The organism is Rheinheimera fenheensis (assembly GCF_039871805.1).
In the GTDB taxonomy this organism is placed as follows: domain Bacteria; phylum Pseudomonadota; class Gammaproteobacteria; order Enterobacterales; family Alteromonadaceae; genus Alishewanella; species Alishewanella fenheensis.
This window is the reverse complement of record NZ_JBDPJM010000009.1, coordinates 1-115,343: the sequence shown is the minus strand read 5'-3', so window position 1 is coordinate 115,343 and position 115,343 is coordinate 1. Positions and strand designations below refer to the sequence as shown.

Genomic DNA, 115,343 nt, shown 5'->3' with positions numbered 1-115,343 from the left:
CGTCAGGGCCGTATCAGCTTTTATATGCAGTGTTTAGGTGAAGAAGCCGCAACAGTAGGCAGTGCCGCCGCGCTGGACGACAAAGACATGATTATGGCGCAGTACCGCGAACAAGGGGCGCTGAGGTATCGTGGCTTTACGCTGGAACAGTTTATGAACCAGCTGTTCTCTAACGAGAAAGATTTGGGTAAAGGCCGCCAGATGCCAGTGCATTATGGCAGCAAAGACATTTACTACATGACCATCTCATCGCCGCTGGGCACACAAATTCCGCAGGCCAGTGGTTATGCCTATGCGCAAAAGCTGCGTGGTCTGAACAACACCACCATCTGTTACTTCGGCGAGGGTGCGGCCTCTGAGGGGGATTTCCACGCTGGCCTGAATATGGCGGCGGTGCACAAAGCGCCGGTGATTTTTTTCTGCCGTAACAACGGTTACGCCATTTCTACCCCGGCGAATGAACAGTTTGTTGGTGACGGTATCGCTTGTCGCGCTGTGGGGTATGGTATGAAAGCGCTGCGGGTTGATGGTGCCGATATTTTAGCGGTATACCACGCAACCAAGATGGCACGCGAGCATGCACTGGCTACCAACGAGCCGGTATTAATTGAATCTATCGCCTATCGTTTAGGTGCCCATTCATCGTCTGATGACCCCAGCGGCTACCGCTCGAAAGAGGAAGAAGAAAAGTGGCGGCAAAACGACCCTATTTCGCGCTACCGCTTATGGCTGATTGAGAAAGGCTGGCTCAATGATGCTGACGACAAAGCCACTATCGAAAAGCTGCGCACCGAGATTTTGGATGCCTTAAAAGTGGCGGAAAAAGTGGCCAAGCCAGGCATTGAGCACTTAATTTCAGATGTGTACGCCGAGCCTATTCCGGCCTTACAACAACAATTAGATGAGTTAAAAGCGCATATCCGTAAATATCCGGATGCGTATCCGGTAACGGCGGGGAGATTAGACTAATGGCAAAAATGAATATGTTGCAGGCCATTAATAATGCGCTGGATTTAGCCATGGCCAAAGATGATGGTGTGGTATGTTTTGGTGAAGACGTTGGCCATTTTGGTGGCGTATTTCGTGCCACCAGCAAGCTGCAGGAAAAATACGGCAAAGCGCGCTGCTTTAATACGCCGTTAACCGAGCAAGGTATTGCCGGTTTTGCTAACGGTATGGCGGCACAGGGCATGAAACCGGTGGCAGAAATACAGTTTGCCGATTACATCTTTCCGGCCTTTGACCAGATCGTTAACGAAACGGCGAAGTTCCGCTATCGCTCGGGTAATGAGTTCAATGTCGGCGGTATTGTATTTCGCAGCCCCTACGGCGGCGGTATTGCCGGTGGCCATTACCACAGCCAGTCTCCTGAAGCGTACTTTGCCCACACGCCGGGGTTAAAAGTGGTGATCCCGCGTGACCCTTATCAGGCCAAAGGTTTACTGTTAGCGGCTATTGCCGATCCGGATCCGGTGATTTTCTTCGAGCCGAAAAAGCTGTATCGCGCCTCTACTGGCGAAGTGCCGGAAGACTACTACGAGATTGAGCTGGGCAAAGCCGAAGTGACACAGCAAGGTAAAGATGTCACTGTGCTGGCCTGGGGCGCGCAGATGGAAATCGTGCAAAAAGCGGTAGAAATGGCAGAGAAAGAAGGGGTGTCCTGTGAAGTGATCGATCTTCGCAGCATACTGCCGTGGGATGCCGATACGGTAGCCGAGTCAGTGAAGAAAACCGGCCGGTTAGTGATTAACCACGAAGCGCCGTTAACCGGCGGCTTTGCCGGCGAAATTGCCGCGACTATCCAGAAAATGTGCTTTTTACACCTGGAAAGCCCGATTGAGCGGGTCTGTGGTTTAGACACACCGTACCCGCTGGCACTGGAAAAAGAATACGTGGCCGATCATTTAAAAACTTACGAAGCCATTATGCGCTCGGTTAACTTCTAACGGAGGCAGAGATGAAAAAAGATTTTATTCTGCCGGATATCGGTGAAGGCATCGTTGAGTGTGAGATTGTCGAGTGGCTGGTCGCCGAGGGCGATACCATTAAAGAAGACCAACCGGTATGCGATGTGATGACCGACAAAGCGCTGGTGCAAATACCGGCGGTGCATGATGGTATCGTCAGTAAGCTGTATTACGCCAAAGGCGATATTGCCAAAGTGCATGCGCCACTGTTTGAAATGCAGCTGGCCGGCAGCGCTGCGACAACGCCGGAAGCGAAACAACAAGCTGTTGCGGCTAACGCAGCTGCAGCTGCGCCTGTAGCATCGGGTGCTGCCAGCGAAGACTTTATTTTACCTGACATTGGTGAGGGTATCGTCGAGTGTGAAATTGTCGACTGGCTGGTCAAAGAAGGCGATGACATCGTTGAAGACCAACCGGTGTGCGATGTGATGACCGATAAAGCGCTGGTGCAAATACCGGCCAAGTACTCTGGTAAAGTCACTAAGCTGTATTATGCCAAGGGTGATATTGCCAAGGTGCACTCTCCGCTATTTGCTATGAGCCATGCCGGTACTGCGGCGGCGCAGCCTGCGCAGCAAACGGTTACGGCTTCAGTTGCCACGCAAACTACTTCTGCGCCAGCCGCTGTTACACCGGCAGCTCAGGGCAAGGCACTGGCCAGTCCGGCGGTACGCCGTTTAGCCCGTGAGCTGAATATCGATTTAAGCAAGGTGCGTGGCAGTGGCGATAAAGGCCGGGTGTACAAAGAAGATGTACGCGCTTTTGCTGAAGGTAAAACCGCTGTTGCTGCACCTGTGGCGAAACCGGCTGCGCAGCAGGCGAAAGCTGCCGCGCCGATGATGGCAACCGGCGGTAGCCGGGTTGAGCCAATTAAAGGCATTAAAGCGGCAATGGCACGACAGATGGTAGAATCGGTATCAACCATACCGCACTTTACCTACTGCGAAGAGATTGATTTAACGGAGCTGATTGCACTGCGCTTAAGCTTAAAAGAACAATACGCCAAGCAGGGTGTAAAACTGACCATGATGCCGTTTTTTATTAAGGCATTGTCGCTGGCCATTAAGCAATTCCCCATCATGAACAGCCAGGTTAACAGCGATTGCACTGAACTGACCTATTTTGATGATCATAATATCGGCATTGCGGTCGATTCAAAAGTCGGGCTGTTAGTGCCTAACATTAAAGGCTGTCAGAGTAAGTCGATTGTCGATATTGCTAACGAGTTAACCCGTTTAACCGAGCAGGCACGCGAAGGCCGCGTGAGCCCGGCCGATTTAAAAGGCGGTACTATCAGTATTTCCAATATCGGCGCTTTAGGCGGTACGGTGGCTACGCCGATTATCAATAAACCTGAAGTGGCAATCGTGGCACTGGGTAAGGTGCAGGCGCTACCGCGCTTTAATGCCAAAGGCGAAGTAGAGGCGCGGCAGCTGATGCAAATAAGCTGGTCGGGCGATCATCGCGTGATTGATGGTGGCACCATAGCGCGCTTTACCAATCTGTGGAAGCAATACCTGGAGCAGCCAGCCAGTATGTTGCTGACAATGCAATAAGCTGTTGTATTAAGCTGTCGTATAACTTGGCAGCCTGATGGCTTTCTGATAAAACCCACTCATTGCAGTGGGTTTTTTGTTTAAGGGCACGGATGTACGAATTTGATGATTTGCGGGTGTTAGTGCAGGCACACAGCCCGCTGATAGTTATTGAAAGCTATGAAGAGCCGCGTGCGTTGATGCTGATAAAACGCCTGGCGGTGAATTTGATGCGGCCGGTATTTAAATGGACCATTACCGACGGCCTGCAGCGGCTTGACAGCGAGCAGGGCGCGCAGGCGTTTAATGCTGACCCGACCAACCTGCTTGCACAAATTAAAGGCACCCGTAACAGCGGCATTTATGTGTTATGTGATTTTCATCCGTTTTTAGCCGAGCCTAAGCATGTGCGCTACATCAAAGAAATTGCCCAGGCGCATGAGCAATCAGGCCATACCCTGATTTTACTCAGCCATGCTATAAGTATTCCGCCTGAGCTAAGCAGGTTATGTTATCGCTTTGAGTTAAGTTTGCCATCTGATCAGCAAATTCGCCAATTAGTGCACGAGATGGCCGATAGCTACGCCGCCAAAACCGGTATGCTGGCAGAGCTGACGGCTGAAAATGTGGCGCTGTTGGTACAAAATTTACGCGGTTTAACCTTTGATGAGGTAAAACGGCTGGCGTATAAAGCAATAGCGGACGATGGTGCTGTGACCAAAGCTGACATTCCGCGCATTAACCGGGCGAAATTTAGTTTGTTGCAAACCGATGGTGTATTAAGCCAGGTGTTTGATAGCGCCAGTTTTGCCAATGTCATTGGCCTGACCAATTTAAAACAGTGGATAGCCCAGCGCCAGCAGGCTTTTCTGGAGCAAGCCCCGATTGATAAGGCTAAGGATACGCCCAAAGGCCTGTTGTTAACCGGCGTGCAGGGGACGGGGAAAAGTTTGGCTGCCAAAGCCATAGCAGGCAGCTGGCATTTACCGTTATTAAGGCTAGATATGGCGGCACTGTACAACAAGTACATCGGTGAAACCGAAAAGAACCTGACGCAAGCGCTGGCACTGGCTGATGCTATGTCGCCCTGCGTGTTGTGGATAGATGAAATAGAAAAAGGCCTCTCCTCTGGCGATAATGACAATGGCGTGTCGCGCCGTTTGCTTGGCAGCTTTTTAACCTGGTTGTCAGAACGCAAATCACAGGTGTTTCTGGTGGCTACAGCGAATAATATTCATGATTTAGCGCCGGAGCTGCTGCGAAAAGGCCGCTTTGACGAAATCTTTTTTGTCGATTTACCCACCGAGCAGGAGTGTATGCAGTTACTGCAGTTGCACCTGGCAAAGCGACAAATGTCTCTGAGCGATACAGAGTTAAGTTCAGCGTTACCGCTGTGCCGTGGTTTTTCTGGTGCTGAGCTGGAGCAGGCAGTGGTCGGCGCCGGTTATCGGGCCCGCGCCAGTGGCAGTGCGTTTAGTCTGGCGCACCTGATGGACGAACTAGCCGCAACGCAGCCACTATCGGTAGTAATGGCAGAGCAGGTCAGCGCCTTGCGACAATGGGCGCAGTCACGCTGTGTAAAGGCCTGATTATGCAATACAAGAATCAGCTGCGTAATTTTTATATTCCTGAAGAGCAGTCGATTTACCTGCTCAATACCAACGATGCCAAAAAACTGAAAGACTGGGTAGCGCTATGTATTTCAGAGCTTGAAAAGCTTGGCTATAAAGATATCGCGCTGATAGGCAAGGGCGCTTATGGGTTTGCCTTCGCCGGGCTGGATGCCAGTGACCAAAGCTGTGTGTTTAAATTCTCCCGTATTAATCTGCCGCAGCATATCCAGGAGCGGCTGGCAGATGAAGCCTATATGTTATCGCAGGTGCAACACCCCAATGTGCCGCGTTACATCACCTATCAGGTGGTAAAAAAGCAGGGTATTTTGATGATGCAGCGTGCCAGCGGCATCGATTTAGAGCAATACAGCCTGCAGCATGGGCGGCTGTCTGCCAGGCTAATTATTGATATTGCCTGTCAGCTGGCAGATGTATTGCTGTTTTTGCGCCGTTATCACAAAGACGGCGAATTACAGCCAATAGTGCATGGCGATATAAAACCGTCCAATCTGGTGTTTGATAGCCAAACAGGCCGTATCAGTCTGATCGATTGGGGCTCGTCGGTCTTTGCTCAGCTGGATGCTCATGGGCAGTATTTATCCAATAATGTCATGCAGTTGATGTCGGCTGATCTGCAAAGCTCGAATGCCCGCATGGGCGACGTGTATTTTATCGGCGCTGAGCAGCGCAGCGGCGCCTTGTCCAGCACACGTTTTGACGAGCAGGGCGTAGCAGGGACCTTGTATGCACTTGCCTCAGGCCAGTCTTGCCGCTTTGGCCGTAAAGCCATACCAGCGCGTAGTTTAGGCTTGCCAGTAGAGTTTGCCACTATGCTTGACAGCATGTTGGCCGATGATCCGCAGCTACGTGCGCAGGCCGGCGACTACTTTTTGCAGCAGATGCCCAGGCTAAAACAACTGGTATTGCCCGATATTGCGTTATTTGACGACACGCCCTTGCTGCCGGTGTGGGTAAGCCCGCAACTGCGTGAGCTGGATACCGTAGTGTATTCGTCACGCAAATCCTTTTTACGTGAGCACAGTGAGGAAGATGGTATTGCTTATGTCGACGATGTGCAGTTGGAGCGCTATTACAAAAACTACTTAGAGGGTATGGGCGAAACCGAAAAAGCCTTTGTGGCCGCAGTAAGTCGCCTGGCGCGTTATCCTGTGGTAGGCGGCCTGGCGATCCACTGGCAAGCCAATGGTGTTTATATTGACAGCAGCCTGAATTTATATGACCACAAACTGTCGCGCTCTTTTGCTTTGTCGGTTAACAATGTGGTGACGCTGGCGCGGGCTATTGCCAAGGTGGGTATTTTTAAAGCCTGTTTGTTTAATGCCCGTAATACCATTCATATTAGCCGTGACTCAACTGACTCGCCCTTTATACCGCCGGCTGATGCGGTGATCCCATATCAGCTGGCACCGGTGTTAAGCACCGAAGATGCCAGCAAACAGCATTCTTATTTTGAAGATGGTAAAGATCCCGATGAGCAGTTAATTCTGCCCGATGCGATTATGGATGATATCGCTAAGTTAAACCTTATTCGCCATACCGGCTGTATTATTTTTGAAGTCACCAGTTTGTATATGAAGATCCACAGTTATTACCGCCTGTTAGACCCGCAGGCTGAACCCGAGTTTGCCCGTTTGCTGCAGTCAATCTTAAGCAAGGTGTCACTGATCAGTGGTGAGGGCGTTGGTGGCTTTATGAAGTTACCGTTTAAAGATACCCGCTTTTTCAGCCACCAGGCTCAGCAAGCACAATGCTTTTATCCTGCGAATCCGCTGAAACTGGTCGGTGCTGTGGCTAAGACTGATTAATCTTTGCGCAATGTTGGCGTTGTCTGGGCTGACAAGGCAATAAATACGCCGCATGGGCTAAAACTTTGCCGTCAGGGAGTTTAATTTCGCAGCTAAAACGAGTAATGTACGGCTTTAGGTTTTAACCAGAAATCCATAATTCATGTCGAGTGAAAAAACTGCGTTGTACCGTTTGCTGCAGCAGCAAGCACAAGCTCTGATTGAGCAGGAAACCGATCTTATTGCCAATATGGCGAATCTTAGTGCACTACTTTTTAATAACCTGCCTGATTTAAATTGGGCTGGTTTTTACATTATGCGCGACGGTGAATTAGTACTAGGGCCATTTCAGGGCCAGGTTGCCTGTGTACGTATTCCGGTAGGCAAGGGCGTATGTGGCACGGCCGTGGCGACAGGCCAGGTACAATTGGTGAAAGATGTGCATGAATTTCCAGGCCACATTGCCTGTGATGCTGCCAGTAATTCGGAAATTGTATTGCCGCTTCGTCATCAGGGCGACATTATTGCCGTACTGGATATTGACAGCCCAAGCCTGGCAAGGTTTGACAGCGAAGATCAGGCTGGATTAGAACAGCTGATTAGCGTTTTTGAGCAGCATCTGGCAAAAACATTATGAAAGACAGTATCTCCATTCACGATTATTTATTCGATGTAGCGGATATCGGTGACTGGGAAGGCGATGAAGAGCTGGTTACCGACAAGGTTAACAGTGTCTATCATGCTGTCTGGCAGTCACTGCCGGATGATATCAGTGTTGACCAGGTAGATTATCTGCTACCGGCGATTTGGGATCAGTTGCGCGGCGGCACTGTGCTGCTGGAAGCTGATGAAGACGAATTAATTGATTGGGCTTTGGCATTTGTACGCCAACAGCTGGACGACGGTATACCGGACGCGGATACCATAGATGAAGAAGAGTGAAGCGTTAATGACCACCCCAACTGAACAAGCTGTTAAAGCAAGCAACGTGAAAGAAGTTCTAGCCTATCTGGTACAGCGCTTTCCGGCCTGCTTTAGCGAAAATGGTACAGCCAAGCCGTTAAAAATAGGCATATTTCAGGACTTAGCCGAGCGGCTGCAAGACGACAGTGTCGTGAGCAAAACCCAATTACGCCAGGCGCTTAGGGTGTACACCTCAAGCTGGCGTTATCTGGAAGCAACGACCGAAGGCGCAGCTCGCATTGATTTAGACGGCAATGCCGGCGATTTGATTGACGCTTCTCAAGCAGAACATGCTGCCAAAACACTGGAAGAAAGTAAGGCTAAAGCAGCTGAAAAGCGTAAGGCTAAAATAGCCGAAGCCAAGGCGACTGCTGCAGCAAAAGCTGGCGTTGCAAAACCTGCTTACAAAAAAAATCCGAACAAAAAAGCCAATAGCCCCTCTAAAGGCACTAAGGTTAACCAGAAAGCTGAACCAGCTGTCGCTGTGCCTGCCCAAGCTACCAAAGCAGTTACGCCGGTAGCACCGGGATCTGTGGTAGTAGGTGCCAAGGTGTTACTTAAGCTGGGCCAAAACCCGATGCCTGCTACCGTGCTGGAGATCAGTAAAGACGATGTGACCGTACAACTGGGTTCTGGTATGGTGATTAAAACCCGTCAGGATAGTTTGTATCAGGCCTGACTAACGCAGAGTAGCTTATGAAAAGATTATCAGTACTTGCCACCGCCGTTATTGCTGTATTTAGCCTGAATTCGGTTGCTACCGAGCAAGCCGCACCTTCGGTGTTGCCGGTAATCAGCCAGGATGTACAGCATGCTACTGCCAGTAAGAGGATTACGGCGTTATTCACCCGTGGCCACTACAACAGCGTGCAGCTTGACGACGAGTTATCATCCAGGATGTTTGATACCTATCTGAAAAACCTGGATTTTTATCGCAATGTATTGATGAAATCTGATGTTGCTACTTTCGAGCAGTATCGTGACCAGTTTGATGATGCGATTAATAAAGGCAATTTAAACTTTGCCTTTGACATGTTTAACTTTACCTTAAAACGTCGCGCAGAACGTTTTGATTATGCGCTGGCGTTATTGGAAAAAGGCTTCGACTTCACAGCAGACGATACTTATGTTTACGACCGTGAAGGTGCCGAATGGCCAGCTAACCAGGCTGAGCTTGACGAGCTGTGGCGCCAGCGGGTGAAGTTTGATGCGTTAAATCTGAAATTGGCAGGGAAAACCCCTGAAGAAACCAAAGAGATCCTGACTAAGCGCTACCGTAATACGCAAAAACGTTTAACTCAGACTGAAAGCGAAGATGTGTTTCAGTTAATCATGAACTCTTTTGCCCGCAGTATTGAAGCGCACACGTCTTATCTTTCACCGCGTAACGCTGACCGTTTCCAACAGGAAATGAACCTGTCGCTGGAAGGCATCGGGGCTGTGCTGCGCGCAGATGAAGACTACACCGTGATTCAAAGCCTGGTACCGGGCGGCCCGGCGGACCTGACGCAAAAATTGAAGCCAAAAGATAAGATTATTGGCGTGGCCCAGGATAAAGCCGAGTTTGTTGATGTTATCGGCTGGCGTCTCGATGATGTTGTTGATCTGATTAAAGGCCCCAAAGGGAGCACAGTCAGGTTGCAAGTGGTTGGCGCCAACGACATTGGTTCCAGTCAGGCACAAGTTATTAGCATAGTGCGCGATAAAATCCGTCTGGAAGACCGTGCCGCTAAGGCCGAAGTATTTAAGCCTCAACTGTCTGAGCTGGATCAGAAAATTGGCGTCATTAGCATTCCTGGCTTTTATAACAATCTGGCCGAAGATGTGAAAAAGCTGTTGGTTGAGCTAAAAGACAGCAAAGTTGACGGTATTATTGTTGATTTACGCGGCAACGGTGGCGGCTCACTGCAGGAGGCCACACTGTTAACCGGTCTGTTTATCGACAGCGGACCTGTGGTGCAAATACGTGAAGGTGATGGCAAAGTATCGGTATCACAGGATAACGATGGCCTGAGCTATTATGACGGCCCGCTGACGGTGATGGTAGACCGCTACAGTGCCTCTGCATCAGAGATTTTTGCCGCGGCCATGCAGGATTATGGCCGCGCCCTGGTCGTGGGTGAGCAAACCTTTGGTAAAGGTACTGTGCAGCAACACCGTGGCTTAGGTCGCATCTATGATATGTTTGACAACCCGCTGGGTAGCGTGCAATACACTATTGCCAAATTTTACCGTATTAACGGTGGCAGCACGCAGCACAAAGGCGTGATACCGGACATTCAGTTTCCGACAGCTATCGATCCTGCCGAGTGGGGCGAGAGTAAAGAAGAGTTTGCGTTACCCTGGGATTCTATCGATGCCGCTCGCTACAGCAGTCTGAATGATATCAGCACTGTGGTGCCGGTTTTGCGCGAAAAGCATCATGCCCGTATCGCGGTCGAGCCGGAGTTTCAGTATTTGCTGAGCGATATTGCAGAGTACAAGCAGCAGATAGATGACAAAACGGTGTCATTAAAAGAAGCTGAGCGTATTGCTGAGCGCGATAAAAACAAAGCGCAGCAGCTGGCGCGAGCCAATGAGCGGCTGAAACGCTTTGGTATGCCGGCAGTGACGTCGTTGGACGATGTACCTGAGAAGCTGGAAAAAATAGATCCGTTTTTAGAAGAAGCCGCCAATATCACGGCTGATTTTAAAATGGTTAGCCGGTTGGCAAAAAAATAGTAAGCAGGGTTTCTCTGACACCAAAAGGCGGTATTATTACCGCCTTTTGTTAATTTGTATTAATACATAATAATTATAAAGGTTAACTATGGCGACACGTGGTGAGTTTTCTTCGCGGCTGGGCTTTATTCTGGCTGCCTCGGGTTCTGCAGTAGGCTTGGGCAATATTTGGGGCTTTCCGGCGCAGGTAGCCAGTAATGGTGGCGCCGCCTTTGTGCTGATGTATCTTATTCTGGCATTTTTATTAGCCTATCCGGTATTGATGGCTGAGTTACTTATTGGCCGGGCAACTAAATCGAATGTCGTGGATGCGCTGGGCCAGGTATCCCGTGGCTTTAGTGGCCGGCTGGTTGGTTTTTGGGGCATTATCACCGTTTCATTGATCCTGGCATTTTATGGCATTGTTGGCGGCTGGATGTTGTCGCACACTCTCGAAGCCTTGGTGAAACTGGCTGGCATGGAGCAACTTGCGCAGTGGTTGGTGGCCTTTTCTACCGAGCGTAATTTGCTGTTTTGCGCCGTGTTTATGCTGTTAACCGTTGGTATTGTCAGTGGTGGTGTAGTCAATGGTATCGAGCGCTGGTCTGTGCGTCTTATGCCTACCTTGTTTGTTATTATGTTACTGCTATTTGGCTATGTTATGACGCAACAAGGCGCTTTAGAGGGATTAAAGGTATACCTGCTACCGGATTTTAGCCAGGCGTTAAATCCTGACTTACTGATAAGCGCTATGGGACAGGCGTTTTTCTCGATGTCGCTGGGTGTAGGCACCATGCTGATCTATGGCTCTTATGTTAGTCATAGCGAGAATTTACCCCGGCTTGGTGCTGCCGTATCTCTGGTGGATATTGGTGTAGCTGTGCTGGCGGGCTTGCTAATTATCCCGGCGATGTACGTGGCTCTGCACAATGGCGTACAAATTTTTGCTGAAGATGGCAAGTTACTGGCCGAAGATACACTGATTTTTACCGTGTTACCGTCGCTATTTTCTGCCATGGGATTTGTCGGTACGCTGGTTGCGTTAGCGTTCTTTCTGTTAATGTCGATAGCGGCGTTAACATCATCAATTTCAATGTTAGAAGTGCCGGTATCTTATGTGGTTGAAAAGCATCAGATGCAACGCATAAAAGCGGTGTGGTTAATTGCTGCTGCTATTTTGGCACTAAGCTGTATTATTATTTTGAATTTCGAGGCACTGTTTGGCTTTGTAATTGCCCTGACGACCCGTTACAGCCAGCCACTGCTGGGCTTAATGCTGTGCCTGTTTGCTGGCTGGGTTTGGCGGCGTAATGAAATTTTACAAGAGTTAAAACTGGGCGATGCGGGTGCCGAGCATAGTCTGTTCTGGCGCATTTGGCCCTGGTACGTTAAATTTGTCTGTCCATTAATCATCGTATTAATGTTCTATCGTTCGTTGTAAGCCGCTCTGAGCTGACAATTATTATTACAATGACATAAAAGGCGCGATGGCGCCTTTTGCTAATCGGAGCTTGTTGATGTCTGAAAAACAACCCAGCTTTTTTGATGCAGCCTTACCACTTTTTGTTTTGATTGCGCTGTTATCGGCTTCTGTTTATTTGTTTGGTGATAACTCATCTTATGGCCCTAATCAGATTGCACTGTTTTTAGCCACTGCGGTGGCGGTGGTTATTGGCCTGAAGAATGGTTACCGTTGGTCGGTAATGGAAAAAGCCATGGTAAAAGGCATTTCATTGTCGCTGGGCGCAGTGTTAATTCTGCTGTCGGTAGGTGCGCTAATCGGCACCTGGATGCTGTCAGGTACAGTGCCAACGTTAATTTATTATGGTTTGCAGGTGTTAAGCCCCAGTTGGTTTTATGCCGCCAGCTGTATACTGTGCGGTATAGTCGCGATGAGTATCGGCAGCTCCTGGACTACAGCCGCTACCATAGGGGTTGCTCTGATTGGCGTGGCGAGTGGCCTGGGGTTATCACCCGCCATTACTGCTGGTGCAATAGTCTCTGGCGCGTATTTTGGCGATAAATTATCACCGCTGAGTGAAACTACCAACCTGGCACCTGCCGTTGCCGGTGCTGAGCTGTTCGACCATATCCGTCATATGCTGTGGACCACAGTACCAAGCTATGCGCTTGCCCTGGTCTTGTTCACTATTATTGGCTTCAATTCTGATGTAACGGCCGATTTAGCCCGTATTGATGAAATTACCCGGGTGCTGGAAGCTAACTTTTCGATTAGTGTGATCTCGTTAGTGCCACTGTTTGTGTTACTTGCGATGGCGGTAAAAAAGGTACCTGCGTTTCCTACTGTGTTTATCGGGGCTTTGCTTGGTGGTATTTGGGCGGTGATATTCCAACAAGATTTGTTAAGCCGTTTAATTGAAAAAGACGTAGCCGCTGCACTGGGCATTACCAAACTTATTTGGCACACACTGCATGCCGGCTTTAGTGTTGATACCGGTAATGCCAGCCTGAATGAGCTGCTTAGCGGTGGCGGTATGGCAAGCATGTTAAATACTATTTGGTTAGTATTTAGTGCCATGATGTTTGGCGCTACCATCGAAAAAATTGGTCTGTTACGTAAGTTTGTCGGTTCTATTTTATACTTCGCCCGCAGTACAGGTTCACTGATCACCAGCACTATCGCCACCTGTTTTGCTACTAATGTACTGACTGCTGACCAATATATGTCGATTGTAATGCCAGGTCGAATGTTCAAAGAAGAGTACGAGCGGCGTAACCTGGCGCCAGTAAACTTATCCCGTACGCTGGAAGATGGTGGCACCATAACCAGCCCGCTGATCCCATGGAACACTTGTGGTGCTTACATGCACAGCGTGTTGCAGGTGAGCCCGTTGGACTATGCTCCCTATGCGTTCTTCAACCTGATAAACCCGGTGTTGGCGATTATTTACGCCTACTGTGGTATTAAAATTTTAAAACTGAGCCCGCCGGAGTCAGTGTTAAAAGAGATGGCCGGCAAGGCTTGAACTGACATATTACGGTAAAACCAAAAGCCTGCATTCGTCAGGCTTTTTTATCACTATAATAATTTAACGTTCGATAATTAAGATCGACAATAACCGCAGGAAATCCCATGTCGCAGTCCAATCAGCGCCGAGTATCAAAGTCCCGTCACGATTATCAAAGCCCGGCTTTTTCTATCGATAGCGTTGACCTGACGTTTGAGTTAGACCCAAAGGCTACCCGGGTGACTGCTATTATGCAGGTTAAACGCTTGCGTGATAATGAGCCGCTGCGGCTTGATGGACAGCAGCTCAAGCTGGTCAGTGTCGCTGTGGATGAGATACCACTTGGCAATACTCAGTATCAATTGGATGATGAGAGTCTGACATTAGCCGTTTTACCTGACGAATGCCGTCTGACTATCGTGACGTTGATAGCACCAGAGCAGAATACTGCACTGGAGGGGTTGTATCTTGCGGGGACGACCTATTGCACCCAGTGCGAAGCAGAGGGGTTTCGTCGGATCAGTTATTTTCTTGATCGACCCGATGTGCTGACACAGTACAGCGTGACGATTATTGCCGATGCTGAGCAGTATCCTCATTTATTATCAAATGGTAACAAAATAGCCGAGCATATTGATCCACAGGGACGGCGGGTGGTGCGCTGGCACGATCCTTTTCCTAAACCCTGTTACTTATTTGCGCTGGTTGCGGGCGACTTTGATATGTTGCAAGACCAGTTCTGCACGCAATCAGGCCGTAATGTCAGTTTGCAGCTGTATGTCGACAAAGGCCAAGGCGACAGAGGGCATTTCGCCTTGGCGGCTTTGAAGCGGGCCATGGCATGGGATGAACAGCGGTTTAATCTTGAATATGATTTAGATGTATATATGGTCGTGGCGGTCGACTTTTTTAATATGGGCGCCATGGAAAACAAAGGCCTGAACGTCTTTAACAGCAAATATGTACTGGCGGATGCGGCGACGGCAACGGATCGTGATTACTTTAATATCGAATCCATTATTGGCCACGAGTACTTTCACAACTGGACCGGCAACAGAGTGACGTGTCGTGACTGGTTTCAGCTGAGCTTAAAAGAAGGACTGACGGTATTTCGCGATCAGGAGTTTAGCGCTGATATGAGCTCGCCGACGCTGTGCCGTATCGATGCGATTAAACTGATTAAAACTGCTCAGTTTGCTGAAGATGCCAGCCCGATGGCGCACCCGATCCGCCCGGAACAGGTGCTGGAGATGAATAATTTTTATACTGTGACAGTGTACGATAAAGGTGCCGAGGTTATTCGCATGCTGCAAACCTTGTTGGGCAAACAGGCTTTTGCCGACGGCCTTGCACTGTATTTGCACCGTCATGACGGCCAGGCTGTTACCTGCGATGACTTTTTACAGGCGATGCAAGATGCCAGTGGCGTTAATTTAACCGCTTTTGCCCGTTGGTACAGTCAATCTGGCACACCAGAGCTTAGCGTCAGCCAGCAGTATGACGCTGACACCAAACGATTACGGCTGGCTTTAAAGCAATATACCCCTGCCACGGCTGACCAGACAGAGAAGCAGCCATTAGTATTGCCGGTAAAAGTTGAACTGTTAATTCCCGGTGAAGCCAGCCAGCAGCATTTATTGACACTCACAGAGTCAGCAGCAGAGTTTATTTTTTCAGACATCCATGCTGAGCCGGTCGTTGTATGGCTGGCGCAATTCTCTGCTCCGGTCAAATTACACGTTAACAGCAGTGATGAAGCCTTATTGTATATCGCAACAAAGGCCAGCGATGGTGTCGCGCGATGGGAGGCGATGCAGCAATACTGGAGCCGCCAGATTGCACAGCTGATTACGGGAGAATCCTTAGCGCCTTTATTGCCAGACACCCTGTTTACTCTGTTATCGCAGTTGTTAGTAGCGCCGGGTAATGATAATGCCCTGAGTGCTGAACTATTAACGCTGCCGGACTTTGATACGCTGGCCGAGCAATATGCCGAAATTCCGGTAGACGTCATTATCACCGCACGAAAACAACTATCAATGCAATTAGCCAAACGCTTAGCACCCGCTTTACAGCACTGCTACCAGAGTTTGGGCTGTGAGCCTTACCAGTATCAGCAAGATGCAGTTGGCCGGCGGCGTTTGCGCGCAGTCTGTTTACATTATCTGTCGCTGCTTGGCAGTGAAGAGCTGATCCGTAGCCATTATCACCAAGCAGATAACATGACTGATACGATCTCGGCGCTGCAAGCGGCGCAGCAAGGCTCTCCAGAGTTGTTTGCAAAGCTACTGCAAAGCTTTACTGAGAAATGGTGTCATGATGCGCTGGCAACTGATAAAGCCTTCTCACTGGCGGCAACCGATCCGACTGAACAGGTATTTAGCAATGTCGAGCACATGCTGCAGCATCCGCTATTTAGCTGGCAAAACCCCAACCGGGTAAGAGGGCTGTTTAGTGCCTTTAGTTTACGTAATGCTGAACAATTTCATCGTGCTGATGGCAGGGGATACAAGCTGCTACAGCAAACAGTAGCAAAACTAGACGCTATTAACCCACAAGTCGCCGCACGCCTGGTAACGCCACTATTAAGTTGGCGTCGCTTTGATGCCCAGCGGCAGTTACTCATGCGTCAAACTTTGCAGCAGTTGGCGCAGTTACCTGCTATTAGTAATGATTTGTACGAAAAGGTCAGCAGAAGCCTTAACTGATGCGCCAGTATTTATTCAGTGCCAGCCTCAGCAGTGAGCAATGCGAGGCTTACTACAAAGGGTTTATAAAGTATGTGGTTGTAACGGCAGATAATGGCGAGCGGATCCAACTGCAGTTTCGTCATTTTCGTCGCTATATCGATGCATTGGGCTTTCGCGGTCGCTTTCGGCTGACGGTAACAGAGCAGGGGGCTTTTGTTGCGTTAGAAAAAATTAATTAGAGTAGATACTTTAAACGATATGTTTAATTTTAAGTTTGCACTTATAGTTAATTTGTCCTTTAATTTCATTAATTTATAAATTAAATGCCAGGCATGGCACAAGTGCGTCAAACCGGTAAATAGCTAAAATGACCGAAACTTAAGCGTTAATTGTAAAAACTGAATACAAATCAACAGATTTACGGCAAGGCAGGCCTTGCCTGCAACATGAAATGATGTAATTATTTTAATTAAGTAAGCTGAGCTCGGATCAGTTGGCTAAGCGTTATAACTAGAAAAAACTGAAAAACCTGCAGGGACAGGGGGGGAGATAACACAATGAATAAAAGGTCAATAACCTTTGCTAAGAAACCCTTAGCGGTAGGTGTTGCGTCTGCACTGTTTGCCTTGTCAATGGCGCCGGTGCAAGCAGCATCGTGGACGGTAGGCGACGTAGATATTACGTTCGACTCAACGTTCTCTTACGGCGGCAGCTGGCGTATGGAAGACCGGGACTGGGATACGATCAGTAAGGTAAACCACCCACGTTTTGACTGGACCGGCTATAACGCTGCTACGAATCCAATCTATGCACCTTCGCAAATCTGGCAACAGCCTGGCGCTTATTCAAGTAACGGTGATGCCGGGAATCTGAATTACGACCGCGGCGATATGTTCAGCAGCCTGTTTAAGGGCCTGCATGAATTGTCTATTACTAAAGACAATATTGGCTTATTTACCCGCTTTATGTATTTCTACGACTTTGCCCTGATGGACAAAGAGGGGGCTTATACCAACCCATTGTCTGGCCAGCGCGTTGACCCTTGTGCCGATGATGATGCCCGTGATTTAACCTGCCGTGACGTCCGACTGCTGGATGCTTATGTGTATGGTAACTTCAGTTTTAATGACGGCATGAATCCTGTCACCATTAAAGTGGGACAGCAGGTATTAAGCTGGGGTGAAAGTACGTTTATTCCACATGGTATTAACTCTACGCCAATTGATGTAGGTGTGCTGCGCTCTCCTGGTGCTGACTTAAAAGAAGCCTATATTCCGGTTGGTATGGCGACATTGAACATTGGTTTGACAGAAAACTTGTCAACCGAGATGTTTTATCAGTACGAGTGGGTAAATAGCTATTTGCCAGTGCCAGGCACTTATTTCTCAACCAACGATTTTGCCGGTGAAGGCGGCTATGCGCAGAATGTTCAATTAGGTTTTGCCGGTAACCCCGATATTGATCTGGCTTATTTACTTGGCAGCTTGAATGCTTTGGCGAATGGAGTGGCATCAGGTGCTTTAGATCCTGCTGTGGCGGCACAGGCCTATTTGGCTTATCCAACCAAGGTGACGTTACGTCCGTTTGGCAGTGCTGGTGAGATTGAGCCTGAAGATGGCGGCCAGTATGGTATCAAGTTTGAGTATTTCTCGCCTGATCTAAATGATACTGAGTTTGCGCTGTACTACATGAATTATCATAGCCGCACTCCGGTAATCTCTGGTATTGCCTCTGATTTCTCACAAGTAGGCGCTGACATTGGTCGCTTGGCGGCTATGGCCGCCAGTGGTGGTGTAACCAAAGAAAACATCACACAATTAGCTGCTTTCTCCAAAGCGTTAATTGAATACCCAGAAGACATCAAACTGTACGGGTTTAGCTTTAATACAACCGTTGGTGATACGTCCGTTGCAGGTGAAATTTCATATCGCCAGGATGAACCACTGCAAATTGATGACGTTGAAATTCTGTATGCGGGTATGCCGGAGCAGCTTGCTAATGCCGGTTTACGTCCAGATTTGGCTGGTATTTCACAAATTGGCCGTGACCCACGTTACGGTGAAAAAGTGCAGCCTGGTGATAAAGCAAATGGTTTTATCCTGGCTGACACCTTACAGGCGCAAATGACGTTTACTCATTTAGTTGGCCCTGCGCTGGGTGCAGATAATGTCAGTTTACTTGCTGAAGTTGGTGGTATCCGTATTCAGGACATGCCTGATCAGTCAGTATTGCGGTTAAATGGTCCTAACACTGACCGAAGCGGTGCTCCGCTGTTGAACAGTTCAGGCGTTGCAATCCCTGGTTTGCACACAGGCTTATCAAATGGTGCTGAGACCAATCCGTTTCCAACCGCATCAGCCTGGGGTTACCGTTTACTGGCAAAAATGGATTACAACAACGTATTTGCCGGCGTAAACTTGTCACAGCGTGCGGTATTCTCCCACGACGTTAATGGTATTACGCCAGATCCATTGTTTATGTTCGTTGAAGATCGAAAATCGCTGGCCTATGCCATCAGCTTTGATTACCTGAGCAAGTGGTCGGGTGAAGTTTCATACAACGTATTCTGGGGTGGTCAAGGCACGACCAATAACGTGGCCGACCGCGATTTTATCTCTTTTAACATCAAGTACTCTATTTAAGGGACGAGCACTAATTATGAAAAAACTCACCCTACTTTCATCAGCCATCGCTCTGGTGCTTAGCTGCTCAGCTATGGCTAAAATTAGCCCTGAGCAAGCAGCCAGGCTGGGTAATGACTTAACCCCTATGGGCGCAGAAAAGGCTGCCAATGCGGATGGTTCAATTCCGGCATGGACTGGTGGTATTACCGAAGCGCCAGCCGGATATACTCCAGGAATGCACCATCCGGACCCGTTTAAAGACGACAAGGTATTAGTCACTATTGATAAGTCAAATCTTGATCAATACAAAGCCTTGTTAAGCCCGGGGCAAGTTAAGCTATTTGAAATTTATCCCGATACTTACAAGATGAATATTTATCAAACACGCCGCACAGCGTCTTACCCGCAATATGTGTATGACGCTACCAAAGCTATTGCGACTAAAGCCGAGCTGATTGAAGGCGGTAACGGTATTGTCAACGCGGCCATTGGTATCCCGTTTCCAATTCCGCAAAATGGTTTAGAAGCAATTTGGAACCATTTACTGCGCTTCCGTGGCGTCGCCGCTAGCCGAAACGGTGGCCAGGCAGCGCCGACAGCGGCAGGGGCTTACACCATTATCGGCTTTGATGAGCAAATCATGTTCAAGTATTCAGAGCCTAATGCGACTGCAGAAGCGCTGACAGCTGAGAACATTCTGTTTCGCTTTAAGCAGGGTGTGACCTCACCAGCGCGTTTAGCCGGTACAGCACTGTTAGTGCATGAAACCATGGATCAGGTGAAAACGCCACGTCAGGCCTGGACATATAACACCGGTCAACGTCGGGTTCGTCGTGCACCTAACGTCGCTTATGATGCACCAGGTACCGCATCAGACGGCTTACGTACCACAGATGATTTCGATATGTTTAACGGCTCTCCAGATCGTTACAATTGGGAGTTAAAAGGCAAGCAAGAACTGTATATTCCATATAACAGTTACAAGCTACACAGTAATGACGTTAAGTATGCTGATTTACTGATGGCCGGTCATATTAATCCTGAGTATGTGCGCTGGGAAAAACACCGTGTTTGGGTAGTCGAGGCAACGCTGAAAGAAAATACCCGCCATGTGTATGGTAAGCGCGTGTTTTATATCGACGAAGACAGTTGGCAAATCCATGTTGCTGACCTTTATGACAACCGAAATGAGCTGTATCGGGTCGCGGTTGCACACGGTCTGAACTATTATGAAGTGCCGACACACTGGAGTACGTTAGAGGTTTATCATGACCTTAACTCGCGCCGCTACATTGCTATCGGTCTGGATAACGAAGATAAGATGTATAACTTCTCTGTTAACCTGACAGATGCAGATTTCACGCCTGCAGCACTGCGTCGTGAAGGCACCCGTTAATTTAATAACGGCATAATGACGGTTGGCCTGGTGCCAACCGTTTTTATTTTAATGATTTTTTAGAGTAATAACTCAGACCATGTATAAAACATTCCTCAGTCTGGTGCTGCTACCCACGCTTGTTTGGTCTAATTCAGTGATCAGCGATGACAATAATATGCAGCCTGAAGCAGCTTATCCTGCAGTTTTGGCCGATAAGGCGCTATTAACAGACATTATCAGTGTGGCTGAGCAGCGTCTGGTTGCCGTCGGTGAACGAGGGCATATTTTGCTGTCGGATGACGCAAAAAATTGGCAACAAGCTCAGGTGCCGGTGCGGGCAAATCTGAATAGTGTGTACTTTATTAACAAGCAGCAAGGCTGGGCAGTGGGGCACGATGCCAGTATTTTAATGACGTCAGATGGTGGCTTAAACTGGTCGCTGCAGCATTATGCGCCGCAAAATGACAAGCCGCTGTTCGATATTTACTTTTTTAATGAACAACAGGGTATCGCCGTTGGTGCTTATGGCCTGTTTTACCGCACCACTGATGGTGGTAACAGCTGGCAGATGGAGTTTCAATCAGAGCTTTTAGCCGAAGAAGATCAGGAATATCTGGCCGAGCTTGAAGAGACAGATCCCGAACTTTATCAGATTGAGCTCAGTGCCATACTGCCGCATTTTAACCGTTTGTATGCCGATGGTAATGTATTGTATCTGGTTGGCGAGGCGGGTTTTGTCGCCAAAAGCCTGGATCAGGGCGAAAATTGGCAGCGTTTAGACGAGTTTTACAATGGCTCACTGTTTGACATTACCCGAAGCAGTGGTATGAGCTTAGTAGCGGTGGGCCTGCGTGGGCATGCCTTTCAAAGTTTAGATCAGGGTGTAAGTTGGTCGCAGTTTGAGTTAGATGAGACTGCCACCTTTAATAGCGTGTTCTCTGATGCTGAAAATAGGTTGTTTATTGTAGGTAATGCCGGTGCGTTATGGCTCAGCCGTGATGATGGCAAAACCTTCAGCAATTTATCGCGTGAAGATGGCAAAGCAGTAGTAAATGGCTTGGTATGGAAGGGCCAATTAGTACTGGTAACTGAGACGGGTTTACAAACGATCCAATTAAGCGAACTAGAATAAAATGACGGTAAATCGAATAGTTAATAAGTTTGAGTACGCTCTGTTTCGCCACCGGGCACTAGTGATCCTGGCATTTTTGGCGGCGACCGTATTTTTATTAGTTAAGGCAACCAGTATCAAGCTTGACGCTGCCTTTACTAAAAATATCCCGTTAAAGCATGAATATATGCAGACCTATCTGCGTCACGCGCAGGATTTCGGTGGTGCTAACAATATTCTTATTTCACTGTGTGATGAAAGTGGCGATATTTTTAACGCTAATTTTTTCGACACCTTGCGCCAGGCGCACGATGAATTACTCTACACCCCTGGAGTAGACCGGGTATTGGTAAAATCATTATTCAGTCCAAGTACCCGTTTTGTCGAAGTAGTAGAAGATGGTTTTGCCGGTGGTCCGGTGATCCCGGCTGATTTTGTTGCCGATGATGCTGGCCTGGCTAAAGTAAAAGAGAATACCGAGAAGGCGGGCATCGTTGGCCGCATGGTTGCCGATGATTACAGCTGTGCGATGATTTCAGCACAACTGTTAGAGGTTGACCCTGACACAGGCGAAAAGTTGGACACAATAGCGTTTGCTGCTGCCCTAGAGCAAAACATCCGCGGCAAATATCAGTCTGACTCAATTAGCGTACACATTATTGGTTTTGCCAAAATGGTTGGTGATGTCGCTGACGGTGCGAAAGGCGTATTGTTATTTTTTGCTATCGCCATTGCCGTAACTACTATCATGGTGTTCTTTTTCTGCCGTTCGGTAATGTTAACGATACTGCCGATCGCTTGCTCACTTATTGCTGTCGTTTGGCAAATGGGTTTGCTGTCCGTTATGGGATTTGGTATTGACCCGATGTCCATTCTGGTACCGTTTTTAGTCTTTGCCATTGGCGTAAGCCATGGTGTGCAAATGATTAACTCAACAGGTAAGCGCGTAGCGGCAGGTATGGATGCGAAAACGGCGGCGCAGGCCAGTTTCCGCAAACTGCTAGTGCCTGGAGGTGTGGCACTGCTGTCAGATACTGTTGGCTTTTTAACACTACTGATTATTGAAATCGGCGTGATTCGTGAACTGGCCATTACCGCCAGTTTGGGCGTGGCAGTCATCATTCTGACTAATCTGATTTTATTACCGGTACTAATGTCGTTTGTTCGTTTTAGTCAGCGTTACAAAGATAAGGTCGCGGCACCTTCACCCACCACAGATAAAATATGGTTTGCCTTGTCGGCGTTTGCTACGCGCAAATATGCTGCCGTTATTTTGCTTATTACCGCAGCGCTTTTTGCACTCGGATATATGCAAAGCCAGCAATTAAAAATTGGTGATTTACATGCTGGTGCGCCAGCGCTGCATGAAGACTCCCGATACAACCAGGACACCTTTTTAATTACTGAACGTTATGCCATATCGGTGGATTACCTCAACGTGATGGTTGAAACCATCCCCAGCGCCTGTACTGAGCACGATATTATGGCTCGGATTGATAACTTCCAGTGGTTGATGGAAAACGTTGAGGGCGTGCAGTCGGCTGTATCATTGGCGTCGGTATCAAAATCTATCAATGCCGCTTTTAACGAGGGTAACGTGAAATGGCGGGTACTGCCGCGCAATACCCAGTCTCTGGTTCAGGCGTCTTCACGCGTTGAAACCAGTACTGGCCTGTTAAATGCCGATTGTTCTGTTATGCCGGTAATCTTGTTCTTACAAGACCATAAGGCTGAAACCATAGAACGGGTTGTCGCAGCAGTGAAAAAGTATGGTGCCGAGCTGGGTGATGAGCAAACCCGCTTTATGCTGGCTTCAGGCCCTGCTGGTGTTATGGCAGCGACTAATGAAGCCGTTTCAGCCGCGCAGCAACCGATGATGTGGTATGTCTATGGTGCAGTCATTATTTTGTGTCTGCTCAGCTTCCGCTCATTACGGGCGACCATTTCAGTTATCGTGCCGCTGTATGTGGTGTCTGTGCTGGCAACAGCATTGATGACCAAGCTGCAAATTGGCCTAACCGTATCAACCTTGCCTGTTATCGCGCTCGGCGTTGGTATCGGTGTCGATTACGGCATTTATATTTTGTCGAATATGACGCAAATGCTGCGCGAAGGTGCGCCCCTGCGCCAGGCCTATTTTGAAGCGTTAAAAGAGCGGGGCAGTGCAGTGTTGTTTACCGGTATTACCCTGGCCATAGGTGTCAGTACCTGGGTGTTCTCTGCACTGAAGTTCCAGGTAGACATGGGTATCTTGTTAACCTTTATGTTCATCGTCAATATGCTGGGGGCTATATTGGTTTTACCGGCACTGGCCGCTTTTTTATGGCGGAAAAATTAAAAATATTTTCTGCATGAATAAACACGAAAATGGCCGAAAGGCCATTTTCTATTTAAGGCAGATGAATAAGTTGTCAGAGCCCTTAAAAATCACTGGTTTAACCAGCATAAAAGCGGCAAATAGTGCTCGAAAAGCGCTACAATAGTCACTACACTGCGCACCTGACACGCTCTGGTTTGTTCGGTAGCGCCTGCTGTTAAAAGCAGTGACTGCAAAAAGGATACAAAAATGGCACTGATAGACGGTCAACCCTCTGTACTACTACAAAACGTAAATAAACTCATAAAACAAAAAGTAAAAGATCAGGTCAGTCTGGTCGAAAAGTTTGCCTATACGCTGTACGGTAACATGTCTAATGAAGATTTGGTGGGCCGTAATGACAGCGACCTATACGGCGCAGCATTAAGTTTATGGCAAACCTTTAACGACCACGCTGAGCCGGCGGCGAAAATTCGGGTATTTAACCCGGAAATTGCCAAATTCGGTTGGGAGTCTAAACACACCATAGTCGAAATTGTGGTGCAGGACATGCCATTTCTGGTTGACTCAGTGCGCATGGCGTTAAGCCGTCAGAGTATTACCGCGCATTTATTACTGCATTATCCGCTGCAGACTGAGCGTGACAGTAAAGGCCGTATTACAGACTTTTTCAAACTGGGTAGTAAAGCTAAAGCCAGCACCCAGCAGACGGTGTTTCATATTGAAATAGACCGTATGACGGATAAAGCAGCCATGACAGCGTTGACCGACGAGCTGCATTCTGTAATGGAAGACGTGTCTCTGGCGGTGCAAGACTGGCAGCCGGCACGGGAAAAACTGCAGCAGGTGATTAAAGCGCTGCCTAAAACAGCGGGTAAAGCCAGTGCTGAAGAAGTACAGCAAACCACCGACTTCTTAAATTGGCTGGCCAAAGATAACTTTACGTTACTGGGGTATCGCGAATACAACATTAGCCCGGTGAAAGGTGATTATAAAATCAGCGGTATCGACGATACCTCACTGGGATTAATGCGCCGCTCAGCGTCACGTGATCTGATGTTGTCAGAGCTGCCAGAAAGTGGTCGCAAGCAAGCAGTAAACAGCAGTTTATTGATTTTGACCAAAACCAATAACAAATCCCGTGTACACCGGCCGGCTTACATCGATTACATCGGTGTGAAGAAGTTCGATAAAGACGGCAAGGTGATAGGTGAAGATCGTTTTATCGGTTTATATTCATCATCACTGTACAATAACAGTGCCGCCGACATTCCGCTGCTGAAGAACAAACTGGCAGCGGTGATGAATAAGTCTGAGTTTGCTGTTGGCACGCATGCCTATAAAGCCTTACTGAATATTTTAGAAACCTATCCGCGCGATGAACTCATTCAGGCCACGGCAGATGAGTTGCTGCATGTGGCGATGGGTGTGTTACAAATGCAAGAGCGTGATATGACGCGGCTGTTTATGCGTAAAGACAGCTTTGGCCGTTTTGTCACCGCCATGGTGTATGTGCCGCGCGAGCGTTATAACACTCAGCTGCGTAAAGAGACCCAAGCTATTTTACAACGGGCTTTGGGTAGCGATGAGCCGGTAGAGTTTACCACCTACTTTTCTGAATCTGTGTTGGCCCGTACCCACTATTTAGTGCGGATCAACGATAGCCATGTCGAGTATAAAGTGAAAGATATTGAGCGTAATCTGGTAGAAGCGGCCAGAACCTGGGAAGATAAATTAGAAAGTGCCCTGATTGGTGTGTATGGCGAAGCCCGCGGCCGTGAGTTAATTACCAAGTATGTCAACGCGTTTCCGCGCAGTTACAAAGAAGACATGCTGCCTAACGATGCGCTGGTCGATATCGGCAAGCTGGAAGCGCTCAATGATGATCACAAACTGGAAATGCTGTTTTACCGGCCGCAGGAAGAGCGCGCTGACAGCAAGGCGGTACGGTTAAACCTGTTCCATAAAGATCACCCCATCCATTTGTCAGATGTGTTGCCGATGTTGGAAAACTTTGGCCTGCGTGTCATTGGTGAAACGCCCTATGCTGTGAAATGTGCCGATGGCTCTGTCAGCTGGGTATTGAACTTTGCCATGGAGCTTAACTGCGCCGTGCCGGCAGATTTTGAAGCTGCACAACAATCCTTCCAGGAGTCTTTTGCCAAGGTATGGAATGGGCAGTTAGAAGATGACGGCTTTAACCGCTTAATATTAGGTGCAGGCTTAAACGGCCGCGAAGCCTCATTACTGCGCGCTTATGCTAAATACAAACGGCAAATTGGTGGTACCTTCAGCCAAGCGTATGTGGAAAGCACCTTTGCCCGTTATGCTGAGCTTGCAAACTTGCTGGTGCAGTTATTTAACAGCAAGTTTGCGCCTAACAGTAAAGCAAATGCCAAGAGCATTGAAAAGCTGGAAGAGCAAATCGCCGGTCAGTTGGAGCATGTCGCCAACCTGGATGATGACCGTATTATCCGTCGCTTTGTCGATATGATAAACGCCACTTTGCGCACCAACTATTTCCAGAAATTGAACGACGGTGCCGACAAGCCGTATATCTCTTTTAAAATTAAGTCTGACTTAATTCCGGATATGCCACTGCCAACACCGATGTTCGAGATTTTTGTCTACTCGCCAAGGGTAGAAGGTGTGCATTTACGCTTTGGTAAAGTCGCGCGGGGCGGTTTACGTTGGTCTGACCGTCGCGAAGACTTCCGCACCGAAGTGCTGGGCCTGGTAAAAGCACAGCAGGTTAAGAATACCGTTATTGTGCCGACCGGTTCAAAAGGTGGTTTTGTTTGTAAAAAGTTACCGGAAACCGGTGGCCGCGAAGCCTTCCTTAATGAAGGTAAAGACTGCTACCGCACCTTTATCCGTGGCTTGCTGGATGTCACCGATAACATCGTGCAGGGCGCGATAGTACCACCAAAAGATGTGGTACGGCTGGATGAAGATGACCCGTATCTGGTGGTGGCAGCGGACAAGGGCACAGCAACCTTCTCGGACATTTCTAACAGTATTTCCGAAGAATACGGCTTCTGGTTGGGTGATGCCTTTGCCTCAGGCGGCTCTAACGGGTATGACCACAAGAAAATGGGTATTACCGCCCGTGGCGGTTGGGAGTCTGTGAAGCGGCACTTCCGTGAAATTGGTATTGATTGTCAGAACACCGATTTTACCTGTGTCGGTATAGGTGATATGGCCGGTGACGTGTTTGGTAACGGTATGTTGTTATCAAAGCATATTCGCTTGCAGGTAGCGTTTAACCATATGCACATTTTTGTCGATCCGAACCCGGATGCAGCAAAAAGCTGGGAAGAGCGTAACCGTATGTTTAACCTGCCTACCTCAACCTGGGATGACTACGATAAGTCACTGATCTCTGAAGGTGGTGGTATTTTCCTGCGCAGTGCTAAAGCCATTAAGTTATCACCGCAAATGAAAGAAATGCTCGGTACCAGCAAAGCCAGCATGACACCAAATGAGCTGATCCGCGAAGCGCTGATGATGCCGGTAGATCTGATTTGGAACGGCGGCATTGGTACCTATGTTAAGGCAACCAATGAGACTCATGCTGAAGTAGGCGATCGGGGCTCTGAGCCGCTGCGGGTGAATGGTAAAGAGTTAAAAGCCAAGATTTTCGGTGAAGGCGGTAACCTGGGTTGTACCCAGCGCGGCCGGATTGAATTTGCCATGAACGGTGGCCTAATCAACACTGACTTTGTTGACAACGTAGGCGGCGTAACCTGTTCAGATAATGAAGTTAACATCAAGATCCTGCTAAATACTCTGGTCGCAGGGGGCGATTTAACCCTGAAGCAGCGTAATAAACTGCTGCTGGATATGACAGATGATGTTGCCGCTATCGTTATTAAAGACTGTTACCGGCAAACGCAAAGTATCAGCATTTCGTCACTGTTAGGCGCTGAGCAGTTAAAAGAATACACCCGCTTTATCCACACGCTGGAAAAAGACGGCAAGTTAAACCGTGAGCTGGAGTTTTTACCATCTGACGATGAGCTAGCCGACCGTATGGCCAAAGGTCAGGGCTTAACCCGGCCTGAGCTGTCAATACTAACGGCCTACGGCAAAATGGTGTTAAAAGAGCGTTTGGTACTGCCGGAAATTTATGAAAACCCGTACTTTAAACGCCAGTTGTTTGGTAATTTCCCGCAAATGCTGCAGGATAAATTTGCCGCCCAGATGGAAAACCATCCGTTAAAAGCCGAAATTATTGCTACTAAGCTGGCCAATATGTTGGTTAACGAAATGGGCCCCAACTTTGCTCAGCGTATGCAGGAAGAAACCGGTGCCGGTGTCGGCGAAGTGACCTTATGTTACGCCATCGCTCGTGACCTGTTTGACATGGCCAGCGTTTGGAAGAAACTGGAGCTGTTAGACAACGTTATCCCGGCTGCATTGCAAAGCAAGTTGCTGCACCAGTTGCGCCGTACCATGCGCCGCGCGACCCGTTGGTTCCTGCGCCACCGTAACAAGGCACTGGATATTCAGCAAACAGTCGATTTCTTCAAGCCAGCCTATCAGCAATTGGGTAAAGAGCTGAACAGCTATTTAGCTCAGGCTGAAGTTGAACAGCTGCAGCAAAAGCAAACGCTATTAACGGAGCAGGGTGTACCGGAAGATATCGCGCAGTATCTGGCGCAGTTAAGCACCGTGTTCTCTGTAATGGATATTGCCCAGGTGGCCGATGCAGAAAAAGTGCCGCTGGCCATGGTGGCTGAGATTTACTTCAAACTGGGTGATAAGTTAGATCTGCATTGGTTCTTAGAGCAGATCACCAATCAGCCGGTAGCTAACCACTGGCAGGCACTGGCACGCGCGTCATATCGCGAAGAGCTGGACTGGCAACAAAGGGCTCTGGCGGCTGTTGTGGTGCGCAGCTGTGGCAAAGTCTGTGCAGCGGATGAGGTAATCAGCAGCTGGATCACTGAGCATGATGCGCTGTTAGAGCGCTGGCGTTTAATGCTGGCAGAGTTTAAAACCACCAAGAGCCATGAGTTTGCTAAATTCTCGGTGGCACTGCGTGAATTAATGTTGTTAAGTCACCACTGTGACCCTGTAAAATAACGCTCACAGTGGCTAGAATACCCCGGCTGGTCCGGGGTATTTTTTTATTGCAAGAAGGCAGCTTATGTTTTATCCGATAGCACAGAAAATCATGTTCGCCTGTGACGCTGAGCGCTCACATAATTTTGCCCTGGGCGGTCTTAAACGCCTGGCACATACGCCGTTAAACGCCCTGTGGCGGCAACAACTACCCTCAAAGCCGGTAACCGTAGCCGGCATTACCTTTGATAATCCGCTGGGGCTTGCCGCCGGGCTGGATAAAAACGCCGAATGTATTGATGCTTTTGGTCAAATGGGCTTTGGGTTTATCGAGGTGGGCACGGTGACACCCAGGCCACAGCTGGGTAATGATAAGCCACGTATTTTTCGCCTGCCACAGTCTGAAGCCATTATTAACCGGATGGGTTTTAATAATAAAGGCGTTGACTATCTGGTCGAGAATGTGAAAAACGCCAGTTACAAAGGCGTGCTGGGCATTAATATCGGCAAAAATAAAGACACGCCGAACGAGCAGGGCAAAGATGATTACGTACACTGTATGCGTAAAGTGTACGCTCACGCCAGTTATATCACAGTGAACATTTCGTCCCCTAACACACCTGGGCTGCGTGATCTGCAATTTGGTGACGCCTTGTTTGATTTGTTGCAAAGCGTGAAAAATGAGCAGTTGGATTTGCAGGCACAGTACGATAAATATGTGCCGGTCTTTGTTAAAATTGCGCCGGATATGGACAGTGTTGCAGTGCAGCAAGTGGCTGAAACCTTGCTGAAAAGTAAGATGGACGGCGTTATTGCTACTAACACCACGTTGGACAGAAGCCTGGTGCAAGGCCAGCGCTATGCCGATGAGGCCGGTGGCTTAAGCGGTTTACCGGTGCGTGATAAAAGTACCGAAGTCTTGCGCCAGTTACGTTTAGCGGTTGGCGCCAAACTGCCGATTATTGGTGTTGGCGGCATTAACGATGCACAATCAGCACAGGAAAAACTGGCCGCAGGTGCCAACTTGCTGCAGGTGTATACCGGCTTTATTTACCATGGCCCGGCGCTGATTAAACAGATCGTCAACAGCTTATAAGGATCAGTAGCTGATCATCTGCTGTTAGAACAAAATAGTCTTTAACATCATGATCAGCTTAGTGTATTTCTGTAACTGCATAATTAATCAACAACTTATTTTAGCAGGATGCCTATGTTAAGGCCGTCAGAGCGTTGGTACTGGACCTATTGTCCGACAAAAGACCGTTTGTTACTGGATATCAGTGACGATGCCCAGTTCTGCTCGCCTTTTCCTGCAGCACAGCTTATCAGCCAGCCTGCACAACAAGCGTTGTCGATGGCCGAAGCCGAAATGTTTTGGGCTATTGACAACAGCTTGCAGACATTGGCGTTGCCGCCAGAGGTTCGGCTGGAAATTTGTCTTACGGCATTATCCTGTGCTTTTGTGCTGCCACAAGGCCATAAAAGTTGGTATTTTCAGGCGTATAGCGAGTACTGCCCAAAAGCGTTTGAGCTGGTGCAGTTAAGCGGCAACACTAGCCAATATGCACTGGTTTTAGCATCAGAAGGACAAAGCTCAAGCTGTTTACTGTTGGGTGAGGTTGATACTCTGTCCGGAAAGACTCTGCCACGCCTGCAGCTTTTGCGGCTATTAAACAACCGCCTGTTGCCACTGCAACAAAGCGCACAATATCGTCAAAGCGCCTGATAACCCAACGATACTATTTCCCTGCAACAGCGTCTGGCTTACACTAGGCGCTTTGTTGTGTCAGAGCCCCATAGATTATGTCTCAAACTGCGGTTTCATCTGAGTTAACTGATTTTATTAAACGGTTAGCGCATGCACTGGACACCCGGCAACTGGAAAAGCTGGTACTTAGTAAGTACAAAGGCAGTGAGCCCCTTAAACAGCTGCAGATCCGGCCGGTAATATTAAAAGAGCAGTGGCAGCTTAGTTTTACCTTTAAATATCAAACCAATGATGTGACGCAAAATTTCTCAGCTGAACAGGCGCTGATACAGCTTAGCCAGATGCTGGGGCAGCAGTTTTTTGCCGCCAATCTATTTACCGCAGTGCAGGAAGGACAACTTACTATCAGTAAAAAAGGTAAAGCCTTATACCGTGAAGTAAAACGCAGCCAGGCAACATCATCAGAGACAAAAGCGGGCAGCAGCATAGCTGGGCATGATAGGCAGAAAAAACGTTATCTGGAACTTTCCCGGCCCTTTTTACGTGAGCTTGGCGTTACCGACAGCCAGCAACAGCTGATTCCGGCAATGTCGCGTAAGTGGAAGCAGATTAATAAATTTATCGAGATATTCTCCGGCGCCGTCGAGGACTGCGGCCTGGCCGACCGGCAACAGTTACATGTGGCTGATTTTGGTTCGGGTAAAGCCTACCTTACCTTTGCCGTACACGACTACTTAACCAATACACTGGGGCTGGAAGCTCAGGTAACTGGCGTTGAGCTGCGGCAAAATCTGGTCGACCTGTGCAACAAAACCGCCAATACATTAAGCCTGAATGGCATCCGCTTTGAGCAGGGCGATGTAAAGCATTTTAAAGCGCGTGGTATTAACGTGATGATTGCTCTACATGCCTGCGATACCGCCACCGATTATGCCATTCACATGGGTATTGCCACTGGCGCTGAGATCATTATGTGCTCGCCGTGCTGTCATAAGCAGATCCGGCCGCAAATGAGCTTACCGCCGGTGTTGGCGCCTATGCTGATGCACGGTATTCATTTGGGGCAGGAAGCGGAAATGGTTACTGATAGCTTACGCGCTTTATTACTGGAAGCGCATGGTTACGATACCAAGGTGTTTGAATTTATCTCGCTGGAACATACCAGTAAAAACAAAATGATCCTGGCCACCCGGCGCAAAAAGCCGCGGGATAACACCGCCACGCTTGAACAAATTGCTGCCATTAAACAGTTTTATGGTATTAAACAGCACTGTTTGGAGAGCCTGTTACAGGCACAACCGGTTAAGGATTAAGCCAAATAGCTTGCAAAACAAGTTATTAACACTCTAGCATAAGACTATGTTTTGGTATCTGATCATCCAATAATGGCCGTGCAACGCTTTGTCTCGCTGTGGCAACTGTTCGGGATATTTTTCCGTCTTGGCTGCACCAGTTTTGGTGGGCCAGTGGCGCATCTGGCCTATTTTCGTCACGAATTTGTGCAGCGGCGTCAATGGTATACTGAGCAGGACTATGCCCAGACAGTTGCACTGTGTCAGTTTCTGCCGGGCCCCGCCAGTTCACAAGTAGGTATGGCAATTGGTCAGCGCTGTGGCGGTTATTGGGGGGCTCTTATTGCCTGGTTGGGGTTTACGTTGCCCTCTGCCATCTTGCTGCTGGGTTTTGCGTATTTTTATCTTAATGCTGCTGACAGTCTGGGCTACTACTGGATAAAAGCACTGAAACTTGTGGCCGTTGCGGTAGTGGCACAAGCCGTTTGGGAGATGGCTAAAAGCCTGTGTCCGGATAATCTGCGTGTTACTGTGGCCATACTCACTGCCTGTTTGCTGTTGCTGGTATCAGGGGTGTTGGTACAAATTGCACTGATGCTGGTGTCTGCGCTAATTGGCTGGCGTTTTATCGGCGAAGACGCGACACATCATGACAAAGCGCCCGATAGCACTGCAGTGTTCAACAGCAGACCCGTTTTCTTAAAACCAATACTTTTATTACTGTTGTTTTGTGCCTTACTACTGATATTGCCCTGGTTTGCAGCCAGCAGTACGCATGATGGCACTAAACTATTCGACCACTTTTTTCGCGCTGGAGCACTGGTGTTTGGTGGTGGGCATGTGGTGTTCCCTCTGCTGCAGGTAGAGTTGGTGCCGGGCTGGCTTAGCCAGGATGCGATTTTAGCCGGGTATGGTGCAGCACAGGCGGTTCCCGGCCCATTGTTTACCCTGGCAACCTACTTGGGAGCAGTAGCTACACCACTTACTGCTTGGAAGGGGGCTCTTATTGCCACATTGGCAATATTTTTACCGGCGTTTTTGTTGCTATTTGCAGTGTTACCCTTATGGCAGTACTTTAGCCGTTATCAGGCTATGCGCCGTGCTATTGCTGGCATTAACGCTGCCGTAGTGGGTATATTATTAGCTGCGCTTTATAACCCGGTGTTTACCAGTGCCGTGAGCCATAATTACGATCTGGCTGCGGTACTGCTTGCCTTTGTTGCTCTGGTACATTGGCGCTGGCCGCCGCAGATACTGGTTGTGCTCGCTGCAAGCGCTGCAGTGATATGGCAACTAGTTGTTGGCTAAGGTTAGATAACACGGCGTTAAGTCGTGTTTTTTAGATACAGTTACTACTGTAACAGTGAAAGCCTGTTAGTGTTTAAAATAAACCTATACCAAACAAGGAGTGTGCTATGCGTGAGTTGTATATTGCTAACAAAAATTACTCGTCCTGGTCGCTGCGTCCCTGGTTGTTAATGCGTCAGCTACAAATTCCATTCATCGAGCAATTAGTTCCCTTTAGCCAACAAGGCAATTTTGAAAAATTCCGTACCTTTTCGCCAAGTGGCAAAGTACCTTGCCTGGTACAGCAGCAACTGGTGGTTTGGGATTCGTTGGCGATTACGGAATACCTGTACGAGCATCATTCTAATGTCTGGCCCAAGGAGAGCAGAGCCCGAGCTTTTGCCCGCAGTGCCGCTGCCGAAATGCACTCAGGTTTTAGCGCACTGCGTAATATTTGTGGTATGAGTTGTCGCCATCGGGTGAAGTTACATCAGATAAGCGCACCATTACAGCAGGATCTTGACCGGTTAAGTGAGTTATTTGAGCAGGGGCTAAACGAATTTGGTGGGCCTTTTCTTGCCGGCAGCCAATTTAGCGCTGCGGATGCTTTTTTTGCGCCAGTGGCGTTTCGTATGCAAAGCTATGGTTTGACGTTTAGCGACACAGCACAGCAGTATTTGCAGCGTTTATTAGCCTTGCCCGCGATGCAAGATTGGTATCAACAAGCGCTGGCAGAGCCGTGGCTGGATGAAGCACATGATGAAGAAGTGGCGCAGTATGGTCAAATTACCGCAGATCTGAGGCAGCACAGCGGTTAGCGTAGCTATTGTGTTGTCGATATGGCAAATTAAGCGCCGTATAACTATAAGATGTAACAATAACTATAAGGAAGGGAAATGGAAGGCTTTATTAGTGCGCTAAACAGCATTATCTGGAGCCCGGCACTGATTTATCTGTGTCTTGGCGCCGGTTTGTTTTACTCAATTCTGACCCGTTTTGCTCAGGTGCGGCATTTTAAAGAAATGTGCAAGCTACTGCTTAACAACAGCGAGTCAGATAAAGGCATCTCATCATTTCAGGCACTGGCTGTGTCATTATCTGGCCGGGTCGGCGTAGGTAACATTGCAGGTGTCGCTGCAGCTATCGGTTTTGGTGGCCCAGGTGCCATTTTCTGGATGTGGGTGGTAGCCTTTTTAGGTGCCAGCACAGCCTATGCAGAGTCCACCCTGGGTCAGCTGTACAAAGTGGAAGAAAATGGCCAGTACCGTGGTGGCCCGGCGTACTATTTTGAGCGTTGCCTGGGTTGGCGCTGGCTGGGCGTCCTGTTCGCAATTTCAGCCATTATTGGCTGTGGTATTTTCCTGCCGGGTGTACAGGCTAATGCGGTTGGTAATGCCGTAACGCAGATTTTTGGTGACGGTAATATGGTGGTGACAACCTTTGGTGAGGTGGGCACCTATAAGCTGATTGCTCTGGCCGTGATCCTGATTGTGCTGGCGTTTATCATCTTTGGCGGCATCAAGCGTATTGCCCATTTTACTCAGATAGTGGTGCCTTTTATGGCCTTGGGCTATATCGTGATGGCGCTTATTGTGGTGTTTTTAAATTTGGACAAAGTACCGGGCATTTTCAGCCTGATTTTAAGCGATGCCTTTACAGCACAGGCTGGTTTTGGTGCAGCCATTGGTTGGGGGGTAAAACGCGGCATATATTCTAACGAAGCCGGGCAGGGTACCGGCCCACACGCGGCGGCTGCCGCTGAAGTAGACCATCCGGCGCAGCAAGGTTTAGTGCAGGCTTTTTCAGTTTATGTAGATACCTTATTTGTCTGTACTGCAACTGCACTGATGATTTTAATCACGCAGCAATACAATGTGGTCGGTGAACTTACAGACGGCACTTTCATTGTGCAAAATGTTGATGCTGCAACAGAAATTGGTTCTGCGGCGTTTACACAAATGGCACTGTTAAGTGTATTCGGTAACTTCGGTCAGGTGTTTGTCGGTCTGGCGCTGTTTTTCTTCGCGTTTACCACCATACTGGCGTACTACTACATTACCGAAACTAACGTTGCTTATTTAAACCGGGTATTTAATAACAAACTGCCGAGTATCGTATTTAAACTGCTGCTGATGTTTATGGTGGCGTATGGCACGGTAAATAGCGCTGGTTATATCTGGAATATCGGTGATATCGGCGTAGGCTTAATGGCCTGGGTTAATGTGCTGGGTATTCTGGTTATCTTCTTTATGTACAAGCCTACCATGCGTTGTCTGCGTGACTTTGAAGAGCAGAAGAAGGCCGGCGGACCTATTACCTTTGACCCGGTAAAATTGGGCATTACCAACGCCACGTTCTGGGAGAACAAGTTAGCAAAAGCCAAGGCCGAGCAAGATAAACATCTGCCCTAAACGCCCTAGCTATTAATGGCAAAAAGCCCGTAACGAGTTACGGGCTTTTTTATGCTGCAAGCTTTCAGGTTATAAAACAGGCTTAGCTTTATTCCACGCCAATAAAACCACCGGTTTGGTGCGCCCATAACTGGGCGTAAATACCACCGCTTGCAATCAGTTCACTGTGCGTGCCTTGCTCGACTATACGGCCCTGATCCAGCACGATTAACCGGTCCATCTGCGCGATAGTAGACAAGCGGTGGGCAATAGCGATTACCGTCTTGCCTGCCATCAAGGTATTCAGGCTGGCCTGAATAGCCGCTTCAACTTCAGAGTCCAGCGCCGAGGTGGCTTCGTCCAAAATTAAAATCGGTGCGTTTTTAAGTAGCACCCTGGCAATGGCAATTCGCTGTCGCTGACCGCCGGATAACTTAACACCACGCTCGCCTACCTGAGCATCAAAGCCGGTATTGCCCTTAGGATCGGTCAAATCACTAATAAAGTCACTGGCTTCTGCCTGCTCAGCGGCCAGTAGCAGCTCGGCCTCTGTCGCATCGGGTTTGCCGTATACAATGTTGTCTCGCACCGAGCGGTGCAGTAAGGAGGTATCCTGAGTCACCATGGCAATATGGCGGCGCAAACTTTCCTGGCTGACCTGGCTGATATCCTGGCCATCGATAAGGATTTTACCGGACTCGACATCGTAAAAACGCAGTAGCAAATTAACCAGCGTTGATTTACCGGCGCCTGAGCGGCCGACCAGACCGACTTTCTCGCCGGGTTTAATGGTGAGTTGTAAATCTTGCAACACTGGTGCTTTGCTGTTTTCTGCGGCCGCTTTGCCATAATTAAAGCCAACATGGTCAAAACAGATGGCGCCCTGGGTTACGTTAAGTGCTTTGGCACCAGTGACATCCTGTACCTGAGCCGGTTGTGACAGCGTGGTAATACCATCGGCCACAGTGCCGATATTTTCAAACAGGCTGCTGATTTCCCACATGATCCACTGCGCCATACCGTTTAAGCGCAGTGCCAGGCTGACGGCTATGGCAATAGCGCCAACACTGATCGCGCTGTCGGCCCACAAATAAATAGACAAGGCGGCAATAGCGAAGACTAAAAAGTAGTTGAGTGTTTGTACCGACACGCTTAAACCGGTGGCCAGGCGCATTTGCCGGTACACTGGTTTTAAGAACACTTCCATGCTGTCGCGGGCGTAAGCTTCTTCGCGGTTGGTGTGTGAAAACAGCTTAATGGTGGTGATATTGGTGTAGCTGTCGACAATGCGGCCGGTCATCTCTGAGCGTGCATCAGCCTGACGGGTAGAGGCTGCTTTTAACCGGGGCACAAAGTAGAACTGCATACCAATATAAACCGCCAGCCATATCAGCATTGGAATGATTAAGCGTATGTCGGCATCGGCAATAAAAAACAGCATAGAGCCAAAATACACCAGAATGTATACCATCACGTCCAACAGCTTCATTACTGTTTCACGCACTGCCAGCGAGGTTTGCATCACTTTGGTGGCAATACGACCGGCAAAGTCATTTTGGTAAAAGCTGATGCTCTGGCGCAGTAAATACCGGTGTGCCAGCCAGCGGATCGACATAGGATAATTACCCAGCAGGGTTTGATGCACAATAGCGGCGTGAATAAAACTCAACACTGGCAGCAGTATTACGGTAACCACTGCCATTTTAATTAAAGTGGCGCGCTCATTAGTTAACAACGATTGCGGATCGTTTTGCACCAACCAATCGACTAACTGGCCCATAAAACTGAATAACGACACCTCCAGCATTGCCAGCAAGGCGGTGCTTATCGACATCAGAATTAATGAGGTTTCCATACCGCGGGTATAATGGCGGCAAAAGGCAAACAAGCCCTTGGGCGGCTGAGTGGGCTCAGTGGCAGGGAAGGGCTTTATGATCCGTTCGAAAAAACTCAACATCGCGGCTACTCGTTACTAAAAGAGTGGCTATTGTAGCGGTTTTAACAGTAAAAGTGTTGTCAGCATCAGTGGTAAATGTTGTGACATTATCACAAAAGTGCATTAAACCACCGGCGAACACTGCTATAATGCCAACACTGTCGTCCCGGGCTTGAATTGGCAGTCAGTGGTCCCCATATCGCCTGTGCTGCCAAGCAAGCAGCGGTTTGCTGAGATGTATTATGAAACTGAAACTTGTCACCTCTACCTTGTTACCCACCCCGTTTGCTGAGTTTCGGCTGCACGGCTTTGAAGCACCTAACGGCAAAGAGCATGTGGCCTTAACGTTGGGCGACGTTACTGGCGACGAGCCGGTGTTGGCTCGGGTTCACTCGGAATGTTTAACCGGTGATGCGCTGTTTAGCTTGCGCTGTGATTGTGGTCCGCAATTAGAGGCCGCTATGCGTAAAATTGCTGATCTCGGCCGTGGCTGCATTTTGTATTTACGCCAGGAAGGCCGTGGCATTGGGCTTATTAATAAAATCCGCGCTTATGCCGAGCAAGACAAAGGGCTGGATACTGTAGAAGCCAACGAAATTTTGGGTTTTTTGCCGGATATGCGTGAATACGATATTGCTGCTGAGATGTTCACCCAATTGGGTATTAAGCAAGTACGGCTGCTAACCAATAATCCGCGTAAGTTAAAAGCCCTTACTGACGCCGGTGTGAACGTACTGGAGCGGGTGCAACACCGGGTAAAAACCACCGCGCACAGCCACCGTTATTTGGCAACCAAGGCCAGTAAGCTTGGGCACTTGCCTTAAACTGAATATCTTTGTCTAAACAAACGCTGTGTTATCATGGCGCCAATTTTCACTAATACTAACAGGATATTGCTTTGACACCGAATGACGTACTGCGCAGTCTGCGCTACAGCTTAAATGTGCATGACTATGGCATGATGGATATTTTTTCCCTGGCAGGCGTCAGCGTAAGTAAAGAGCAGGTCGTCAGTTGGCTGAAAAAAGATGAAGATGAAGGCTTTGCGGCTATTAGCGATGAATTAATGGCCAGCTTTTTAAATGGCCTGATAATTCAGCGGCGCGGCGCCAAAGATGGCGTGATCCCCGAGCCTGAGAAGCGGCTTAACCATAATATTATGCTGCGTAAACTCAAAATCGCCTTTGATTTAAAAGACGATGACATTATCACCTTATTGGAAAAAGCGGATTTTCGCCTGAGCAAGTCTGAACTCAGCGCGTTTTTCCGCCGACCAGATCATAAACACTACCGTGAATGTCAGGATCAGGTATTGCGTTATTTCCTGCGCGGTATTCAGTTGAAATTCCGTCCGGCTGCCAGCTGATCGCGACATAAAGTTAATGTTATACTGCAGCCACTTATTGCCGAGTGACTGCAGTTATGATCCCAAAGCTTGCCCCTGAACTAGCGCTGGATGCCAGCATTGTTGCTTACAGCAAAGCCTTAGTGGCTGCCGGTTTTACCGGCGACATTGAAACCAGCTACGCCAGCCGTTTGGCTGTTGCCACCGACAACAGCGTGTACCAGGCATTACCACAAGCAGTATTGCTGCCCAAAACAACTGACGATGTGGTAATCCTAACGTCATTAGCGCAAACCTCCAGCTTTTCTCATATCAAGTTCAGTCCGCGCGGCGGAGGCACCGGCACAAATGGCCAAGCATTAACCGAGCACGTAGTGGTCGACTTATCGCGCCATATGCGCGGCATTCTGGAAATCAACCTTGAACAGCGCTGGGTACGGGTGCAGGCAGGTGTGATTAAAGATCAGCTTAATGCCTTTTTAAAACCCCACGGTTTTTTCTTTGCGCCGGATCTATCCACCTCTAACCGCGCGACTATTGGCGGTATGGTGAACACCGACGCCTCCGGGCAGGGGTCGCTGGTTTACGGTAAAACCAGCGATCATGTACTAGCATTAAAAACGGTGCTGATTGACGGTAACATTTTAAATACGCACAAAATGGCGACCTTCGAAGCCGAGCACAGAGCTGAGCAGCCCAACAGTATAGGTCGCATTTACCGGCAGGTGCTACAAAGTTGCCGTGAATTCAGACCGCAAATAGTGGCAAAATTCCCACGTTTAAACCGCTTTTTAACCGGATACGATTTAGAGCATGTGTTTAACGATGACTTAACCGAGTTTGACTTATCGCGCATTATTACCGGCTCTGAAGGCTCTTTAGGTTTTGTGGTTGAAGCCAAACTGAATATTACGCCCATTGCCAAATACAAGTGTCTGGTCAACGTAAAGTACGACAGTTTTGAAAGCGCACTGAGAAATGCACCTTTTCTGGTCGCAGCACAGGCTACCTCGGTTGAAACGGTTGACAGCAAAGTGCTGAACCTGGCGCGCAATGACATTATTTGGCATCAGGTGAAAGACTTCATTACCGATGTGCCCGGCAAAGATATGCAGGGCCTGAACATGGTCGAGTATAACAGCGAACGGCAAGCTGATATTGAACAGAAAATTGCCGCCTTAACCGCACGGCTGGATCAGGCAATGGCTGATAAAGCCGACGGTATTATTGGCTACCAGTTAACCTACGATAACGCCGCGATCAGCAATATTTACGCGATGCGTAAAAAAGCAGTGGGTTTGCTGGGCAACACCAAAGGCAGCCAAAAGCCATTAGCCTTCGCTGAAGACACCGCGGTGCCACCAGAGAACCTGGCTGACTTTATTATGGAGTTTCGTGCGCTGCTGGACAGCCACGGCCTGCAATATGGCATGTTTGGCCATGTCGATGCAGGCGTGCTGCACGTAAGGCCGGCTTTAGACTTATGCGATCCGGCACAGGAGCAGCTGCTGCGTACCATCTCTGATCAGGTGGTCGCCCTTACGGCTAAGTACGGTGGCTTGATGTGGGGTGAGCATGGTAAAGGCTATCGCAGTGAATACGGCCCGGCCTTTTTTGGTGACGAACTGTTTAACGAATTACGTAAAATTAAAGCCGCGTTTGACCCGCGTAATCGGGTAAACCCAGGCAAAATTTGTACACCGTTTACGAGTAACGATGCGCTGGTTTCTGTTGATGGCCAAAAACGTGCCTGGTTTGATCGGCAAATCCCAACGCGGGTTAAGGAAAGTTTCGACAGCGCCCTAAACTGCAACGGCAATGGCCTGTGTTTTAACTATGAAGAAAACTCGCCGATGTGTCCGTCGAGCAAAGTAACGAAAGACCGGCGGCACAGCCCGAAAGGGCGCGCGGGCCTGATGCGCGAGTGGCTTAGGCTAAATCAGCTGCAAGGCATAGATATATTGGCGCAGGAGCAGCAGTTGTTGCAGCGCTCCAGCGGCGTAGGTGCGCTGTGGCAAAAGCTGAAAAACACCCTGGCTAAACGTCAGGGTGAAGCGGACTTTTCGCATGAAGTTATGCAGGCGATGGAAGGGTGTCTGGCGTGTAAGGCCTGCGCTGGCCAGTGCCCGATTAAAGTCGATGTGCCATCGTTTCGCGCCCGCTTTTTGCAACTGTACCACAGTCGCTACCTGCGCCCGGCGAAAGACTATATTGTCGCCAATATTGAGCGCACCGCCCCTTGGCTGGCCAAGGCGCCCAAGCTGGTTAACTTTGTGCTAAAACGTCGCGTCACGGCCAAGCTGCTGGAAAAAACCGTTGGCTATGTTGATACGCCCCTGTTGTCAGTGCCGACATTAGCCCAGCAAACGGCCGGGCGTTATCAGTTTAATCTTGAGCAGTTAAGGGCGTTAAGTGCTGAACAGCGTGAGCGCACTGTGCTGCTGGTACAAGACCCTTTTACCAGCTTTTATGAAGCAGAATTGGTGTTTGATGCGCTGCGTTTAATCGAAAAGCTCGGCTTTAACCCAATATTATTGCCGTTTTTACCTAACGGTAAGCCACAACATGTGAAGGGTTTTTTACGTGAATTTGCGCATACAGCGGGCAATGCTGCTGCTTTTTTTAATCAGCTAAGCCAGCTTAATCTGCCATTGCTGGGCTTGGATGCATCCTTAGTGTTGGTATACCGCGACGAGTACAACAAGGCACTGGGCGATAAACGTGGTGATTTTAGCGTATCGCTGCTGCACGAATGGTTGGTTAAGCAGCCTATCCCCAAAACCGCCCAATCAGGCCAATACGCGTTGTTGGCACACTGTACGGAAAAAACCGCCTTGCCGGCCACAGAAAAGGCCTGGCAGCAAATTTTTGCCCAAGCCGGGCTTAGTTTATCGCCCGTCAGTGTAGGCTGCTGTGGTATGGCTGGCACCTATGGCCATGAGGCACAAAACCTGGAAAATAGTAGAAGCTTATTTGCGATGAGCTGGCAGCAGCCACTTGCGCAGTATGGTGTTGATAACGTGGTGGTGACCGGATTTTCTTGCCGTAGCCAGGTAAAGCGTTTATTAGGGGATAAACCCAAACATCCGCTACAGGTTCTTTTACAGCGACTTTAAGCTTTACCGCGCTATTCTAATGCAAAAAAATCCGCCCGAGGGCGGATTTTTTAACTTGTTGGCAGATTAGAACTTATAGGTACCTTTTAAGTACCAATAACCGCCGTTAATCCCCATGGGTGAGGTTTCAAAGAACTTACCGCCTAAGATACCTTTCCACTCGTCGGGTAATTCTGCCGGATCATTATCCAGCAAATTTTGCGCGCCGACAGACACGATAAAGTTATCGTTGATAAAGTAGCTCACTTCGGCATCCAGTGTCACTTCCCAAGTCGCATTTACCGCCAGACCCGGGTCGTCAGCATGCACGCCCTGATAGCTACCATAGTAGTTAGTGCGGACGAATGCTGACCAATCATCCCAACTTTGAGTCCAGGTAAAGGTTGCCCGATGATTTGGCAGGTCATTTTCTAACCGAGATACACGGAACTCACCGGTAATATCAGTGAAACGGGTAACTTCAGTATCATTCCAATTATAAGCCAGAGCAAAGCTGCTTAGACCATCAAATAAGTCCATCGAATAGTTTGCAACAATATCAATACCCTGAGTACGGGTGTCAAAGTCGTTGGTCAAATAGGTAATACTGGTTAACGAGTCAATACCCCGAACGCCAGCTGCTTTTAATAAGGCGATATCTTCAGGCGTTACATCAAAGGCTGTTGATTGGCTGATACGGTCGTCAACGTCGATACGATAGTAGTCGGCGGTAACAAAGAAATCATAACCGGTATACACCACACCAAAGGCATAGCTGGTTGACTCTTCAGGTTGCAGCTCGGTAGCACCTTTTAATATGGCAACCGGGTTGGTCGCCGGTAACACACCTATATCCACCAGCACACCCTGATCCGCTTCAGTACGAACGTTACTGACGTTGGCCTGACCAACGGTAGGTGCTCTAAAGCCGGTACTGGTTGAAGCGCGCAGCGCCCAATCGTCGTTCAAACGGTATTGACCGGTCAGTTTATAGTTGGTGGTAGTGCCAAAGCTGTCGTAGTCTTCAAACCGTACAGCTAATGCGCCCAACAGATTTTCACTAAATTCGGCTTCTACATCAACGTATGCGGCATAGTTGCGACGCACAGATGTACCGGCTGTTTGTGGTTGGAAGCCAGGGAAGCCGTTTGAGCCATTACTTAAGCCTTGTGACACGTAAGGGCCAATTTCCCATGACGCTTCTTCACCTGCAACGATTTCAAAGCTTTCTTCAGTCCATTGTGTACCAAAAGCCACTGTTAAGTCTTCGTACAAACCTGCAGGCACATACTTAACAAAATCGGCGCTGAAGGTTTTTTCCAGTTGAATATATTTACCGGCATCAAACTCTGTCGGTGTTTCCGGGCCTAAAGAGGCGTTTACCGAATTAAATAGCTGGAAGTTAGATTCACTGCGACCTACTACACCGCTAAAGTCGTACAGCACACCTTCCATAAAACCGGTTTTAAACTCGCCTTTCGTCCCAACGGCCAATGATGTATCGGTAATATTGCCGCCAAAGTTAGGCGTGAAGCCGCCAGGGAACATAGAGAAGAAGGTAAAGCAGTTATCTGGCAGTGCCTGTACAGCGGCATCTATCTGCTGATAGTTTAAACCGCTAAGCGGTATGTTCTGACAGCCGCCCTGACCACCACTCCCCAGATCAGTTAAGTCAACCACCAGCAAGCTCTCACCGCCATCGTTAGAGAATACCTGCGGCCGGTTAGTTGGGTTACGGTAATAGAAGCCACCGCGCACATCACGCTCTGAATAGTTACCAAAGATATAGGCTTCGCCACCATTGCCCAAATCTAAACCTGCATTGGCAAATAAGGTAATATCGTCTTTTACTTCAGGTGAACCCCAAACCTGGGCAGGGTCCTGAATAAAGGGGTTGCCAGCATCTGCCAGCCCTTGTGCATCGCCACGTTGTACACTGCGGCTGGTCGCATCAACATTTTTATACTGCATACTGACGTTAACAAAACCATCTTTGGTCAGCGGCATACCGACGTTGGCGGCAACTTCAGTTGATGTGCCATCACCAGCGTAATATTCACCGTGTTTAACTTCAACAGTACCGCCATCGGCTGCATCTTTTAGTACGAAGTTGACCACGCCTGCGATAGCATCAGAGCCGTACTGGGCCGCTGCACCATCACGCAACACTTCAACCTGCTTTAAGGCAATGCCGGGAATGACCGACAAATCTGGGCCTTGGGCACCATCGTTAATACCGCCACCTAAAAACGAGATAACCGAGGCACGGTGACGACGCTTGCCGTTTAATAACACCAGCGTACTGTCAGAGGATAGGCCGCGCAGGTTTATTGGCCGGATCAAGGTAGCCGCATCGCTGATAGGTTGTGCATGTACGTTTAGTGATGGCACTGTGGTGCTAATCAGGTTCAGCATGTCGCTGTTACCATTTTTGTTTAACTCCTCGCCACCGATAATATCGACCGGCACCGGGGAATCACCGATAGAGCGTGGGGCAGAGCGAGTACCGACAACGGCTATTTTTTCAACAGCTTGTTCTTTTTTAACGTTATCAGGGCTTTCTTCCTGTGCCAGAGCAGTAGTGCTTATACCTAGGCTTAGTGACGCCGCCAGACCAAATTTCACGGCACGGGCGACCGGATGGTACTTGTTATGGTTTTTCATAGCTCGTTTCCTGGATTATTTTTGGAATCATCTGACGCTTATGTTTTTGTTTTTGCGTCCTATTAACCATATTTGATAAAACCGCCGTTGTCTATCGTATATTTCTGCTATTTCGTCTTGAAATTGGGGAATTGCAGTCGATTGCAATAGCAAATAGCACTTGCTATTAAAAGGCCGGCTGATTTATAACAGCGCTATTGAAGAACGAGCGGATGCGGCTGTGCAAATCATTGAACTTACGCCAATTTATTTTGCTGATGTTGTCGCCTTGGCAAACCAGATCCATGGTGATAATTATCTGACCGCAGAGAGCCTGTTACAAATGCAGCAACAGGGCATCAAATACGGCATTAATGCCAGTTTTGTTGCGTTAAACGGGCAGGGGCACGTAATTGGATACCGCTTAAGTTTTTCTGCCGGCCAGTGGCAGCCAGATAAATGGTGTAGTGTGTCGCTATGGCCGGTGGCGGTGTCTGATATGGCTTACTTTAAGTCGGTTGGGGTAAGCCCGGCTGCCCGGGGGCAGGGCGTTGCCTCTGCATTGTTACGCCAGTCCTCGACAGCGCTCAGCCAGCAAGGTGCTACAGCCGGTCTGGCGCATATTTGGCGGGAAAGCCCAGGCAACGCTGCTGAGCGTTATTTTAGCCATGCCGGTGCCAGGTTACTTAAGGTACATGCTGATAGATGGCGGCATTTATCTGAGTTTGAGGGCTATATTTGCCCACGTTGCGGCGCGCTTTGCCGTTGCAGCGCTGCCGAGATGGTACTGTTATTTAATGTGGAAAAAAGCTGATGTACGATCCGCTGGTCGATAGCAATATTGGTGTTGCCGCGCCTTACCCGGCGTCTTATTGGGCGACGACTGAGGTGGTAAACCGGCATGCAACGCCATACCACAAACTCAGCACCGATATTGATACAGATGTGGTTGTCATCGGCGGCGGTTATACCGGCTTAAGCTGTGCTTATCAATTGGCCAATCAGTTTTCGCGTGAAGTTACCCTGCTGGAAGCCAATCAAATTGGTTGGGGGTGCAGTGGCCGTAATGCTGGTTTCGTGCTGCGCGGCACGGGCCGGCTGGGTTTAGCGCAACTAAGTGAAAAATTTGGATTGGATATTGCCAAAGGCTTTCATCAGGAATACAGCGCTGCGCTGGCACTGGTTGAGCAGATGATTGACGCCGGCAGTATAGATTGTCAGCGCCAGCAGGCGGGCTATTTAAAAGTAGCGCATAAGCCATCACTGGTTGATAGCCTGCAGCAGCAGGCCGACTATTTGCAGCGGCAATTTGGTTACCAGACTGAGTTTTTATCGGCACAAGCGCTTAATGAGCGCTATATGCAAAATAGCCAGGCTTATGGTGCGCTTAGGTTTGAAGATTGCTATGGCATAAATCCGCTGGCGTTGGCGCTGGGTTATGCCCGTATGGCAACAGGGGCTGGTGCAAAACTTTACAGTGCTACGCCGGTGCTATCGTGGCAGCGCAGCAGCTCGGGCGGCTTTGTGTTGCGGACACCGGAAGCGACAGTACGCTGCAAACAGTTGGTGCTGGCCACCAACGGCTACACGCCAAACCTGTTTTATCCGGCATTAAACGGGGCTTGTCTGCCGGTGCTAAGTAGCATTATTGTCACCTCGCCGTTAACTGCGCAGCAATTTGCGCAAAGTGGGCTGTGGCATAACCAGTTAGTGATGGATACCCGGGCGCTAAAATACTATTACCGTAAATTGCCGGATAACCGTATCTTATTTGGCGGGCGCAGTGCGGTCTATGGTAAAGATGCGGAAAAACCGGTATACCCCAGGCGCTTAGTACAGGCGCTGACAAACTGTTTTCCGATGCTGGAAGGTATTCGAGCTGAGTATCACTGGAGTGGCTGGGTGGCGGTGTCGATAGACGATCTGCCCAGAGTCTGTCAGGCCGAGTCAGATCTGTTTTATGCGGCCGGTTATTGTGGCAGCGGCTTGTCTTTTAGCACCCAGGCGGGTAAGCGTTTAGCACAGTTATGTATGGGACAGACCTTACCCGCTTTACCACTGTATCAGGGGCCGTTACAACCGTTTCCGCTACCGTCACTGCGTCGGCTGGGGCAGCAGGCTTATTACCAGTGGGGCCGATTTAGCGATCGTTTCTTGTAAGCGACGTAATCCCTCTTAACGGAGTGTGTGGGATTAGCTGTTATTTTTAATTCTGGAATAGGTTTTTATGTCTTTTTGGCCTGAATTTTTATTAATTGCGACAGTGCATCTGGTGGCCGTTGCCAGCCCCGGGCCTGATTTTGCCATAGTGCTGCGTTATGCTGTGCGCTTTGGCCGGCGTCAGGCGCTGTTAGCCAGTGCAGGTATCGGCCTGGCCATTTTGCTGCACGTTAGCTGGTCGTTGCTCGGTATTGCAGTACTTATTCAAAGCACAGAATGGTTATTCAGTGCACTAAGCCTGGCCGGTGCGGCTTATTTAGTTTATATCGGTATACAAGCGCTTAAAAGTAAAGCGCCGGCTCACCCGGAGCATGCCATAGGTGGTAATGCACAAGACCCAGTGCCAAGTGGCGGCAAGGCGTTTGCCGCCGGCTTTATTACCAATGGGTTAAACCCAAAAGCCACGCTATTTTTCTTGTCTTTGTTTGCCGTCATTATCTCGCCGCAAACACCGCTGTCGTACAAGGTCATCTACGGTGTTTACATGGCGTTAGCGACAGCCTGCTGGTTTTCCGTGTTATCCGTAGTGCTGACACAAACCAAAGTGCGAGGTTTTTTACTGCTTAAAGGCTTTTGGTTCGACCGCCTGATGGGGGCACTATTATTGGCATTAGCATTGCATCTGGTGATAACGACGATGTACCGCTAAACTTAAGCGGTGTCAGATGCTCGCTGACCAAGAGGTGTAACATGCAGATCGTCAGCAAGCTGATTACGCTGGATCTGGATTATAGTCATCCCGATAGCCATGCTTATCAGCAACAGCGTTATTACGTCTCGCCCTGGCAAGGCGAGAGTGCGCATCATTTTGCCAAACGGTTGCTGATGTTTTTAAGCTTATACGAGCAACACCCTGGTTTTGCAGTTACACAATCGCACGGTAAAACCCCGGATATTTTTGTCAAAGATACCCAACAACAGGTGAGGATCTGGTGCCAACTCGAGCCCATAGCGGCTAAGCGGCTGCAGCGTGCCAGTCACCTGGCCGCGGAAGTGCTATTAGTGTTGGACGAGCAGGAAGCGGCGCAGTGTTCTGTCATGACCGCAGCGAACCAACGCACCTTTGTATTGCATCAGTCACAGTTAGACGCCTTTTGCTTAATGCTAAAAAGCCATATGCGGCTGAGTGTTTTTCGCGAAGATCCGTTACTGCAAATAACAGATGGCCAGTATGTGATGCAGCTTAATCTCACCACCTTACTGGATAAACCACATTAACTCTATGGCCTTGTGTTAGTGCGACTGAACGTTATAATACGCCGGTTTTTAATATTGCACCGGATTTACGGTCCGGCAACGCAAGGAGTTGTTCATGTACGTTGTTGCTGCTTTATATAAATTTGTCCACTTACCCGATTACGTTAGTCTGCGCGATACCTTGTATAACACTATGGTTGCTCATCAGGTTAAAGGCACGTTGTTGCTGGCTGAAGAGGGCATTAACGGTACCATTTGCGGTCCGCGCCAGGGTGTTGGCGCCGTAAAAGCCTGGCTTGACGCCGATGGCCGCTTTGAAGGTATGAGCTATAAAGAGTCTTTATCGGACGAGCTGGCGTTTTATCGCACCAAAGTAAAACTGAAAAAAGAAATTGTGACCATGGGAGTCGAGGGCATTAACCCGGCGCACATTGTAGGTACCTATGTTAAAGGTGACGACTGGAATCAGCTGATAAGCGATCCTGACACTATTGTCATTGATACCCGCAATGATTATGAAGTGGCCATTGGCACCTTTAAAAATGCGGTTAATCCCAATACCACGACCTTTCGCGAGTTCCCTAAATGGGCAGCTGAAAACCTGGATAAAACCAAACACAAAAAAGTGGCGATGTTTTGCACCGGTGGCATCCGCTGTGAAAAATCCACCGCTTATTTAAAAGAGCAGGGCTTTGACGAGGTGTATCACCTTGACGGCGGTATTTTAAAGTACTTAGAAGAGATGCCAGCAGAAAACAGTCTGTGGCAAGGCGAGTGTTTTGTCTTTGACCAGCGCGTAGCGGTAAAGCACGGTTTGGAGCAAGGCAGTTATGATCAGTGTTATGCCTGTCGTATGCCGTTGTCAGCAGAAGAAATGACCTCGCCACATTACGTGAAAGGCTTAAGCTGCCCGCACTGCTATGATAAAACCACCGAAGAGCAAAAAGCCGCCTTTGCTGAGCGTCAACGTCAGGTTGAACTGGCCAAACAGCGCGGTGAAAAACATATCCGCGACGGTAAGTTTGAATAACAAAATTGCTGTTAGTCTATAAAGCCCGCTACCAAGCCAGCATATTGCTGGCTTTTTTATGCAATGCATTTTATGCCAGTAGTAACCAATCCTTTCGATAATTTAGAATTTAACTGCGGTAAAAATGCAATTTTTGTTTTATTTTCTTACGCTATGATATAAGAGAATCAGGAGATCCTATGCTGAAAAATACCCCTACTCATTACGGCTTAGTTAGTGTAACCGTGCATTGGCTGGTGGCGCTGACCGTATTTGGTTTGTTTGCGCTGGGGTTTTGGATGGTGGATCTCAGTTATTACAGTAGTTGGTATCGTACCGCGCCACACTGGCACAAAAGCATTGGCATTTTGCTGACGTTGGTGATGTTGTTTCGCCTTGGTTGGCGCCTGATTAGCCCGCCACCATCGCCACTTGCCACACACAAACGCTGGGAACGCCTGGCTGCAAAAACAGTACAGTTGGCGTTATATTTGGGTATAGGGCTACTGATTATCAGCGGTTATTTAATCTCCACTGAAGATGGCCGGCCTATTGCCGTGTTTGACTGGTTTGAAGTGCCGGCATTGGGCGCACTGTTTCACCGTCAGGCCGACATTGCTGGCGCGATACACGAATATACCGCTTACGGATTAATTTCGCTGGCGCTGCTACATGGGCTGGCTGCTGTAAAACACCATATTATTGATAAAGACAGTACACTGCGCCGAATGTTCGGCCGTAAACCTTAGAACCGGAGGAAACAATGAAGAAATTTGCACTGGCTGCAGCAATGGCCTCGATGATGGTATTACCAGCAAAAGCTGCCGATTATATGATTGATACCCAAGGTGCCCATGCTTTTATTCAGTTTAAAATTAGCCACTTAGGTTACAGTTGGTTATATGGCCGCTTTAACACCTTTAGCGGTGATTTCAGCTACGACGCCAGTAAACTGGCCGAGTCAAAAATTCAGCTGACCATAGACACCGCCAGTGTTGACTCAAACCATGCTGAGCGTGATAAACACCTGCGCAGCGCCGATTTTTTAAATGTGAGCAAACACCCTAAAGCAACCTTTGTCAGCACCAAAGTGGTGCCTAAAGACGGTGATAACTTCGATTTGCACGGTAACTTAACGCTGAACGGCGTCACGAAAGAAGTGGTTATCGCGGCAGAAAAATTAGGTGAGGGTACCGATCCCTGGGGCGGTTATCGTGCGGGTTTTGCTGGCACTACCACGTTGACATTAAAAGACTTTGCGATTAACACTGATCTAGGCCCTGCATCGGCCACCGTACAGCTTGATCTGACGGTAGAAGGGATCCGCAAGTAACGTATAACGGCGTAACCAAACACCGGTGCGTTATAACACCGGTGTTTGCTTTACTGAATCGTTTGTATCTGGCTTAGTTTCTGCTTCCTGCTCAGGTTGTGTCTTTGGCTTTAGGGCACTGAGTAAGCTTAATAAGATTAGATTAAATTCTTCATCTTCTACTTTGGCATTTGTCAGGCTACCTACTAACAACGTGGCCTCAAAATTATCGCCGGTGCGATACATCAGTTGCGCTAATCTCAGCGTCGCCCAAGGTAAACTTGGGTTTTCACTGTCTTTAAAAAATTCAAGATATTGCTGCAACGCTTTAATACCAAGATCTGCATCCTGATCAGCCACCACAGCTAAACGACCTATATGATAAAGCGCCGTGTATTTCTCCGTCAGATCTGTCGCATAGTCTGCTGCTAGCCGGTAACTGACAAACGCCTGCTGAAAAGCACCTAACTCATTCTCAATTTGTGCCTTACGTGCCAGTAAGCGGGCAGTGGGTGGGTTGGGCATCATTTTTTCCAGCAACGCCAATGCTTCTGCCGGTTTTTTCTCATTCAGCAAAATACGGCTTTGTGCCAGCAAAGCTTGTGCCGGGTTATCGTGTAGCTGCTCTGCCATCTGAACAGCCAGCGCTTTATCGCCGCCGGCAGAGGCGGGCGCTACACTGTAAAAGTCAATCAGCGCCTGACGGGCGGCGAAGTGATCAGGTTTTAGTTGCACCGCCTGTTGTAGAAGTGCCACACCACGTGCAGCCCGCTCTTTGGCTGCAAACACATTGCCATCACTGGCCAGACGAATCTTGCTTAAACCCGCCAGGTAATTTAGCTCACTGTTGTTAGGAAACTGCTCTACGGCGAAATTGAGCAGGGTATTGGCATCTTCCAGCCGCTGCTGACTGATCAACGCACGTGCATACAGTACCAGCAAGGCGTCCTGTTGTTTGTAGTCAGGCCGCTTTACCAGTTGATGCTCAAGTTCAGTAAATTGTGATTTGGCCAGTAACTGTTCAAAATGAGCCAGCTCTTGCGCAGGCAGCACTGTCGCCAACAAAAATAACAGTGTTTTCAATACAGAACTCCTTCGACGTCGCGAATTATTATAGTCTGCGGCATCTGCTGCTAAATTACCACCGGCTTACGGTACTTCAATACTGATGTCTGTCAGTGGAATGCTACAGCAGGGTAGAAACTCACCAAGGCGAACAAACGCCAGCGGTTCAGTAAGATAACGCACTTCGCCAGACAGCAGCTTACAGCGGCACGCACCGCAGTAGCCTTCCCGGCAGTGGAAATTCACCTGTTGATTATGGCGCTCCAGCGCACAGAGTAAATTGGCATCAGTGCCATCAAAGTCGATGGCACTGTGCTGATTAAGCCTGACGCTGGGCATCTGTTACAGGTCGAAATCGCCGAAATCGGCACCATCAACTTCGTTATCAATCTGCCCGACCAGATAAGAGCTGATTTCGGCTTCCTGTGGGGCCACCTGCACGTTATCTGATACCAGCCAGGTGTTGATCCAGGGGATGGGGTTTTGTGTGGTAGAGAAAATAGGCTTTAGGCCGATTGCCTGCATACGGCTGTTAGTAATGTACTCAACGTACTGACATAAAATATCTTTATTCAGACCAATCATAGAGCCATCTTTAAACAAAAACTCGGCCCAGTCTTTTTCCTGCTCTGCCGCTTTGCGGAAAATAGCATAGGCTTCTTCTTCGCATTCTTTGGCAATTTGCGCCATTTGTGGATCGTCATCGCCGGCTGCCATAATATTTAGCATATGCTGGGTGCCGGTAAGATGCAGCGCTTCGTCACGGGCGATAAGACGGATTATTTTAGCATTGCCTTCCATCAGTTCGCGTTCGGCAAAAGCAAAGCTGCAGGCAAAACTGACATAAAAACGAATAGCTTCCAGCACATTCACCGACATCACACACAGGTATAACCGGCGTTTGAGTTCATACAGGCTGATGCTGTGCGTTTCACCGTTGATTGTGTGAGTCCCTTCACCACAGCGCTGATACAAATTAATACCGTCAATCAGTGCATCGTAGTAGCGGGTCACATCTTCAGCACGCTGCAGAATTTTTTCATTCAGCATAATGTCATCAAACACTTTATGCGGCTCGGCGCTAATATTACGCACAATGTGGGTGTAACTGCGGCTATGGATAGTCTCGCTAAACGCCCAGGTTTCAATCCAGGTTTCCAGCTCGGGCAGCGATACGATAGGCAAAAATGCCACATTAGGTGAGCGGCCCTGCACCGAGTCAAGCAAGGTCTGGTACTTCAGGTTGCTGATAAAAATGTGCTTTTCATGCTCGGGCAGGTTTTGAAAGTCGATACGGTCTTTGCTGACATCGACCTCTTCCGGGCGCCAGAAGAAACTCAGTTGTTTTTCAATCAGTTTTTCAAAGATACCGTATTTTTGCTGATCGTAACGTGACACATTGACCGGATTGCCAAAAAACATTGGCTCTTTTAATTGATCGTTGATTTGTCTGTTAAAGGTTGTGTACGCCATAGCCACTTATCGTCCTAACTGGGTATCAAAACTACATACGGGCTGTGCGACCAGCCCGTTTACTGTCAGATTAAATTTTACAGGCACCGCCAGCGCAGCCATCATCCTGGGCTTCCGGTTTAATATCGTCCTGCACGTCAGATGCACCGTCACGGGTGTTGTGGTAATACATGGTTTTCACCCCCAACTTGTACGCGGTTAGCAAATCTTGCAATAACAGTTTCATTGGCACTTTGCCACCGTCAAACTTATTCGGATCATAGTTGGTATTGGCCGAAATCGTCTGGTCAACAAACTTCTGCATAATGGCCACTAATGTCAGGTAGCCGTTATTATTCGGAATGTCCCACAGCAGCTCGTATTTATCTTTTAATCGCTCATACTCTGGCACCACCTGCTTTAAAATACCGTCTTTACTGGCTTTAACGCTGATATGGCCACGTGGTGGCTCTATACCGTTAGTGGCATTAGAGATTTGCGACGAGGTTTCAGATGGCATCAGCGCTGACAGCGTCGAGTTACGCAGGCCATGCGTCGTAATGTCTTTGCGAAGCTGTTCCCAATCCAGTTGCAGTGGCTCCTGGCACACTTTATCCAAATCTTTTTTATAGGTATCTATCGGCAGAATACCTTCGGCGTACGTCGTCTCGTTAAACTTCGGACAAGCGCCAAACTCCTGCGCCAGCTTGTTGGACGCTTTCAGCAGATAGTACTGCATGGCTTCAAAGGTGCGGTGTGTTAAGGCATTAGCAGAGCCATCTGAGTATTTCACGCCGTTTTTCGCCAGATAATAGGCGTAGTTAATTACACCAACGCCTAAAGTGCGGCGGTTGATAGAGGCATGAAACGCCGCAGGAATAGGGTAGTCCTGGTAATCCAGCAAGCTATCCAGTGAGCGCACCGCCAGCTCGGCCAGCTCTTCCAGTTCCGATAAGTTGTCAATGGCGCCTAAGTTAAACGCTGACAGCGTACAAAGGGCAATTTCACCTTCAGGATCGTTAACATCGTTTAACGGTTTAGTGGGCAGCGCAATTTCCAGACACAGGTTGCTTTGGCGTACCGGCGCAAATTTGGGGTTAAACGGACTGTGTGTATTGCAGTGGTCAACGTTTTGCAGGTAAATACGCCCCGTGCTGGCACGCTCCTGCATAAACAGAGTAAACAGCTCCAGTGCTTTTAAGCGCTTTTTGCGAATGTTGCTGTCGTTTTCGTACTTCACATACAGCTGTTCAAACTTTTCCTGATCTTCAAAGAAGGCATCGTATAAGCCTGGTACGTCTGATGGGCTAAACAGGGTGATATAATCATCTTTAATTAAACGGGTGTACATCAAGCGGTTAAACTGCACGCCATAATCTAAGTGCCGTACCCGGTTTTCTTCTACGCCACGGTTGTTTTTCAGCACCAGCAGTGATTCGACTTCTAAGTGCCACAGTGGGTAGAACAGGGTAGCCGCACCGCCACGCACGCCACCTTGTGAGCAGCTTTTTACTGCCGTTTGAAAGTGTTTGTAAAACGGAATACAACCGGTATGAAAGGCTTCACCATTGCGGATTGGGCTGCCCAAGGCGCGAATGCGGCCGGCATTGATGCCGATACCGGCGCGCTGGCTGACGTATTTAACAATGGCGCTTGAGGTAGCATTAATCGAATCTAAGCTGTCACCACATTCAATCAGTACACATGAGCTAAATTGACGGGTAGGGGTGCGCACACCAGACATAATGGGCGTAGGTAATGACAACTTAAAGGTTGAGCAGGCGTCGTAGAAGCGGCGTACATAATCGAGCCGGGTAGCTTTAGGATAGTTAGCAAACAGGCAGGCCGCTACCAGCATATATAAAAACTGCGCGCTTTCGTAAATCTCGCCACTGACGCGGTTTTGTACCAGATATTTACCTTCCAGCTGTTTTACTGCCGCGTAGCTGAAGTTCAAGTCGCGGTTGTGGTCAATATAGCTGTTCAGTGTTTCCAGCTCATCGCGGCTGTAATCGGCCAGTATATGGGCGTCATAACGTTTGGCTTCCACCATCCGCACCACCTGATCATATAGGTGTGGTGGCTCAAACTGGCCATAGGCCTTTTTGCGCAGATGAAACACGGCTAAGCGGGCGGCCAGGTATTGATAGTCCGGGCTGTCTTTAGAAATAAGATCAGCAGCAGCTTTAATAATGGTTTCGTGGATATCTTCAGTTTTAATGCCATCGTAAAACTGGATATGTGATTTAAGCTCAACCTGAGACACCGACACATTCGACAAGCCTTCAGCGGCCCAGGTAATCACACGGTGGATTTTGTCCAAATCCAGCGGCTCACGGCGACCATCACGCTTAGTGACAAAAAGAGATTGAGTCATTGCTGCTGCTTTCCATTTCAATTGTTGTTAACGGTTTCAAGCCGTAGCGCACGGCTATTTTATCATCCGCTATTGCTGTTTAATTACACAACATATAGTGGTTTGCATGAAAGTGATCACAAGATAGTGTGTATCTAGGGTTTTTGCAAGGCTTGACAACGCGGAAAAACATCGGGGGAAAAGATGCGGTTAGCAACTGCTAACCGCGGTGCCAGTGTGCGAAGAAAAGTGCTCTGGGTGCAAGCTTTTTTTCTGGTTAAATTTATTTATTCTATCAATATTTTTTTTATAGCTATCGGCTATTTGGCTGCTGAAAAAAACAGCGTTACAGCGGTTTTCTCGCCACAACGATGTAATTGACGTCCAGCCCCGGGCCGGTTTTAAAACTGTTTTTCAGCGGATTAAAATGCAGGCCGGTGGCATCAACCAGCTCAAGGCCAGCTTGCTCGATAAAGCGCATCAACTCAGAGGGGCGGATAAACTTGCTGAACTCATGTGTACCTTTAGGCACCAGTCTTAGCACATGCTCTGCACCAATAATGGCCAGTAAATAGGCTTTGGCGGTTTTGTTTAGCGTAGAGAAAAACAACGTTGCGCCGGGTTTGGCTAAATCGGCGCAGGCCTGAATAACCGACATCGGCTCGGGCACATGCTCCAGCATTTCCATACAGGTTACGACATCAAACTGCCCGCCATGCTGCTGGGCATAATCCTCCGCAGTAGCCTGCTGATAATTTACCGTGACACCGGTTTCCAGCGCATGTAAACGTGCCACGTCAAGTGAGTCACTGGCCATATCTAACCCTGTTACCACAGCGCCACTGCGCGCCATGCTCTCAGCCAAAATACCGCCACCACAGCCAATATCAATCACCGTTTTACCAAATAAACCCTGTAGCTCATCACTTATATAACTTAGGCGTACCGGGTTTAGCAGATGTAAGGGTTTAAACTCACCATCAGGGTCCCACCAGCGCGAGGCAATATCGTTAAACTTGGCAATTTCGCGGTTATCTACATTAAAGCTGCTTGTCATCGGCGTTGCTCGTTAGTTTTTTGCGCATTATAAAGCCTGCAGCGGTGACAGCAATGGCAAAGGTGGTTTTGCGCTGCATTTGGGGCATGGCAAGCGGGATTTTCTGTGTTAGAATCCCGCGTTGTCTCGCGCTTTATAACATCGACAAAAGCGAGTTATCTATCTGATTTAAGGGAAATTAGCGTTTTATGACAGATCTGGCCAGAGAAATAGTTCCGATAAATATCGAAGACGAATTAAAGAATTCGTACCTCGATTACGCTATGAGCGTTATTGTTGGCCGCGCCTTACCGGACGTAAGGGATGGTTTAAAGCCGGTACACCGTCGCGTGTTGTTTGCGATGAAGGAACTGGGCAATGACTGGAACAAAGCCTATAAAAAATCGGCCCGTGTGGTCGGTGACGTTATCGGTAAATATCACCCGCATGGCGATAGTGCGGTGTATGACACTATTGTTCGCATGGCGCAGCCTTTCTCTTTACGCTACATGCTGGTAGACGGTCAGGGCAACTTTGGCTCTATCGATGGCGACTCCGCGGCAGCGATGCGTTACACCGAAGTGCGGATGGCACGTATTGCGCATGAATTACTGGCCGATTTAGATAAAGAAACCGTCGACTATGTGCCTAACTACGATGGCACTGAACAAATTCCAGCGGTTATGCCAACTAAGGTGCCGAACCTGTTGATTAACGGCTCCAGTGGTATTGCCGTAGGTATGGCCACCAATATTCCGCCACACAACTTAACCGAAGTGATTGATGGCTGTTTAGCCTTAATTGCTAATCCGGATATTGAGCTGCATGAGCTGATGCAGTACATCCCAGGGCCAGATTTCCCCACAGCCGCTATTATCAATGGCCGTAAAGGCATTGAAGAAGCCTACCGCACCGGCCGTGGCAAGGTGTACATCCGCGCAAAAACTGAAATTGAAACTGACGAGAAAACCGGCCGTGAAGCTATTATCGTCAACGAAATTCCGTATCAGGTAAACAAAGCCCGCTTAATTGAGAAAATCGCCGAGCTGGTAAAAGAAAAGCGTATTGAAGGCATTTCAGCACTGCGTGACGAGTCTGACAAAGACGGTATGCGTATTGTCATCGAGTTAAAGCGCGGCGAATCTTCAGACGTTATGCTGAACCAATTGTATGCCAACACCCAAATGCAAACGGTGTTTGGTATCAACATGGTGGCGCTGGATCAGGGCCAGCCGAAGCTGTTAAGCCTAAAAGAGATGCTGCAGTGCTTTGTGCTGCACCGCCGCGAAGTGGTCACCCGCCGTACAGTTTACGATTTACGCAAAGCACGCGACCGCGCCCATATCTTAGAAGGCCTGGCGATAGCCCTGGCCAATATCGATGAAATTATCGAGCTGATTAAAACCTCGCCCAGCCCGGCGGAAGCCAAGCTGCGCTTAATTGACCGCGGCTGGCAGTTAGGTGATGTTAGCGCCATGCTGGAGCGCGCCGGACAAGATGCCGCGCGGCCAGAGTGGTTAGAAGCGCATTTTGGCATTCGCGACGGCAAGTATTTCTTAACCGAGCAACAGGCTCAGGCCATTTTGGATCTGCGTTTACACAAGCTGACCGGCCTTGAGCATGAAAAAATTCTTGATGAATACAAGCAACTATTAGAGCTTATTGCTGAATTGCTGCACATTCTGGCGAGCCCAGAGCGCTTAATGGAAGTGATCTGCGAAGAGCTGGAAGCAATCAAAACCCAATATGGCGATGCACGCCGCACTGATATTCAGGACAATATGCTGGATATCAATATGGAAGATTTGATCACCGAAGAAGATGTCGTGGTGACCTTATCACACTTAGGCTATGCCAAGTATCAGCCATTGTCTGATTATGAAGCACAGCGCCGCGGTGGTAAGGGTAAAGCCGCCACTACCGTTAAAGATGAAGACTTCGTTGATAAGTTATTAGTTGCCAGCACCCACGATACGATTTTGTGTTTCTCTAACCGTGGCCGTCTGTACTGGATGAAGGTGTATCAATTACCGCTGGCCAGCCGCACTGCACGTGGCAAGCCTATTGTTAACTTACTGCCGCTGGAAGAAGGCGAGCGTATTAACGCCATTCTGCCGGTACGCGAGTACGAAGAGAACAAATATGTGTTTATGGCTACCGCCAATGGCACAGTGAAGAAAACAGCACTGACCGAATACTCACGGCCGCGTTCAAACGGCATTATTGCGGTTAACCTGAACGATGGTGATCGCCTGATCGGCGTAGGCATTACCGACGGTAACAGCGAAATTATGCTGTTCTCAGATGATGGTAAAGTAGTGCGTTTCGCTGAAGATCAGGTGCGCAGCATGGGCCGTACCGCCACTGGCGTGCGCGGCATTAAACTGCGTGAAGGTGGCTCAGTGGTGTCGTTAATTATTCCAGATGGCAATGGTCCAATCCTCACTGTTACTGAGAACGGCTACGGCAAACGTACCGCACTGCAGGAGTACCCGGCGAAGAGCCGCGCAACGCAGGGTGTAGTGTCGATTAAAGTGTCAGAGCGTAACGGCCTGGTGGTGGGTGCGGTACAGGTGAATGAACTTGATGAAATCATGATGATTTCAAACAAGGGCACCCTGGTTCGTACCCGCGTAAACGAAGTGTCTGAAGTAGGTCGTAATACCCAGGGCGTAATTTTAATTCGCACCGCCGAGAACGAAAAAGTGGTGGGTGTGGAAAAAATTGACGAAATTCAGGATGCTGACGAGCTGGCTGCTGCCGAGGCAGAGAAGGCTGCCAGCACTGTGCTGACGGACACCCAGTTAGCGCAGGATGAAGAAGAGTAACACCCAGACAAAACGGGCGCATCTGCGCTCGTTTTGCTTTTTAGCTGTTGGTAATTTACCCAATAAGATCGGCCAAAGCCGACATGAATGAACAACCAGGCCAGTAGAATAAAGACGCTAATTCAGGAGCACGCAGCAACAATGACAACGTTTAATTTTTGTGCCGGCCCGGCCATGCTACCGGTTGACGTAATGCAGCAGGCACAGCAAGAATTTATTAACTGGCAACAATTAGGCTGCTCAGTGATGGAAATTAGCCATCGCAGTAAGCCTTTTATCAAATTAGCCGCTGAGGCCGAGCAGGACCTGCGTGATTTACTCAGTATTCCCGCCAATTATAGAGTGCTGTTTATGCACGGCGGCGGCCGCGGACAGTTTTCTGCCGTGCCGCTTAATTTATTAAAGCTAGGCCAAAGCGCAGACTATATCGTGTCGGGTGCCTGGTCACAGTCGGCGGTAGAAGAAGCACAAAAATACGGTGTGATTAACACTCAGGATATTCGCAGCAAAAGCGCCGGTGGTATTCGCAGCATTACTGCGCCAGAGCACTGGCAGTTAACACCGGGGGCTGCCTATGTGCATTGCTGCCCGAATGAAACGGTAGACGGCGTTGAGTTTACGGGCTTACCACAAACAGACAGCCCGATTGTGGCCGATTTATCCTCTACCATTTTATCGCGGCCAATTGATGTCAGCCGTTATGGCGTGATTTATGCCGGCGCACAGAAAAATATCGGCCCGTCGGGTTTAACCTTGGCGATAGTGCGCGAAGATTTACTACCGGCAAAAGATGCGGCCATTCCCTCCGTACTGGATTATCGCCTGGCAGCTGAAAACGACAGCATGTTTAATACACCGCCTACCTTTGCCTGGTATCTGGCCGGTTTGGTGTTTAAATGGCTAAAGCGGCAGGGCGGCGTAACCGAAATGGCTACGCGTAACCAAGCTAAAGCAAACTTACTTTATGATTATATTGATAAAAGTGATTTTTACAGTAACGACGTCGACAAGGCTTACCGCTCCTGGATGAATGTGCCGTTTTTCCTTGCCGATGAGCGGCTAAACGACACTTTTGTGGCGCAGGCCGAGCAGCATGGCTTATTGGCGTTAAAAGGCCACCGTATGGTAGGCGGTATGCGGGCCAGTATTTACAACGCTATGCCGCTGGAAGGCGTGCAAACACTGGTGAGCTTTATGCAGGAATTTGAGCGGGTGCACGGATGAAAACACTAACCCTTAATCCGATTGCTAAAGTGGCCGGCGAGGTACACCTGCCAGGCTCGAAAAGTATCTCGAACCGGGTGCTGCTGCTGGCGGCACTGGCGGAGGGCACCACATTTATCACCAATTTACTCGATAGCGACGATGTTAAACATATGCTTAACGCCTTAACGGCGTTAGGCGTCAGCTATAAGTTATCTGCCTGTCGTACCAAGTGTGAAGTACACGGCTTGGGCGGCTTATTTAATCATCCGCACGCTATAACTATGTTCCTTGGAAACGCCGGCACCGCCATGCGCCCGCTTACTGCAGCGCTGGCGGCCTCTAAGGTAGATGTTACGCTCACCGGCGAACCGCGTATGTACGAGCGGCCAATTGGCCATTTGGTCGATGCGCTGCGTCAGCTAAATGCTGATATCAGCTATCTGGATAACGACGGCTTTCCGCCGCTGCGCATTCACGGCAAAGCGCTATGCAGCGGTAAAATGCAAATAGACGGCAGCATCTCCAGTCAGTTTTTAACGGCTGTGTTAATGGTGGCGCCGCTGCTGGATGGCGATAGCGAAATCGACATTATCGGCGAGCTGGTCTCCAAGCCATATATTGATATTACCCTGGCGCTGATGCAGCGCTTTGGTGTCAACGTAACGCATCATGACTACAAAAAATTCAGCATAGCCGGCAATCAGCGGTATAAATCGCCTGGCCATTGGCTGGTAGAAGGTGATGCCTCATCAGCGTCCTACTTTCTGGCTGCTGCGGCCATTAAAGGCGGCAGCATTAAAGTGACCGGCATTGGCAAGCATGCGGTGCAGGGTGACATTCATTTTGCTGATGCTTTAGAAGCCATGGGCGCCGATGTTGAGTGGGGTGATGATTACATAGCGGTTACGCGAAACCAGTTAAACGGTATAGATCGCGACTATAACGCCATACCTGATGCGGCCATGACTATTGCCACCACCGCTTTGTTTGCTAAAGGGCCAACGGTTATCCGCAATGTGTACAATTGGCGGGTGAAAGAAACCGACCGTTTAGCGGCGATGGCGACTGAGCTTAGAAAGGTGGGCGCTGAGGTGGAAGAAGGCGATGATTATTTGAAAATCGTGCCGCCGGCTCAGCTTAAGCATGCCTGTATCGCGACCTATAATGATCATCGCATGGCCATGTGTTTTTCACTGGTCGCGCTGAGTGACACTGCAGTGACGATTGAAGATCCGGATTGCACCGCCAAAACCTTCCCGGGCTACTTTGATACCTTTTCCCGTTTAGCCCTCTAGCGGCATTTTCATGTAGATGCACAGCCGTCCGGCTGTGCGCTTTTCCTGCGTTTTAACTGAATTAAACACAGATTTTGTCGCGAAAAGCTGTATAATAGCGCCGTTTTTTAATCCGATTAACCAGCAGTTTGACAAGGGGGTAGGATGCCACATTCTGCAGCAGTAATTACCATAGATGGCCCGGGTGGTGCAGGTAAAGGCACCATTTGCCGCTTAGTTGCCCAACGTTTGGGCTGGCAATTACTCGACAGTGGCGCTATTTACCGCGTGCTCGCCCTGGCTGCGATGCATCATCAGATTGCTTGTGATGACGAAGAAGCACTGCAGCCGTTAGCTGCGCATCTGGATGTGCAGTTTGGCAGTGACGAGCAGGGCAATGTACGTATTACGCTGGAAGGCGAAAATGTCACCCATACTATTCGCACCCAGGAAGTGGCTGATGTCGCCTCAAAAATTGCGTCGCTACCGCGGGTACGTGAAGCCTTGCTACGCCGTCAGCGTGCTTTTGCTGAGCAGCCAGGTTTGGTCGCTGATGGCAGAGACATGGGTACTGTGGTGTTCCCCCAGGCCGACGTTAAAATCTTTTTAACCGCCACCGCGGAAGAGCGCGCCAGACGGCGCTATTTAGAGTTGAAAGAAAAGGGCTTTGATGTTAACATCGGCGACCTTTTGGGCGAAATTCGGGCCAGAGACGAGCGCGATATGAACCGCGCCACAGCACCACTAAAACCGGCTGCTGATGCGTATATCCTGGATTCGACCAGTAAAACCATTGAACAAGTGTTGGAAGAGGTACTGAACTACGTTGGCATGAAGTTGCCGGCAGTGGTGTGAACCAGGCCAAAACCGCGCTTTGGACAGCCTGATAAATGGATTTAATCAGGTAAATGTAGCAACCCCACAACGCATGATGCAGCGTGGAGCACTTAACTGAAAAAGTGAATATGACTGAAAATTTTGCACAATTATTTGAGGAAAGCCTCAAAGCCATCGAAACCCGTCCGGGTGCCATTGTTAAAGGTACTGTTGTAGCCGTTCTGAAAGACGTCGTTATGGTTGACGCCGGTCTTAAGTCAGAAGCCGCTATTCCGGTTGAGCAGTTCAAATCTCTGAACGGCGAAATCGAAGTTAGCGTAGGCGATATCATCGACGTAGCTTTAGACGCTATCGAAGACGGTTTCGGCGAAACGCTGTTATCACGCGAAAAAGCCAAACGTCACGAAGCCTGGGTGCGCCTGGAAAAAGCTTGTGAAGACAAAGAAACGGTTATCGGTGTTATCACTGGTAAAGTTAAAGGTGGCTTCACGGTTGAAGTTGACGGTATTCGTGCATTCCTGCCTGGTTCATTAGTAGACGTACGTCCGGTGCGTGACACTCTGCACCTGGAAAACAAAGAACTTGAGTTCAAAGTTATCAAGCTGGATCAGAAGCGTAACAACGTGGTGGTATCACGTCGTGCGGTTATTGAATCAGAAAGCAGCCATGAGCGTGACCAGCTGTTAGAAACGCTGGAAGAAGGCATGGAAGTTAAAGGTATCGTTAAGAACCTGACTGACTACGGTGCATTCGTTGACTTAGGTGGCGTAGACGGCTTACTGCATATCACTGATATGGCGTGGAAGCGCGTTAAGCACCCAAGCGAAATCGTTAATGTTGGCGACGAAATTCCAGTTAAAGTACTGAAATTCGACCGCGAGAAGCAGCGCGTATCTTTAGGCCTGAAGCAAATGGGTGAAGATCCGTGGGCAGCTATCGCTTCACGTTACCCAGAAGGTGCGAAAATCACTGGTCGCGTAACTAACCTGACTGACTACGGCTGCTTCGTAGAAATCGAAGAAGGCGTTGAAGGTTTAGTACACGTGTCAGAAATGGACTGGACTAACAAAAACATCCACCCATCTAAGGTTGTTAACCTGGGTGATTCTGTGGAAGTTATGGTGCTGGAAATCGACGAAGAACGTCGTCGTATTTCTTTAGGTCTGAAACAGTGTAAAGCTAACCCATGGGAAGAGTTCGCGAAGGGCTTCAACAAGGGTGATCGCGTAAGCGGTAAGATCAAGTCAATCACTGACTTCGGTATCTTCATCGGCCTGGACGGCGGCATCGATGGTCTGGTTCACTTATCAGACATCAGCTGGAACGCCACTGGCGAAGAAGCGGTACGTGAGTTCAAGAAAGGCGACGAAGTACACGCTGTTGTACTGCAAGTTGACCCAGAGCGCGAGCGTATTTCTTTAGGTATCAAGCAGCTGGATGAAGATCCATTCAACGGCTACCTTGCTGACAACAAAAAAGGTGCTATCGTTAAAGGTGAAGTAACTGCCGTTGACGCTAAAGGCGCTACTGTTATGTTAGAAGGTGGTGTAGAAGGCTACATCCGTGTATCTGACATCGCGCGTGAGCGTATCGAAGATGCGACTACAGTACTGAAAGTAGGCGAAGAAGTTGAAGCTCGTTTAATGGGCGTTGATCGCAAAAACCGCGTAATCAGCCTGTCAATCAAAGCGAAATTCGAAGCTGAAGAAAAAGAAGCTATGGACACTATCAACAGCAAGCAACAAGAAGCTGATTTTGGTGGTAACGCTATGGCCGAAGCATTTAAAGCTGCTCAGAAGCAGGATTAATTGCTAACAAAGCAGGGGGCTTATGCCTCCTGCTTTATCCAACAGCAGGTTTGCCGGAGGGTCTATGACCAAGTCTGAATTAATTGAAAAATTAGCTACTGATTTCCCCCATATTCAGGTCAAGGATGTTGAAGCTTCAGTTAAAGAAATCCTCGAGCAGATGGCACAATCACTTTCAAGCAACGAGCGCATTGAAATTCGTGGCTTTGGCAGTTTTTCACTGCATTATCGTGCGCCTCGTGTCGGCCGCAATCCAAAAACCGGTGACAAAGTTGAACTGGACGGTAAATATGTACCGCATTTCAAGCCAGGTAAAGAATTACGTGACCGGGTAAAAGACAACACCTGATCTCAAGCTATTGAGTTTGCAGGCGTAAACGGAGTTTCCCTTGCGCAGACTACTTTTTATCGCCGTACTGGTAGCCCTGATGGTAGTGGGGGTGCTGTTTGGTTCTATTAATCAGCAATTAGCTGATTTACATCTTCTTATTATCAGTGTGCAGTTACGGGTAGTGGATATTGCACTGATTTTTCTGTTATTGGGCGTATTACTGGGCCTGCTCATTGCCATGCTGTACTCGTTGCAACGCAAAGCTAAAGGTTGGCTGCGTAAAACATCGGATCAGCGTTAGATTATGCTGGAGCTGCTGTTTTTATTATTGCCGGTCGCAGCAGCCTATGGCTGGTTTATGGGGCGTAACAGCCTGAAACATAAAGAACTAAAAGGCCGCGCCAATATTACCCGTAACTTATCTTCAGGCTTAAACTTTTTACTAACCGATCAAGAAGATAAAGCGATAGAGCAGTTGTTAGAACTGTTGGATATCGAAGCGGCGACCATTGAAACCTACCTGGCACTGGCTAATTTATTCCGTCGCAAAGGTGATTGGGATAAAGCTATCCGTATTCATGAAAAGTTACATCAGCTAAAACTACCCAAACCTCAGGCACAGCAAATACAGTTTGAACTGGCAAAAGATTACTTTTGCGCCGGTTTGTATGACCGGGCAGAAAAACTGCTTGTTAGCCTGGTAAAATCACCGAAACTGGCCGAAATGGCGTTAAAGCAGTTATTCAGTATTTTTATCGCTACCCATGAGTGGCATAAGGCAGCGACCTATGAGGCAGCGGTAGATGCCACTGATTCACGCTCGCTACGTATTGCCATGGCCAATATGCAGGTAGAAGCCAGCCAGCAGAATGAAGAAGGCCGGCAACAGTTATTACTGACATTAGCCGAGCATTACCCGGGCGCCATCCGGCCTAAGTTTGAGTTAGCAAAGCAGGCATTGGCGCAGCAGGATATAGCACTGGCCAAATCGGCGTTGTTATACATTATTGAGCACAAGCCACAATGGAGCGCAGATCTGCTGCCGCTGTTGGCCAACTGCAAACTGAGTGACGAAGAGTGGTATCAACTGTTAAGCCGGTTGGCTAATAAACAACACAATACCAGTGCAGTAGTGCTGTTAGGGCAGTGGCTGACAGAGCATGGTTCAGCAGAGGCTGCCGAGCAGTTTTTACTGGATAAATTAGCTGCTCAGCCCAGTATCCGGGTGTTTCAGCAGCTCCTAAAAGTACGCCAGCAACAATCAGCGCCTGCGGCTGAGGCGCTGTCATCGGTTGAAGAGCTGGTCAATGCTTATCTGGCAAAGAAGTCATTATATAGCTGCCGCAATTGCGGCTTTAATACCCGCAATCATTATTGGTTGTGTCCGTCCTGTCAGCAATGGGAAACTGTGGAGCCTATTGCTGGTATTGACGGTCGTTAGTCGAAGGAAACCCTATGTCGTGTCAGACCCCTGTTGTCGTTGCACTAGATTTTGAACAACAAAATCAAGCGCTTAACTTAGTGAGCCAACTTGACCCGGCGCTGTGCCGGTTAAAAGTAGGCAAGGAAATGTTTACCCATTTTGGCCCGCAGTTTGTGCAGCAGCTGCAACAGCGCAATTTTGACGTTTTTTTGGATCTTAAATTTCATGATATTCCCAACACAGTGGCTAAAGCCGTTAAAGCAGCCGCTGATTTAGGCGTATGGATGGTGAATGTGCATGCCAGTGGCGGCAGTAAAATGATGAGCGCTGCGCGGGAATCTTTGGTATCTTATGGTGCTGATAAACCACATCTTATTGCCGTTACGGTGCTAACCAGTATGGAGCAGGCCGATTTAACGGAACTGGGCATTACACTAACACCGGCACAACAGGTACTGAAGCTTGCGGCGCTGACGCAGCAGGCCGGTTTGGACGGTGTGGTATGTTCAGCGCAGGAAGCTACACTGTTAAAACAGCAATGTGGAAAGGACTTTATGCTGGTGACGCCCGGCATACGCCCGGCCAGCAGCAGCCAGGACGACCAAAAACGGGTAATGACGCCAGCCCAGGCGGTCACGGCCGGGGTGGATTATATGGTAATAGGCCGGCCAATCACTAAGGCGGCTCAGCCGTTGGATGCGCTACACGCGATCGTTCGGGAGATCTCAAACGCTTAATTAATCAGGAGGTTAGGGTGGATGGCATAAACCTCGCGATATTAATTGGCGGTTTTCTTTTTGTAATTAGCATCATAGCAACCCTTATCTCGGCGCGTTTAGGCGCGCCCATGCTATTGGTGTTTCTGATCATCGGTATGCTGGCTGGCGAAGAAGGCCTGGTTGGTATCCAGTTCGATAACCCTCAGGTAGCGTTTTTAATCGGCTCTATCGCGTTAGTCATTATTTTGTTCGACGGCGGTATGCGCACTCATCCGCAGCGCTTTCGTGTAGCATTGGCGCCGGCTTCAATGCTGGCTACCGTTGGCGTGGTGCTAACCTGTGGCATCGTCGGTGTTGCCGCTGCCTATTTACTCGATTTAACCCTGCTGCAGGGCTTGCTGCTTGGTGCTATTTTAAGTTCTACTGATGCCGCAGCCGTGTTTTCAATCTTTCAATCACAGGGCTTGCGGATAAAAGAGCGGGTAGCATCAACGCTGGAAATAGAGTCGGGCAGTAATGACCCGATGGCGGTCATGCTAACGCTGACGCTGGTTGGCGTATTGGCACAGGGTGAGCCGTTAGGCTGGGGCGTCGCCCAAAGCTTTTTACAACAAGCTGTCGTTGGCGGCGTAATGGGTTATGCCGCAGGGCGTATTTTTGTGCTCTTGTGCCGCAAGCTACCGCTTAGCTTTGCGTTTTTTCCATTATTAGCCGTGGCCAGTTGTATCTTTATTTATGCCGTGACTAACACCTTTGGTGGCAGTGGCTTTCTGGCTGTTTATTTAATGGGTTATCTTGTGGGCAATGCGCGCTTGCCACAAATTATCCATATCTTACGCATGCATGACGGCTTAGCCTGGATAAGCCAAATCAGTATGTTTCTGATGTTGGGTCTATTGGTGGTACCCACTAATTTACTTGATCACCTGGTGCCGGCATTACTGCTGGCAGGCGTACTTATTTTTATTGCCCGTCCTATTGCCGTGCTGGTTAGCTTAATACCTTTTCGCTTTCCGGCCCGCGACCAGCTGTTTATCAGTTGGGTAGGGCTACGTGGGGCAGTGCCGATTATACTGGCGCTGTTTCCGTGGTTGGCTGGCATGCCAGACGAGCATTTATATTTCGATGTGGCTTTTGTGGTGGTAATCGTATCTCTGGTGCTGCAGGGCTGGAGCATCGTACCGGTAGCGCGCTGGCTAAAATTGGAGGTGCCAAAAGAGGTCGCGCCGGATCAGGCCATGCCGCTGGATGCCGTACCCAGTAATGATGTAATGGAGGTGCTGGCGTTTAATGTGACTGACAGCTCACCAATGTTAGCGCTTAGTTGGTCTGACTTACAGTTTAAACAGCCGATCCAGTTTTTAGGCCTAATCCGCGATGGTGAATGGCTGTTGCCGGAGAAAAAACCGGTATTTACGGTGAAAGACACCATCATGGTGCTGGCAAAGTTAAAACACGTGCAGAAAATCAGTGAAGTACTGGCCAAAGATGCAGAAAAATCTGTACTGAGTAACAGTAACTTCTTCGGTGACTTCGTGCTAAATGGCAATATCAGCCTGCGTGACTTAGATGCTTTCTATACCATTAATCTTGCTGATCAAGACAGCCAGCAAACCCTGGCCGGTTATATCGCACAGCGTTTCCACCGCCGCGTGGTTATTGGCGACCAGGTACAGTTGGATCAACTGCTGTTAACCGTTAGGCAGGTGAACGATGATGGTGAAGCTACCCAGGTAGGTATTAAACCAGTAGCCGATTAGTCTGGTGGTAATAGGTTAAAACTCAGTGAGTACAAGGCTATCTGAAATGGGCCCGGCGTTTTATCAGCCAGCATAATACTGACGTGGCTGATGTCACTAAAGTGCAGTGGCGGCAGATTAAGCACTGGGTTACCGCGATAGCGTCCTGAGAAGTCATCCGGGGTAAACACAAAAGTCTGCTGGCCGTTGCCTGCAGAAAACTCAGCTACATAAGCCACGCCTTGCGGTATTAAAGCGGTTTTTAGCCGTAGCTGGTAAGTACGGTTATCCGGCTTGGCATGCAGTATAAGTTGGGTGCCGTTTAGCGCTGTTATTGGGTTAAGTAATTTAAACTCCGCTGAAGCAAAGCCGCCGTTATTTTCCAGCGATAAATTGCCGGTGAACAGCACAGCGTCATCATTGTGACGAATTACAGTACCACTGGAGCGGCCACCCATAACCGTATCGTGAATAAGCACAATATGTTCAAAGTGGTTATAGTCGCGAAAATTCAGTTGTACCTTATTAGTCATAGAGACAGCTCCGGCTGTTATAGCGCGCTCAGGCGCTGCGAGCATTGCAAAGCACCAAACACAGGTTGTAGCGTAAATCAAAGCGCGAATGCTGATCGTCATGGGTAAAAACGGCATAAAACATAATGTTGGTTTACGCAGTACACAGCAAAACAGTTCCTGTAAGTCGGATAAACGAAATGCAAAAAATTACCCAATGTCAGTTATGCCAGCGCGAGTGCTTTTTAACGTTTCATCATCTTATTCCGCGCAAAATGCACCGGCGGCCATACTTTAAAAAACACTACGACAAAACGGCGTTGCAACAAGGTGTAATGCTGTGCAAGTTATGCCACAAAGGTATTCACACGTTATACGATGAGATGACGTTAGCCAAACGGTTCAATACCATAGAGCAGCTACAAACAGATACCAGTATAAGACAGCATGTTGAATGGGTTAAAAAGCAACGGGTAGCTGGTTAATTGCTAATTTATCTGCCAATACAATATATCCCTTAATGTATATTATGTTAAATGTAATATTGGGTCTTCAATCCTGCGCTATCTCAAATGCCGGTGCTACCGCCCTGTAGCTGCTGGGCTTGTCTATTTGCTGTGCGATAAGGTTTTGCGGTAAATGCGGTTGAAGTAAATCGGCAAACATCTCGGTATTGCTGTTTTGCTCATCCAGCCAGGCTGTTATTAGTTTGCTGTCTTGTGGCAATATCAGTGGCATGGCCGTGCTGTGAATATGCATAAGTTTGGGATGTGGCGCTAATGTAATTACCGAGTTAGTCTGCCGCACATCGCTTGTCAGATAAGTAAGTTGTTTACTTATTAACTAGCTGACTTTGTTAAGATACGCCACTATATCAACAAATTATCGGAGTATCGGTGTCACACGTTTTGCTATCGCTACAGTGGTGGTTAATTACCCTGCTCTGCTGGCCGTTATTACTGTGGCAAGGTAAGCGAGTGCGTAAACTGGCGCTGCGCTTGCCGGAGGCTGCTGGGCTGCGCGCTGGCGTGTCATGCGATGCAAAGCTTGCGCCGCTGCGGTTATTGATCTGTGGCGACTCGGCGGCTGCTGGTGTGGGGGTAACACAGCAAGACGATGCGCTTAGCGGCCAGTTAGTGCGTTTATTGGCCACGCAATACCAGGTGCAGTGGCGGTTGGAGGCAGAAACCGGGCTGGATAGCGCCGCTTTGGCCGCTCGATTGGCGAAACTTAACGGTCAGTGTTTTGATCTGGTGGTGATGTCTGTTGGCGTTAACGATGTGACATCGCTTTGCTCTGCCCGGCGTTTTCGCCGCCAGCTTGCCAGCTGCTTACAGCTGTTACAGCGGCAAAACGGTCAGCCGCGGGTGTTGTTTAGTGCCATACCGCCGATGCAGCAGTTTAGTGCACTGCCCGCTCCGCTTAATTACTGGCTTGGCCTTAACGCCACAATATTAAACCACAGCGCGAATAACTTACTGAAGCGCTGGCCTAATGCCAGCTATGTTGCCACGCCGAATAAGGTATCAACCGCTATGCTGGCAGAGGATGGCTTTCACCCATCAGCTGAGGGTTATCAGCATTGGGCACAGCAGCTGTTTGCTCATAGTAAACTGCATGGTATTTAAGGTAATTACGCATGTATTACGATCTACCCTTTTCACAGGCCTGTGAAAACAACAAAGCCCCGATATTAGCAGTGCTGCAGCAAGCGTTTGCCGATTGCACTAACGTGTTGGAAATTGGCAGCGGCACGGGGCAACATGCGGTGCATTTTGCTGAGAATTTGCCGCATCTTAACTGGCAGGCATCAGATCAGGCGGTGTATTTGCCTGATTTAACCGAAAGGTTGCGCCGGGCGGCGTTACCTAACCTGCCCTTGCCGTTGCAGTTGGATGTCACAGAAGATGCACTTGCTGCGCAGAAATTTGATGCGCTGTTTACCGCTAATACGCTGCATATTATGCCGTGGCCGGTGGTGCAGCAGCTATTTGCACGCTTAAACGACTTTTGTTCGGCAGAGGCAACCTTGTGTATTTATGGCCCATTTAATTACAACGGCAGGTTTACCAGTAGCAGTAACCAGGCTTTTGATGCCAGTTTAAAAAGCCGCGATCCGAAGATGGGTATTCGCGATATTGAGGCGGTATTACCGCTGGCACAGCAACAGGGCTTTACGTTACAGCAGGATATTGCCATGCCGGCGAATAACCGTTTGCTGTGGCTTAGCAAGCAGCCTTAATCTTGTTGCTTGTAAGGTAAAGCCTGTATTGCCTCTGCTATGTATTGCGCAAGATGCGTGCTTTCCTGCTTGAAATAATTCGCAATGGCGCCGCTTAGCGGCGTGTCGGCAAACAGATAATTACCGTAACGCGTTACAGGCTCAAAGCCGCGTTTTAGCTTGTGCTCGCCCTGGGCACCGGCGTCAAAGTATGTCAGGCCGTGCTGAATACAGTATTCTATGCCCTGATAGTAACACAGCTCAAAGTGCAGTTTATCGGCATCGGCAAGAGCGCCCCAGTAGCGGCCATACAGCGTGTCCTGACTTTTAAAACACAGTGCCATCGCTTGTATTTCTTCGTCGCTACCTAACGCGGCAAATACCACCAGCTGCTGCGATATGCTTTGCCCTAACTGATAGAAACTCTCGGAACTAATATAGCCATGATGGCCGGAGCGCTTTAAATAGGTGGCTTGGTAACAGCGCACTATGGCCTGCCAGTGCTGCGCACTAAGTTCGCTGCCGGCAAGCGTAACCCGTTTAATGTCGCTCACAGCGCTGCGCTCTTGCTTTATCTGCTTACGCTTGCGGGCATTCAGGCTTGCTAAGTAATCGTCAAAACACAGGTAGCCTTTGTTGTGCCATAAAAACTGCACATCATGGCGGGCTAAAAAGCCCTGCTGTAGCAGCTTTTCATGTAACGCGTGACCAACGTAAAGCCATTGCACACTGTAAAACTGCTGCTTGGCAAGCGCCTGTTTTAACGTATCGCAGATAAGCGTCAACAGCGTATCACAAGAAGCGGTATCCGCAGCAAGCGCTGGCAATACTCCAAGCCTTGGCCCGGTGGCCGGCGTAAACGGTATGGCAGCAATCCATTTGGGGTAATATGGTAGTGAAAACTGACGATATGCATCAGCAATTTGCCAGTCGAACAGATACTCGCCGTAAGAGTGCTGTTTACTATAACCCGGCACCGCGGCAACCAGCGTATCGCCTTGCCACAGTGTCAGATGCTGGCTATGCCAACCACTTTTACCATCAACACTGCCGCCCTGCTCCAGCGCCAGTAAAAAGCGGTGCTGGCAAAACGGATAGCCGCCACCGGCAAATAACGCATCCCACTGCGCTGCAGTGACCTCAGCTAAGCTGGATAACCACCGTACGTTCAGCAATCAGGTCACCTTGTGCTTTACCTGATACTCGGCTTTTAAATACTCGCCGCTTCGCACCACATCGGCCAGAATTTCAACCGAGGTCCAGATGTCGATATAGCGTAAATACAGCGGTGTAAACCCCAGCCGGAGGATGTCCGGTGCCCGAAAATCGGCGATAACGCCCTGCTTTATCATTGCCTGACACAGCGCATACGCCTGCGGATGGCGATATGCCAGCTGGCTACCACGCTCGTCATCATTAAAGGGTGTAATGCGCTCAAGCACCTGTAAACACTCATGCTGGTTCACTAGCTGCTGAAAACAGTCACCCAGTGCCAGCGATTTTTGCCGCAGCTGTTGCATATCAACATCGGCAAACACCTCAAGTGCAGCATCCAGCACGCTCATCGACAGCACCGCTGGCGTGCCGGTAAGAAATTGTGCAATACCGGGCGCTTTTTCATACTGGGTATTAAAGCTAAACGGGGTTTTATGGCCCATCCAACCGGTTAGTGGCTGGCTAATGGCACTATGATGGCGCCTGGCGGCGTAAATAAAAGCCGGCGCACCAGGGCCACCGTTAAAGTATTTGTAACCACAACCTACGGCAAAGTCGACATTGCAGGCATCAACCGCTACAGGCAAGGCGCCGGCACTGTGGGCCAGATCCCAGATCACCAGTGCGCCCTTATCCTGTGCCAACCGGGTTAGCTTAGCCATATCAAACAGCCGGCCACTGCGAAAATCGACCTGAGTTAGCATTAGCACCGCTACCTCTTCATTAATGGCGGCTTCAAGCTCAGTATCTTCAACCAGTTTAAGTTGGCAGTGCTGTGCGCCCATTAATTGCGACAGGCCTTCAACCATGTATAAATCGGTAGGGAAATTGCCATTAACAGACAGTACGGTGTGCCGCTTTGGCTGCAGTGACAGCGCGGCACACAGTACCTTAAACAGGTTTACTGATGTCGAGTCGCAGCATACCACTTGCCCCGGCGCGGCGCCTATTAAGCGGCCAATCTTATCGCCGACGCTAAAAGGCAAATCTATCCAGTGATGGCGGTTCCAGCTGGTAATTAAGTGCTCGCCCCATTGCTGGCTAACCACCTCTGCCGCGCGCTCGGCAGCAATTTTTGGCATAGCGCCCAGCGAATTACCGTCCAGATACAATGTGTTGTCGGGCAAATGAAAAACAGCCCTCTTGGCAAAGAGAGGATCGTCAAGATCGCGCTGCTTCAGCGCGGTACAGGTTAATTTAACATCATGAGTCACTTGGCGAACTGCTCCTGTAACTGTTGTAGCACTGTGGCAAATGCCTGTGTTTGTGGGTGTAGCCAGTCAAAATGGCCAGCACCTTCAACAATTTGGTAGGCTATGCCACTCTGTGTGGCCTGATTAAGCGGCACTATAGTATCGCTGCTGCCATGTAGCAACAATGTGTTCGCCGTTAACGGCTGGCCTTGTGGGCTGGCCAGCTTGTAGCGGCCGGGAAACTGCGTGGTGCTGCCGCCAATAAAGCCAGTGGTAGCGCGCTGACAGCCATTGCTACCGGCGCTGTACAAGGTTAAATCGGTTATTGCCGCTAAACCCAGTACGGCTTTGAACGGCACGTGCTGACTATTGGCAGCAGCTAAAAGCGCAAGCTGCCCACCAGCCGAATGGCCAGCTATAGCAACACGGTTTTTATCCAGTGGATAACCGTCAAGGCCATTGAAGGCAAAGCTAAGCGCCTGCTTTACATCCTGCAAACTACCTGGCCAGCCGCCGCCTTCATCGCCTACCCGGCGATATTCAACCGACCAGACAGCAATGCCTTGTGCCGTCATGGCTTGGGCAAACGCGGTGGCATGGTTCAGATCGTAAGCGTTCAACCAGCAGCCGCCGTGCACAAACACCAGCAACGGCAGCTTGGTTTTTATGTCGTTCTGATCAGTATGCTGCGCCGGTAAATACAAGCGGCCAAACTGCAATGGCTCGTGGCCATAGGCGATTTGCATGCTGCTATCTGACTGAGCTTGCGCGGCCAGGCTGCTGTAACTGACATTTACCGGTTGGCTGATGTTTTGTGATGTTTTATCAGGCGGCAATGCTGTACTGCAGGCAGTTAGCAACAGGGCGGCTTTAAGTAATATTAAACGTTTAATCATAAACTTAGCTGTTAATTTGCGTGTATTAACCCAGTGTATGTCAGCGGCGCAGCGCGCGTTATGCTTATTTGTTATGGCTTAGTTGTAAAAACGCTGTCTGGATCAGCCGCTTGGCTTGTATTTTTGCGCTGTTTTACCCATATCAACGTAGTAGTAAGGCTTTTGCAACGGCTATCAGCAAGTTAATAGGAGCAAATATGAGTTCACCGTATACACCGCCTAAAGTCTGGACCTGGGATGCTGCCAATGGCGGCCAGTTTGCCAGCATTAACAGGCCAATATCGGGCGCTACGCACGAGAAAACCCTACCCAAAGGCAAACAACCGCTACAACTTTATTCCCTGGCAACGCCTAATGGCGTAAAAGTCACCATTATGCTGGAGGAACTGCTTGAGCTTGGCAAAACCAGTGCAGAGTACGATGCCTGGCTTATCAGTATTAAAGATGGCGACCAATTTGGCAGTGGCTTTGTAGAGATTAACCCCAATTCCAAAATTCCCGCACTGCTGGATACGACCAACGGCAGCCGGGTGTTCGAGTCGGGCGCTATCTTGCTGTATCTGGCCGAGAAGTTCGGTGCTTTTTTACCCAGCGAACCGGCTAAGCGCACCGAAGCGTTAAACTGGCTGTTTTGGCAGATGGGTAGCGCCCCCTTTGTTGGCGGTGGCTTTGGTCATTTCTATGCCTACGCGCCAGAAAAATACGAGTACCCGATTAACCGCTATGCGATGGAAACCAAACGCCAGTTGGATGTGTTAGATAAACAGCTGGCTAAACACGCCTTTGTTGCCGGCGACGAATATAGCATTGCGGATATGGCGATCTGGCCCTGGTATGGTGGCCTGGTGCTGGGCCGCTTGTACGATGCAGCAGAATTTCTCGATGTTGCCAGCTATAAACATGTGCTGCGCTGGGCCAAACAGCTTGACGAGCGACCAGCGGTAAAGCGCGGCTATAGCGTAAACCGCAACTGGGGTGATGGCCCTCAGCTACCAGAGCGTCACAGCAGTGCCGACTTTGATAAAATCCGCCGATAAAAGAGTGATTGTGAACAGCTGGTGCCGTTACATACGGCGCTAGTCTGTTACAGTTTGGGTAGATTGCGCCCAGATATAGGTTGCGCCAAGGCCAAAAGACCAGCCACCGTTGGCAACGATCAGCGGGCTATCGGCGTTTTTTGCCGGCGTGGTCCACTCATAGCGGGCAAAGCCGAAGCCCCGCCATTTATCAGAGAATTTTTTGCCTACCGTAAAGCCGGTGCGTAGCGCAATTAAGCCGGCTTTGGCATCAAACAAGGGGCGTTGTGCGGTAACATCGGCTGGCGTCACCTGATAAAAATAATCACTGAGTTTTTCGCTGCCAAACACCGAACTGACATTAAACGAATAAAAGGTGCCACTGTCCGTTGTTATGTCACTGACCAGGCCAGGCTCAAAGCTAAAACCGCTGTGCTTAAACCGGTCTTCAATATCAAATACCGCCCGTAGCGGAAAATCTGCCCGTAGCCTGGCGCCAAACAGGTTTTCACTTAAAGTCCAACGTAACCTGGGCCCAAGCTCTATCAAGGTGCCTAAATCAGCCATGCCATTCCGTACAGCGATATCGCCATCTGATGAGCCAAGTGCACCGGCAAAGCCGACATCCAGCTCAAGCCTGTCGGTTTTAAGCGCGCGCAGGCCAACATTACTGCGATCGGCACGCAATATATCGCCCCGGTACACCAAATATGGCAGCACAAAGTTACGCCGAACTATGTGATCAGAGCCCGGGTAGGCCAACTGGTTTATATTAATACCTGCCAAACCCGCTTCCCACAGCGGTAATGCCGCTTGGTCTGCGCGGCTAAGCGGGCTCATTAACAGCAAACTGCAGAGGGCAAGTAAGCGGCCTGATTTCATGGATGCTCCGTGACTAAAAAAGGTTGCAGTAGCAGTCGCACATCAACACGGGCCTTTAACCGCGCCGCTAACAAATATAAACCGGCAATTTTACGGTGTAAAAACAGTGCATCGGCCGGCGGTGTGTGCCAATAGTTTTGCTGCATACTCAGTTTAGTGCCGGCATCACGCAGCCGGCTGGCTAAGTCGCTTTGGCCAAAGTCAAACTCGCCATTGTGCTGAAGCGGCTCGCACGCCAGTTGCACCAGTGCTAACACCGCCTGTTTTTGTGCCGGTAAAATATGCTGGCTAAAAAAACCGATATCGGTCAGTGCCTGCTCCAGCGCTATGCTGTCTTGCTGTATAGCGGCGGCAAATAAATTTCGATACGCGTTACTCACTTTAGCCGGGTAATCGCGGCAGGCACCAAAATCCAGTAGTACCAGCTGTGCGCTGTCACGGTTGTACAGGTAGTTAGCAAAATTAGGATCGGTTTGCACCAGCTTGAAATCGAACAGCTCGCGAAACAGCAAACTAAACAATTGCTGCATTACCCTGTCGCGAACCGACTGCGGGTCATGTTGCAATGACTCGATGGGTACACCGTCAACATAGGTCATCGTTAGCAAGTTAGCACTACAAAGCTCAGGTAAGGCTTGTGGCAACAAATAACGGTTATCGCTGGCCAGTAATTGCTGATAACGCATTAAAAAGCCTGCCTCACGGGTGTAATCAGCCTCTTGTTTAAGCTGCTGTTTGGCTTCTTGTAACAGGCCTTTATAATCTACCGAGGCCGGTAATAAACCACTGACACGTAGCAAGGTCGCTACGTTATCGACGTCACTGTCTATACTGCTTTTAACGCCCGGATACTGCACTTTAACCGCCAGTTTGCGGCCATCATCATGATAGGCCAAATGCACCTGGCCGATAGAAGCTGCAGCAAGCGGCACAAACTGAAAATCACTGAAATGGTTAAGCCAGTTTTCGCCAAGTTCAGTGCGCAACACCTGGGTTAATTGTTTGGGAGGCATTGGGTTAGCGTTGGCACGCAGCCTGGATAGGATCTCCGCCAGCTCAGGCGGTAGTACATCGCCGGCATCCATCGACAACAATTGCCCAACTTTCATTGCTGCGCCGCGCAAATGTGCCAGTTTATCTGCTACCCGACGCAGGTTGTCGGTGGTTAACAACAGGCTGGCTTTATTGGGCTTCTCACCTTTGGCCAGCTGTCGGGCACCTTCGGCGAGCATGCCGCCGGCAACCCGACCAGCTAATGAGGCTAAACTACCCAAGCGTGACAACCGGTTTACCGGCACTTTTGAATGCGACGATGACATAAGACTCCAATACCAGGTGAAATATCACAGGCGTAATAACCTACATAGCAGTTGCTGCTAGTACGCTGATTCCGGGGTTATGGCTCAGTGGCACAGCCAGGTCTCGCCCCTGGTGCGATTATCAGTCACGTACTATGGCAATGCGCCCTGCTTTAGCAAAGTTCGGCCATAGCCGTGGTTTGGGTGCCAACACAAACAGATCACCGTTTTTACCGGTTAATTGCTGGCTAACACCTGCGGCTTTGGCCACCTCGCTGTTGGCTGCCATATGCTGTGCTTCACCGTGCACCGGCACAGCCAGCTGCGGCTTGACCCAGCGATACAGCAAATCCAGCTCGCCCCGACATGGGTGGCCAGACACGTGAATTGGCAGCTCAGTGTCGTGTTTTTGCAGCGTGTCGATGTTGCGGGCACGAAACTTATCTACCAGGCGGCTTATCAGCATTTCATTGCCGGGGATGATAATGGCACTGAAAATGACGAGGTCGCCGCGCTCCAGTGATAACTGCGGGTGTCTGTCGTCGGCCAGTTTATTGAGTGCTGCACGGGGTTCACCCTGACAGCCGGTGGCCAGCACCAATACTTCGTTTTTGGGTAAATAGCCTATGTGCTCGGCATCGGCAAGCGTGAGCTCAGCCGGCCAATAACCGGTTGCCCGCGCTGCACCGACCATATTGTGTAATGCGCGGCCCATTAGCGCCAGATAACGGCCGGTTTTAGCGGCAATGCGCGCCAGTGATATTAACCGGCCAACATTAGAGCTAAAGCTGGTTACCACTACCCGTCCTGTGGCTTGCGCTATTACCTGCTCCAGCGCGCTCGCACAGTCAGACTCTGAGATGGAAAAGCCATCACGCAGCGCATTGGTGGAGTCGCACACCATGGCGGTAATATTTTGATTACTCAAGCGTTTAAAGGGCGCGGCTTTAAACGCGCGGCCGGTAATGGGGCTGGCATCCATTTTCCAATCAGCGGTATGAAATACCTTACCTGCATTGGTTTTAATAATAAGCGCCTGTGGCTCAGGAATAGAGTGGGTAATGGCCTGAAAATGCACGGTAAAAGGGCCGATATTGACGGTGCCGCCGGAGGCCACTTCAATAATCGGCATGCTCTGTGCCAAGCCGGTGCCGGAGAGTTTACGGCGCAGCACTTCAGCGGTAAACGGCGTGGTGTAGACCGGGCATTGCAAGCGTGGCCATAATGCCGGCAAGGCACCGATATGATCTTCATGGGCGTGGGTAATAATAATGCCGCAGAGTAAATCGCGCCGGGCACTGATAAAGGCGGGATCGGCGGCCAGCACCTCGGCCGACGCTAAGGGGCTATTGGGCTCGTAGTCTGGCGACAGCGGATTGTTAAAGGTTACGCCGCAGTCCACCATTAACCAACGGCCGGCATGACCGTATAAATTCAGGTTCATGCCAATTTCGCCGCAGCCGCCCAGCGGTAAAAACCACAGATCATTTAAGCCGGGATCTTTAAGAGCAATAGCATCAGCCGCTTGGGGGTTATTAATAGCTGCCTCCGGGTTGTTGTGGATCACTCAAGTTGTTCAGCCTGCGCCAGTTCGGTTTCCAGTTGTTTGCTTTCATCGGCTCTGGGTTTGGCAAAACGGGCCAGCGCCAGATAAAGCACCGGCGTTAAATACAAGGTAAACACCACCGCCAAGCCCAAACCGCCAAACACCACCCAGCCGATGGCATTACGAGCTTCAGCACCTGCACCGCTGGATAAAATCAGCGGCAGCGCGCCTAATAACGTCGATAACAGCGTCATCGCAATAGGCCGTAAGCGTATCGCCGCGGCTTGTTCTACCGCTTTGCGCACATCATAGCCTTGATCGCGCAGCTGATCGGCGAATTCGACCAATAAAATAGCATTTTTGGCCAGTAGTCCGATCAGCATTACCAGGCCAATTTGCGAGTAAATATTAATAGAGGTGCCGGTTAAAAACAGCGCAAAAATAGCCGCAGCAATACCAAAAGGCACTGTGATCATCACCACTACAGCACTGTTAACACTCTCAAACTGCGCTGCCAACACTAACAGCACAATGATAAATGCCAGCACATAGGTCAGCGTAACCTCGCGGGCGGTTTCTTCAAATGTCAAGGCCTCACCTAAGAAAATCAGGCCGATATCGCTGGGTAAATGTTGCTCGGCCAAGCTGCGCAGTTGCTCTACGGCCTGTTGCAGTGGCAGGCCGGGTGGCAATTCCATATCAAGCTCTATCGCCCGGCGCTGGGCCTGGCGCTCTAACTCGGCTGCCACGCCTTCTTCCGAGATGGTCGCCAGGCTGGATAGCGGCACCAGAGCACCAGAACTTGAGCCAACATACAGATTGGCCAGATCGGCGGGATCATTAATGCGCTCGGTTTGTGCCTGCAAAATAATGGGGATGGCCTGATCGCCAACGTTAAGATCGGCCAAATCATCACCATTAATGGCCACGCGCAAGGTGGTGGCGATATCAGACAGCGGCACCCCCAGCTCCTGTGCCCGGCGCCGGTCGATATTTACCCGTAGCTGTGGCTGAGTTGGCTGATAAGAAATACGTGGTGTACCCAGTTCAGGCAGCTGTTGCTGTACTACTTTGGCAAAGGCCTGGGCTGCGGCAAAAATGTCAGCATAACTGGAACCGGTTAATGCCAGTTCCAGGCCACCGCCCTGGCCGCGCAGGTTTAAACTGTTAGAGCCAAAGGCCCGCGCCGGTGCACCGGGAATAGCAGCCAGCGGGCCGCGAATTTCATCTATAATTTCTTGCTGCGAACGCGAGCGCTCATCCCAGTGTTTTAGCGGTACTGTAATGAATGCCAGGTTTGGATCCCACTGGCCGACGACGGTATAAATTGAGTCAATATCACCGCCATTGACGTACGGCAGTAAGATGTCCTCCATTTGGTCGGCCTGGCGGTCCATAAAGTTTAAGCCAACACCGTCCGGGCCGCGGGCAAAAATTCGCACGCTGCCGCGGTCTTCACTCGGCATCAGCTCACTGGCTAACTGGCTGTATAAACTTAACGCCGCAACCGCTGCCACAAGGCTTGCGGCAAAGATCCACCAGGCTTTATCAAGCGAAAAATACAGGCTGCGCTGATACAGATTAACCAAACGTTGTCCCAACCCGGACAGCATATTGGCACTGGCGGCTTTTAATGGTAAGCGTGCAGTTAACGCCGGCACCAGTGATAAAGCGACAAACGAAGAGATAATCACCGACACGGCCAGCACACCGCCAAACTCGCGGAACAAACGCCCGGCAGTTGAGGGTAAAAAAGCAATAGGTACAAACACTGCGACCAATACTGCGGTGGTGGCGATAACCGCGAAAAACACTTCCCGTGTGCCGATGACTGCGGCTGCCCTTGCACCCAGGCCCATAGCACGGCGGCGCTGAATATTCTCTGTCACGACAATGGCATCATCGACAATAAGACCGGTGGCCAGCACCAATGCCAGCAGGGTTAAAATATTGATGGAAAAGCCCATCAACCAGATTGCGGCCAACGCACCAATCAGCGATACCGGAATAGATAACGCCGGCACTATAGTGGCGCGACCCGAGCCGATAAACAGCCACAAGGTAGCGACCACCAGCACTATCGTCAGTAATAACGAGGTGAACACCTCCTGTACTGAACTTCGGATAAATTCGGCATCATCGGCTGTTACCTGGATTTCCAGCTCGGGAAAGCGAGTTTGTAACTGTTTAACCAGTGCCAGCACTTCATCAGATATTTCAATGGTGTTAGAGCGGGCCTGGCGGATTACGCCTAAGCCGATTACCGGCTTACCATCCAAACGCACTAAACTCTGCGCATCAGCCGGGCCAAAATAGACCGTAGCGACATCACCAATACGGGTATTACCACTGATAATAATGTCTTCTACCTGAGCTGCCGTAACTGAGGTGGCATCTGCCCGTACGATCAGCTGCTGATCGGTTGATTTCATGCTACCGGCCGGCACATCAAACGGCGCCTGGCGCAGTGCGGCCGCGACATCTGTTACCGCCAGGTTAAAGCTGGTTAGCCGTAGCGGATCTAACAATACCCTTAGTACACGCTCACGATCGCCATTTAAGCGCACATCGGCCACGCCCGGCACGCTTAAAAATAACGGCGCTAAATCAGTTTCGACCCGTTCGGTCAGGGTTTCTAAATCTAAGCTGGAACTGGACACTGCCAGACTCACCACTGACTCGGCATCGTTGTCTGCTTTAATTATGGCTAACCGCTCTACCGCATCCGGCAACTCCCGTTGAATACGGCTTACTGCTTCGCGGGTTTCATTAGCCGCATCATCAAGGTTGATGCCCGGGCGAAACTCTACCCGCACGCGCGAGCTGCCTTCTTCACTTGAGGCATTAATTGATTTAACGCCGCTAACGCGCGCGACAGCGCCCTCTAATTTACTGGTGACTTCTGTATCGACCGTCTCTGGTGACCCACCGGGGTAAGCAGCAGTGACGGAAACGATGGGCCGGTCGACATCAGGCAGTTCGCGCACTTCAATCGCGTTTAACGCGGCAATACCCGCGATAATGATCAGCAGATTGAGTACAACAATGAGTACCGGCCGGCGAATAGATAAAGACGGGAGGTCGTTTAAAGGGTTTTGCAGCTTCATTGTGCGGCAACCTCTGTTGGGCTAGCACTTTGATTGACGGCGCGTACAAGCTGGCCTTCGCGCAGCGTTTGCACGCCCTCTACAATCAGTTGGTCATTGGCGGTTAATTTGCCAGCCACCAACAAACGCCCGCTTAAACGCTGCTTAATTTGCACATCTACCCGTTTGGCTTTGCCCTCTTCAGCCAGCCAGACATAAGCACTGGTAGCGCCCCACAGCAATGCTGCTTCGGGTACTACCGCATAAGACTCACCTGCCAGTTGTAACTGCACACGAAAGCTCATGCCCGGGCGAAAGCTGTCGCTACTGTTATCCAGCAGCGCCCGCACGCGGATACTGCGACTACTGCTGTCAATGCGTGAGTCGACCTGAGCAATTTCAGCGCTAATGCTAGTGCCCTGCGCTTGCCAAGGAGAAAGTTGAACGCTGGCATTGCCCTGGACAATGGGTAGGGCATCTTCCGGCGCGTTAAAGTTAATTAGTAGCTTTGACCGATCATCTATGGTGGTAATCGCTGTTTGCAGGTTGATGCGGTCGCCTGGCTCAACATCAGTCAAGCCGACGACACCACTAAAGGGCGCCCGCACCACTCTGTCTTCCAGTTCAGTTTTTGCCTCAGCCAACTGTACTTGCAGTAAGTCACGGGCGGTAATGGCATCGTCTAACACGCTTTGCGCAATAGCGCCCCGCTCACGGCTTTCCTGCAGCCGTGCCACTGTGCGCTGTGCATCGCGCAGCTGAATAGTGGCGCGCTCAACAGCCACTTGCTGACGGCGTGAGTCCAGCTCCAACAAAACCTGGCCCTTCTCTACCCGCTGCCCGGGCGCAAAGTTAATCGCTGTAACCCTGTCGGCCACCGCTGGGTATAGCACCACAGAGCGAATTGCCTCAGCACTGCCAACCGCCTCTACCCGGCTACTTTGCTGCTCAAAGGTTACGGCCTGAGTGATCACCTGAGCAGCGCGGCCTGCTCCTGCCGTCTGAGCCTGGACTGCTGGCAGCATCAGCAATGCCCACAGACAGAAGAGTTGGCATAACGGCCGACGTGTCAACTTCATGTTTTTTCCTTTAATTCAGTATGATGCAAAGCAGCGTTTACTATACGAATTCCGATCTGGCGCCTTCAAGGCTCTTTACGGTGTCTTTACCAAGCGCTGGTTAAATGGCTGCTTACTATACGGAAATCAGAAAGACATGATCAAAAAAGGCTGCTCATACGCGATGAACAGCCTTTAATTACCGCTAAAACGCTGCTGCGCTTTAAGGTTTAGTCAGAGCGGACTGGCTTAGCTGGCTTTTACACTGGCTATCCAGTTATCTACCCGCTTTTCCAGTACATTTAACGGCAGCGCACCACCACCCAAAATGGTGTCATGAAAGGCACGAATATCAAACTTGTCGCCCAGCTGCTGCTGTGCTTTGGCACGAAGCTCAAGTATTTTAATCATGCCAATTTTGTAGGCCGTTGCCTGGCCTGGCCAAACAATGTAGCGGCGCACTTCGGAAATCACTGCGCCCTCGGCAATCGGCGTTTTCTCCAGGAAGTAATCAATGGCTTGTTGCTCGGTCCAGCCTTTGCTGTGCAGGCCGGTATCCACTACCAATCGCACTGCCCGCCACATTTCGGTAATCAAGCGGCCAAAATCAGAATACGGGTTTTGATAAGCGCCCATCTCTTTGGCTAGCAGCTCTGAATACAGTGCCCAGCCTTCTACATAAGCAGTAAAGCCGGCTTGAGTACGAAAGGTAGGCACGGATTTCAGCTCCTGTGCGATAGAAATTTGCATATGGTGCCCTGGGTTGCCTTCATGGTAGGCAATGGCTTCCATTTCATTTTTCGGCATAGAGCGCATATCGGATAAATGTGCGTAGTAAATGCCTGGCCTAGCGCCATCTGGTGTGCCGGGGAAGTAGTGCTGGGCCGCACCGGGTTGCTCGCGAAACGGTTCTACCCGTTTTACGATTAAATCGGCTTTGGGCAAAATACCAAAATATTCAGGCAGTTTTTCGTTAATAAAAGCCAGATATTGGCGGGAGTCTTCCAGATAGCCTTCGCGGCCCTCATCGGTATCCGGATAATAAAACTGATCATCGTCTTTGATAAATTTGAAAAACGCCTTTAAATCACCTTTAAAGCCGACTTTGTCCTTTATGGCGATCATTTCTGCTGTCAGGCGATCAACTTCGTCCAAGCCAATCTGATGAATTTGCTCAGCGGTTAAGTCCGTGGTGGTTGACACTTTTAAACGGTAGTCATAAAAGGCTTTACCGTCTTTTTGCTTGCCCACGCCGGTGGCTACCTTATCGCTTTTCGCAACATCCTGCTCTAGCCATTGTTTTAATGCCGTATAGGCCGGTAAAAAGTGGCTTTGCAGTGCGGCACGGGTTTGCTCCGTTAACTGCTGCGCCTGCTCATCGCTCAGTTTATCGGCTTTTACTAAAGCATCAATTTTACCCTTAGCATCACTCCATAGTGGGATGTCCTGCTCGCTATCAGTAAAAGGGGCGCCGTTAATCAGATTGGTAATTTGGTCTAGTACACCGTCATAGGCAAACTTAGGCGGGCGAACATCGTGACTGGCGTTATCCTGCGCGCGCTGCAGCAGTTGGGTGATAGCGCGACTGATACCTTCTATCCGTTTAACGTAAGCCTGCATATCTTCAGCGGTATCAACCTTGTGAAAGTTGATCATTATTTGCGGCAGCATGGCATGAATACCCTGCATCTGGGTGAAAATATACGCATTTTTACGAAATGGTACCCCCTCTTTAGCCTGTTCATACTGGTAAATCCAGATGTCATAGGAGGTCTGCGCTTCTAAATCGAGTTTGTTGTAATCAAAGCTTGCTTTTAACTCTGCCACACTGTCGGCCAGCCAGGCTAGCTGGGTATCTTCTGCAGCAACTGAGGTATCATCAACTTGGTCGTACTTATCTTTACGGCCTAAAAAGGTCATTTGCAGCGGACTTTGCTGCAGCTGCTGCTCGTATTTTTCTTCAAACCACTGATTAAGCCGTTCGGTTTCTGATTGCTGCGCCGCAGCAACTTCTATCGTGGGTGTAGTCGCGGGTTGTTGTGCAGCAGGCGGCTGAGGCGCCGGGCCACAACCGCTGATAATACCGGCTATTGCCAGCGCTAACAGAGACTTACGCATAAAAGGGTCCTTGTTGTTTTGGTTATAAACCCAACAAGCCTACCCTTAGAACTGGCGTTAGTCTAAAACAATTTGTAACCAGCTTTGTCAGCGTCAGGCGCTGACACGTTTATACTGGCGGTACTGCGGCGTCCAGAAATTGTCGTCAATTTTCTGCTGTAGCAGTGCATCATCAAGCTCTAATGCCAGGCCCTGCTGCATCGCCACTTTGGCTACATTAAAAGCGATTTTTTTGCTTAATTCAGCCAGCTCAGTAAAGGGAGGCAATAAGCCGCCTTCGCCGGTATTGGCCCGCGGTGAGGCCTCAGCCAATGTTTTACTGGCCGCACGCAGCATTTCATCGCTGATAATACGGGCTTTACAGGCAATGACCCCCAGGCCAATACCGGGGAAAATATAGCTGTTATTGCACTGCGCAATTGGGTAGCGTTTACCTTTGTATGCTACCGGCGCAAACGGGCTACCGGTGGCGATAATCACATCGCCCTCAGTCCAGCTTATGACCTGCTCTGGTGTGGCTTCAACCTGGCGTGACGGGTTTGACAGCGGGAATATGATCGGCGTTTCACAGCCTTTTTTCATTGCCCGCACTACCGCTTCGGTAAATAAGCCGGCCTGACCGGATACACCAATTAATACACCGGGTTTTGCACAGTTCATTACATCGCGCAGGCTGGGGTACTCACTGCTGTAGCTCCACTCGGCAATAGCTTCTGACGATTGCACCAGCGCTTGCTGAAAATCGCGCAGGCCCGGTGTGGTGTCGGTTAGCAGGCCAAAACGGTCAATCATATAAATTTGGCTACGGGCCTGTTGCTCGCTAATACCCTCGGCCACCATCTGGCTAATCACCTGCTCGGCGATACCACAACCGGCCGAGCCGGCACCAACAAATACCACTTTTTGTGCTGATAATTTAACGCCTTTGGTTCGACAGGCTGCCAGCAAGGTGCCTACTGTTACCGCAGCCGTGCCCTGAATATCGTCGTTAAAGCAGCACACCTGCTCGCGGTAACGCTGCAGCAGCGGCATGGCGTTTGGCTGGGCAAAATCTTCAAACTGAATAATAGCCTCTGGCCAGCGGCGTTTAACCGCCTGAATAAACAGATCGACAAATTCATCGTATTGAGCCTGACTAACACGCTTTTGCCGCAAGCCCATATACATAGGATCGTTTAACAGTTTTTCATTATTGGTGCCCACATCCAGCATCACCGGTAAGGTATACGCCGGGCTGATACCACCACAAGCGGTGTAGAGTGACAGCTTGCCGATAGAAATGCCCATACCACCGATGCCCTGATCGCCCAGACCCAGCACGCGCTCGCCATCTGTTACGACAATCACCTTTACCTTGCGCTTGGTAGCATTACGCAGCACATCATCCAACTGATAACGGTCGTTGTAGCTGATAAACAAACCACGGGCACTGCGGTATATGTCCGAAAACTGCTCGCAGGCATCACCCACTGTCGGGGTGTAAACAATTGGCAGCATCTCTTCCAGGTGTTGCTGCAATAAGCGGTAAAACAGCGTTTCGTTATTATCCTGAATGGCGCGCAGATATATATGCTTATTAATAGCAGTATCAAAGCTTTTGTATTGCAGGTAAGCGCGGCTAACCTGCTCTTCAATGGTTTCAAAACGTGGCGGTAGCAGACCAGCCAGGTTAAAGGCCAAACGCTCTTCAGCGGTAAAGGCGCTGCCTTTGTTTAATAAGGGGGTTTCCAGTAAAGCGGAACCGGCATAGGCGGTATACAGCGGAGACTTTTTCATTGCACTGCTCATGAGTATCTAAATGAAACCGACCAAGCGCTGCCTACCGACAGTGCTGGCGAGAAAATTAATAAATGGTGCTGATGCGGGGGTTTAAGACAGACAAGATAAACAGCCCCTCAGTGTTACAAAAATCAATGGCGCGGATGATATCCTGCTGAGTCAGGTCTAGCAATTCCAGTACAAATGGATCGACCAGTTGCCGACTGGAATATAGCTCTGGGTGCTGGTTGGCCAGTGCTAAACGCACCGCCAGGTAAATAACCAATTGAGCCTTGTTTTTCGGATCAAATTTATGACTATGCTGTAGTGCTACCGGCTCGACTATGCTGTCGGGTAATTGCCACAAATGTAACAGTTCAGCACCACATTCGGCATAGGTACAGCCCAGTATGGCTTGCTGGCGCTGCCAGGGCTTTTCATCAGCCGAGTAATCCTGGCAGAGATGCGCAAGCTCTGCATTGTTGTGCAACAGCACCATCTCGCCAATATTGTGCAGCAGGCCGGCAACGTAATACCTGTCTGTTGGCTTTAACTGGCAATTTTGGGCTAAAAACTTGGCGATAAGCGCCGCATTAATGCTTTGCTCCCAAAACCGCTCCAGGTCAATCGCTGAGGTGTCGATTTTGCTGCAGGCTGACGCTATGCCAATGCTGATCACCAGGTTATAGACCTGCGTTTTCCCCAGCACTAACAGGGCCTTGCTAACACTTTCTACCTGATAAGGTAAGTTATAAATGGCGCTGTTAGCAAGCTTCAATAGCTTGGAGGTCAGCACCGGATCAAGCATGATAACTTCAGCTATCTCATCAAGACTTGCCGTTTCAGAGTCCATCAACTGCTTAACGCGTAAATAGCCTTCGGGTAAAGCAAAGAGTTCCGCAACATTCTGCGCATATTGCAAGGCTTTCATCTGCTGAGATCTCCAATAGCTGTCAGATACGGCTTAACAGCTTTAAGTGTTACTGCTGGCGCAGATTTTACAAGCTTTAGACCGAAATACTTAGCGTTTTTTGCGACCAGAGCAGGCAAAGCTGTAAGAAAATGTGTAAGGCAGGGACGACGGACGCCGTCCCCCGGCAGAATCACACCTTAGGCGACCAATGAACGCAGCATCCAGGCATTTTTTTCATGCACTGTCATGCGCTGTGTTAGCAAGTCTAAGGTCACTTCATCCGACGCATCATCGGCAGTGGGTACAATTGAGCGTGCCGTTTTAGCGATGGCTTCCTGGCCTTTAACCAGATCTTTAATCATCTCTTCTGCTGTAGGTATGCCATCGGCCTCTTTGATGCTGGTGAGTTTGGCGTATTCCTTATAAGAACCCGGTGCAAACTCCCCTAACGCGCGAATACGTTCAGCAATTTCATCTACTGCCAGTGCCAGCTCGTTATACTGGGTCTCAAACAGGGTGTGCAGTGTTTGAAACATGGGGCCTGTCACGTTCCAGTGGTAATTGTGGGTTTTTAAATAAAGTGTGTAGGTGTCAGCCAACAATACCGACAAGCCATGGGCAATGGCTTTGCGTTGTTCTTCATTAATACCAATATTAATTTTCATCTTAGGTCCTCTGGGTTATCCGGCAACGTGAAAGAACATAGCACAATGCTGGTGAGTTTTAATGCTCAGTCATAAAAAACAATGTGTCACCGGTTTAGCTGCATTAACAAAGACATGGGGACATCAGGTACCAAATTCAAGGTAATAAAAAACCGGCCACTAGGCCGGCTTTCAAGCGTCGCTAAACGCAACTACACCGCCTGGGCGGCCAGGTATTCTTCATAGCTGCCGACAAAGTTACGTACGTCTTTGTCGGTAATTTCAATAATACGGCTGGCTAAGCTTGAGACAAACTCGCGGTCATGGCTGACAAACAACAAGGTGCCTTTATAATGCTCCAGTGCCAGGTTTAGCGACTCTATTGACTCCATATCCAAATGGTTGGTTGGTTCGTCCATCACCAGAATATTTGGCCGTTGTAGCATCAGTTTGCCAAACAACATACGGCCTTTTTCACCACCGGATAACACCTTAACCGATTTCTTAATTTCATCTTGAGAAAACAGCAAACGGCCTAAAATACCGCGTATCGCCTGTTCATCATCTGAGGGTTGTTTCCATTGGCTCATCCAGTCGAACAGGCTGATGTTTTCGCTAAACTCATGCGCATGATCCTGCGCATAGTAGCCGATATTGGCGTTTTCAGACCACTTCACACTGCCAGCTTCCGGCGTCAAGTCGCCGACCAGACACTTAAGCAAAGTAGATTTACCAATACCGTTGGCGCCCAAAATGGCCACTTTTTCGCCAACTTCGATAGTCATGCCTAGATTTTTCAACAGGTTAAGCTCGCCAAAGCTTTTATTCAGGCCTTCTACTTCCAGCGCTAAGCGGTATAACTGCTTTTGCTGCTCAAAGCGGATAAAAGGGTTAACCCGGCTGGAGGCTTTTACTTCTTCTAACTGAATTTTATCAATTTGCTTGGCACGTGAGGTGGCCTGCTTGGCTTTAGACGCATTGGCTGAGAAGCGGCTGACGAAGGTCTGCAGCTCAGCAATCTGGGCTTTTTTCTTCGCGTTGTCGGCCAACAAACGTTCGCGAGCCTGAGTGGCGGCAAACATGTACTCGTCATAGTTACCCGGATATAAGCGCAGCTCGCCGTAGTCCAGATCAGCCATGTGGGTACAGACACTGTTTAAAAAGTGACGGTCGTGCGAGATGATCACCATAGTGCTGTTACGCTCGGCCAGCACGTTTTCTAACCAGCGAATGGTATTAATGTCCAGGTTGTTGGTTGGTTCGTCCAGCAGCATAATTTCCGGATCAGCAAACAGTACCTGTGCCAGCAACACCCGCAGTTTAAAGCCTGGGGCAATGGCCGACATCGGGCCAAAATGCTGCTCTACCGGAATACCAACACCAATTAACAACTCGCCAGCACGTGATTCGGCGGTATAACCGTCCATTTCACCAAAGGCGACTTCCAGATCGGCCACTTTCATGCCGTCTTCTTCACTCATTTCACTACTGGCGTATATGCGGTCGCGCTCTTCTTTTACCGCCCAAAGCTCAGCATGGCCCATGATCACGGTATCGATGACCGAATACTGCTCAAAGGCAAACTGATCCTGATGCAGTTTGGCAACACGGTGGTTCGGTTCTACAAACACATTACCAGAGGTAGGCTCCAGCTCACGGCTTAAAATCTTCATAAAGGTCGACTTACCACAGCCGTTAGCACCAATTAAACCATAGCGATTACCCTCGCCAAATTTAATGGAGATATTTTCAAACAACGGCTTAGCGCCAAATTGCATGGTAATGTTTGCAGTTGATATCACGTTGTGTTCCAAAGCAGGTTAAAACAGTGTGTTGCCGACCTTCAACAGGCAGGCAGCGTAAAAAGTGCGCTACTATACGCTGATTTAGCGGTTAACTCAAAACAAACGCCCGGTTAAACCGGGCGTTTTAGCAGATTTTTACGCGGCGAGTAGATTAGCCGCGGGCTTGCGCCACTGCTGCCTGACACAGCTCTGTTATCCGGCCCCAGTCTTTTGCAGCTACCGCATCGTCTGGTACTATCCAGGAGCCGCCGACACAGCTGACATTGGGCAGCGCCAGATAGTCGCGGAAGTTTTTCTCATTAATGCCACCGGTTGGGCAAAAGCGAATATCAGCAAAAGGGCCATGAATGGATTTTAACGTTTTCACGCCGCCAGCCGCTTCTGCCGGAAAGAATTTAAAGTGGCTGTAGCCAAGGCCTGTGCCTTCCATCAGCTCTGAAATGCTGGCAATACCCGGAATAAGCGGAATAGCCGCGTCTTTCCCTGCCTGCAACAACTCGCGGGTCAGTCCAGGACTGATGGCAAATTTGGCGCCAGCTTCTACTACCTGTTGTAATTGTGCCGCTGTGGTAACGGTGCCGGCACCTACAACCGCATCCGGCACTTGTTCGGCAAGTAGCCTTATTGCATCCAACGCGACGGGAGTGCGAAGTGTCACTTCCAACACTTTAATGCCACCGGCTAGCAAGGCTTTAGCCATAGGCACCGCATCGGCTAAGTCTTTAATTACAATTACAGGAACCACAGGCCCCATCTCGAATAAGGTGCCGGGTTGAAGTTGCCAGTTATCAAATGCCATATCAGTTACTCGCCAAAGATTGTTTCAGGTATACCGCGGCACCCACTAAACCGGGCTGCTCTGCGGTCACGACATAGGTGGCGATCTGGCGATTGAATGCGCTAAACCGGCCTTTTGCTTCAAAACGGACTCTGAACTCGCTTTGCGCAATCAGAGGTAATAATTTGGGCACTATGCCACCGGCAATGTAGACACCGCCAAAAGTGCTGAGCGTTAAGGCTAAATCACCGGCGACGCTGCCCAAGCTGGCAAAAAATTGCTGCACAGTCGCGCTGGCAAGCTCTGACTCATTCGCCAGAGCAAGACGGGCTATTTCTGCTGCACTAAGCGGTGATACCACCTGCTGACGATATAGTGCCAGGGCTTTGTAAATGGCTTCCAAGCCGGGGCCAGACAACAGCCGCTCAGGCGAGACATGACCGTATTCTTTGGCCAGCATCTGCTGAATAAACCATTCCTGCTCGTTTTGTGCAGCCCAATCTGTGTGGCCGCCTTCACCGGGTAACGGAATAAATTGCTCGTTTACCGGTAATAAATGGGCAACGCCAAGCCCTGTGCCAGCACCCAGTACCGCCATTGGTTTACCCGGCAATGCGTTACCCGCACCAAGCTGTACTTTTTGTGCAGCAGTAAGGGCAGGTAGGCACATGGCCACAGCAGTAAAGTCATTCATCACTTCCAGCGCGGCTAGACCTAACTGGCTGCGCATGGTGCTGATGGAGAATTGCCAGTGAAAGTTAGTCATGCTGACCTGATCGCTAGTCACCGGGCATGCAATGGCAATCGCCACATGCTTAAGATCCGTCAGCTGTTGTTGCTGCTGATAATGCGTCAGGGCGTCAGCCAAAGTAGCAAATTCAGCACAGGGGTAAACCGCAACCTTGTCCAGCTGCAGGGTGTCCAACGCCACCCGGCTAAAACGGGCATTAGTACCGCCAATGTCGGCTACTATTGCATAGGCAGGCAGCTTAACCATGTAAGTGCTCCTCCGTGGTAAACAAGCTGCAGGCGCCCTGCTCGGCTCCGGTTAATTGGCTGCGCAGCGCGCCAAACATCTCACGGCCCATACCGAAATAACTGGCCGACATGTCCATAGTGGCTGGCTGACGTTTGGCAAACTCTTCTTCCGGCACCAATACCTGCAACTTGCCGGTCAGGCCATCTACCAAAATCATGTCGCCATTTTGAATGCGGGCGATATTGCCGCCATCCACCGCTTCCGGTGTGACGTGGATAGCAGCCGGCACCTTGCCCGATGCACCCGACATACGGCCATCGGTTACCAAAGCCACTTTATATCCGCGGTCCTGCAACACGCCAAGTGGCGGCGTTAATTTATGCAGCTCTGGCATGCCACAGGCTTTAGGGCCCTGAAAGCGCACTACCACCACACAATCTTTATTCAACTCGCCCGCTTTAAAGGCAGCGTCCAGCTCATGTTGGCTGGAAAACACTACTGCGGGCGCTTTGACCACTTCGGTGCCTTCACGCAGTGCTGAGGTTTTAATCACCCCGCGGCCAACGTTACCTGATAACACTTCCAGACCGCCGTGCGCTTTAAAGGGCTTTTTCACGCTAGCTAGTACGTCGAGATCTAAAGAGGTTTTCGGTGCATCCACCCACTGCAGCTTGCCATCTTGCAGCACCGGTTGCTGAGTATAGCGACGCAGGCCTGGGCCGGCGACGGTTTGTACGTCTTCGTGTAATAAGCCGGCGTCAAGTAATTCACGGATCAACAGCGCCATACCGCCAGCATGCTGGAAGTGATTAATGTCGGCCTGACCATTAGGGTAAATACGCGTCAGTAGCGGTGTTGCTGCAGAAAGCTCAGCAAAATCATCCCAATTGACAATAAAACCAGCCGAGCGGGCCATAGCCACTAAATGCATGGTGTGGTTGGTTGAACCACCGGTGGCCAGTAAGCCGACTATGCCATTGACTATGGCTTTGGCGTCAATCATTTTGCCGGCTGGCAGATACTCGGTGCCCAAATCGGTCAGACGGGTAACTTGTCGCGCGGCAGCCTTGGTTAACTCGTCGCGCAGCGGCGTGCCCGGATTAACAAAAGAGGCGCCGGGTAAATGCAGGCCCATCATCTCAACCACCAACTGGTTAGAGTTGGCAGTACCATAAAACGTACAGGTACCAGCAGAGTGATAAGAGGCTGACTCTGCCGCCAGTAATTCTTCTTTACCCACTTTGCCCTCAGCATACAGCTGGCGCACGCGGGCTTTTTCTTTATTCGGTATCCCTGAAGGCATAGGGCCGGCTGGCACAAATACAAACGGCAGATGGCCAAAACTCATCGCTGCCATAAATAAACCCGGTACGATTTTATCGCAAATCCCCAGCATCAGGCCGCCATCGAACATGTTGTGTGACAAGCCAACCGCCGCCGCCATAGCAATAATATCGCGGCTTAGTAAGCTCAGCTCCATGCCCGGCTGACCTTGTGTAACACCGTCACACATCGCAGGTACACCACCGGCAAACTGCGCCACACTGCCCACTTCGTTTACTGCTTGCTTAATCAGCGCCGGATAATGCTCATAAGGCTGATGTGCGGATAACATGTCGTTGTAAGATGAAATAATACCGATATTGGCTTTGGTCAGGCTACGCAGATCGGCTTTGTCCTGCTTATTACAGGCAGCAAAACCATGCGCCAGGTTGCCGCAGCTTAATACGCCACGATGCGGGCCTTTTAAGCGTGCCTGCTCCAGGCGCTGCAGATAAATCTCACGGCTTTTTTGGCTACGGGCAATAATTCTGTCCGTTACTTTTTGAATTACAGGATCCATTACTATCCCCTAGTTAGCGGTGAACATCACGGTGACCGTTGCGACCGGATGCTGTAAAAAGGCGCGGATTGGCATGGCATAGACATCATCCCCAGCCATGGCTTTATCCAAAACGGCAAGCTTATTGGTGCCCACCAGATGCAAAAACAGCTGGCGGCTGTTCAGTAGCCGCGCTGCGCTTAACGAGATGCGCTGATAAGGTGCGGTGGTAGGCGCTACCGCCAACACGGCCGGCGCATCGGCAGCCAGACCTTGTGTAATCTGCTCAGAGCAGGGAAATAATGACGCGGTATGGCCATCTTCACCCATGCCCAGGATCACAGCGTCAAAGGTGGGTAAGTTTTTCACCCGCTCAAGCACCTGCGCTGCACCATCAAAAGCAGATGGAGTATTGGCATATAAACTGATAAAACGTGCGGCACTGGCGTTGTGTTGTAACAAGGTGGCTTTAACCAGCCGTTCATTAGAATCGGCCTGGCTGTCATCCAGCCAGCGGTCATCGGCCAACAGCACCGTGACTTTATCCCACGCCAACGATGTCTGGCTTAGCGTGTTAAACAATGCCTGCGGTGTTTTACCGCCAGAAACGACCAGATAGGCCTCGCCACGTTCATTAATGGCTTGCTGTAAAATATTAGTCAGGCGTTTGGCAAATTCAGCATTTAGAGCCTGGGTATCAGCAAACTGATTTAGTTGCATCATGCTTATTCCTCCCAGTTGCGATCGTCACGTGCCAGCATTGAGATAGCCGCGACCGGGCCCCAACTGCCCGCCTGATAGGTCTTCGGCGGCTCGTTACTGGTTTTCCAGGCATTAATAATGCCATCTACCCACTTCCACGCCTGCTCGACTTCGTCACGGCGCACAAACAGATATTGATTGCCCAGCATTGCCTCCAGCAGCAAGCGCTCATACGCATCGGCGATACGCTGAGATTTGAAGGTCTCGTCAAAACTTAAATCCAGTTTGGTTTCCTGCAGGCGCATGTGTTCGCCTAAGCCTGGAATTTTATTCAGCACCTGAATTTCTACGCCCTCATCCGGCTGCAGGCGAATAATCAGTTTATTCGACGGCAACTGGCTATAAGTGGCGCGGAAAATGTTGTGCGGCTGCGGCTTAAAGCAAATCACCACTTCGCTAAGTTTAGTGGCCATGCGCTTACCGGTACGTAAGTAAAACGGCACACCCGCCCAGCGCCAGTTGTCGATATCTACTTTAATAGCGACAAAGGTCTCGGTTTTGCTGTTGGCACGGGCGCCCTCTTCTTCCAGATAACCTGGTACCGCTTTACCGCCGGCAAAACCACTGGCGTACTGACCGCGCACGGTTTTCTCCTGAATATTGCTGATATCAATACGGCGCAGCGCTTTGAGCACTTTAAGTTTTTCATCACGAATACTGTCGGCGTCCAACCGCGCTGGTGGCTCCATCGCAATCAGGGATAACACCTGTAGCAAATGGTTTTGCACCATGTCGCGCATTTGACCGGCATCATCGTAGTAGCTCCAGCGCCCTTCTACACCCACCTCTTCTGCTACAGTAATTTGTACATGATCAATCGAATTGTGATCCCAATTACCAGCAAAAATGGCATTGGCAAACCGTAGCGCTAGCAGGTTAAGTACCGTCTCTTTACCCAGGTAATGGTCAATACGGTAGATTTGGCTTTCTTTAAAGAATTCTGCCACCTGATCGTTAATTACTTTAGAGGAGGCTAAGTCGTGTCCGATGGGTTTTTCAAGCACAACCCGTGCCGGCTCATTTGCCAAACCAACTGCAGCCAGGCCTTTACAAATAGCGCCGAATAATGAGGGCGGCGTGGCAAAATAGCTGACCGGCACCCGTTTAGCGCTGTCAGTCACGGCGCTTAACTTGCAATAGTCCGCCTCACTGGTTAAATCCAGCTGCACATACAGCAGTTTTTGCTGCAGCTTCTGCCAAACCTCGTTATCAAGTGGCTCTTTTAAAAACTTATTCAGGTTGGTTAACACCAGCTCAGCGTAGGTATCAGTAGACATCTCGTCACGGGCGACACCGATAATACGCGAGTCCGCGCAGAGTAAGCCGGCTTTTTCCAGCTGATACATTGCAGGTAGCAGCTTACGCCGGGCCAGGTCACCCTTGGTGCCGAATAAAATTAAATCACATGCCGAATTCTGTGCTGTGGTTGTCATAACTGACCCTTGATATAGATGTAATTTTACAACACTTAGGCCATACTAGCGCAGCATAACCGGGTTGTAAACCGGATATCTTGTAATTAAATTACAGATTGCGTAATGTTTTGACTATTCTTATATAATAAGGCAGCCTTAGCAACGTATCTGTGGTTTTGTGGTAAATTTAATACCGTTTTGACAACAGATCTGAAGGGCTACATTCAATGTTACACCCCAAAGCAGGCTAATTATAAGTCAGGAATAAGCGGATGAACGTGCTGGAAAAGATCGTCAATAGCGTAAACAGTTTTAGTAAGTCAGAGCGCAAGGTAGCCGACGTGATTCTGGCAAACCCGCAAACGACTATTCATAGCAGTATCGCTGCCCTGGCAAAGATGGCCGACGTAAGCGAACCTACTGTTAACCGCTTTTGTCGCCGGTTGGATACCAAAGGCTTCCCTGACTTTAAACTGCATCTAGCCCAAAGTCTGGCTAACGGCACCCCCTACGTTAACCGCCATGTTGAAGAAGAAGACGGCCCGGAAGCCTATACCGCAAAAATCTTTGAATCTACCATGGCAGCACTGGATACTGCCCGTCAGCGCGTGGATATTAATGCGATTAACCGTGCAGTTGATGTACTGACACAGGCAAAAAAGATTTCGTTCTTTGGCCTAGGTGCTTCGGCATCGGTAGCGCACGATGCGCAGAATAAATTCTTCCGATTTAATGTGCCGGTAGTGTGTTTTGACGACATCGTGATGCAGCGCATGAGTGCCATTAACAGTGCCGAAGGCGATGTCGTGGTGTGTATCAGCCACACCGGGCGCACCAAAAACCTGTGTGATATCGCTGCTATTGCGCGAGAAAATGATGCCACTGTTATTGGTATTACTGCCTATGAAAGCCCGCTGGCAAAAGAATGTACGCTGGTATTGTCACTGGATGTACCGGAAGATACTGATATGTATATGCCGATGGCATCACGGGTGGCACAGCTAGTACTGATTGATATTCTGGCAACCGGCTTTACCCTGCGCCGCGGCAGTAAGTTTCGCGAGAACCTGAAAAAGGTTAAAGACAGCTTGCGTGGCTCGCGCTTTGATAAAAAAGACTTTAATTAACGCCAGCCCACACTATTCTTCCTTCTGGTGTGGTTGTTGTTGCAACTGCACCAACCTGTAACTTTTCTTCCTGCCTTTGCTGTATTCTGTAATTAAATTACATTACACTAAGGCTAACCAAACCGCCTCTTTTTGCAACAAGCAGGAACTTCGCATGCACAGAAGAACAAAAATCGTCGCCACTCTGGGTCCGGCCACTAATACGCAACAGGCAATTGAAAAACTGATTAAAGCCGGCGCTTCGGTGTTTCGCTTAAACTTCTCGCATGGCAGTGCTGATGACCACCGTGAGCGCGCTGCTATGGTGCGCGCTGCGGCGGATAGCCTGGGCGCACACGTGGCCATTTTGGGTGACCTACAAGGCCCGAAGATCCGCGTCTCAACCTTTAAAAACGGCAGTGTCATGTTAGAAGAAGGCCAGCCTTATGTGCTGGACGCTGAGCTTGCTAAAGGTGAAGGCGATGAGCAGCAGGTTGGTATTGATTATAAAGAGCTGCCACAGGATGTAAAACCAGGTGATTTATTATTACTGGATGATGGCCGTATTCAACTTAGCGTTGAGCGCGTTGAAGGCACCCGGGTGTACACCAGCGTTACCGTAGGCGGTAAACTGAGTAATAACAAAGGTATTAACCGCCAGGGTGGAGGCTTAACCGCCCCTGCCCTGACCGAAAAAGACAAACGTGACATTATTACCGCCGCTGAAATTGATGTCGATTATCTGGCAGTCTCATTTCCACGCTGTGGTGATGATTTACGGCTGGCACGCGATTTAGCCCTGGCCGCAGGCTCTGAAGCACGCATTATGGCCAAGGTTGAGCGTGCCGAAGCCGTTGCCGATAATGAAACGCTGGATGATATTATTCGCGCCTCAGATGCTGTGATGGTAGCCCGTGGTGACTTAGGCGTTGAAATAGGTGATGCCGAGTTGGTTGGCCAGCAAAAGCGTATTATTGCCCGCTCCCGTCAGCTAAACCGGGTGGTCATTACTGCGACTCAGATGATGGAGTCGATGATTGAAAACCCGATGCCAACCCGGGCTGAAGTGATGGACGTTGCCAATGCTGTGCTTGATGGCACCGATGCTGTGATGCTGTCGGCCGAAACGGCTGCCGGCAAGTACCCGACGGAAACCGTGCGGGCCATGGCACGGGTATGTGATGGCGCTGAGAAGCACCCCAGTGTGCAAATTTCCAAGCACCGGATGGACGTCACCTTTACCGAGATCAGTGAAACCATCGCCTTATCGGCCATGTATGCAGCAAATCACCTGGAAGGTATTAAAGCCATTATTACGCTGACAGAATCTGGCTATACCGCTAAGCTGATGTCGCGTATTACCTCACCGCAGCCGATTTATGCGCTGTCACGCCATACCAAGACGCTGAATAAGATGGCGCTATACCGTGGTGTGTACCCTGCCTTTTTTGACAGCACAGCGCTTAACGGTCAGTTATTGTCTGACGCGGCCATAGATGCGGTGCGCAGCAAAGCCGGGTTAAAAAGCGGGGACTTGGTGATCCTGACCCACGGCGATGTGATGGAAACCATCGGCGCCTCTAATACCTGCAAAATTGTACAGGTTAAATGAGCACTAAGTGATACTAACTGTTAAAAAAAGGGCTCGTTGAGCCCTTTTTGCATTCAGGCTAAAACACATCGCGCTGCAATTTGCGCACACGCCGCGCCTCACGGTACTGGGCAAATTGCGGTGCCAGTGCCGTTAATGCTGAACCTGCTACCACCAGGCAGGCCCCCAGCCACGACAACAGGTTAAGCGGCTGCGCGGTTAAATATGCCGGGAACCAGCTGCTGACCAGATAAGCAAACAAAATGGTAAATAGCGGTGTGACGGCCAGCACCGCACTGACTTTAGACGCTTCCCAATGATGTAACGCTTCAGCAAAAGCACCGTAAGCCACCACGGTATTCAGGCAACAGAAAATCAGCAGCGCCCAATGCAGCGCACTCATACTGGCAAAGGGGCTGTAATCGGCCACCGGCAAAAACGCCAGGCTGCCGGCAACATATAACAGGTACATGATCTGCTGCGAGCTATAGTGTACCAACAACTGCTTTTGCGCTAAAGCATAGGCGGCCCAGGTGACCGCTGCCGCCACAATAAGGACTACGCCCAGGGTTTCGTTACCCGCCTGCAGTACCAACAGCAGTAAGCGTTCATTGAAAAACAGTAATAGACCGGCAACTAACAGCAATGCGCCGACTTTTTGCCACAGCAGCAAGCGTTCTTTAAAAATAATCACGCCACCGAGCATCATCAAAAATGGGGCTAACTGGATCACCACCTGGCCGGTTTCGGCGGTTAGAAAGTTAAGCCCGGTTAAATACATAATGTAATTTGACAGCAAACCCAAAATTGCAATTAGCATCAACCACAGCACCTTAGTGCTGCTAAGCAGCGCCAGCTTAGGCAGTTTACCTGTTGCCAGCAGCCACAGCCCCACCAGCAGCGCAGCGGCAAAAAAACGGCTCGCTGTAATGGTGTTGGCGGTCATAACGTCGAGTAAAATTTTTAGCGCTATTGGCAAAATGCCCCACAAAATCGCGGTGGTCAGTGCCAGTAGCATGCCTAATACGCTGTTACCGGTGGTTTTATGCATCTGGGATCTCAGATAAACGCGGTTGTAAGGCGGATATTGTGACCGATCCGCATGCCTTTTGTCTGTAGTAAGTTTCTGCCAAGTCGACTAATGTACTAGAGATTGCGCTGTATCAAGTACATTGACGCAGTGCCGCTTGTATACTGCGTGTCATATTTGCTTTGAGGAGTTGGTCATGATCAAACGTTTAGGTGTGCTCACCTCGGGTGGTGATGCGCCGGGTATGAATGCCGCTATCCGAGCTGTGGTGCTGACGGCCAATGCCCACAACATAGATGTTGTCGGCTTTCGGCACGGCTTTAACGGCTTGTTTGACGATGATTACCAAACATTGTTACCTCAGCATGTGCAGCATATTATTCAGCATGGCGGCACCTTGCTTAAAAGCGCTCGCTGTAAAGCAATGCAGTTGCCGGGCGGCCCGGCGCAAGCAGCAAATGCGCTACATCGACATCAGCTGGATGCGCTGGTCATTATTGGTGGTGATGGTAGCTTTCGGGGCGCGCTGGCGATTGCCGAACATTACCGCGGCCAGATTATCGGTGTACCCGGTACCATAGACAATGATGTCGATGGCACAGACTATACCATTGGCTTTGCTACCGCTATTAATACTGCACTGGATGCTATAGACAAAATACGTGACACGGCTGATGCCTTTGAGCGCATTTTTCTAGTGGAACTCATGGGCCGTCATTCCGGCTACATCGCACTATCTGCAGGTATAGCCGCCGGTGCTGAACAAATCATCTGCCCGGAGTTTGGTCAACTTAACCCGGATAATCTAAAAACGGTATTAAGCCCTATCCAGCACGCCCAGCTGCTCAGAGGCAAAAGCAGTTATATTATTGTGGTGGCTGAGAACAGTTACCCGGGTGGCACTACTGCATTGGCGCAGGCCCTGAGTGATGAGTTGGGCGTGGAATGCCGGGCCTGTATTTTAGGCCATATTCAGCGAGGTGGCTCGCCGGTGGGCGCAGATCGGATATTGGCGACTAAGCTAGGTGCCTTTGCCGTCGAGCAACTGGTGGCTGGCGCCCACTTGATGATGGCCGGTGAGCTAAATCAACAGGCAGTGATGTACCCGCTGACTAAAACAGGTGATAAAACTAAACAGATAGATCCTTACCTGGTACGCTGGCAGCAACTTATTGCCAGCGACTAGCGGTTCTGTCTAATCAGTCCGTACTTATTGGTTAAACACCTGCTTTACCCGGTCTTTGTAACTACGGCTGACTTTAACTGCCTGGCCGTTGGTAAGCATCAATTGGTGCTCGCCATTGGCCAACATTTGTAATTTAGCAATGGTATGAACATTGACTATGGCTGAGCGATGTACCCGTACAAAGAGTTTCGGATCCAGCTCTTGCTCAAGCTCTTTCATGGTGCGGCGTAAAATATGCGTTTGGCCGTCGCGGGTGTGAATACACATATAATCACCTGCGGCATCAACCCATTCAATGGCTGCAACGGGAACCCGGGTAATCTCTCCACTGTCTTTAATACTGATAGCATCAGGATAACGGTCACTGACCACCGGCTCAGCGTTATCCAGTCGCTGTAAAATATCTCCGGCATCATCGCCGGTTAATTTGGCCACCACTTCAGCTAACTGCCCTTTATGTCGCTGAGTGTCCTGCGCCTGATAAACACGCAGCACTTTTTCTACCGCTTGTCTTAACCTTTCGGGCTCTACCGGCTTGAGTACATAGTCCAGTGCATTTACTTCAAAAGCATTGTAAGCGTAATGGTCATACGCGGTTACAAAAATGATATACGGCAAGCTAATTTGCTGAGCCTGTAACTGCTTTAACACGCTAAAGCCGTCCATGCCTGGCATTTCTACGTCCAGAAACACTAAATCCGGTTTTAGCTGGCTAATTTGCTCTATTGCCTGCTGGCCATTGCTGCACTGTGCAATCACCTCAAGCTCAGCAAATTCCGCCAAACGCACCATCATTCCCTTGCGGGCTAAGGGTTCATCGTCAACAACTATTACCTTAAGCATGTTCCTGTTCCGTTTTTTCTAATTGTAAGGGAATTCTGATATTCACCTTCAAACCACGTGGCTGATTGTGCGTTAACACCAGAGCAAAATTATTGTCATATAGCGCCGACAGGCGCTCTTTGGTATTTACCAGACCAACACCGCTATCAGTGCTTTTGGGTAAACCATCGCTGATTGACATGCCTGGGCCATTATCAGCGACTTCCAGTAACAAATCGTGACCAAACCGTTTAGCGGTAATGGCTATTTCACCGCCATCAACCTGGCTGGCGACCGCGTATTTAATGGCGTTTTCAATCAGCGGCTGCAGTATTAAACTCGGCACAAGGGCTTTCTCGGTACCGGGCTCTAGATCAAAAGCAACCGACAAGCGTTCAGAGAAGCGCACCTTTTCAATTTCAAGGTATAGCCGGGCGGCATAAACTTCCTGCTCCAGCGGTACCTTGTTTATCGGATCTTTGTACAACGAATAGCGTAAAAAGTCACTAAGACGGGTCACCATTTTATTGGCCGTGTCCGCTTCGTTAATCAGCACCAGGGTAGAAATCGCATTGAGCGTATTAAACAAAAAGTGCGGGTTAAGCTGATAGCGCAGCATTTTTAACTGAGCTTCGTGTGCTTTGTTGGTAGCGGTAAGCGACTTTTGCTTCTCAAGCTGCAGTGTCTGGTAATACTTAATGCCAAAATACAAGCCACTCCAGCTTAACATTACATAAAAGGCAAACGGTGTATCACGGATATACTTTAACCAGTCATCTGGCCTTGCGCCGTGGCGGTAAATTTCCCAGTAATTAAAATTGCGAACCGCAGTCCAGATTGCAGCGAGAACAAAAGCCATCAGCAGCACAGTTAACGCCAACTTCCACGGGCTCCAGTGCCAGATCCGCTGATAGGTATAACGCAAAGGTATGGTGATTAACCAACCGAGGTACGAGTCCAGCGCTACCACAATAAGGTAAGCATCGCGGGTTTCAAGCACCAGCGAATTCAGATAATTGACAATAGCAAAGCCGAACCAGCCCAGACTGTGCAAAATCCAAAACTGGCGGCTGCGATCTTCAAGTGACTTATACAAATTGGCAACCTTGCGGCTTTACCGTGAATGGGCCGATTATAACCAAAGCAACCACAATTACCGCTACCACTTGCCGTGTCTGCTTTAGCATTAATCGCATTAACGAATCGGTCTAACCCAACACTGGTGTCGGTTTGCGATCCGGTCCCAGCGCAACAAAGGTGAAACTACCGGAAATGGCTTTGTGCTGATCGTCGTTGTACATATTTTCAACAAATATATCGACATGCACGCGAATACTGGTGCGCCCAACGTGCTCTACCTTGGCGACTAGCTCAATAATGGTACCAGCGGGTATCGACTCTTTAAAATCGACTCTGTCAGAGCTGACGGTAACCAGCGGCTTACGGCAGAAGCGGGTTGCTGCGATAAAAGCCGCCTCATCCATCCAGGCCAGAGCCTCGCCACCGAACAAGGTGTTGTGATGGTTGGTACGGCCGGGAAACACAGTTTTGGTTACACGGGTAACGGCATGCTCCATCCGTTTGGCTATTAAGGCATCGTTATTCATTTAGTTACTCATTAAACACTGAACAGGGTGAACCCGCTTAGGGCATCATAAAACCGCGAATTCTATAAGAGCGTGCTGCAATTGCAACAGTATGACACAGAAATACGTATTCAGCGGCTCAGCATGGGCCCAAGTGCTCTGCCTCCTACCAGATGCAGATGAATGTGATACACCTCCTGCCCGCCGTGTGCATTGCAGTTCATAATCAACCGGTAGCCTTTATCGGCTATACCGTGTTCAGCGGCAAGCTTAGCGGCGACGGTAAATAATCGCCCCAGTGCAGCCTCATGCTGTGGTTTGACGTCATTAACGGTTGGGATCAACTGGTTTGGCACAATAAGAATATGCACCGGCGCCCGCGGTCGGATATCCCGAAATGCCGTGACCAGCTCATCCTGATACAAAATGTCGGCGTTGGCTTCACGGCGGATAATTTTACTGAAGATAGTTTCGATGGCCATAGCATTTTCCTGTTGCGGCATTCACGGCATAATAGCCAGCTTAATACGAGCCGACGCTCTGGCAAAGAGTAAAACCATGAAATCTGTAAAGTATCAGTTTGAACTTGTTGATATCACAGCCCACATGCTGCGTGTAACGCTGCAATTTAGCCCCAAACAGCCAAGCACGGTGTTAACCCTGCCTGCCTGGATCCCCGGCAGTTATATGATTAGGGATTTTGCCCGCAACATTACTGCAATTCGCGCTTTTGACGCTTGTGGTGCTGTTAAGCTGACACAGCTGGATAAACAGCGCTGGCAGCTTGAAGGCAACAGTGACGTTGTTACTGTGGAGTATTACGTCTATGCCTACGATTTATCGGTACGCGCTGCCTATATTGATGATGAAGTAGCTATATTAAACCCGGCCTGTTTATGTCTGGCGGTAGAAGGTCAGCAAGCCTTACCCCATCAACTCAAGTTGGTAAAACCTGCGATGCCCGCCTGTAAAGACTGGCGGGTGGCCACCGCACTGCCCCATCATAGCACCACCAAAGAGCTGGGGTTTGGCCGCTACCAGGCCGCTAACTATGACGAGCTTATTGACAGGCCGCTGCTGCTGGGGCGTTTTAGCATCAGTCAGTTTAGTATTGACGAAGTCCCTCACTATGTCGTAGTCAGCGGAAGCAACCGTACTGATTTAACCCGGTTGACCGATGATGTGGCGAAAATCTGCCAGCAGCAAAAAGCAGTTTTTGGTAACTTGCCTGACGATCTGACACAGTACTGGTTTTTACTTTGGGTGACCGAAGATGGTTATGGCGGGCTGGAGCATAAAGACTCTACCCTGCTGCTCTGTAGCCGCTTTGACTTACCCGCCCCCGGCGCGACAGAGATAGACGACAGTTATCAAAACCTGTTGGCACTGTGTAGCCATGAGTATTTTCATACCTGGTGGGTTAAACGGTTAAAGCCGGCCTGCTTTCATCCCTATCAATTAAGCGCCGAGCAATATACCTCGCAGCTGTGGCTGTATGAGGGCTTTACCTCTTACTTTGATGATTTAGCCCTGGTCAAAGCCGGGCTGATACCCGCTGAGCGCTATATTAATAGTCTGGAAAAAACCATCAGCCGTGTTAGCCGTAACCCCAGTGATAGCGTGCAAAGCCTGTTAGAGAGTAGCTTTACGGCCTGGACCAAGTTTTACAAACAGGACGAAAATGCGCCCAATGCGGTGGTCAGTTATTATGCCAAAGGAGCACTACTGGCGCTGTGTCTGGAAGCACAGTTACACGCTAACGGCAGCAGTTTACAGCAGCTTGTACGCTGGTTGTGGCAGCACCACCTGAGCACTGGCACCGCGGATAACGCACTTGAGCTTAGCTTAACCCAGTTGGGTTTTACCGAGCTGGCAGCCCTGTTGACACAGTGGTTGTCGCAAGCGGCGCCCTTGCCACTGCAGCAGACACTGCCAGCACTGGGACTGGAACTGGTCTACCGGCCAATGCAGCATATGGATGATAACGGCGGCACTAGCAACAACGATGGCATTTTTATTGGTGCCCAAACTAAAGTGGTTAATGGCTTGCTGCAGCTTAACCAAGTTTATCAGGGCGGCAATGCACATAACGCCGGTTTAATGGCAGGCGATCAGTTGCTGGCGATTGATGGCGTTAAAGTTAGCACCAATAACCTGAGTAAACTGTTAAACCGCTATAACCTGGGTAGCAAGCTGCAAGTCCATTTTTACCGCAAAGACCGGTTGTTAAGTGCCAACCTGACGCTAAATACAGCCACACAGCAGGTGGCGGTATTAACGATTAAAGACGAGCTGTTGTGCAACGCCTGGCTGGCGACCAGCGCCTAGCTTGTGCAGTACAACAGGTTTTTTGCTTGAGCTTTACTTGGGCGTTGGCAGTGTAATGGCAAGCCCTGGCAGTAAGGCGGGATCTAACCGCTCTTGCTGCCAATTAATACGCCAGTCCAGATGCGGCCCGGTTACCCGGCCCGTTGCACCTATGGTACCTATTTGATCGCCCTGCACTACCTTAGCGCCCTCTTGCACTGCAATACTATCCAGGTGCATAAAGGTAGAGCTTACGCCAAAGCCATGGTCGATAATTAACGTTAAGCCAGAATAGTACAAATCATCAGCCAACAGCACAGTACCGCTAAGTGGTGCTATTACAGGGGTACCAGTAGGCGCCGCTACATCTAATCCATAATGCGGGTTACGCGGCTCACCATTAAAGATACGCTGGCTGCCGTAAACACCGGAAATGCGGCCCTTTGCCGGCATTATCGGTGTGGTAAAAATATAAGGCAGCGCGCTTTGTGTGGTTCTGACAGCGCGTACCTTTTGGTTATCGCGCCGGATCCGCTCTGTAACCTCGCTCGGTGGTGTAACATACTTTTGCGCCACGCCATTAACGCGCTGAATATCATACTGGCGTGAGCTGAAGTGCAACGGTTTGCTGACTTTAATACCATCACGCTCCAGATGTAACTGGTGGTCAGCTGGGGCATCGCGGCCCACGCCGAAGACAAAACGGCCGTCAGCGCTAACAGGCAGCGGTGTGTCGTTAAACCAGGCTTTGCTGACACCGGGCAACTGGCCACGAATAAGACCGCCCTGTGTAAACTGGCCTTCCAGCGTTAAATCGTCAAATGCCGAGACACTGCAGCTTAGGCTAACAAGTAGCAATAGCGCCTTTACCCACACCTTCATAGGCTACAACCTTATAATTTTTGCTGGCATCCTGTTGTTTTAAGCTCATCGCAATAAAGTCTGCCAAGCATTCAACAGTAGTATCACAGTGCACTATTTCACAGTGTGCCGCTGGCATGGTCAGTTCAAACCAACCCTGTGCCGCCTGATAGGCAAAGCAGTAATCCCCATCTTCTGGCTGCAAAAGCTTAAGCTCTGTTGGCGCCACTTGATCTGCCGCCGTACCCAGGTAGATGTCTTGCCAGCGCTCACACCAGTATTTGTTCAGCCGTGGTGCTAACATACCGTCGGTATAGATCTGAATAGTCGAGCGATGACCATGCGCGATGCGCTGACAATTACCATCATGCTTTTTTAAACCGTGGCTGTAATGATAGTAAAACCCTGTTGTGGCTTCGGGGCGTAATGTCAAATTAAGCTGTTTTACGTTGGCCGGCAGCAGCGGCATAATTTGCTCAACCAAAAAGGCACTGACGCTTTGCTCGTTAATATGCTCGTTTGGTATCGCTACCACGGCCTGTTGTGGTGCAGCCATTTTTATTACGCCGCGCAGGCTGTCAAATCGCAGCAAGCTGCTATCGCCAATTTGGTCTAATTGCAGCGCTGGGTTAGCCGCTGGCAGCGCCAGTTTGTGATCAACCAGATTATCGATTGCCTGCTTAATCACTTTTTTGACTTTGCTAAAATCCAGCACCATGGATGCTTGATCCAGACCGCCATGAAGCTCTACATCAACAATATAACTCTCACCCAGCATGCCGCGCTTAGGGCAAAGGTAAGAGAAATCAATAACCGTCAGATCACGTACAAACAGAATCATCAAATGCCTCAATGGCCAACAACTGAGCTGACATTATAGCGCTGTTAGCGCCGGCAAAACACCGCTGTGCCCCAATGTTTAGCGCTTATGTTCTGTCAGCCAGCTATTTAAAATACCTATTTGGCCACATTTATGTGCTGCATACATTAAGCGGATGGCATTGCTGAGCAAGGTGCTGTCATTCCAATCTGTTTTTTGCTGTATTTCGTTATAGCAACTCAGCGCCTCTGGCGTTAAATAGCCACGCAGTTCTTTCTTACCCGATTGCTTTTGCCGCTCGCGATAACGCTGCTGCTTTTCGGCGTTACTCAATGCCTTGGTGTTTGGCTTGGTCATGTTTCACTCTTTGGTCATCTAATGGTCATACACTCAACCAGAGCTAAGGTTGGTACGTATTGGTGATACTGTTACAAATCGGACTTGTCTGGCGTACAACTGTTCGCTAAAGTGGCCGACAAATTTTACTGGATAAAACATACATGACTAAGAATAGCTTTACAAAAGAAGATTTAATTGCCTGTGGTAAGGGTGAATTATTTGGCCCCGGTAACAGTCAGCTCCCCTCTGACAATATGCTGATGATGGACCGCATCGTCCACATTTCTGAAGAAGGCGGTTTATACGGTAAAGGCCAGATCATTGCAGAGCTGGATATTACGCCTGAGCTGTGGTTTTTTGCCTGCCATTTTAAAGGCGACCCGGTTATGCCGGGCTGTTTAGGCCTGGATGCCATGTGGCAACTGGTCGGATTCTTTTTAGGCTGGTCTGGCGGCCCGGGTAAAGGCCGCGCACTGGGCGTAGGTGAAGTAAAGTTCACAGGGCAAATTTTACCAAGCGCTAAGAAAGTGACCTACACCATTAATATGAAGCGGGTAATCAAGCGTAAGCTGTTTATGGGCATTGGTGATGGCGTAGTCAGTGTCGATGGCCGCGACATATACGCTGCTACCGACTTAAAAGTAGGTTTGTTCCAGGATACGTCCAGCTTCTAAGCACTACGGTTTAAGCCTTAAAAACGACAAAGCCCCGTATCTCAACGGGGCTTTTTGTTAATCGCCGAACTTATTGGCCTTTATTGAATAGGCCGACACTTCTGTCTTCAATGGCCTCGCGCCAGCCTCCTAACCACTGTGAGCGCGTATCTAAACTTTGATAAGGGCAGATTTCTTTTGAACGCCCGGTAACACCGGCGCGATAACCTTGAGCATGAGCACGTTCCAGACGATCACGTTTTTGTCTTTTCATACGGCAGTCTTCCTCAACTTGTTCTGATAATAATAACCGCAGCACGCTGTGCGGTTACTCTTTATTGATAGTTGACGCTGGCGAAAGGTTCAATTGCACTTTGACAGATTAATCGCTTGACAACGGCTAACAAGCTGAAGTTGTTTAAGTTATGATGACAAAATTATATATATCTAATTACACTAAAAAAGTTTTTTTTATAGCACTATAGCGTAACAGGCTGAAGACAATAAAAAAGCTGCCATAGCAGCTTTTTTATGCATTTCAGATATCAAGCTTTGCGACGCCGCCAAGCGAGTATGATACCGCCAAACAGCAATGAAAACAGGCCGGTCGTGCCGCCTTTGCGTTCATACTCGACTTGTTCGCCACCACAAGTTTCAGGCTCGCCGTTGGCAACCGGCTGCAATTTTACCGTAATAGCGACCTCTTCCTGCTCTGGGTTGCCTTGGTCGTCCAGCACGACATTGCCCAGTAAGTCTTTACGTTCTTTTTCCACCAAAGCTGTTGCCAGAATTTCACCATTGTTGTTTATGTCTTTCGCATCAACAATGGTATAGGGTGCATCACAACTTATCAGGCTATTCAAATCTGTGAATTGTTCAGTGGCGATATCGTAAACAAAACCATGCAAGCGACGCGTAGTGGTGCCACCAATAATCACCTCTGCCCGGCCTACTACCTGGTTACTGTCATTAATGGCGCTGGGTAAGGTGTCAGAGCTGTCAAAGAAGCCATTAACAAAGCGCGTTTGACCGGAGCCATAGTCATAATAGAAAAGTTTACGCCGCACATTACCACTGATCACTTTGCTGGCATAACCAACGGCAATATCGTTCTCATTAATATCAACCGCACTGCTACCAACTTGTAAAATAGGGTCATTCGTAAAAACAAACCATTCGTTTGGATCAACCATAGGCAACGTTTCACCGTCAACAAACAGCGTCGCATGAGCCTGCCGGTAAGCCGCTTCAGCTACACCGGCCTGGTAACGCACCTTACGATCTGAATCACTGTACATTGAGTGGCCAACAGCAATACCTTTACTGTTAACCGCATTGGCCTGGTTGTAACCGTCGTAATTTACGGGTATGGCAGCGTCGGTGTAAGTCTCTCCGGTGTTCTTTTCACCTAAAAACCCCAGCACAGTAGGCACGCCAACAGAACCATCATCCTGTAACTGCCAAAGCATAGCGCGCTGTTGGTATCGGCTCGGACCTGAATTAATTGCAGTACCCAAATATAGGCATAGTGCCACCGGACGCTCTGCACCATCACAATTCTCGGTCAAACTGTCTTGAAAGCTTTCCGGTAGGCCGATACTACCGTAGCCAGCAATACGTCCATTTTCACTGATACCAAAGGCAGCAGAAAAACCACCACCGAATTCGGTGTAAGGTGGTAGTAATTCGGTCACCGTTGCCCCCTGCACTACCATACCCAGCTGGTAAGCACCTTGTGGCACCCATACCATATCGGCATCGGGGTTCTCGTTATCTTCAGTTGGTGCTGGAGTAAAACTCTCTAAAACAAAAGGCGTTGACGCCACGCCTACTGCGGCACTTTGATTATTAATATCAAACAGGTACTCACTATTACCCCGTGCCCGTTCAGTGTCACGTAGGGGCAGGTTGTCAGCAGTAGTGTTTGAAAGAAGAATATAACTTAACGCCTCGCCGATCGGCTGTTCAGCAGGGTTACGCTGCAACAAAATGGCCAGAATATCGTTGGTAATAGTGCCGTTAATCACATCAGCAAGCTGCTCGTCTGTGAAATAGCCTTGAACGGTCTCGTCATCAAAATCGATAGCATCCAAATTGATGGGAAAATTGTAATAGGAAAAAATTGTACTTCTTCCACCCAAGCCATCAAGTTGTGTACTTCTGATTGCACCATTAAATACACTATCGCCATTATCATTTAACGCCGCAGCATAGGTAGACTTCACCTGTTCAACTTCACCAATCTCTTCGACGCTATAAACGGCCGCCTGTACCGAACACAAACTTAACAGCGGCAGTATCGCCAGACTGATGCGAGATAACTTCATTCTAAGCCCCTAAATTTACTTCTTTCTTATGCGTCTAATTCTTCCCAGCGCGCGTATGCTTGCGCCAGCTTCGACTCGGTCTGCTGCAATAGGTTCAACGTGCTTTGGGTTTGTTCGCTGCTTTGCTTAAAAAACTCGGCATCGTTAACTTTCAACTGTAACGCTTCAAGCTCGGATTCCAGCTGTTCAATTTGTGCTGGTAGCAGCTCCAACTCGCGTTTTTCTTTGTATGATAGCTTCTTAGCACTGCTAACAGAAGCCTGCACCGGCTTTTGTTCTGCTGCAGAGGCAGTATTTTTTGTCACTTTTTGTGCTGCTGCCGTTATTTGCTGCCGTTGCTGGTAAGCAATAACATCATCGTAACCACCGGCAATATCGATAATACGGCCTTCTCCGGCGAATAACAGCGAGCTGGTCACAGTATTATTCACAAACTCACGGTCGTGGCTAACCAGCAACACAGTGCCCTGATATTGCTGCAGAATATCCTCCAACAGTTCCAGCGTTTCAACGTCCAGATCGTTGGTTGGCTCATCGAGGATCAAAAGATTGCTGGGCTTGGCAAACAGTTTTGCTAGTAGTAAACGGTTTTTCTCACCACCCGACAGAGCTTTAACCGGTGTACGGGCCCGTGCCGGCGGAAATAAAAAGTCTTGCAGGTAACTCAGTACATGGCGGGTTTTACCATTCTGGCTAATTTCCTGCTTACCCTCAGCGACGTTATCTTGCACGGTGGCCTCTAAATCCAGCGCCATCCGGTGCTGATCAAAATAGGCCACTTCAATATTGGTGCCACGCTTAATCTCACCACTATCCTGCTTGTAGTCGCCCAATAACAATTTAATCAGGGTAGATTTACCGACACCATTTGGCCCTACCAGCGCAATGCGATCACCGCGCATGACTAACAGATCCAGCTTATCGATAATGGTTTTACCATTAAAGGCACAACTAATACCTTTTGTCTCGAACACCAGCTTGCCGGAGCGGTCGGCCTGCTCAATGTTAAAGTCAACTTTGCCTAAGGTTTCGACCCGCTCAGCACGCTCACGACGCAGCGCTTTAAGTGCCCTCACCCGGCCTTCGTTACGGGTTCGGCGCGCTTTAATGCCCTGGCGTATCCACACTTCTTCTTCGGCCAGCTTTTTATCAAACAGCGCATTATGCTGCTGCTCGTCTTCCAGCATTTTCTGTTTGCGATCCAGGTATTCCTGATAATTACCCGGGTGTGAGGTTAACTGGCCGCGGTCTAAATCGATAATACGGCTGGCCAGCGCGCGGATAAAAGCGCGGTCGTGCGAGATAAAAATAATGGCGCCGGAGAAATTCAGTAAAAACTGCTCCAGCCACTGAATGGCGGCCACGTCTAAATGGTTAGTGGGCTCATCCAACAGCAAAATATCCGGTTTGGCGATAAGCGCTCTGGCTAACGCCGCTTTCCGCAGCCAACCGCCTGATAAAGTGGCTAAACTGGCATCAGGCTTCATCTCAAACTGCTGGCATAAATCAGCTACACGTGCCTCTAAGCCCCAACCATCGCGGGTATCCATTTCAGCCTGCAGCTGCTCAAACAAGCGGTAATCGGCATCAGTCGCGCCGTCTAAGTTCTCTGACAGGGTATAAAACTGCTGCAGCTTAGCTGCTAAATCGCCAGCGCCTTCGCGAATAAAGTCAGCAATTTTAACGTCCATTTTGGCCGGCGGGTCTTGCTCAAGCCGGCTTATCACCACGCCGGTATTAACGACGATTTGGCCATCATCTAAATTTTGCTGACCGGTCAGCAATTTCAATAATGACGATTTGCCGGCGCCATTACGGCCCACCAGACAGACCCGTTCGCCACTGAATAAACTAAAATCGACATGATCTAAAATCGGGTGGGTACCAAAGGCCAAACACGCCTGCTGAAAACGTAATAACTCCACTACTTTATATCCTTAAGCCATGTTGCCAACTGCGCCGCATCAAAGGGCCAGCCTAATTCTTTATCACCAAATCGCAATACCGGAATGGATGCCCGGTAGCGTGAAAATGCCGCTGCATCATCGACAATATCGACAACCTTATATGCGACATCGGGTGCAACCTGCTGCAATAGCTGCTCTGCTTGCTCACATAAGTGGCAGCCCCAGGTGCTATATAAAATCAGCTGCCGCGACATATTAGCGAGTTAACTCAAAACACACGTGAATATGCACGTTGCGCTTAAAATCTTCGGGCAGTGTTGCTGCCGAAATATCTTTTACCTGCCAGCCAGCGTCAGAAAGCGCCTGGCTATCAATTTTAAAGCGGCGTTTGTTGTTGGAAAAAATCACCTTGCCACCTGGTGCCAACCGCGGTGTCAGCATATTAAGGAGTTTTACATGGTCACGCTGCACATCCCAACTGTCCTGCATCCGCTTTGAGTTAGAAAAGGTTGGCGGGTCGACAAAAATCAGATCAAACTGGTTACGGCATCGGCTTAACCACTGCAGGCAATCAGCTTGCTCAAACTGATATTGCTTACCGGTTAAGCCATTAACCGCAAAATTACGTTTGGCCCAGTCGAGATAAGTATTGGACATATCTACCGTGGTAACACTTGCCGCGCCACCAATAGCAGCATGCACCGAGGCACTGCCAGTGTAGGCAAACAGGTTAAGTACCGTTTTGCCTTTAGCCTGCTGCTGGATCATACGCCGGGTAATACGGTGATCTAAAAACAAACCGGTATCTAAATAATCGCGCAGGTTAACCAGAAACTTGGCACCGTATTCGGTCACTTCTTTGTACTGGCCGGCTTTATTCAGTGCCTGATATTGTGAGGTACCCTTTTGCTTCTCGCGCACCTTTAAAATCATGTTATCTGAGCTTATACCCAACACCTGCGGTATCTGATTTACCACATCAAACAAGCGTTTTTGTGATACCTGTTCATCGACCGTACCGGGTGCGGCGTACTCGTGCACCACCACTTCACCGTCATACCAGTCTACAGCCACGTTATACTCAGGAATATCAGCATCATATAAACGGTAACAAGTCAGGCCTTCTTTTTTTGACCATTTTTGCAGTTGCTTCAGGTTTTTAGCCAGTCGGTTGCCAAAAGAGCTGCTTTCACTAAAAAACAGCGCTGGCGCGTCAGAGCTAACTGCAACCTGCTTTTCGGTTAAATCAAACAGAGTAAAGTCACAATCAAGCGGGCCGTTAGTAAATTTATAGCTTTTACTTTTCGATAAACGTAGCGCACGCAGCAAATCGGTATTCGAGGTAATAATGGCTAAACGCCATCCCGGGTAATGTTGCTTTAATGCCAGAGAAAACTTGCTGTAAAGCGGAATTAACGAGGGTAAATCGCCCAAACGCTCACCATACGGCGGGTTAGTAACAATTACGCCTGGCTCGGCCGACACCGCAGCGTTTAACGCTGTCGCATCAGCCAGGCTAAACTGCACCATAGCACTTATGCCGGCCTGCTGAGCATTATGCCGTGCCTTGGTTAAACTGCGCTCATCAACATCCGAGCCCCAGAATTTCACCTGTTTGGCAACAGGCTTCGCCGCCGCTTTAGCCTCGGTGCGTAGTTGCTGCCATATCGCATCGCGATGACCTGGCCAGCTTTCAAAAGCAAACTTTTCCCGCGTTAAACCCGGCGCGCGGTTAAGCGCTATCAGCGCGGCTTCAATAACTAAAGTGCCACTGCCGCAAAATGGATCAAAAAATGGCTGCCCGGGTGTCCAGCCGGAACGTTTAATTAGGGCCGCAGCTAAATGCTCTTTTAATGGCGCATCGCCCTGACCAGCGCGATAGCCACGCTGGTGCAGTGATGGGCCAGAGAAATCCTGTAAAAAGTGAAAATGGGCTTTGTCTAACCGCACCTGAAAGCGTACATCAGGGGTTAACCGGTCTACGTCGGGTCTGTTGCCGGTTTCTTCGCGAAACTGGTCGACGATCGCATCTTTTAAGCGAATAGCACCAAACTGGGTGTTGTCTATTTTCGGGTGTTTGCCAACACATTCCACCGCCAGCGTATTACGCAGTGCCATATGCTGTAGCCAGTCAATTTTCTGCGCTACCTGATATAAATCGCTGTCGGCCGTTACCGGTTCAGACTGAATAAGACGCAGCACACGAGTAGCGAGACGCGACCATAAACACAACTGGTAGGCACTGCGTAAATCCGCATTAAAACGCACCACACCCATGGTCACTTTTACGACTTCACCGCCGTACTGACGAACTTCATCCGCCAGTAACTCTTCTACCCCTTTAGACGTTAACGCCCAGAATTGCAGCATTGCTATACACCCGAAACAAAAATGGCGCACAGTATAGCAGAAACACAGCTTTAACCGGTGGGCTTTTTCACTGTGCCCAATTGCCGGATAAAGCAGCGCCTTGCTTAAGAAAGCGGCAGTTAAACCGCTTATCGAAAATAAAAGCTATTAAGCGCTTGCAAGGCCCTGGCAAAAACACTAAGATGCGCCCCGCAATGACGGACGCGGGATGGAGCAGCCTGGTAGCTCGTCGGGCTCATAACCCGAAGGTCGTCGGTTCAAATCCGGCTCCCGC

93 protein-coding genes (1 of these 93 running past the window's edge) are annotated in these 115,343 nt (G+C 49.5%); 53 read left to right on the top strand and 40 right to left on the bottom strand.

What is annotated here, in order from left to right; all coding sequences use genetic code 11:
* From ABGI61_RS13120 to ABGI61_RS13005, 24 genes are all read left to right on the top strand, one after another.
* Positions 1-969, top strand: partial view of a thiamine pyrophosphate-dependent dehydrogenase E1 component subunit alpha gene (locus ABGI61_RS13120; protein WP_347601797.1) — the 3' portion only. It extends 216 nt beyond the left edge of the window; the window shows 969 of its 1,185 coding nt (coding positions 217-1,185); its start codon lies beyond the left edge, outside the window; its stop codon occupies positions 967-969.
* Positions 969-1,946, top strand: coding sequence for an alpha-ketoacid dehydrogenase subunit beta (locus tag ABGI61_RS13115; protein WP_347601795.1), 978 nt, complete (start codon positions 969-971; stop codon positions 1,944-1,946). The genes ABGI61_RS13120 and ABGI61_RS13115 overlap by 1 nt, the downstream gene beginning before the upstream one ends.
* An 11-nt stretch (positions 1,947-1,957) precedes the next feature.
* Positions 1,958-3,523, top strand: a complete 1,566-nt coding sequence (locus tag ABGI61_RS13110) for a dihydrolipoyllysine-residue acetyltransferase (RefSeq protein ID WP_347601793.1) — start codon at positions 1,958-1,960, stop codon at positions 3,521-3,523.
* Between the two features lie 92 nt (positions 3,524-3,615).
* A complete protein-coding gene (locus ABGI61_RS13105) occupies positions 3,616-5,091 on the top strand; it encodes a Ycf46 family AAA ATPase (RefSeq protein ID WP_347601791.1) in 1,476 nt (491 codons plus the stop codon).
* 2 nt (positions 5,092-5,093) lie between these two features.
* Positions 5,094-6,941, top strand: coding sequence for a protein kinase domain-containing protein (locus ABGI61_RS13100; protein WP_347601789.1), 1,848 nt, complete (start codon positions 5,094-5,096; stop codon positions 6,939-6,941).
* Positions 6,942-7,083: 142 nt separating this feature from the next.
* Positions 7,084-7,557, top strand: coding sequence for a free L-methionine (R)-S-oxide reductase MsrC (gene msrC, locus ABGI61_RS13095; RefSeq protein WP_347601787.1), 474 nt, complete (start codon positions 7,084-7,086; stop codon positions 7,555-7,557).
* Positions 7,554-7,862 (top strand): hypothetical protein, encoded by a 309-nt coding sequence (locus ABGI61_RS13090; RefSeq protein WP_347601785.1) that lies wholly within the window; start codon positions 7,554-7,556, stop codon positions 7,860-7,862. Before msrC ends, ABGI61_RS13090 begins: the two co-directional genes overlap by 4 nt.
* On the top strand, positions 7,849-8,562 hold the full coding sequence (proQ, locus tag ABGI61_RS13085; protein WP_347601784.1) for an RNA chaperone ProQ: 714 nt from the start codon (positions 7,849-7,851) through the stop codon (positions 8,560-8,562). The genes ABGI61_RS13090 and proQ overlap by 14 nt, the downstream gene beginning before the upstream one ends.
* Before the next feature lie 17 nt (positions 8,563-8,579).
* Positions 8,580-10,604: a carboxy terminal-processing peptidase gene (gene prc / locus ABGI61_RS13080; protein ID WP_347601782.1), complete on the top strand. Its 2,025-nt coding sequence runs from the start codon at positions 8,580-8,582 to the stop codon at positions 10,602-10,604.
* A gap of 88 nt (positions 10,605-10,692) precedes the next feature.
* Positions 10,693-12,024: a sodium-dependent transporter gene (locus ABGI61_RS13075; protein ID WP_347601781.1), complete on the top strand. Its 1,332-nt coding sequence runs from the start codon at positions 10,693-10,695 to the stop codon at positions 12,022-12,024.
* 76 nt (positions 12,025-12,100) lie between these two features.
* Positions 12,101-13,570, top strand: a complete 1,470-nt coding sequence (nhaC, locus tag ABGI61_RS13070) for a Na+/H+ antiporter NhaC (protein ID WP_347601779.1) — start codon at positions 12,101-12,103, stop codon at positions 13,568-13,570.
* A gap of 107 nt (positions 13,571-13,677) precedes the next feature.
* A complete protein-coding gene (pepN, locus tag ABGI61_RS13065) occupies positions 13,678-16,260 on the top strand; it encodes an aminopeptidase N (protein WP_347601777.1) in 2,583 nt (860 codons plus the stop codon).
* Positions 16,260-16,481 carry a DUF2835 family protein gene (locus tag ABGI61_RS13060; protein ID WP_347601775.1) on the top strand — a complete coding sequence of 74 codons (222 nt, stop codon included), beginning with the start codon at positions 16,260-16,262 and terminating at the stop codon, positions 16,479-16,481. The genes pepN and ABGI61_RS13060 overlap by 1 nt, the downstream gene beginning before the upstream one ends.
* 318 nt (positions 16,482-16,799) lie before the next feature.
* Positions 16,800-18,884: a DUF1302 domain-containing protein gene (locus ABGI61_RS13055; RefSeq protein WP_347601773.1), complete on the top strand. Its 2,085-nt coding sequence runs from the start codon at positions 16,800-16,802 to the stop codon at positions 18,882-18,884.
* A 16-nt stretch (positions 18,885-18,900) separates the two neighbouring features.
* Positions 18,901-20,262 carry a DUF1329 domain-containing protein gene (locus ABGI61_RS13050; RefSeq protein ID WP_347601771.1) on the top strand — a complete coding sequence of 454 codons (1,362 nt, stop codon included), beginning with the start codon at positions 18,901-18,903 and terminating at the stop codon, positions 20,260-20,262.
* A gap of 79 nt (positions 20,263-20,341) precedes the next feature.
* Positions 20,342-21,376 (top strand): WD40/YVTN/BNR-like repeat-containing protein, encoded by a 1,035-nt coding sequence (locus ABGI61_RS13045; protein ID WP_347601769.1) that lies wholly within the window; start codon positions 20,342-20,344, stop codon positions 21,374-21,376.
* A 166-nt stretch (positions 21,377-21,542) separates the two neighbouring features.
* The gene (locus ABGI61_RS13040; protein WP_347601767.1) at positions 21,543-23,693 is read left to right on the top strand and encodes an efflux RND transporter permease subunit; all 2,151 of its coding nucleotides are present in this window, start codon (positions 21,543-21,545) and stop codon (positions 23,691-23,693) included.
* A 228-nt stretch (positions 23,694-23,921) separates the two neighbouring features.
* Entirely contained in the window at positions 23,922-28,760 is a 4,839-nt protein-coding gene (locus ABGI61_RS13035) for an NAD-glutamate dehydrogenase (RefSeq protein WP_347601765.1), read from the top strand.
* A 64-nt stretch (positions 28,761-28,824) separates the two neighbouring features.
* Positions 28,825-29,835: a quinone-dependent dihydroorotate dehydrogenase gene (pyrD, locus tag ABGI61_RS13030; protein WP_347601763.1), complete on the top strand. Its 1,011-nt coding sequence runs from the start codon at positions 28,825-28,827 to the stop codon at positions 29,833-29,835.
* Between the two features lie 114 nt (positions 29,836-29,949).
* Positions 29,950-30,465, top strand: a complete 516-nt coding sequence (locus ABGI61_RS13025) for a cell division protein ZapC domain-containing protein (RefSeq protein ID WP_347601761.1) — start codon at positions 29,950-29,952, stop codon at positions 30,463-30,465.
* A gap of 77 nt (positions 30,466-30,542) precedes the next feature.
* Positions 30,543-31,760: a class I SAM-dependent methyltransferase gene (locus ABGI61_RS13020; RefSeq protein ID WP_347601759.1), complete on the top strand. Its 1,218-nt coding sequence runs from the start codon at positions 30,543-30,545 to the stop codon at positions 31,758-31,760.
* A gap of 72 nt (positions 31,761-31,832) precedes the next feature.
* Positions 31,833-33,047: a chromate efflux transporter gene (gene chrA / locus ABGI61_RS13015; protein ID WP_347601757.1), complete on the top strand. Its 1,215-nt coding sequence runs from the start codon at positions 31,833-31,835 to the stop codon at positions 33,045-33,047.
* A 107-nt stretch (positions 33,048-33,154) separates the two neighbouring features.
* Complete coding sequence (locus ABGI61_RS13010) at positions 33,155-33,844, top strand: glutathione S-transferase family protein (protein WP_347601755.1); 690 nt, start codon at positions 33,155-33,157, stop codon at positions 33,842-33,844.
* A gap of 78 nt (positions 33,845-33,922) precedes the next feature.
* On the top strand, positions 33,923-35,437 hold the full coding sequence (locus tag ABGI61_RS13005; RefSeq protein ID WP_347601753.1) for an alanine/glycine:cation symporter family protein: 1,515 nt from the start codon (positions 33,923-33,925) through the stop codon (positions 35,435-35,437).
* An 88-nt stretch (positions 35,438-35,525) separates the two neighbouring features.
* On the opposite strand, the gene ABGI61_RS13000 is transcribed toward ABGI61_RS13005, so the two are convergent.
* Positions 35,526-37,373 carry an ABC transporter ATP-binding protein gene (locus ABGI61_RS13000; RefSeq protein WP_347601751.1) on the bottom strand — a complete coding sequence of 616 codons (1,848 nt, stop codon included), beginning with the start codon at positions 37,371-37,373 and terminating at the stop codon, positions 35,526-35,528.
* Positions 37,374-37,594: 221 nt separating this feature from the next.
* On the opposite strand from ABGI61_RS13000, the gene ribA reads away from it, so the two are divergent.
* The 3 genes from ribA to ydiJ all read left to right on the top strand — a co-directional run bounded on the left by ribA (position 37,595) and on the right by ydiJ (position 41,813).
* Entirely contained in the window at positions 37,595-38,176 is a 582-nt protein-coding gene (gene ribA, locus ABGI61_RS12995; protein ID WP_347601749.1) for a GTP cyclohydrolase II, read from the top strand.
* Between the two features lie 74 nt (positions 38,177-38,250).
* Complete coding sequence (locus tag ABGI61_RS12990; protein WP_347601747.1) at positions 38,251-38,718, top strand: YehS family protein; 468 nt, start codon at positions 38,251-38,253, stop codon at positions 38,716-38,718.
* Positions 38,719-38,774: 56 nt separating this feature from the next.
* Complete coding sequence (gene ydiJ, locus ABGI61_RS12985; RefSeq protein ID WP_347601745.1) at positions 38,775-41,813, top strand: D-2-hydroxyglutarate dehydrogenase YdiJ; 3,039 nt, start codon at positions 38,775-38,777, stop codon at positions 41,811-41,813.
* A gap of 66 nt (positions 41,814-41,879) precedes the next feature.
* Here the strand turns inward: ydiJ and ABGI61_RS12980 are convergent, their stop codons facing one another.
* A complete protein-coding gene (locus ABGI61_RS12980) occupies positions 41,880-44,456 on the bottom strand; it encodes a TonB-dependent receptor plug domain-containing protein (protein WP_347601743.1) in 2,577 nt (858 codons plus the stop codon).
* A 220-nt stretch (positions 44,457-44,676) separates the two neighbouring features.
* On the opposite strand from ABGI61_RS12980, the gene ABGI61_RS12975 reads away from it, so the two are divergent.
* The 7 genes from ABGI61_RS12975 (at position 44,677) to ABGI61_RS12945 (ending at position 50,194) form a co-directional block, all read left to right on the top strand.
* A complete protein-coding gene (locus ABGI61_RS12975) occupies positions 44,677-45,249 on the top strand; it encodes a GNAT family N-acetyltransferase (RefSeq protein ID WP_347601741.1) in 573 nt (190 codons plus the stop codon).
* Positions 45,249-46,595 carry an NAD(P)/FAD-dependent oxidoreductase gene (locus ABGI61_RS12970; RefSeq protein WP_347601739.1) on the top strand — a complete coding sequence of 449 codons (1,347 nt, stop codon included), beginning with the start codon at positions 45,249-45,251 and terminating at the stop codon, positions 46,593-46,595. Before ABGI61_RS12975 ends, ABGI61_RS12970 begins: the two co-directional genes overlap by 1 nt.
* Positions 46,596-46,662: 67 nt before the next feature.
* Positions 46,663-47,304 (top strand): LysE family translocator, encoded by a 642-nt coding sequence (locus tag ABGI61_RS12965; RefSeq protein ID WP_347601737.1) that lies wholly within the window; start codon positions 46,663-46,665, stop codon positions 47,302-47,304.
* Between the two features lie 41 nt (positions 47,305-47,345).
* Entirely contained in the window at positions 47,346-47,873 is a 528-nt protein-coding gene (locus tag ABGI61_RS12960; RefSeq protein ID WP_347601735.1) for a YaeQ family protein, read from the top strand.
* Between the two features lie 94 nt (positions 47,874-47,967).
* A complete protein-coding gene (trhO, locus tag ABGI61_RS12955) occupies positions 47,968-48,882 on the top strand; it encodes an oxygen-dependent tRNA uridine(34) hydroxylase TrhO (protein WP_347601733.1) in 915 nt (304 codons plus the stop codon).
* Positions 48,883-49,061: 179 nt separating this feature from the next.
* Entirely contained in the window at positions 49,062-49,610 is a 549-nt protein-coding gene (locus tag ABGI61_RS12950; protein ID WP_347601731.1) for a cytochrome b, read from the top strand.
* Positions 49,611-49,624: 14 nt separating this feature from the next.
* Complete coding sequence (locus tag ABGI61_RS12945) at positions 49,625-50,194, top strand: YceI family protein (protein WP_347601729.1); 570 nt, start codon at positions 49,625-49,627, stop codon at positions 50,192-50,194.
* Positions 50,195-50,224: 30 nt separating this feature from the next.
* Here ABGI61_RS12945 and ABGI61_RS12940 read toward each other — a convergent pair whose 3' ends face one another.
* The 5 genes from ABGI61_RS12940 to ubiG all read right to left on the bottom strand — a co-directional run bounded on the left by ABGI61_RS12940 (position 50,225) and on the right by ubiG (position 56,103).
* A complete protein-coding gene (locus tag ABGI61_RS12940; RefSeq protein WP_347601727.1) occupies positions 50,225-51,256 on the bottom strand; it encodes a tetratricopeptide repeat protein in 1,032 nt (343 codons plus the stop codon).
* Between the two features lie 66 nt (positions 51,257-51,322).
* Positions 51,323-51,577 carry a class I ribonucleotide reductase maintenance protein YfaE gene (gene yfaE / locus ABGI61_RS12935; protein WP_347601725.1) on the bottom strand — a complete coding sequence of 85 codons (255 nt, stop codon included), beginning with the start codon at positions 51,575-51,577 and terminating at the stop codon, positions 51,323-51,325.
* Positions 51,578-51,580: 3 nt separating this feature from the next.
* Positions 51,581-52,711, bottom strand: a complete 1,131-nt coding sequence (gene nrdB, locus ABGI61_RS12930; protein ID WP_347601723.1) for a class Ia ribonucleoside-diphosphate reductase subunit beta — start codon at positions 52,709-52,711, stop codon at positions 51,581-51,583.
* A gap of 70 nt (positions 52,712-52,781) precedes the next feature.
* Positions 52,782-55,067, bottom strand: coding sequence for a class 1a ribonucleoside-diphosphate reductase subunit alpha (gene nrdA / locus ABGI61_RS12925; RefSeq protein WP_347601722.1), 2,286 nt, complete (start codon positions 55,065-55,067; stop codon positions 52,782-52,784).
* A gap of 325 nt (positions 55,068-55,392) precedes the next feature.
* Positions 55,393-56,103 (bottom strand): bifunctional 2-polyprenyl-6-hydroxyphenol methylase/3-demethylubiquinol 3-O-methyltransferase UbiG, encoded by a 711-nt coding sequence (ubiG, locus tag ABGI61_RS12920; protein ID WP_347601720.1) that lies wholly within the window; start codon positions 56,101-56,103, stop codon positions 55,393-55,395.
* 188 nt (positions 56,104-56,291) lie between these two features.
* On the opposite strand from ubiG, the gene gyrA reads away from it, so the two are divergent.
* The 10 genes from gyrA (at position 56,292) to ABGI61_RS12870 (ending at position 68,268) form a co-directional block, all read left to right on the top strand.
* Positions 56,292-58,910: a DNA gyrase subunit A gene (gyrA, locus tag ABGI61_RS12915; RefSeq protein WP_347601718.1), complete on the top strand. Its 2,619-nt coding sequence runs from the start codon at positions 56,292-56,294 to the stop codon at positions 58,908-58,910.
* 141 nt (positions 58,911-59,051) lie between these two features.
* Entirely contained in the window at positions 59,052-60,134 is a 1,083-nt protein-coding gene (gene serC / locus ABGI61_RS12910) for a 3-phosphoserine/phosphohydroxythreonine transaminase (RefSeq protein ID WP_347601716.1), read from the top strand.
* On the top strand, positions 60,131-61,411 hold the full coding sequence (gene aroA, locus ABGI61_RS12905; RefSeq protein WP_347601714.1) for a 3-phosphoshikimate 1-carboxyvinyltransferase: 1,281 nt from the start codon (positions 60,131-60,133) through the stop codon (positions 61,409-61,411). The genes serC and aroA overlap by 4 nt, the downstream gene beginning before the upstream one ends.
* A gap of 144 nt (positions 61,412-61,555) precedes the next feature.
* Positions 61,556-62,245, top strand: a complete 690-nt coding sequence (cmk, locus tag ABGI61_RS12900; RefSeq protein WP_347601712.1) for a (d)CMP kinase — start codon at positions 61,556-61,558, stop codon at positions 62,243-62,245.
* A gap of 110 nt (positions 62,246-62,355) precedes the next feature.
* Positions 62,356-64,035, top strand: a complete 1,680-nt coding sequence (gene rpsA, locus ABGI61_RS12895; RefSeq protein WP_148275714.1) for a 30S ribosomal protein S1 — start codon at positions 62,356-62,358, stop codon at positions 64,033-64,035.
* A gap of 64 nt (positions 64,036-64,099) precedes the next feature.
* A complete protein-coding gene (gene ihfB / locus ABGI61_RS12890; protein WP_008221586.1) occupies positions 64,100-64,384 on the top strand; it encodes an integration host factor subunit beta in 285 nt (94 codons plus the stop codon).
* A 40-nt stretch (positions 64,385-64,424) separates the two neighbouring features.
* Positions 64,425-64,667, top strand: a complete 243-nt coding sequence (locus ABGI61_RS12885; protein ID WP_347601710.1) for a lipopolysaccharide assembly protein LapA domain-containing protein — start codon at positions 64,425-64,427, stop codon at positions 64,665-64,667.
* A gap of 3 nt (positions 64,668-64,670) precedes the next feature.
* A complete protein-coding gene (locus ABGI61_RS12880) occupies positions 64,671-65,807 on the top strand; it encodes an N-acetylglucosaminyl transferase (protein WP_347601708.1) in 1,137 nt (378 codons plus the stop codon).
* Positions 65,808-65,821: 14 nt separating this feature from the next.
* Complete coding sequence (gene pyrF, locus ABGI61_RS12875) at positions 65,822-66,526, top strand: orotidine-5'-phosphate decarboxylase (RefSeq protein ID WP_347601706.1); 705 nt, start codon at positions 65,822-65,824, stop codon at positions 66,524-66,526.
* 17 nt (positions 66,527-66,543) lie between these two features.
* Entirely contained in the window at positions 66,544-68,268 is a 1,725-nt protein-coding gene (locus tag ABGI61_RS12870; protein ID WP_347601705.1) for a potassium/proton antiporter, read from the top strand.
* Here ABGI61_RS12870 and ABGI61_RS12865 read toward each other — a convergent pair.
* Positions 68,265-68,780 (bottom strand): CIA30 family protein, encoded by a 516-nt coding sequence (locus ABGI61_RS12865; protein WP_347601703.1) that lies wholly within the window; start codon positions 68,778-68,780, stop codon positions 68,265-68,267. The genes ABGI61_RS12870 and ABGI61_RS12865 overlap by 4 nt on opposite strands.
* 179 nt (positions 68,781-68,959) lie before the next feature.
* Here ABGI61_RS12865 and ABGI61_RS12860 point away from each other — a divergent pair, with 179 nt between their 5' ends.
* The gene (locus tag ABGI61_RS12860) at positions 68,960-69,244 is read left to right on the top strand and encodes a hypothetical protein (RefSeq protein ID WP_347601702.1); all 285 of its coding nucleotides are present in this window, start codon (positions 68,960-68,962) and stop codon (positions 69,242-69,244) included.
* Positions 69,245-69,311: 67 nt separating this feature from the next.
* Here the strand turns inward: ABGI61_RS12860 and ABGI61_RS12855 are convergent, their stop codons facing one another.
* Positions 69,312-69,566, bottom strand: coding sequence for an SOS response-associated peptidase family protein (locus ABGI61_RS12855; RefSeq protein ID WP_347601700.1), 255 nt, complete (start codon positions 69,564-69,566; stop codon positions 69,312-69,314).
* An 89-nt stretch (positions 69,567-69,655) separates the two neighbouring features.
* On the opposite strand from ABGI61_RS12855, the gene ABGI61_RS12850 reads away from it, so the two are divergent.
* Positions 69,656-70,387, top strand: coding sequence for an SGNH/GDSL hydrolase family protein (locus ABGI61_RS12850; protein ID WP_347601698.1), 732 nt, complete (start codon positions 69,656-69,658; stop codon positions 70,385-70,387).
* An 11-nt stretch (positions 70,388-70,398) separates the two neighbouring features.
* On the top strand, positions 70,399-71,001 hold the full coding sequence (locus tag ABGI61_RS12845; protein ID WP_347601696.1) for a DUF938 domain-containing protein: 603 nt from the start codon (positions 70,399-70,401) through the stop codon (positions 70,999-71,001).
* On the opposite strand, the gene ABGI61_RS12840 is transcribed toward ABGI61_RS12845, so the two are convergent.
* The 3 genes from ABGI61_RS12840 to ABGI61_RS12830 are packed head-to-tail and all read right to left on the bottom strand — an operon-like array spanning position 70,998 to position 74,284.
* On the bottom strand, positions 70,998-72,155 hold the full coding sequence (locus ABGI61_RS12840; protein ID WP_347601694.1) for a GNAT family N-acetyltransferase: 1,158 nt from the start codon (positions 72,153-72,155) through the stop codon (positions 70,998-71,000). The genes ABGI61_RS12845 and ABGI61_RS12840 overlap by 4 nt on opposite strands.
* Complete coding sequence (gene kynU / locus ABGI61_RS12835) at positions 72,156-73,409, bottom strand: kynureninase (protein WP_347601692.1); 1,254 nt, start codon at positions 73,407-73,409, stop codon at positions 72,156-72,158.
* Positions 73,406-74,284, bottom strand: coding sequence for an alpha/beta fold hydrolase (locus ABGI61_RS12830; protein WP_347601691.1), 879 nt, complete (start codon positions 74,282-74,284; stop codon positions 73,406-73,408). The genes kynU and ABGI61_RS12830 overlap by 4 nt, the downstream gene beginning before the upstream one ends.
* A gap of 197 nt (positions 74,285-74,481) precedes the next feature.
* Here ABGI61_RS12830 and yghU point away from each other — a divergent pair, with 197 nt between their 5' ends.
* On the top strand, positions 74,482-75,321 hold the full coding sequence (gene yghU / locus ABGI61_RS12825; RefSeq protein WP_347601689.1) for a glutathione-dependent disulfide-bond oxidoreductase: 840 nt from the start codon (positions 74,482-74,484) through the stop codon (positions 75,319-75,321).
* Between the two features lie 39 nt (positions 75,322-75,360).
* On the opposite strand, the gene ABGI61_RS12820 is transcribed toward yghU, so the two are convergent.
* The 15 genes from ABGI61_RS12820 to zwf form a co-directional block, all read right to left on the bottom strand.
* A complete protein-coding gene (locus ABGI61_RS12820) occupies positions 75,361-76,182 on the bottom strand; it encodes a MipA/OmpV family protein (RefSeq protein WP_347601687.1) in 822 nt (273 codons plus the stop codon).
* Positions 76,179-77,501, bottom strand: coding sequence for an ABC1 kinase family protein (locus tag ABGI61_RS12815; RefSeq protein ID WP_347601685.1), 1,323 nt, complete (start codon positions 77,499-77,501; stop codon positions 76,179-76,181). Before ABGI61_RS12815 ends, ABGI61_RS12820 begins: the two co-directional genes overlap by 4 nt.
* A gap of 121 nt (positions 77,502-77,622) precedes the next feature.
* Positions 77,623-79,047, bottom strand: a complete 1,425-nt coding sequence (locus tag ABGI61_RS12810) for a ribonuclease J (protein ID WP_347601683.1) — start codon at positions 79,045-79,047, stop codon at positions 77,623-77,625.
* Entirely contained in the window at positions 79,044-82,133 is a 3,090-nt protein-coding gene (locus tag ABGI61_RS12805; RefSeq protein ID WP_347601681.1) for an efflux RND transporter permease subunit, read from the bottom strand. Before ABGI61_RS12805 ends, ABGI61_RS12810 begins: the two co-directional genes overlap by 4 nt.
* On the bottom strand, positions 82,130-83,191 hold the full coding sequence (locus ABGI61_RS12800; RefSeq protein ID WP_347601679.1) for an efflux RND transporter periplasmic adaptor subunit: 1,062 nt from the start codon (positions 83,189-83,191) through the stop codon (positions 82,130-82,132). Before ABGI61_RS12800 ends, ABGI61_RS12805 begins: the two co-directional genes overlap by 4 nt.
* A gap of 228 nt (positions 83,192-83,419) precedes the next feature.
* Positions 83,420-85,288: a DUF885 domain-containing protein gene (locus ABGI61_RS12795; RefSeq protein WP_347601677.1), complete on the bottom strand. Its 1,869-nt coding sequence runs from the start codon at positions 85,286-85,288 to the stop codon at positions 83,420-83,422.
* 93 nt (positions 85,289-85,381) lie between these two features.
* Positions 85,382-87,064 carry an NAD-dependent malic enzyme gene (locus ABGI61_RS12790; RefSeq protein ID WP_347601675.1) on the bottom strand — a complete coding sequence of 561 codons (1,683 nt, stop codon included), beginning with the start codon at positions 87,062-87,064 and terminating at the stop codon, positions 85,382-85,384.
* A 67-nt stretch (positions 87,065-87,131) separates the two neighbouring features.
* On the bottom strand, positions 87,132-87,977 hold the full coding sequence (locus ABGI61_RS12785; protein WP_347601673.1) for an HDOD domain-containing protein: 846 nt from the start codon (positions 87,975-87,977) through the stop codon (positions 87,132-87,134).
* A 179-nt stretch (positions 87,978-88,156) separates the two neighbouring features.
* Positions 88,157-88,624, bottom strand: a complete 468-nt coding sequence (locus ABGI61_RS12780) for a Dps family protein (protein ID WP_347601671.1) — start codon at positions 88,622-88,624, stop codon at positions 88,157-88,159.
* Positions 88,625-88,815: 191 nt separating this feature from the next.
* Complete coding sequence (locus ABGI61_RS12775) at positions 88,816-90,405, bottom strand: ABC-F family ATPase (protein ID WP_347601669.1); 1,590 nt, start codon at positions 90,403-90,405, stop codon at positions 88,816-88,818.
* A 154-nt stretch (positions 90,406-90,559) separates the two neighbouring features.
* Positions 90,560-91,207, bottom strand: a complete 648-nt coding sequence (locus ABGI61_RS12770; protein WP_347601667.1) for a bifunctional 4-hydroxy-2-oxoglutarate aldolase/2-dehydro-3-deoxy-phosphogluconate aldolase — start codon at positions 91,205-91,207, stop codon at positions 90,560-90,562.
* A gap of 1 nt (position 91,208) precedes the next feature.
* Positions 91,209-92,183 carry a glucokinase gene (locus ABGI61_RS12765; protein WP_347601666.1) on the bottom strand — a complete coding sequence of 325 codons (975 nt, stop codon included), beginning with the start codon at positions 92,181-92,183 and terminating at the stop codon, positions 91,209-91,211.
* Positions 92,176-94,008 carry a phosphogluconate dehydratase gene (gene edd, locus ABGI61_RS12760; protein ID WP_347601664.1) on the bottom strand — a complete coding sequence of 611 codons (1,833 nt, stop codon included), beginning with the start codon at positions 94,006-94,008 and terminating at the stop codon, positions 92,176-92,178. Before edd ends, ABGI61_RS12765 begins: the two co-directional genes overlap by 8 nt.
* A 9-nt stretch (positions 94,009-94,017) precedes the next feature.
* Positions 94,018-94,710, bottom strand: coding sequence for a 6-phosphogluconolactonase (pgl, locus tag ABGI61_RS12755; RefSeq protein WP_347601662.1), 693 nt, complete (start codon positions 94,708-94,710; stop codon positions 94,018-94,020).
* Between the two features lie 2 nt (positions 94,711-94,712).
* Entirely contained in the window at positions 94,713-96,182 is a 1,470-nt protein-coding gene (zwf, locus tag ABGI61_RS12750; RefSeq protein WP_347601660.1) for a glucose-6-phosphate dehydrogenase, read from the bottom strand.
* A 254-nt stretch (positions 96,183-96,436) separates the two neighbouring features.
* Here zwf and ABGI61_RS12745 point away from each other — a divergent pair, with 254 nt between their 5' ends.
* Positions 96,437-97,291: a MurR/RpiR family transcriptional regulator gene (locus ABGI61_RS12745; protein ID WP_347601658.1), complete on the top strand. Its 855-nt coding sequence runs from the start codon at positions 96,437-96,439 to the stop codon at positions 97,289-97,291.
* 154 nt (positions 97,292-97,445) lie between these two features.
* Positions 97,446-98,882 carry a pyruvate kinase gene (gene pyk, locus ABGI61_RS12740; protein ID WP_347601656.1) on the top strand — a complete coding sequence of 479 codons (1,437 nt, stop codon included), beginning with the start codon at positions 97,446-97,448 and terminating at the stop codon, positions 98,880-98,882.
* 58 nt (positions 98,883-98,940) lie between these two features.
* Here the strand turns inward: pyk and ABGI61_RS12735 are convergent, their stop codons facing one another.
* On the bottom strand, positions 98,941-99,912 hold the full coding sequence (locus ABGI61_RS12735) for a DMT family transporter (RefSeq protein WP_347601654.1): 972 nt from the start codon (positions 99,910-99,912) through the stop codon (positions 98,941-98,943).
* A 175-nt stretch (positions 99,913-100,087) separates the two neighbouring features.
* Between ABGI61_RS12735 and ABGI61_RS12730 the strand changes: the two genes are divergently transcribed.
* Positions 100,088-101,077 (top strand): ATP-dependent 6-phosphofructokinase, encoded by a 990-nt coding sequence (locus ABGI61_RS12730; RefSeq protein WP_347601652.1) that lies wholly within the window; start codon positions 100,088-100,090, stop codon positions 101,075-101,077.
* Positions 101,078-101,101: 24 nt separating this feature from the next.
* On the opposite strand, the gene ABGI61_RS12725 is transcribed toward ABGI61_RS12730, so the two are convergent.
* The 4 genes from ABGI61_RS12725 to hinT form a co-directional block, all read right to left on the bottom strand.
* Positions 101,102-101,920, bottom strand: coding sequence for a LytR/AlgR family response regulator transcription factor (locus ABGI61_RS12725; protein ID WP_347601650.1), 819 nt, complete (start codon positions 101,918-101,920; stop codon positions 101,102-101,104).
* A complete protein-coding gene (locus ABGI61_RS12720) occupies positions 101,913-102,995 on the bottom strand; it encodes a sensor histidine kinase (RefSeq protein ID WP_347601648.1) in 1,083 nt (360 codons plus the stop codon). The genes ABGI61_RS12725 and ABGI61_RS12720 overlap by 8 nt, the downstream gene beginning before the upstream one ends.
* A 112-nt stretch (positions 102,996-103,107) precedes the next feature.
* Positions 103,108-103,506 carry an acyl-CoA thioesterase gene (locus ABGI61_RS12715; RefSeq protein WP_008221491.1) on the bottom strand — a complete coding sequence of 133 codons (399 nt, stop codon included), beginning with the start codon at positions 103,504-103,506 and terminating at the stop codon, positions 103,108-103,110.
* A 110-nt stretch (positions 103,507-103,616) separates the two neighbouring features.
* Complete coding sequence (hinT, locus tag ABGI61_RS12710) at positions 103,617-103,967, bottom strand: purine nucleoside phosphoramidase (RefSeq protein WP_347601646.1); 351 nt, start codon at positions 103,965-103,967, stop codon at positions 103,617-103,619.
* Between the two features lie 76 nt (positions 103,968-104,043).
* Between hinT and ABGI61_RS12705 the strand changes: the two genes are divergently transcribed.
* The gene (locus tag ABGI61_RS12705; protein WP_347601644.1) at positions 104,044-105,813 is read left to right on the top strand and encodes a M61 family metallopeptidase; all 1,770 of its coding nucleotides are present in this window, start codon (positions 104,044-104,046) and stop codon (positions 105,811-105,813) included.
* A gap of 33 nt (positions 105,814-105,846) precedes the next feature.
* Here the strand turns inward: ABGI61_RS12705 and ABGI61_RS12700 are convergent, their stop codons facing one another.
* From ABGI61_RS12700 to ABGI61_RS12690, 3 genes are all read right to left on the bottom strand, one after another.
* Positions 105,847-106,674 carry a M23 family metallopeptidase gene (locus tag ABGI61_RS12700; protein ID WP_347601642.1) on the bottom strand — a complete coding sequence of 276 codons (828 nt, stop codon included), beginning with the start codon at positions 106,672-106,674 and terminating at the stop codon, positions 105,847-105,849.
* Positions 106,637-107,494 (bottom strand): 6-carboxytetrahydropterin synthase, encoded by an 858-nt coding sequence (locus ABGI61_RS12695; RefSeq protein WP_347601640.1) that lies wholly within the window; start codon positions 107,492-107,494, stop codon positions 106,637-106,639. The genes ABGI61_RS12700 and ABGI61_RS12695 overlap by 38 nt, the downstream gene beginning before the upstream one ends.
* 78 nt (positions 107,495-107,572) lie before the next feature.
* Positions 107,573-107,830, bottom strand: coding sequence for a hypothetical protein (locus ABGI61_RS12690; protein ID WP_347601639.1), 258 nt, complete (start codon positions 107,828-107,830; stop codon positions 107,573-107,575).
* A gap of 143 nt (positions 107,831-107,973) precedes the next feature.
* On the opposite strand from ABGI61_RS12690, the gene fabA reads away from it, so the two are divergent.
* Positions 107,974-108,486, top strand: coding sequence for a bifunctional 3-hydroxydecanoyl-ACP dehydratase/trans-2-decenoyl-ACP isomerase (fabA, locus tag ABGI61_RS12685; protein WP_347601637.1), 513 nt, complete (start codon positions 107,974-107,976; stop codon positions 108,484-108,486).
* A 70-nt stretch (positions 108,487-108,556) separates the two neighbouring features.
* On the opposite strand, the gene rmf is transcribed toward fabA, so the two are convergent.
* From rmf to rlmKL, 5 genes are all read right to left on the bottom strand, one after another.
* Positions 108,557-108,739 carry a ribosome modulation factor gene (gene rmf, locus ABGI61_RS12680; RefSeq protein ID WP_008221477.1) on the bottom strand — a complete coding sequence of 61 codons (183 nt, stop codon included), beginning with the start codon at positions 108,737-108,739 and terminating at the stop codon, positions 108,557-108,559.
* 271 nt (positions 108,740-109,010) lie between these two features.
* Positions 109,011-110,792, bottom strand: coding sequence for a DUF3466 family protein (locus ABGI61_RS12675; RefSeq protein WP_347601635.1), 1,782 nt, complete (start codon positions 110,790-110,792; stop codon positions 109,011-109,013).
* Between the two features lie 26 nt (positions 110,793-110,818).
* Positions 110,819-112,717, bottom strand: coding sequence for an ATP-binding cassette ATPase Uup (gene uup / locus ABGI61_RS12670; RefSeq protein WP_347601633.1), 1,899 nt, complete (start codon positions 112,715-112,717; stop codon positions 110,819-110,821).
* Positions 112,717-112,953, bottom strand: a complete 237-nt coding sequence (locus ABGI61_RS12665; RefSeq protein ID WP_347601631.1) for a glutaredoxin family protein — start codon at positions 112,951-112,953, stop codon at positions 112,717-112,719. The genes uup and ABGI61_RS12665 overlap by 1 nt, the downstream gene beginning before the upstream one ends.
* A gap of 1 nt (position 112,954) precedes the next feature.
* On the bottom strand, positions 112,955-115,069 hold the full coding sequence (gene rlmKL, locus ABGI61_RS12660) for a bifunctional 23S rRNA (guanine(2069)-N(7))-methyltransferase RlmK/23S rRNA (guanine(2445)-N(2))-methyltransferase RlmL (protein ID WP_347601629.1): 2,115 nt from the start codon (positions 115,067-115,069) through the stop codon (positions 112,955-112,957).
* Between the last annotated feature and the right edge of the window lie 274 nt (positions 115,070-115,343).

What these genes read in the sequence shown, in the direction of transcription:
- ABGI61_RS13115 (WP_347601795.1), top strand. Translation starts at nt 969, where the DNA reads ATGGCAAAAATGAATATGTTGCAGGCCATTAATAATGCGCTGGATTTA.
- ABGI61_RS13110 (WP_347601793.1), top strand. Translation starts at nt 1,958, where the DNA reads ATGAAAAAAGATTTTATTCTGCCGGATATCGGTGAAGGCATCGTTGAG.
- ABGI61_RS13105 (WP_347601791.1), top strand. Translation starts at nt 3,616, where the DNA reads ATGTACGAATTTGATGATTTGCGGGTGTTAGTGCAGGCACACAGCCCG.
- ABGI61_RS13100 (WP_347601789.1), top strand. Translation starts at nt 5,094, where the DNA reads ATGCAATACAAGAATCAGCTGCGTAATTTTTATATTCCTGAAGAGCAG.
- msrC (WP_347601787.1), top strand. Translation starts at nt 7,084, where the DNA reads ATGTCGAGTGAAAAAACTGCGTTGTACCGTTTGCTGCAGCAGCAAGCA.
- ABGI61_RS13090 (WP_347601785.1), top strand. Translation starts at nt 7,554, where the DNA reads ATGAAAGACAGTATCTCCATTCACGATTATTTATTCGATGTAGCGGAT.
- proQ (WP_347601784.1), top strand. Translation starts at nt 7,849, where the DNA reads ATGAAGAAGAGTGAAGCGTTAATGACCACCCCAACTGAACAAGCTGTT.
- prc (WP_347601782.1), top strand. Translation starts at nt 8,580, where the DNA reads ATGAAAAGATTATCAGTACTTGCCACCGCCGTTATTGCTGTATTTAGC.
- ABGI61_RS13075 (WP_347601781.1), top strand. Translation starts at nt 10,693, where the DNA reads ATGGCGACACGTGGTGAGTTTTCTTCGCGGCTGGGCTTTATTCTGGCT.
- nhaC (WP_347601779.1), top strand. Translation starts at nt 12,101, where the DNA reads ATGTCTGAAAAACAACCCAGCTTTTTTGATGCAGCCTTACCACTTTTT.
- pepN (WP_347601777.1), top strand. Translation starts at nt 13,678, where the DNA reads ATGTCGCAGTCCAATCAGCGCCGAGTATCAAAGTCCCGTCACGATTAT.
- ABGI61_RS13060 (WP_347601775.1), top strand. Translation starts at nt 16,260, where the DNA reads ATGCGCCAGTATTTATTCAGTGCCAGCCTCAGCAGTGAGCAATGCGAG.
- ABGI61_RS13055 (WP_347601773.1), top strand. Translation starts at nt 16,800, where the DNA reads ATGAATAAAAGGTCAATAACCTTTGCTAAGAAACCCTTAGCGGTAGGT.
- ABGI61_RS13050 (WP_347601771.1), top strand. Translation starts at nt 18,901, where the DNA reads ATGAAAAAACTCACCCTACTTTCATCAGCCATCGCTCTGGTGCTTAGC.
- ABGI61_RS13045 (WP_347601769.1), top strand. Translation starts at nt 20,342, where the DNA reads ATGTATAAAACATTCCTCAGTCTGGTGCTGCTACCCACGCTTGTTTGG.
- ABGI61_RS13040 (WP_347601767.1), top strand. Translation starts at nt 21,543, where the DNA reads ATGCAGACCTATCTGCGTCACGCGCAGGATTTCGGTGGTGCTAACAAT.
- ABGI61_RS13035 (WP_347601765.1), top strand. Translation starts at nt 23,922, where the DNA reads ATGGCACTGATAGACGGTCAACCCTCTGTACTACTACAAAACGTAAAT.
- pyrD (WP_347601763.1), top strand. Translation starts at nt 28,825, where the DNA reads ATGTTTTATCCGATAGCACAGAAAATCATGTTCGCCTGTGACGCTGAG.
- ABGI61_RS13025 (WP_347601761.1), top strand. Translation starts at nt 29,950, where the DNA reads ATGTTAAGGCCGTCAGAGCGTTGGTACTGGACCTATTGTCCGACAAAA.
- ABGI61_RS13020 (WP_347601759.1), top strand. Translation starts at nt 30,543, where the DNA reads ATGTCTCAAACTGCGGTTTCATCTGAGTTAACTGATTTTATTAAACGG.
- chrA (WP_347601757.1), top strand. Translation starts at nt 31,833, where the DNA reads ATGGCCGTGCAACGCTTTGTCTCGCTGTGGCAACTGTTCGGGATATTT.
- ABGI61_RS13010 (WP_347601755.1), top strand. Translation starts at nt 33,155, where the DNA reads ATGCGTGAGTTGTATATTGCTAACAAAAATTACTCGTCCTGGTCGCTG.
- ABGI61_RS13005 (WP_347601753.1), top strand. Translation starts at nt 33,923, where the DNA reads ATGGAAGGCTTTATTAGTGCGCTAAACAGCATTATCTGGAGCCCGGCA.
- ABGI61_RS13000 (WP_347601751.1), bottom strand. Translation starts at nt 37,373, where the DNA reads ATGTTGAGTTTTTTCGAACGGATCATAAAGCCCTTCCCTGCCACTGAG.
- ribA (WP_347601749.1), top strand. Translation starts at nt 37,595, where the DNA reads ATGAAACTGAAACTTGTCACCTCTACCTTGTTACCCACCCCGTTTGCT.
- ydiJ (WP_347601745.1), top strand. Translation starts at nt 38,775, where the DNA reads ATGATCCCAAAGCTTGCCCCTGAACTAGCGCTGGATGCCAGCATTGTT.
- ABGI61_RS12980 (WP_347601743.1), bottom strand. Translation starts at nt 44,456, where the DNA reads ATGAAAAACCATAACAAGTACCATCCGGTCGCCCGTGCCGTGAAATTT.
- ABGI61_RS12970 (WP_347601739.1), top strand. Translation starts at nt 45,249, where the DNA reads ATGTACGATCCGCTGGTCGATAGCAATATTGGTGTTGCCGCGCCTTAC.
- ABGI61_RS12965 (WP_347601737.1), top strand. Translation starts at nt 46,663, where the DNA reads ATGTCTTTTTGGCCTGAATTTTTATTAATTGCGACAGTGCATCTGGTG.
- ABGI61_RS12960 (WP_347601735.1), top strand. Translation starts at nt 47,346, where the DNA reads ATGCAGATCGTCAGCAAGCTGATTACGCTGGATCTGGATTATAGTCAT.
- trhO (WP_347601733.1), top strand. Translation starts at nt 47,968, where the DNA reads ATGTACGTTGTTGCTGCTTTATATAAATTTGTCCACTTACCCGATTAC.
- ABGI61_RS12950 (WP_347601731.1), top strand. Translation starts at nt 49,062, where the DNA reads ATGCTGAAAAATACCCCTACTCATTACGGCTTAGTTAGTGTAACCGTG.
- ABGI61_RS12945 (WP_347601729.1), top strand. Translation starts at nt 49,625, where the DNA reads ATGAAGAAATTTGCACTGGCTGCAGCAATGGCCTCGATGATGGTATTA.
- yfaE (WP_347601725.1), bottom strand. Translation starts at nt 51,577, where the DNA reads ATGCCCAGCGTCAGGCTTAATCAGCACAGTGCCATCGACTTTGATGGC.
- nrdB (WP_347601723.1), bottom strand. Translation starts at nt 52,711, where the DNA reads ATGGCGTACACAACCTTTAACAGACAAATCAACGATCAATTAAAAGAG.
- nrdA (WP_347601722.1), bottom strand. Translation starts at nt 55,067, where the DNA reads ATGACTCAATCTCTTTTTGTCACTAAGCGTGATGGTCGCCGTGAGCCG.
- ubiG (WP_347601720.1), bottom strand. Translation starts at nt 56,103, where the DNA reads ATGACAAGCAGCTTTAATGTAGATAACCGCGAAATTGCCAAGTTTAAC.
- gyrA (WP_347601718.1), top strand. Translation starts at nt 56,292, where the DNA reads ATGACAGATCTGGCCAGAGAAATAGTTCCGATAAATATCGAAGACGAA.
- serC (WP_347601716.1), top strand. Translation starts at nt 59,052, where the DNA reads ATGACAACGTTTAATTTTTGTGCCGGCCCGGCCATGCTACCGGTTGAC.
- aroA (WP_347601714.1), top strand. Translation starts at nt 60,131, where the DNA reads ATGAAAACACTAACCCTTAATCCGATTGCTAAAGTGGCCGGCGAGGTA.
- cmk (WP_347601712.1), top strand. Translation starts at nt 61,556, where the DNA reads ATGCCACATTCTGCAGCAGTAATTACCATAGATGGCCCGGGTGGTGCA.
- rpsA (WP_148275714.1), top strand. Translation starts at nt 62,356, where the DNA reads ATGACTGAAAATTTTGCACAATTATTTGAGGAAAGCCTCAAAGCCATC.
- ihfB (WP_008221586.1), top strand. Translation starts at nt 64,100, where the DNA reads ATGACCAAGTCTGAATTAATTGAAAAATTAGCTACTGATTTCCCCCAT.
- ABGI61_RS12880 (WP_347601708.1), top strand. Translation starts at nt 64,671, where the DNA reads ATGCTGGAGCTGCTGTTTTTATTATTGCCGGTCGCAGCAGCCTATGGC.
- pyrF (WP_347601706.1), top strand. Translation starts at nt 65,822, where the DNA reads ATGTCGTGTCAGACCCCTGTTGTCGTTGCACTAGATTTTGAACAACAA.
- ABGI61_RS12865 (WP_347601703.1), bottom strand. Translation starts at nt 68,780, where the DNA reads ATGACTAATAAGGTACAACTGAATTTTCGCGACTATAACCACTTTGAA.
- ABGI61_RS12860 (WP_347601702.1), top strand. Translation starts at nt 68,960, where the DNA reads ATGCAAAAAATTACCCAATGTCAGTTATGCCAGCGCGAGTGCTTTTTA.
- ABGI61_RS12845 (WP_347601696.1), top strand. Translation starts at nt 70,399, where the DNA reads ATGTATTACGATCTACCCTTTTCACAGGCCTGTGAAAACAACAAAGCC.
- ABGI61_RS12830 (WP_347601691.1), bottom strand. Translation starts at nt 74,284, where the DNA reads ATGATTAAACGTTTAATATTACTTAAAGCCGCCCTGTTGCTAACTGCC.
- yghU (WP_347601689.1), top strand. Translation starts at nt 74,482, where the DNA reads ATGAGTTCACCGTATACACCGCCTAAAGTCTGGACCTGGGATGCTGCC.
- ABGI61_RS12820 (WP_347601687.1), bottom strand. Translation starts at nt 76,182, where the DNA reads ATGAAATCAGGCCGCTTACTTGCCCTCTGCAGTTTGCTGTTAATGAGC.
- ABGI61_RS12815 (WP_347601685.1), bottom strand. Translation starts at nt 77,501, where the DNA reads ATGTCATCGTCGCATTCAAAAGTGCCGGTAAACCGGTTGTCACGCTTG.
- ABGI61_RS12805 (WP_347601681.1), bottom strand. Translation starts at nt 82,133, where the DNA reads ATGAAGCTGCAAAACCCTTTAAACGACCTCCCGTCTTTATCTATTCGC.
- ABGI61_RS12800 (WP_347601679.1), bottom strand. Translation starts at nt 83,191, where the DNA reads ATGAAGTTGACACGTCGGCCGTTATGCCAACTCTTCTGTCTGTGGGCA.
- ABGI61_RS12795 (WP_347601677.1), bottom strand. Translation starts at nt 85,288, where the DNA reads ATGCGTAAGTCTCTGTTAGCGCTGGCAATAGCCGGTATTATCAGCGGT.
- ABGI61_RS12790 (WP_347601675.1), bottom strand. Translation starts at nt 87,064, where the DNA reads ATGAAAAAGTCTCCGCTGTATACCGCCTATGCCGGTTCCGCTTTACTG.
- ABGI61_RS12785 (WP_347601673.1), bottom strand. Translation starts at nt 87,977, where the DNA reads ATGAAAGCCTTGCAATATGCGCAGAATGTTGCGGAACTCTTTGCTTTA.
- ABGI61_RS12780 (WP_347601671.1), bottom strand. Translation starts at nt 88,624, where the DNA reads ATGAAAATTAATATTGGTATTAATGAAGAACAACGCAAAGCCATTGCC.
- ABGI61_RS12770 (WP_347601667.1), bottom strand. Translation starts at nt 91,207, where the DNA reads ATGGCATTTGATAACTGGCAACTTCAACCCGGCACCTTATTCGAGATG.
- ABGI61_RS12765 (WP_347601666.1), bottom strand. Translation starts at nt 92,183, where the DNA reads ATGGTTAAGCTGCCTGCCTATGCAATAGTAGCCGACATTGGCGGTACT.
- edd (WP_347601664.1), bottom strand. Translation starts at nt 94,008, where the DNA reads ATGGATCCTGTAATTCAAAAAGTAACGGACAGAATTATTGCCCGTAGC.
- pgl (WP_347601662.1), bottom strand. Translation starts at nt 94,710, where the DNA reads ATGATGCAACTAAATCAGTTTGCTGATACCCAGGCTCTAAATGCTGAA.
- zwf (WP_347601660.1), bottom strand. Translation starts at nt 96,182, where the DNA reads ATGACAACCACAGCACAGAATTCGGCATGTGATTTAATTTTATTCGGC.
- ABGI61_RS12745 (WP_347601658.1), top strand. Translation starts at nt 96,437, where the DNA reads ATGAACGTGCTGGAAAAGATCGTCAATAGCGTAAACAGTTTTAGTAAG.
- pyk (WP_347601656.1), top strand. Translation starts at nt 97,446, where the DNA reads ATGCACAGAAGAACAAAAATCGTCGCCACTCTGGGTCCGGCCACTAAT.
- ABGI61_RS12735 (WP_347601654.1), bottom strand. Translation starts at nt 99,912, where the DNA reads ATGCATAAAACCACCGGTAACAGCGTATTAGGCATGCTACTGGCACTG.
- ABGI61_RS12730 (WP_347601652.1), top strand. Translation starts at nt 100,088, where the DNA reads ATGATCAAACGTTTAGGTGTGCTCACCTCGGGTGGTGATGCGCCGGGT.
- ABGI61_RS12725 (WP_347601650.1), bottom strand. Translation starts at nt 101,920, where the DNA reads ATGCTTAAGGTAATAGTTGTTGACGATGAACCCTTAGCCCGCAAGGGA.
- ABGI61_RS12715 (WP_008221491.1), bottom strand. Translation starts at nt 103,506, where the DNA reads ATGAATAACGATGCCTTAATAGCCAAACGGATGGAGCATGCCGTTACC.
- hinT (WP_347601646.1), bottom strand. Translation starts at nt 103,967, where the DNA reads ATGGCCATCGAAACTATCTTCAGTAAAATTATCCGCCGTGAAGCCAAC.
- ABGI61_RS12705 (WP_347601644.1), top strand. Translation starts at nt 104,044, where the DNA reads ATGAAATCTGTAAAGTATCAGTTTGAACTTGTTGATATCACAGCCCAC.
- ABGI61_RS12700 (WP_347601642.1), bottom strand. Translation starts at nt 106,674, where the DNA reads ATGAAGGTGTGGGTAAAGGCGCTATTGCTACTTGTTAGCCTAAGCTGC.
- ABGI61_RS12695 (WP_347601640.1), bottom strand. Translation starts at nt 107,494, where the DNA reads ATGATTCTGTTTGTACGTGATCTGACGGTTATTGATTTCTCTTACCTT.
- ABGI61_RS12690 (WP_347601639.1), bottom strand. Translation starts at nt 107,830, where the DNA reads ATGACCAAGCCAAACACCAAGGCATTGAGTAACGCCGAAAAGCAGCAG.
- fabA (WP_347601637.1), top strand. Translation starts at nt 107,974, where the DNA reads ATGACTAAGAATAGCTTTACAAAAGAAGATTTAATTGCCTGTGGTAAG.
- rmf (WP_008221477.1), bottom strand. Translation starts at nt 108,739, where the DNA reads ATGAAAAGACAAAAACGTGATCGTCTGGAACGTGCTCATGCTCAAGGT.
- ABGI61_RS12675 (WP_347601635.1), bottom strand. Translation starts at nt 110,792, where the DNA reads ATGAAGTTATCTCGCATCAGTCTGGCGATACTGCCGCTGTTAAGTTTG.
- ABGI61_RS12665 (WP_347601631.1), bottom strand. Translation starts at nt 112,953, where the DNA reads ATGTCGCGGCAGCTGATTTTATATAGCACCTGGGGCTGCCACTTATGT.
- rlmKL (WP_347601629.1), bottom strand. Translation starts at nt 115,069, where the DNA reads ATGCTGCAATTCTGGGCGTTAACGTCTAAAGGGGTAGAAGAGTTACTG.